The organism is Imperialibacter sp. (assembly GCF_040222385.1).
GTDB lineage: Bacteria > Bacteroidota > Bacteroidia > Cytophagales > Cyclobacteriaceae > Imperialibacter.
Window position 1 is genome coordinate 403,701 of the sequence record NZ_JAVKDF010000022.1, and the last position, 115,343, is coordinate 519,043.

Here is a 115,343-nt window from a genome sequence, read left to right on the forward strand (position 1 = left end):
CAACCAGAAACGGTGTACTGGCCGGAAGAAGGCGGAGATATCCGGGAGTTTGATTTCAGAAGGCAGCTGAAGGACATGGACGAGCAAGCCAAACGGGACAATCAGGTGCTGAGCGACAAGGAAAAGCAGGCCAACGTTTTCAAAGACCTGATCAAGAAGGTTTTCACCAAGCAGTCGGGAACCGTGTGGTTTTATGGTAACCGTGATGAAGATCAGGCTGACTACTCGCTCTTTCCCCAGTTATATAGCTACAATTCTGGAGTAGTGAGCCGTGACTGGCCCTTGCTCAATCGCAGCATTTCAAGCTTTCTGAGAAAAGACCTGCAAACGGAGAATGACTATTCCAGAAACATGAATGGGATCTCTTTTGAAGAGGAATGTAACGAGCTGCTGCGAACCTCGATGATCAACGAGATACTGACCAATGAAACAGATTTCAACAAGATCAGTAAGTCTGTCTCGCTGAAAGGCCAGTACCTGTTTGCTTACCTGGGGCAATTGCTGGGGCAAGATGAATTCAAGGGTTTTGTACAAAACTGGGTGAACAGCCACCAGCATCAGCTGACCAACTACCAGGACTTCAGGATGGCCCTCGAGCAACACTTTGGCCTCGACATTGACCCGGTAATCAGACAGGTGTATTTCAGCACCGCACAGCCAGCGTTTGAAATAGACGACGTGCAAAAGTTTGAAGTGCTCGATGGCGACAGAAAGCGCTATCAGGTGCTGCTTGATGTGAAAAACACCGGCGACAATGATGGAGTGATCGAAGTAAAGTTCAATGCCGATGACGGTGGAAACGACAATCAATTTTCCCGGCGAAGAGAGGCCCAACAAGTAAAAGAGGACGTACCGGGCTATCTGTCAGTCATCAAAGTAGGCGAAGCAAAACAATTGGGCTTTGTGCTTGATGAGAAGCCTGACAAAATAACGATTAATACCCTCATTTCGAGGAATATTCCTTCGGTGATCACCATGTCGACAGGCATATTCAGCCCCCGCAAGCTCACTACGCTTTTCGAAGGAGAAAGGGTGCTACCACCCACCGAAGCCACCAGCCAAAGTGAAGTGATCGTCGACAATGAAGATCCCGGGTTCAGCACGTTCAGCCCTGTGGAGCCTACCTACCTGCGGGCCTATCTCGACAGCAAAAGCTCTTCTGATCAAAAGTATGTCGGTAGCTGGCACCGCTCACGCTCAAATTGGAAGGCCACCACAGGCTCCAATTTTTATGGCAAGTCTGTCCGCTCCTCCCACTTCACCAGGTCGGGCAATGGCGACAAGCTGGCCACCTGGGAGGCCAGGCTTCCTGACGAAGGCTTCTACGATGTGTATGTGTACATGATGGGCAAGAACCAGAATTGGTTCAACGGGCGGGACGACAACAACCAACAATTCGACTATAACTACGCCATCCATCACAGCGACGGAACGGACGATATCAAATTCAATATTTCCAAAGCAGAGTATGGCTGGAACTATCTGGGCTCCTACTACTTCGGTCAGAATGGTGGGAAGGTAGTAGTCAGCGACAAGAGTGAATTTGGAACTGTATATGCCGACGCCGTGAAATGGGTGAAACAATAAACGATATGAGCTTTAAAAGACAAACCAAAGCGAATCCTATGAGACCAAATGCTTTCCAGCGGCCCCTCCTGCTTCTTGGGGCCATAGTGGCGGTAATCGTGCTGAGTCTGCTGTCGGCGCAGGGTGCCTTTGCACAGCAAGTGCTCACACTTGAAGAGGCCATCCAGATAGCCCAGACCAGCAGCCCGGATATCAAGAAATCAAGGCTCAACCTGTACAGCAACCGAAAAAGCCTCGATGCCCAGCGACTGGCGATGAAGTCTAGGTTTGGCCTGGACGTGACACCGTTCGACTATAACAGAACCAGGCTGTTCAACGACCTGGTGTCCCGCTGGAACACCAACGAGGATTATAACTCCTTCGCCAACTTTTCGGTCTCCCAGCCCATCTCGGCCACCGACGGCACGGTCTCGCTCATTAACCGGTTTGGGTACAGAGATAACTATTCTGAATTTCAAGATGTTAGGACAAAGACCTATAGTAATAACTTGTACCTGCAAGTAGACCAGCCCATTTTCACTTACAACCGAAACAAGCTGCAAACACGGGAATTGGAACTCAACCTGGAGAACGCACAAATCAGCAATGCTCTTCAGCTGCTTACGCTGGAGCGAAACGTCACCCAGACCTTCTATTCCTTCTACCAAAGCCAGAACAGCCTGGAGATTTCCAAAGCAGAACTTGAAAACCAGGAGATCAGCTACGAAATCACCAAAAACAAAGTAGATGCCGACCTGCTCGCCATGGAAGAGCTGTACCAGGCCGAGCTCAACCTGGCCACCTCCCGGTCCACCCTGCAAAATAATCAGGTAACGCTCGACAATGCGGCAGACGACCTAAAGCTCCTGCTGGGCATTGGCCTCGATGAAGAGATTGCCGTACAGGTGGACATCAAGTTCGTGACCCGGGAGGTTGACCTTAACCAGGCCATAGAGATGGGCCTGCGCAATCGGGTCGAGCTGAGGCAACGTGCGATAGATATTGAACGCTCACAATTTGAGCTGACCAGAACCAAGTCGCTAAACGAATTCAAGGGAGCCGTGGCCTTGTCGATGGGGATCTTTGGTGACAACATCAATGCCCCGCAGGTATACGATTCGCCAACAGTCAACCCAAGGGTAGCAATATCATTCAGCATCCCGATTTGGGACTGGGGCGAAAACAAGGCACGCATGGAAGCCAGCAATGCCAACCTTGAAATCACCAAAGTAGACCTGCAAAACCAGAAGAATGATATCATCATCAATATCAGGAAGACGTACCGGAGCCTACAGAACCTGGAGAACCAAATCGAAATAGCACAGCAAAACGTAAAGAATGCGCAGCTGACCTACGAGATCAACCTGGAGCGGTACCGCAATGGTGACCTGACAAGCATCGACCTCAACCGCTTTCAAAGCCAGCTGTCGGACAAGAAAAGTGCGCTGGCCAGTGCGCTCATCAACTATAAAATTGAGTTGCTGAACATGAAGATTCTTTCGCTTTACGACTTCGAAAACCAGCAGCCTGTTATACCTAATTCTAATTAAGACCACTACTGATCATACATATTATGACACGGACGACATACATGAAAAGCGTTAAAAATACTGTCGGCACCCTGCTGGTGCTGCTGGCCGTCACAGCCTGCAACAACGAGGAATCGAATATCCAAACCGAGATAAAGATTCCCGTTTCTGTGACCATCATCAAGCCCCAGTCGATCTCCCGGTTCATCGAAACCACAGGCACCGTCTATTCCTCCAAGGAAGGCGCCATCAAATCGGAGCTGACTGGTTTGTACAGGCTACAAACCAATCCGGCCACCGGACGTCCTTTTGCCCTTGGCGACGCCGTACGGCAGGGCCAGGTCATCATCAGGCTGGAGGATAAGGAGTTTGAAAACAACCTCCAGCTCGACGGAAAGAAGCTCAGCCTGGAGGTGTCGGAAAACAATCTCAATAAGCAGAAGTCGCTGTTTGAAAAAGGGGGTGTGACCCAAACAGAACTCAACCAGGCGTCAATTGACTATGTAAATTCGAAATACGCCTACGAAAATGCGGAGATCCAGAAAGCCAAAATGTTCGTAAAAGCCCCATTTACCGGGGTAATTGTATCGATTCCCTACCATACCGATGGCGTCCGCATCGATCAGGGCCAGGAGCTTTTCAAAGTAATGGAGTACGAGCACCTGCTCATGGACGTGAAGCTGCCTGAGAAGCACCTGCCAGAGGTAACGCTCAATCAGCTAGTGCAGATCACCAACTACAACCTGGCCACCGACACCATCATCGGAAAGATCAGCCAAATCTCCCCTGTCATCGACACAGAGACCAGGACCTTCCAGAGCGTATTGCAGATCAACAACGACAAGAAGCTGCTCCGCCCCGGCATGTTCATCAAAGCAGCCATTCTTTCTGAGCAGCGTGACAGCACGATTGTGATCCCCAAGGAAACCATCATCTCCCGCCAGGACGGCAAAGTGGTGTTCACTGTGGAGAATGGTATAGCTACCGAGAAAAAGATCACGACAGGCCTGGAAAATCAGGACGTCATTGAAGTACTCAGTGGGCTGAAGATGAACGACCGTCTGGTGGTAACAGGCTTTGAGACGCTGAGGAACAAGAGCAAGGTAAGTGTGATACAATAGTTTAGTTATTAACTGATCCAGGAAACTATAATTGATGAAAAACGTCGATGAATCAAGAAGCCCTGTTTTATCCAAACAATCTGCACAGGTGCAGCCTCTACATGCATTAGTAGATCTGGCTATTTTCCTTTCAGTTATGTTTCTGGTTAGGGAAATCAAATTTGATAGCCTGGGTTTCTGGGGATACTCATTATTCAAGTCGATTACCACCGTAGGAGTAGCCACACTACTTCTCTATTTCAGAAAGCAATCGTGGAAAGACCTCGGCCTCTTAAAGCCAGGTAGCTATAAAAAAATGCTGGTGGTGGCAGTCATCATTCTGTTAGGCACCGTAGTGTCAATAATGATTTTTGAAATGTTCCTGCGAGATATCCTATTTACAGGTACAGATTCAGTTTCAAAATCTAATAGCTTCAGCGAGCTCGAAGGAAACATTCCTTACTTCTTCTCTATCATATTCTTTGTCTGGATTGAGTCTTCTCTGGAAGAATTACAAGATCGGGGATTCTCACTTAACCGATTTGAATCCCTGTTTACTAAAGTCCCACTTTCAACTATACTGGCAGTACTAATGCAAGCGGCAATTTTTGGTTTTAGACACTCTTATGACTTTTCGCCAAGATCTATAACCACAGGTTTAATCGGGCTAGTCTTTGGGGCTGTCTATGTACTAACTGGAAGAAATCTTTGGCCTTTAATAATTGCACATATAGTTCTAAATACCATGTCAATGGTTGAAGGGATTTGATTACAGAAAGTAGATAAAATGAACATAAGTACTCAGCACTTTAAAAAAGTATCAGGAATAACCCTAAGCTGGGGTAAAATCTCAGTCGAAGGAAGTGAGGAAAGACGGAAGTTGGAAGTTGGAAGACCGAAGCAGGCGTCGGTACGGTAGCGATGGAAAGTGCGAAGGAAACCGTCAGCCGCCGGGTCAGATAACAAAAGCCCGGGAAAGACGGAAGACAGAAGACGGAAGTAACCAATAACTATTAACATTTAACAAGTAACCCCAAAAGCGTGAAAAAGATCGTATCCCTGGCTGAATTTCAACCCCTTACCCTAAAGGGCGTATGGTGGACCATTTCATTCCCTATATTTCGTGCCCCAAACAGCGGATTCGGTAGCCAACGGGAAGCGAATCGCTCAGGTGCGCCCTTTAGGGGTGCCCGGCTTAGGGCCGGGGCAAAATCCCAGTCGAAGCTCCCAATCACCAATTCCCTATTCACCCTCCTAACCCAACAGCTTTGAAAAAGATCGTCTCATTAGCCGTTTCCTACCCTATTACCATTCTCATGATGGTGATGGCGGTCATCCTTCTTGGATCCATTTCCTTCGATAAGCTGGGGATAGAGCTCTTCCCTGACCTGAAGAACCCCACCCTTTTCGTTGAGCTCAAGGCCGGCATCCGGCCGCCATCGGAGATCGAAAAACAGTTCGTGGAAAACATCGAGTCCATTGCCATCCGTCAGAGTGGTGCCGTGGAAGTCAGCTCTATCAGCCAGACGGGCTATGGCAGGGTAACCGTGCACTACGACTGGGGCAAAGACATGGACGAGGCTTTCCTCGATCTGCAGAAGTCGCTGTCGAGCTATTCGCTAAACGACGACATCGATGAGTTCGCCATTTCGCAGTTTGACCCCAATGCTACGCCGGTCATGATCCTGGGCATCTACAATCCGGCGTCCAACGATTTTGATGCCCTGCGCAGAGTAGCCGAAACCAACTTCAGGAACGAGCTCATCCGTCTGCCGGGCATTGCCGAAGTGCGTCTTTCAGGAGAGCAGGAAAAAGAGATTGTGCTCGAAACAGACCCTCATCAGCTGGCGGCCTTTGGGCTCACAGTGAATGACCTGGTAGCCAAAATTCAAAGCTACAACCGCAACGTTTCCGGCGGCTTCATTGAAGAGCTGGGCAGAAAATACATCATCAAAGGCCTGGGTATTATAGAGCAACCCGAAGACCTGGAAAACCTCGTGGTGGGCTACACTACCGCAGGAACTTCCACGCCGGCAGCCAGCACAGCACCCGTAACAACTACTTCAACTGAAACAGCACAAACAACTAATAATCAGTCAGTAACAAGTAATCAAGTTCCAGTATTGCTTCGGGAGGTCGCCACACTCAAAATCATGGACAAAGAAGCCGGTAGCATCGTGCGGGTGAACCAGCGCAGAAGCCTGGGCATGTCCATTTACAAGGAAACAAGGTACAACACGGTGAACGCTGTGAACGAGCTCACCGAGGTGCTGGAAGGCCTCAAGACCTCCGTGCCCGGCTACGAGTTTGTGATCATCCAAAACCAGGGAAGGTTTATCCAGGGAGCCATCGACGAGGTAAAAGAATCGGGCTTGTACGGCGCCTTGTTTGCCATGCTGGTACTCTTTGTTTTCCTGCGCCGGATCGGCTCCACGCTGGTCATCAGCATTGCCATTCCCATCTCCATCATAGCCACCTTTAACCTGATGTACTTCAATGGGCTTACCCTGAACGTAATGACGCTCGGCGGACTGGCCCTCGGTGCGGGCATGCTGGTCGACAATGCCATTGTGGTGGTGGAAGCCATCTTCCGCAAACGGGAAGAAGGCCTCAGTGTCATAGACGCTGCCATTGCCGGTACGGCCGAGGTAAGCGGGGCCATTACCGCCTCTACCCTGACGACCATCATCGTGTTCCTGCCCATCGTTTACTTGCAAGGCCCGTCCGGTGAACTCTTCCGTGACCAGGCCTGGACAGTAGCCTTTTCTCTGCTTTCTTCTCTGGCAGTTGCTATACTCGTAATTCCTACCTTGTTCGCTAGGGTATTCAAAAACGACAAAACAGTGCTGGAAGTACAGCCACTGAAGTTCACCCGCTACCGCAGCTTCCTCGACGGTGTGCTTAAATACCGCATCGCTTTCATCATTGCCTCGTTGGTACTGGTGGTGGGGTCGTTTCAGCTGGTGTCAGTCATTGGCAGCGAATACATGCCGCAGTCGGGCACACGGGCCATCTCGGTAGACCTCAAGCTCGCCAACGGCACCGCACTGGCCCGCACGTCATCAACGGTCGGACAGATCGAAGCCCAGCTGTTTCAACTTTTCGAAGGGCAACTCGACAAAGTGTATGCCCATATTGGGCCGGAGCAAAGTCAGTCGGGTATCGAAAACGAGAATGTGTACGAAGAAAACACGGCCAACCTGAAGCTGATCTTCAACGAAAGCACCGAGCTGGCCATTGCCTCCATCACCGACAGGCTGTCCACCTATTTCGAAAGCATTCCCGGACTGGAAGCCACCTTTTCCAACGATGAAAGTGCCTTAAACTCCGTGCTGGGCGAAGAGCAAATGCCTTTGGCCGTCGAGATCAGTGGCTCCGACTTCAAAACCCTCGGTTCGTTGTCCGACTCCGTCATTGCCGTGATGACCCGCAACGCCGACATCTACGAACCCATGTCGAACCTCGAGCAGGGCGTGCCCCAAATCCAGGTGGATGTGGACAAGTACAGGGCTGGCCTCTTCAAGCTGTCCATCGAAGACGTGGTCACACAAATCAAAGACCAGCTGGAAGGCAAGCATGCAGGCACCATCGAACGGGGCGGTGAGATGCAGGACATTGAAATCAAAGTGCCCGAGGTGTCGCTGGCCGACCTCGACAATATGCGGATCAAAAGCGGGGAGCAGGAAATTCCTTTAGGTGAGATCTCCCACATCACGACTGAGTTTGCCACCAACTCCATTTACCGAAAAAACCAAAACAGGGTGGTGCTTATCAGCGCCAGGGTGAACCAGGAAAAGCCTTACGATAAAGTGGTGAAGTCGCTGGAGGACGGTCTTTCAGGATTGACAGTGCCGCCGCAATACAAAATAGATGTGGCGGGCCAGGAGCTCAAGCGCAAGGAGTCGATGCAGAACCTTACTTTCTCACTCATCCTGTCCATTGTGCTGGTGTACATGGTGCTGGCTTCTCAGTTTGAGTCGCTGCTCCACCCCTTCACCATTTTGCTTACCATTCCGCTGGCCGGTGTGGGTGCCCTCCTCTCCTTCTTTATCCTGGGCATGCCCCTGAACATGATGGCCTTTATCGGCATCATCATGCTCACCGGTATTGCGGTGAACGATGCCATTATCCTGGTCGATAGCATCAATAAAAACAAGCGAGATGGCATGCCTATCCGGGACGCTATCCTCGATGCGGGCCAGCGACGGTTCCGGCCCATTATCATGACCAGTCTCACCACCATTTTGGCCCTGCTGCCCCTCACCTTCGGATTTGGTGAAAGTGCTGCACTCAGAGCGCCGATGGCCGTGGCTGTCATTGGTGGATTGGTAACGTCTACCCTGCTCACGCTGATTGTGATCCCGTGTTTTTACGAAACCATTGAAAGCATTGTCGAACGACTGGCCAATGTAAAACGCCGCCTTACCAAAGCCTCTCATGTCTAACACCGGACTTTTACATACCATCATCAAGCGGAAAGTACTGGTATCGATGCTCTTCATCGGGTTTTCGGTGATGGGCTATATCTCGTACAACAAGCTGCCGGTGGAGCTGTTCCCCAATGTGGAGCTGCCCATCCTGATTGTGCAGTTGAGTTCCGCCTCGGAGGTAGACCCTACCTACATGGAAAGCCAGGCCATCATTCCACTGGAAGGCGTGATTGGCACCCTGGAAGGCATTGACGAGATCAGCGCCACTGCCGACAGCCGGCAAGGGATGATCTTTATCTCCTTTGTGCAGGGCACCAATACGAAATACGCCTACCTCAAGCTGGAGCAAAAGGTGGCCAGCATCAAGGCTGACCTCACGCCGGAGTTTGTGGTCAATATCATCAAAGTCGATACCGACCAGTTCTCTAACGCCTTCATGGATGTGCAGGTGCTGGGCAGCGGTGGTGTAGACAGGGTACGGAACGTCACCGACCAGTACATCTTCGACCGCCTGAGCGAGATCGACGGTGTGGGTGGTGTGGAAGTGTTTGGCGGCAGGCAAAAGACCGTAGAGATCATCATGGACAACGCTGTGTGCGAAGCCCATGGCATCACGCCCAATACCATCAGCGGTGTGCTGTCTCAAAACTCCAACAAGAGTGCTTTTGTAGGCCAGGTAGAGCTCAACGGGCAGAATGTGTTTGTGAATGTGACCGCCGAGCTCAAAGACATCAACAATATCGAAAGCCTGGTGGTGTCGGAAAAAGGGCCTTTGCTCCTGAGTGATGTGGCCCAAGTATTCTTTGGGGTGAAAGAACAAACCACCCTCAGCCGGGTCAATGGCAAAGACGCTGTGTCGATCCGCCTCTCCAAAGACCGGCAGGCCAACCTGATTGCGCTTTCTGACAAGACACTTGCCGCCATCGACGAGCTCAACGAAGAGCTGGAGCCCATGGACGTGCAGATAGTGGTGCAGAACAACCAGGCCGAGGCGATGAGCAAAAACATCGACCAGATCCAGCAGCTGGCTATTACCGGCGGATTGCTCGCCATCTTCGTGCTGTGGGTATTCCTGCGCAGGCTGAAGTTCATCCTTAGCATTGCCCTGGCCATTCCCATTTCGGTCTACACGGCCTTCAACTTCTTTTACGCCTACGACATTTCCATCAATAGCCTCACGCTGATAGGTATGGCCCTGGCCATTGGTATGCTGCTCGACAACAGCGTGGTGGTGATCGAAAACATTTACCGCCATGTGGTGAACAAAAAACCGGCTGAAGAAGCGGTGGTGCAGGGTACCAAAGAAGTAATGCGGTCAGTCATCGCAGCTACTTTGACTACAGTCACGGTGTTCCTGCCCTTTATTTTCTCTACCAACTTTCTGGCAACCACCATTGGCACACAAATCGGCGTGTCCATTATCTCTACGCTGCTGGTGTCGCTGGTAGTGGCCCTGGTGCTGATTCCCATGCTGGCCCACGCCGCTATCGACAAGACCGACGAATCAAAGGCTCCATTAATTAAGAACGCTTCGATTCGTCAGCGCACCATCCAGATGTACATGGTCATCCTGAAGTCGTGCTTCAGAAGGCCCGCCTTTACCATCATCGGCGGCATTGTGCTGTTCTTTATCACCATTGGCCTCAGCCTGCTGATCAGCGTGGCCAGCCTCAACGAGGTGGAAACCGAGAACATGAACATGTTCGTGACTATGCCGCAAGGTGCTACGCTGGCTTCTACCGATTTGCTCACGCAAAAGGTAGAAGAAAAGGTGATGGCCATTCCTGTGGTGGACAAGCTAATCAGCCAGGTGTCGGAAGGCAGTTCCGTGCTGACTGTACAGGTGGTGGAAGGGTTCAATAAGCTGGACACCATTTCGGCAGCCGACCTGAGAAACAGGCTCAGTGCCATTGCCAAAGACTTCGAAGACCTCGACATCTCCCTCGATGCGCCACCTGCTTCCGCAGGCCAGGACGGTGGCGGCTTCTCCCCTTCCGACGACTTCGAGCGCATGCTGGGTATTGGCAGCGCTTCCGAGCAGGTCATTATCAAGGGCAACGACTTTGAAGCCATGCAGTCCATTGCCAACGACATCAATACCTTCATTGCAGGGCTGCAATCGGTGGAGCGCAGCACGGTGAACGTGAGCCCGGAGCGGCCGGAAGCCCATATTTTGTTTGACCAGCGCCGGATGAGTGCCAACAGCATCACCCAGCAGGATGTGTCAACAGGTCTCAACGACTTCCAGCCCTCCTTTGCTTCAGGCTCCAATTTTGTGAGCGGCGACGAAGAGTTTGAAATCACCATCCGCACGCAGGACCAGGTGGAATTGGCCGCCAAAGACATGAACGACCTGCGGGAAATGGACGTCACCAATGCCGCAGGCGCTACACATACCCTGTCCGACATTGGCTCGGTGATTTACTCGGCCGGTGAAAGCCGGATCAGGCGGCTCAACCAGGAGAAACGCATTGAGATCACCTACAGCTTTATCGATGAAGTGGTGAACTCCGAATCGCTGCTGGAGGCTTCCCGCCTGGAGATCGACCAGATTGTGGCCGGCATCAATATCCCCTCCGGCATTGTGGTGGACGTGGTGCACGACGAAGGCCTGTTCGACGAGTTCTATTTCCTCATTGCCGCCGCCATCGTCATCATCTTCATGATCCTGGCGGCAGTGTTCGAATCGCTCTACCTGCCCGTGGTGATCATGTTCTCTATTCCACTGGCTGCTATCGGGGCCTTTATCGGCCTCACGTTTACCGGCAACTCCCTGCTCAACGCCAATACCCTCATCGGCTTCCTTATCCTGCTGGGCGTGGTGGTGAACAACGGCATTATCCTCATCGACTATTCGCATTTGCTCCGCCGCCAGGGCTATAACAAATACAGGGCCCTGATCATGAGTGGCATTTCCCGGATCAGGCCCATCCTCATTACGTCCATCACCACCATTGTGGCCATGCTGCCATTGGCGCTGGGTGAAGCAGAATACGTGGTCAGCATTGGGCAACCCTTTGCCATTACCGTGATGGGCGGGCTGGCCTTTGCCACCATCCTCACGCTGATTTACATCCCTACCATGAGTGCAGGCTTCGAAAGTGTGCTCGATTGGTTCAGAGGACTCAAGCCAGTGATAAAATTCTCGCAGATCGGCCTGATGACATTGATTACTCTGCTCATCTTCACCCAAATAGAAGGCTTCCTCTGGCAGTCGATCTGGTTCCTTTCGGCCCTGATCCTTGTGCCGGGTGGCACCCATTTCATCATGACCTCCCTGCGCCAGGCCAACGCCAAAATGGTGAGCAAGGACGAGAAAATGCATATTGAAGTGCAGAACCTCACCAAAGTGTATGGCAGACCCGGCCGCTGGCTGCGGGAATGGAAAGGCAACAAGCGCCTGTTTGACGAGCGGGGTGAAGAAATCATCACAGGAAAAAGCATCCTTCAAAACCTGATCTGGCAAGTGGCCCTGATGGGTTTCCTCGTCTATTTTGTCTACTTCTTCCTCGACAAAGCCTTCTGGCAGCTGGTGTTCATGATGGCCCTGCACGCCCTGCTCCTTTCCATCTTCCACGATGTGGAGCAATGGGCCGACGACAAGCGACCACGGTTGTTCAGCTTCCTGAGCGGACTCCTCTACTGGGTCTTCCCCATTGCCAGTGCCGTGTACCTCTACGCCGATATACAGGTAAAAGGCTTAGGCATTGTGCTGATCCTGCTGTGGTTCATTGGCCTGTTCCTGGTGCGCATGGCCAATACGCTGGCAAAGAAAACAGTAGACCCAGCGCAAATCACCGGGCGCTTCAAAGGCATCCGGCGCTTGTACTGGAAGCTGATCCTGGCCATTCCGTATGTGAAGCCTAAGAAGTCGCAGTTCAAAGCGCTGAAGGGTGTGAGCCTTACCATTGAGCAGGGTATGTTTGGCTTGCTGGGCCCCAACGGCGCCGGTAAAACCACCCTGATGCGGATTTTGTGCGGCATCATGGACCAGAGCTATGGCAAGATCTGGATCAATGGCCACGACACCACCCTGAAGCGGGAAGAGCTCCAGGGCCTCATTGGCTACCTGCCCCAGGCTTTTGGCACCTACGAAAACATGACGCCCTACCAGTTCCTCGACTACCAGGCCATCCTGCGGAAGATCAGCAACAAAAAAGAAAGAGAAGACAGGGTGCAGTACGTGCTCAAGGCCGTGCACATGGACGAGCACCAGCACAAAAAGATTGGTTCTTTCTCCGGCGGCATGAAGCAGCGCATTGGTATTGCCCAGATTTTGCTCCACCTGCCTAAAATACTGGTAGTGGATGAGCCCACGGCCGGTCTCGATCCTTTGGAGCGCATCCGCTTCCGCAACCTGCTGGTGGAGCTGAGCCGGGAGCGCATTGTGGTGTTTTCCACCCACATCATCGAAGACATTGCCAGCAGCTGTAACCACCTGGCGGTGCTCATCTCCGGTAATATCGAATACAACGGCAGTCCTACCAGTATGGCCGAGCTGGCCAAAGGCAAGGTGTGGGAATTCCACCTCTCGCCGGAGCAGTTTGAAGAAGAAAAAGGGCATTATGTGATTGTCCACCATATGCGGGAAGGCGACAAGATTAGGGTGAAATGCCTGGCGGGTGAGCAGCCAAGGCCCGATGCCACGCCGGTGCGGGCCAACCTCGAAGACGCTTACCTGTGGTTAATGAAAAGTAAAAACAACAAAGCCAATGAAGAGCTACCTGTTCCTGCTGTATAGACTGATCACCTACAATGTGAAGGTCATCTTCGCCAACAAGTTTGTATACTTTGTGGTGGCGGCCTTCCTGTTTTTTGGGTTTATCGTGCTCATTGCCATCTTCGACGACCCCAACTTCAACGAGGCCGTTATTTACGGGTTCCTGGTGTTCCCCGGCCTGTTGCTCATCTTCTACCCCATGGCCTATGGCATTCAAAACGACGACGACTCCAAAATGCTGGAAACCATCTTCGGCATTCCCAACTACCGCTACAAGGTGTGGCTGGTGCGCTTTGTGATCACCGCCGGCGTGGCGGCCAGTATCCTGCTCGTGCTGGCAGCGCTGGCCAACTTCACCCTGCTCCGCTTCGACATTTTGCCTATGCTGGGCCAGGTCATGTTTCCCATTGTCTTTCTTTCCTCGGTGGCCTTTGTGGTGTCTACCCTCATCCGCAATGGCAACGGCACGGCCATCGTGATCGTGATCATTGCCTTTATGTTCTTTGTGTTTGCCAACCCGCTGCAAAGCAGCCCCTACAACGTGTTCCTCAACCCCTTCAGCGAACCCCGTGACATGAGCGAGTTCATCTGGACCACCATCATTTTCCGCAACCGCCTCTACCTGCTGGTAGCCACGAGCCTATGCCTGCTTTACGGGATGTATAATTTGCAGTACAGGGAGCGGTTTATTTGAGGAAAATGCAGATTGGGTTAGGGATATGAAAAAGGCGCTCACGACGCATAAATCAACAATTCTTTCTAGCCACCTAGGGCCTCCTTGCAAAAAACTCATTCATGATGGTGAGAATTCGCACTAATTTCACTTTAAATGTTTTGAAGATGAAATGGGTTAGCCACTGAACTAGGCGACGTTACCTTTTTTAGAAAAGTCAATAAGATGTAACAGATCATCGATCACAATTCTTAAATCATCTTTGATTTTGTCTAAATCTGCTTTTTTTGCACTGAATCTCCGATTATGTGCACTTAAATCTCCATATTTTTTTATTTGCGGCAGACTCGATGCCGTATTTCTACTTATAGACCAGGAGTTTTCAGATTGAAATTTTACGATTAAATCACTTAGGAAAAAAAAGTGATCATCAGGCCCCTTTATTTTTGATTCAATTTGATGTTTTTCGAAACATTCAATTATCAGCGTTTCGATGAGCTTTCTAGTCATCACTAAAGATGCATCATACAGTCCTACGTCATAGCAAATGCAAGCTTGCTTAGCAATTTTCTCCAAGTACCCTCTCGTATCTTGAAACAGAGACATTGGAAAAAGGTCGTTAGTTGGTTTTGGGATTTGAACTTCACCAACTTCCTGATCGATACTGAGCTTTCGGCGCCTTTCCAACAAGTACTGAGTACCTCTCTTTATGAATTTCTGGTGTTTACTCTTTTTTGAAAACTTACCCAAATATGCATTGATATTCGAGTACGCTGGGATATGAAGGGAGCTAAAACAGCCTTCAATTTCCTTCGCTTTTGCACCTCCTTCTTTTTTTTCTATTATAAGAATATAGTAAACGAGGTAGTCAATCTGCTCGGCGCTACTCAACGAGTCAAAATGTGGAAGGCGACCAACAAACGTTTCCAATGACTCCATTACCTAAAGCTACCAATTATCTTCAACGTAAATCTCACCATGTCTTGAAAGCCGCCATGATCCATTTTCCCCTTCTTCAAACCAGGCTTTTGAGTTTTTGAAATTGATAATTTGCTGCCTAAGATGCTTCGGTCGTTTGTCCAGTTGCAAAACTCGATAGGCATAATCTATATTGCCGTCGGAGAAACTATTCTGCCCCAATATTTTGGTGATATAGTATGCAATTGTGAGAATTCTTTTTCCGGTGTTTTTTCCAGGAGTTTTATCTTCATAAAATTTCCCAAGAGTCTTTTCACCGCTGTGAGTATCAAATTTTTCCTGAACAACATTCTTTGCTAAGGTCTTCTTTGTTGTGAGGTTTTGTGGTTTTTCCTTTGGCTTATTAACCGTCTTGCTTGATAGTTTCTGCCTTTTGCCAGGGCTACCATTTTTTCTTTGAACTATCTCCTTTGCTCTTTCTATTCCATTGTCAAGAAGAGAGTATATTCCATCTCCTAGCGGATTTACGTCTCCTGACTTCACTGTTGCATTCAAATAGGGAGTAAGTTGACTAATTCTTTTCTTATTTTTTCTTCGGGATGATTCATATGCCTCTATGAGATTTTGACGAGTGAAGGTCTTAACTCCAAAGTCAGACGAGTAAAAAGCATAAACAACTATCCATTCAGATTCATTTGCTGGAAGATTTTTTATTGCTATCGTATCAAGGCTTGGGTAACCTTTAGCTGAGTCCGATATTTTTTCTTGTTTTCCGTCGTTTTTCTTTTCAATCTCCTCTAAACTAGTGTCTGTGACATCAATAGTATTGTCTTTGAGATCAGCGCTTTGTGAACTATCGCTACTGAAGAGTAGCTGTCTACTAGTAACAATTTTGCCAAACGTTTCCACAACATCCTTACCTATCGGATCTGTAAATCTGGCTTCAAAGGTTCTGCCATCAGAGTTCTCTTTAAATGTTATTTCGTTAAAAGCACCGGAACTACTTTCCACGCTTGTGACCGCAGTCCCACAAGCGCTACAAAAATTAGATTTTGAAGTAAAGCTTTGATTACACTTCTTACATTTCAACGGGGTACCGCAATTCGTACAAAATAATCCACCTTTTAAAATCCGGCTGCTACAACTAGGGCAAACAATTTCTTCCATTCCGTGGCGACTATTTAGTTTACTAAGAATGCGGACATCTAACTCATTTGGAGTAAATACACCTATTTTAAGCTAAAAGTAGTCTCTTTTTCACTCATTCTGTAGGATAATCATCTTTTTCTCTTTTCTTCCCTCTCCAAGGCACACACGACAAGCGCTTATGGTGGGGTCAGGCAAGCGCTTTTGGTAAAATGGTTATTTTATTATGCTCTGAAACGACTGAAATAAGGTTTTGAGGGAAGAGAATGACGGTTTATTGACTCTGATCTGCCATAGCTTTCATCACCATAGTCATTTCATAGCGCAGCGGAGAAGTCTCCAAGACATACCACCGAGGACAGATATAGCGCCTGATCCACTTTAATGCCATTACCCAGGGGATCCCTCGCTCGTTCCTCGCAATCGGGATGACGCTGGTATGGGGAGGTCGGTTGTACTTATATTTCGTTGATTCAATGTTGCTGAACAGCCAACCTCTCTAAAAGCATCGTCATTTCGTAGTGAAACGGAGAAATCTCCCTGACATACCACCCAGGACTGATACAGTGCCTTATCCATCCTAGTGCAATCATCATGGGGATGCCGTTCCTGCGTCGGGTTCCACGTCGGCTCGCTCGTTCCTCGCAATCTACATGACGGCAACCTTGGGCAAAGAAGTGGACGAAATAACGACACTCTCATTTGCAGCCATTAACTAATCGGGTCAAAGTTGACTAGCATCGGAATTTTTAACAGCTGTCAGGGTAATTGTTTTTCCTTTCACCTGTAGTCGAGAATTTACTACATCAAGAGATAGGTCTGTTGCTCGAATATCATAAGCATAAGCTACATTGTCTTCAGAAATAATTATTAGGTATTCCACACCAGGCAAATCCGATCCACCCGGATGATACTTTCCCTTTATCGATGTAGTGAAATCTCCTACCTTAACTTTAGCTCTAACTGTTACCGAACCATCAATAAAACTTAGGACAAAGGGAAGTTTGTTATGTTCTAAAGTAAAGTCATAAGAAAAAGTGCCGCTTGACGACGATTGTCTAGAACAATAGGAATTCTTAAAGGCCATTTCTTCGTCAAGGAGACCTCCTATAGCAGACAATAACGTTTTCCAATCGTCAGAAGTTAAATTACTCCAATTTCTCTCTATACCGACTTTAGCTTCAACTGTTCTAACAATATCCCTTAACAAACTATTTGCACTTACTATCTCAGCCATCGATTGGGGCGGTGATAGTTTAGTTCTTGCAGTTCCAGAATACATACCTATTGCATAGTTACCCAAACGATACAAAGTATTCCACATTTCATAGCTATGATCATGGTTGGCATTCGCTCTTCGATGACCATTCGTAGTACCCATGGCCCTCTCAGCATTGTTTTTTAAAGCCCTTAAATTGCGTAATTCTGGCTCTATTATTCTGTAGGTTCCGCTTTCCCAGGGAGTCATATAACGCTCACAAGCAGAAACGTCAGAACTAAAAGATAGTACAAAAACAAAAATGGGAGGTAGTAGCAGATTTTTCATACAGCATAGATTTTAGTTTAAAATTTAGCGTGGGTAAATTTCAACTAGCTGCTCACCTACTAGGGACGTCCTTGAGCCGTCTCACATTTAAAACGTAGTTAGACTAAACATTGTTCTTTGCTCTACGAACAATTCAGAATCAAAAGGGAAGAAAATTTCAGTTTTATTAAATTGATACAATAAACCTCCTTTATAGCACCACTTTTGATTTTTTTACAAAACTTGACCACAAAAAACAATTCGCCTTCAAAGAATTCAAGATCAAACAGAGTCTCATCGTATTTGCAGTATTTGGCTTACGGCCAGTGCAGGCGAGATCTAAACAGAGTGATAGTGAAGTGAGCCAGAACAGAATCCCCCGACCTGGACGGAGGTTTATCTGGCTTGCTGCCCGGCTTTGAGGATTCCTCGCCCCTTCGTTGCAACCGGGGTGATGCTGGTGTGGTGGCAGGGCTGGCACCCAGTTTCCAACCATCTTGCCATGGCGTGTCTGTTAGTTGATTGAGGTTTGAGCCAAAGCCTGAAGCTTAGGTAAGCAGCATCAAATCTTACTTTTGCCCTCCCGATTAACCCAATAAAAAAAGGCCCGAAGGCCTTTTTCATCATCTTAACCGGCAGTGAAACTGCTCACCTCCTGGGCTTTTTACGTCGGGTCTTTAAAAGTTGGCGTTGAGTTTTGGTTTTCCGGCCAACTTTTCTGAAAAGTTCACCATCTTTTTTCAAACCCTCACCAACTTTTTCAGGCCCTAAATCAGGGAGTGCTACCGTTAGTTGGCTCCGGTGGCATGCTGCCATTGTTTTTCCTTTTAAAGTCCGCTGCCTGGAGGGTTCTCATAAAGATTTTACCCGGCTTAAACCTTACTTTGGCTGCCGAGATATTACTCTTCTTGAACTCTTCGGGGCTGGCTGCTCCTTCTGACTTCACACTGGTGTAAAAAGTACCCAGGTCACCCCCAACGGAAGGCAGCTATCAGTTATTAGAACAAAGCGCACAGCCGTTCGATAGGTACCCAGAGCAACTGCTTTAACCACGAAACCTTGTACCACTACCAGTGAAGCCTTCGTGTGGGTAGGTGTTAAGCCCTTATGCGGGTTGGTGACAAGCCGTTGTCCGTTGGCTGTTAAGCCGTTGTCCGTCTTCAGTTAAGCGCTTGTCCGTTGGCAGATAAGCGCTTATGAGGGGGTGAGACAAAGGCTTATGAGGTACCGAGACAAGCGCTTATCATAGGGTGAGACAAGCGCTTAACAGGTACCGGGATAAGCGCTTGTGATTCAACGACCCTGTTTTTGTGTCCTGAAACGATTGAAATGGGCTTATTTGGGGGTAAAGCCTCTCCGCTACAGCTTCGAACACAACCGTCGTTTCGTTGCCCAGCAAGATGATTCTCGTAATCGGGACTGTAGCTATTGCTTTATCGCCAACACCCGGCGTCTGACGGCCGCCGCCCTATGGCCTTCCCGCCGTACCGACGCCTGGCCGCTGTAGAGCCCCGAAACCGAAGCTGGTACCTCAAAAAAAGACCCTTGCCGCTTCGAAGATTAAAGAGGTTACACCTGCGGGGTGGTGAGAGTAACCTCTTTAATTAGAGTTTGCTCTGCAAGGGTGTTGCTACTTTCCTGCCTTCGCTTCATGGGTAAGGAGGTAGTCGGCATTCTCTCTCACATGTATGGCATAGGTGCCCCGGGTGGGGAAAGTGGGTCTGGCTGTGAAAGGCCCATTGGGACTAGGGAGTGCTGAGGGCAGAGGCTACAGCAGCGAAAATTTATCGTAAACTCAGAAATAAGGATCTTTACTCGCACTAATCACATCTTTTTTCCCATTTACATTTCACTTTTCCATTTTTCATTCTCTTGCATACCTTCACCTTCCTGCAGGCTGGTTTTAATTTTTCTTTTACATGAATAACAAATGATTCAAACACGAGTTCTTCATCGACTCCCAGCTTATTTATTGCCTCATTGAGTGCTTTTTCGATTTCTTTATTAAAATGCGATTCGTCAATTTGGTTTAATTTCATTGTTCTCAATGGTCAAGTGAATAAATGATTATCTCATGATTAAGAGGAGAGGCATCTCCCTGTGTATTAACTAAAATATGAATGGGTCCAACATATGAAGTGTCGGGAGCCACAGAGAAAACTGCGTTGGCGGAATTTAAACTATAGCTACCAGGCCGAACCCTAAAATTCCCAATGGAATTTTGAGCTGAATCTGTTGCGGTTACTTCTATGGGATGATTGTTTGACACCATCCCGACAGGTGCTAAAAGTGCGATGCTCAGTTCAATCTCATTTCCAAAGCCTCTGACCACCCCAATCTTGCTGGGTGTAACAGAAATTTCATTCGGGTAATTCCTGGCAAATTCTACCTCAACTCTCTCCTGAAATCCCGCCACCTGAACCTGTATGATTGCCTTACCCGCATCAGCCCCTGCTTTTAGCTGGGCTTCAACAAGGTGTTTGTTAGTGCCGCCCATGCTTCTTCGATAAGAAGTGCCTGAAAACTTTTGCGTTCCTGAGCTAACAAACGTGCCCAGATTTGTCTCTATCGAAACAGTCACGGTGTCGGCCTCAATCGGCAGCTCTACAACGATGGACGTTGTATCCAGCCCATTGGCTGATACCAGGCTTCTGGATGGCGTCACATTGACGATGACATCGTCAACGTTGAAGTTCGAAAGATCGTAAGCCTCGTCATCATAGAGAACGCAGGACCCCAGCCCCAGGCAAATGATTATTGGCAGAAAGAAATTGATAGCTCTCACGTTGTTCATTTTTTAAATATTGATTCAAATCCATTAAGTAGCTCCCGGAGTTCAATATCAGCTGATAGCCCAACGAATGGAGTGCATGCAAGGGATTTCGTGCTTATTACCGGGTTCTCGTCCAGTTTGTTAAACCAAAGCGCCCCTCCGGAAATCATAAAAGAATGACTAAAAAGTTTTAAGCCAACGCCGGTTAAGACTGAACTGGAACCGTAAAGGTCGTCCCGCTTTCCAGGTTCAGCCACAGACGAGAGTGTGACCCCAAACATTAACGAGGGGTATTTCCAGAAAGAATGATTGGGATAGTTTTTCCAGGGAGTATTTTTGTCCAGAGGAACGAAATTAACGTGAACGCCGACATAGGGGCTCATTCGGGTGAAGTCCCTCTGCAAGCCGTAAGCCACCAGCCCAAAATCAGGTTTCAGGTAAGACCGTGCTCTCGTTTTGAATTCATAGGTCACCGATGATATTTTTATTTCGGTGGGCACTGTGTGAAAGCCCTGAGAGTAGAAAGCCTGCATTACCTTTTGATTGATATTGCACATTGCTTTAAGGTTCTCTGCTGCGGTATGAACCTGATCAACAAAATCCTTTAAGCCCTTGTATTGGACTTCGTCAATCCCACAGCTCTTTGTCAGGTACATCTGCTGAATTTTCGGAAAAACCTTATCCATCTTTTCGGCCAGTTTAGAAATAGCATTTGACCGGCTACAGGCAGAGGCTTTGGTATTGCCAGCATAGTAACCGTCCAGCAGTTTTTTGAGAGCGGCCGTGTCGCTATTTTCCTTGTCGAGTTGAATAAACAGCTCCAGGTCGTCACACTTATTGATACATTTTGCTATTGTAGTGTCAGAAGCCAGGCAATTCAGGACAGAACTCAAGTCAAGCGTTTTTGCTCCCGCCAACAGCCTTTTTTGGGCAGTCTCCAGGCTATCATAGATCTCGAATGCTAACTTCAATTTTCCTTTCTTAAAAATACTTTTCACTGAATCAACTGATGGAATCATCCAGGAAACTCCTATTTCTTCCAACTGCTGATCCTCCATCGCCTGTATTTCTTTTGCCAGCTGCGAGGTATCGTTGGTTTTTGCGTACTCACGGTACATCGAAAATGCCCTGGGGTCGCCATAGTTAACCAGAATAGAGTAGTCTTTATTTGCTCGTAAGGTAGTGTTGTTGCCAGGTCGGTCATCAAATCGAATGAATGCATAACTTTTTCCGTCTTTCGTTTCATGTTCGATACCGTCTGAATTAATGCCAGGAATTTCCAAACTTGAAAAAAAAGGTCTTTCCATTTTGTTTACGATCTCCTCATACCATCTTCTTCCCTTTTTTGTCTCGATAACGTCAACGTAGTTAACAACCTCCTTTGTCTCCAGTTTTAAAACAAAAGTTCGGTCGAAAGGTATTTGTTCGGAGGCAGTTCCTGTGGTCCTATCCAGCTCAATTATGGGCACCGTCTGGGCACAAATCCATTGAGATATTGCCAATGTAAGTGTCGTAAATAGTAGTATTTTTCTCATGTCGTCGAAAATTCAAATAATTCCGTTTTGCCATATAGGCTCACCCTTTGTTCAGGCCAATTATAACTATCGTCTGCTGAAAAGCACTCAATCAGTTCATGTCTTAAGTGATTGAGTGACATCCAAATTATCTCCAAAAATGACATTACTAAATAACCGAAATTTTGTGTGAGTGTAAATACTCAAAATACAGTATTTGTATCAATTGGAAGATTGCACGTTAGATATTACCAGGTGATATGATTACAAAAATGTCGATAAGGCCGCAAAATATGAATCCTACCTAATACAGGCTATTTAGGTAGCACGGGCTAAGAGTGAAATACTCCTTTGGGTAGGGCTCCCATCTCCCCGACCGATTTATCCAGGCCGCTCACAACAGCAAACGACACGAGGTTCCGGTTGTTCATTGTCCTTCGGATACTGAATATCGGAGAAAACAATCACAGCCAGGCCCAGCATGGCCACCGCCAGAAACAATGCATGGGAAGTACCAAATAGCCGAATAAATCGGTCGTGGCCCGGGCTTTCTTTGTCGCCCTGGTGGGTTTTGGATGTAGCAGTGGAATACACCAAAATACCAGCCAGCGTAGAGAAGGCTAGAAGCACACATACCACAACAACCAACCAAAATAAAAGCGGCGTGGCAGGTTCTTTGTAGCTATCAAGCACATATGCGAAGCCTCCTGCTGACAACGCAAGGGTATATTTATTAAACTCAATGATTGATTCGTAGTTCATACTTGTCAGGGTTTACAATAAGGGCAGGCTTCAGTCAACGACACCTGATGGTCGAATACATTGGCATTTGCCGATCCTGCCTTTTTGCCAAGCGCAATCATCCCCACGGTTACATCCCGGCTATTCACTTCTTCAGCGCCCTTTGTCCTTTCTCGATTAGCATCAGCAATTGAATCAATCAGGGTTGTTTTCAGAAAATGTAATTCGTGATCGTGAATATCGTGAAGAAGGGAAAAGGTAACTTTCGACAGCGGAGCCATTGCGCCAGGCGCCATTTCCAGCCCTTTTGCCCTTAGTCCCGCAGTAACTTCGGTAATTGCAGATTGTTGATCCATGGCTTTTCAATTTGGTTATTTGTTTACAACAGTCGCCGACACTGCGTTTTTTGATCTGAATCATATGTTCGTACTAAACTTGTCTGAATATGGGCTTGCTATCTATTTTTAGGCACCCCACGCCTCAGCCAGGCAATACCAAACATCCAAAGGGAGAACGACTCTCCCCAAAACACAGCCCCTTTAAATAATGGCGTATTATCGTGACTAGCTTCGTACCAGAAGGCCGATATTGTAAATGCCAGCCCTATCAACACCAGCAATCCGAACAGCTTATAGAAAGACTGGAAGTACATTGCACGTGAGAATTTCGTTAGCACAACAAACCCCATGATGAATATGAACAGCACGGCCGAAATGTTGTGTATCCAGCCTCTAAATAAGTCGTTGTGTGAATAGAACAAGCTGCTGATGTCTCCACCAAATTTGGTGGGCACGAGAGCCACCAGCAGAGCGCATCCACCGCCAATATGGGTGAGCAGGTTCTCGCTTACTTTTTCACCCTCAATGGTGCGGCCCTTATAGGAAATAAGGATGAGACCGAATGCAAACAGGATGCCCGTAAACACAACGCTCATTTTAGTATAGTAGAAAAAGCTGATTGAGCTTTCCACATCGCCTCTATTTCCGAGGATCAAAACTAAAGGCAGAGCGATGCCGAGAACGCCGATGACCACCCGCAAGGTGCGGTAGGAAGGGTTGATTTGTTCCATGCGATTAAAAAGAAAAGCTTACCATTTTCATCGATAAGCTGTCAAAAGATAATAAATATACCGTGGATTGCGAAGACAGGCAATACCAAATTTTAAGTATTTCTGATCGCATGATCGTTCGATATGTTGAGCTGGTACACTATGCCAGATAAGTATGGATCGATGGGCCATCTCGCCCTGGCGTCAGCGTCCACTGCTGTTGATATGAAAAAAAGCCGGCCGGTCGACGCTTCCCTCATCAAGCTCCGAAACCAAAGCTGACACTAACAACAAACACCCCTTGCCGCTCCGAAAATTAAAGGGATTACACTTTCAGGGTGGTGAGAGTAACCCCTTTAATTACATTTGGCTCCGAAAGGGTGTTATTACTTCCCTGCCCGCACCGGTGGTAAATTCGAACCAACACCGTCCTTTCCTTTGAACATTGACACGCACAAGCAAGTTAAATGATACGAAGAAGCAAGCAAGGCTGCGGTAATCACGGTAACTTTATGCCATAAGGCCCTATGATATGGACTATCGAAAATTGAAAATGATCGAGTGTGATGGCTTCATGATTGCTGCCACCGCCGAAACCAACATGCAGGGCGACTCCCACCCTATTTACTACCCTGCGAATATACTGGTGTTTGTTGAGCAAGGCAGGCTGGACTTGAAAATCGAAAATCACACCTATACAATCCGTGCCGGAGAGTTTGCGCTCATTCGCAAACATACCAAGGGCGTGTTTGTGAAATCATGGCAAGAAAGTGAAGCCTGCTTTAGGGAACATATTTTTTTACTTTACGACAGCTTTATCAGGGAGGCCATCCGAGAGTTTGAGGTGCCTAAAGACTATTTACCCTATGCCCTACCGCTGATTCAGCTAAAGCAATCGCCGGTACTCACCGGACTTATGAAATCCATAGAAGTGTATATCACCGGCCAGGCGCCTGTTAATCGCCAGCTCATCAGGATCAAAACCATGGAGGCCCTTTATGCACTGTCTCACCAAAGACCGGATTTGATTCACGTGTTCAACGATTTTTCAACCAGCCAGCGGGCCAACCTTGTCGAGTTCATGAACTATAATTATCCGAGAAATCTCACACTCAGGCAGTTTGCAGAGCTCTCAGGCAGAAGCCTGTCCACTTTTAACCGGGATTTCCGCATGGCGATCAACCAAACACCCAGGCAATGGATCAGGGAGCAAAGGCTGGAGCTGGCCCGCCAGCTGATGATTCAAAACAAGCTTTCGGCCAGCGACGTGTTCATGGAGGTGGGATTTGAAGATCTTTCCCACTTCAGCCGATCGTTCAAAGCTTATTTTGGATTGAACCCTTCCGAACTAAATGCCAGGGCATCACGCTAGTTTCTGGATATTGACATAAACAGGCAAGTAAAAAGATACTTTTAAGCAAACAAAGGCGGTAGATAAAACGGAAATTGACCACTGAAAAAGTAACTTATTGTTTTGAACCAGCTACCAATAACGCTACCAAACCACTGCTTATGAAAAAAGCCTTCATCATTCCCATACTGATCACTTTCGTCGTTTCGGTGGGATGGGTCAATCGTCACCACAGCACCAATGAGCCCTGGGCCACCTCTCCTGAGGAGGAGAGCCAGAAAATGGCATCTATAGAGGAGAGCCTGATTGCTTTCAATACGATGATGGATGTGGTTACCCATCAGCGGTGTATGAATTGCCATCCATCGGACAATGTACCCAAGCAGGGACTTGACAGCCATGCCCATAATTTTGGTATTACCCGGGCAAACGCTGGCAATGCTACCAATTGCAATACCTGTCATCAGAAGGAAAACAATGCCTATTCTGGCGTACCCGGTGCCCCGGAATGGGGCCTGGCTCCCCATAAAATGCGGTGGGAAGGGCTTTCCCGCCTTGAGATCGCACAGTCAATGATGAATCGGGCTAACAATGGCAACCGTACGCCCGACGACATCATGCATCACCTTACAGAACACGAATTGGTGCTGTGGGCATGGGAGCCCGGCGTGGATGCAGCCGGCAATCCACGTGAAAAACCCCCGGTGGCCAGGGCCGATTACATTGCTGCGGTAAAGAAATGGATATCGCTGGGTGCTGTAATACCAGAAAGCGAATAGGGCACACTCAACTAACTAAAAATCATGAAGCTATCACTCAATATCAATAATAGGCCCGGCACAGTCGATGTAGATGGGGACATCCCCCTGTTGTGGGTCATCCGGGACGTACTGGATTTGAAAGGAACAAAATTTGGCTGCGGCAAAGCAGCCTGTGGGGCCTGCACCATCCTGGTCAATGGCGAGGCGGTGCGGTCATGTTCCTATCCCGCAAAAATGGCGGAAGGCAAACAAATCACCACCATAGAAGGCCTGGGTACGACAAAAAATCCTCATCCTGTGCAACAAGCCTGGATCGAAGAAATAGTGCCTCAGTGTGGCTATTGTCAGCCCGGATTTATGATGGCCACGGCGGCTTTGCTTAACAAGCATCCCAACCCCAGCGATGACGATATCGACCAGAACATCGTGAATGTTTGCCGCTGCGGCACCTATTACCGCATGCGAAAAGCAATTAAGAAAGCGGCTCAAATTCAAGCTGATTCCACCATTCAATCATAAGACCATGGCCAAAGTATCTAGGAGAAAATTCATTGTAAGGTCACTGATTGGAGGGGCTGGCGTACTTGTAGGTGCCACCTACCTGGCCAGAAACCCACTTCGTCGACAGCTGTACGATTTGCTGGACGACCCATCTATGCTGGCGTACAGCGGAGACACCAGTCAGCCTTTTATGTGGTTTGAGGTGACCAGGGCCAACCAGGTCATTTTGCATAGTCCAAAAGTGGAAATGGGCCAGGGAACCTTCACCGGCCTGGTGCAAATTGCCTGCGACGAGCTGGAGCTGGACATCAGCCAAATGCAGATTGTGCATGCTACCTCGGCAACGGGAAATATCGACGGTTTGAGTACGGGAGGAAGCACCTCGGTTGCAGGACTGTGGCAACCCTTGCGTGAGCTCTCCGCCACACTGCGGGAAATGCTAAAGGCCGAAGGGGCAAAAAAACTGGACGTGGCTGTCGATCAGGTACGGGCCTCAGCAGGAACCATCATTGGCCCCTCGGGCAGTTTGACCTACGGAGAAGTAGTGGAAGGTGTGACCGAATGGGAAGTCCCAGAGGCACCACCACTTAAAGACTTGAAAGACTACAAGTTTATTGGAAAGCCCGTAAGCCGTGTCGATCTGGTAGACAAAGTGATGGGCACGCCGATGTTTGGCATGGATGCACAAATGCCCGACATGCTGTACGGGTCGGTGGTGCGACCATCAAAGATTGGTGCCAAATTCAAAGGTGCTGACGTGTCCAAAGCAGCGGGCATGCCCGGCGTGGTAAAGGTGGTGCAGGAAGACGACTTTGTGGGCGTGGTGGCCACTTCCATGACGGAGGCTGAAAACGCCAAAAAGGCCATTGTAGCAGAATGGGAAACGGACAGAGAGTGGAACACCAAAGACATTGAGGACATGCTGCTGGTTGGCAAAGGCGAAGCCATGGTGATTCAAAAAGAGGGAGATGCCGAAGGCGAACTTGCCGATGAAAACGGCAGTCAGGTATTGCGCTCCGAATACAAGTCTCCCATTGGTGCCCACGCTCAAATAGAGCCTAATGGTGCGGTGGCCTATGTAGAAGCTGACAAGGCAACTGTGATGATTTCCACGCAGGTGGTGAGCATCACCAGATCAGAAGTAGCCAAACGTCTCGGAATGGAGGCCACCCAGGTCAACATTGTTCCCACCTATCTGGGTGGTGGTTTCGGTAGGAGGCTTCATACTCCTAACGCCGTGCAGGCAGCCGTGCTTTCCAAAGCAGTAGGTAAGCCGGTAAAGTGCTTTTTCAGTCGTCAGGAAGAATTTCAAAACGATACTTTCCGTCCGCCTACTCACCATGTAATGAAAGGAAAGCTTGATGCAAATGGTAAGATTACCGCCATCGAACACCAGTTCTCAAGTGGCGATGTGATGTTTGGCTCGGCCCTGTTGCCTCCGGTGGTTGGTACCATTCTGGGCGCAGATGGTGGAGCTATCAGGGGTGGTTCTTTCCATTACCGGAACATACCAAGTTTCCGTGCTGTGTCGTGGCGTGTACAACTCCCCTTCTCCACAAGCTGGTGGAGGAGTCTGGGCCTGCTGGCCAACACGTTTGCGATTGAAAGCTTTATGGATGAGCTCGCAGAACTGACAGGCAAAGACCCGGTGGCTTTCAGGCTCGACCACATTATCGACGACGAGGCGGGAATGCGGCTCAAACAAGTCATTGAAACTGCCAGAGCAAAGTCAGGCTATCAAAATACCGCTGCGGACGATCGGGCCATGGGATTTGCCTGTTCTACAGACGCCGGCACGCCCTGCGCCCATGTGGCCGAGGTGTCGGTAACGGATGGCGCTATCCGGGTGCATAAAGTAACTTGTGTGATGGACCCGGGTTTTGCTGTCAATCCAGACCAGGTCAAAGCGCAATGCGAGGGCAGTATCATCATGGGCATAAGTGCATCGCTGTTTGAGCGTATGTATGTGGAAAAAAGCGAGCTAAAGCCTATCATTTATGGCCCTTACCGCATGGCCCTCATGAGGGACGCTCCCCGGGAAATCGATGTGGAAATCATCAACGGCACGGGGGTGCCTGGTGCAGTAGGCGAACCGCCTCTTGGACCCATAGCAGCAGCCATTGCCAATGCAGCATACAGAATCACAGGCAAGCGTGTGAGAGAGTTGCCGATGAGTGTGGTTTGACAGTTGGCTTGGGTTAATCGGGCACAATAATCAATCAGCCCTTCTATGTCTATTCTCTCTCAACTGTCTCAATACCCAGTCTGAAATAGTTATTACTGGCGGAAGAAGTAACACTGCCGAGCTTTTAATACTAACACTCGCCTACAGGAGACTCTAAGGAAAGTAATATGCCTTACCTGCGCAGCCTTATGGCCTTCCTGCGATATCGACCCCTGAACCCAGTCCAATAGGGGCGACACAGCGGTAAGCTCCGCCAATAGAATTCAACTCCCCCGTAAGTGCCGTAGGTACGGCATATAAGCGCTGGTTTTTGGCCTGCCAAAGACAAATGGAGGAGCCTTGGCTGTCTACCCAACCTCTGATTGAGCAAATCCAGTCGACGCTTCCCTCACCGTGCCCCGAAATGGGATCTGGCACTAGGAATAAAGACCATTGTCGCTTCGAAAATTAAAGGGGTTACACTTTCAGGGCGGCGAGTAACCCCTTTAATCAAAGCATTCCGCTCTGCAAAGATGCAGCTACTTCACCACCTTCACTTCATTAGGATCACAGCAAACTCATGCCTTTCTGCCACCACCCCGGCGGCTGACGACGGCAACCCAGTGTCTTTGTCCGGCTCAGTGCCATCATCTGGGGGATATCTCCCTCGTTCCTCGTTTCGATATGACGCTGGTGTGGAGGAGGTGGCTGTAACCAGGGAATAAGACCCAATCTCTGATCGGTTACTCCCAGGGTGATGACTATTCCAATTGTATTCCTAACCGTCCTTTACTGGTATAGCCTTCAAAAATTTATTACCTTCCTTTTATGAAACAGCTCACCTGTTCCATATTTTTTCTGTTACTGCTTTCTGCATGGAGCCTTCAAGGTCAGGTAGTAGACGCCACCCGGCTGGAATATGATGAAGACGCTCTTCAGGCCCGGCAATTGGGCATGACCGTGTCGCCGGATAAAAAGCTGGCGGCCTTTCTGCTGAGCAACGGAGAGCTCAGCGTACTCGATCTGCTACATACCACCTTCGTTAAAACTTTCAAGATAGAGATTGGAGATGTTAAAGAGATCGTTTTCACACAAGACCAGCAAAGCATCCTGGTTGTTGAAGAAAGCCGTTTTCGACTGGTAGACCTCGAAACCGGGGATGTCACCCTTACACACTCGACCAAAGATTTTATCAAAACAACGGACATGGGGATGGTGACTAATCACTTTGCCATCGTGTGTGACAAAGAGGTCTTCATATGGGACGCCACGAGCAAAAGCCTGACCACCACCATTGCACTCGACAAAAGAGTCTCAATCGCTTCGTTCAGTCCTTTTGAAAAGAAAATACTGATTACCCCTGCCATTAGTGCCTTCAAGAAGCGCTACTCCCTCGAATACTTGTATGAAACGGGTACACTGCTGCAGAAATACGAAGGCATCTACCTGGGAGACTACGACCACCTGCAAAAAGGCCAGGTCATCGGCTGGAAAAACAGGCCGGTACAAACAGCCATCTCTGTTCCGGTACTGAGGCATGCCCCTCCCGGCAACCCCGACGCCGGTACCGAGCTATTTATTCTTGGCGTAGTGGATGGTAAGTCCAACGAACAGCGGGACGACATTGGTTTCTACCTGACTTTTCTTAGGGTTAAAGACAAAGTGTTGGGCACAGTCGGCTTCCGTGGATTCAGTGCGTTCGACATCCATGGCAACGGTAAAGTATTTACTACCAAGGTCAGCCTGAACGATAGGAACCGCAAGCTCAGCCTCAAAACATATCTTGCGCATCCACATTACGCCCTTAGCGACGATAAGGTATTAATTAATGCCTACGGTGACAATATTAATCAGATCTACAGCGCCTCTCAGAATGCCATTATTGGTTACATCTTTGTGGATGCCGGAGGCAGCCTGGCAGTAGTGACCAGAGATGGCCGGTTCGACGGCACTGCTGATGCATCCGAGAAGCTGTACTGGGCGGCCAGGAAATCACTTACCCGGACAAAGCTGGAGAGCACTTTCAATCAACAGTTCAGTCCCGGCTTGCTGGCTGAGCTGATGACCGGTGAAGCGGCCATCCCTGAAGTGGACCTGGAAGCACAGGTAGCTAGCGTGCCTTCACTCAGAATCAAGTCTTTTAATAGCACCACCATTTCGGAAAGCCAGGAAATACCGAAGGTGAAGTCGGCCACCCGGGCGTCGTCCATTACCCTTGAAGTAACAGAAAACGTTGAAAACGCCAGTCAGCTCAAGCTGTTTCACAACAACAAGCTGGTGGGTAGCACTGAGCCGGTCAACGGGACAGCGCAATTTGATGTGAACCTGACTACTACATTTGGTGAGGAAAACTACTTCTATGCAGTGGCAGCAACGGCCGATGGCCTGGAGTCGGAAAAGAAAAAACTCGTCGTGCGCTATCAGGGCAAAAGTGACGACCCACCGAAACTATACTTGCTTACTGTCGGGATTGATAGTTACCTCAACCCGAAATACAACCTTAATTACGCCACTGCCGATGCCGATGCATTCGCACAAACGATGGAGCAAGGCGCCTCGGGTGTATTCAGCGAGGTGGAAACCATCACTATTCGCAATGGTGACTTTACCAGGGAAAGCGTGATGAAAGCGCTGGAAACAGTGGGCCAATCGGCACACGAACAGGATCTTTTTGTGTTCTACTATGCCGGCCACGGTGTGATGTCGGAAGGCGGCACACGTCCGTCCGACTTTTTCCTGGTGCCGCACAACATTACCCACCTGTATGGCAAGGACGAGGAGCTGTTTGAACAAGCCTTATCGGCTAACGAACTCAAAGACATTGCTCAGACCATTAACGCCCAAAAGCAGGTATATATCCTCGACGCATGCCAGTCTGCCGCCGCCCTGGGTGCCGTAGCAGCCAGAGGTGCGGCAGAAGAAAGAGCTATTGCGAGGCTGGCCAGGAGCACTGGTACCTTCTGGTTAATGGCGGCAGGCTCTGAGCAGTTTGCAACAGAGTTCGAATCGCTGGGGCATGGCGTGTTTACTTATGCGTTGCTGGAGGGACTCGCAGGAGCTGCCGACGGCGCCAATGCTGACCAGCAGATTACTATCAAAGAGCTCAGCGCCTGGGTAGAGTCACGGGTGCCTGAGCTCTCTCAAACCCACAAGGGCAAGCCACAATTCCCTTCTGGCTACTCCTATGGCAACGATTTTCCGCTGGTGGTGTATGACAAGTAGAGTGCCTGGCTTCTGCTGGCCCTAAATGGGTATCGTCGCTATGGATAAAGCCCTTATCATTTTGAAAATTAAAGGGGTTACACTTGCAGAGTGGTGAGAGTAACCCCTTTAATTACATTCGGCTCTGAGAGGTTGCTCTTCTTTAAATAGCTGCCTTTCTGCCATCACCCCGGCGACTGACGGCCGCTGCTCAATGGCCTTCCCCGCCGTACCAACGCCTGGCAGCCTAGTCCCGTAGGGACGAGATAGCGGTCAGCTCAACCGATAACAACCACATCTTCAGCGAGTGCCGTAGGTACGGCATATAAGCGCTGGTTTTCAACCTGCCAAAACAAATTTGGGAGCTGAGCAAAATCAATGAGTCCTGGCTGTCTACCCAAGCTCAGACTCAGCAAAGCCAGTCGTGTTTCCCTTCATCCAGGTCTCTACGTGAAAAAAGGTGAAAATACGAGGAATACCGTAGGGTGAGCTGAGTGGCTGCAAGTGGCCAATTGTCGGGTGTGAAGCATTAAAAAAGATGGTTTGTGAAGTATCGTTAATGACGTAGTTTCAATGGTTTCCATCTGCTGATCCGCTGCGATTAATGATGGATATTAGCAGGGTTTGAAGTGGGCTTTGTAAACGGCACCAACCTTATCAGCGCTCATCGGCCCTACATCTTTACAAAATCTTTATGCGCCAGTAGCTACCTTTGTAACAAAAAAAACTGGTCATACTAAGAACGAGAAATTACAGTAGAGGAAATCAATACCTGATAAGCGTTTTGCTTATTGTATTGACCGCCGCTGCGTGTTTTTTGTTGACTGATTTTATCGGCTACAGCACCGTGGCACTGATACTTTTGCTGGCTGTTTCACTCAATGCTATTTTGTTCGACATCCTTCCGGTGATGCTTTCGGCCTTGTTGAGTGCCTTGATCTGGAATTTTTTCTTTATCCCACCTACCCTCACCTTCCACATCGGAACGGCCGAAGATGGACTGATGTTTCTGATGTATTTTGTCATCGCCTCCATTAATGCTGTGCTCACTTACAAATTCAGGGAGTTTGAGCAGAAGGAAAGAGATGAAGAGGAAAAGGCAAAGGCCATCAAACTCTATAACACGATACTCAACTCATTGTCCCACGAATTGAGAACACCCATTTCCACCATTATCGGAGCCGTCGACACAATAAAAGACGGTCAAATCGTCCTTTCTGAAGCCAACAAACAAGCACTGTATGCAGCAATTGAAACGGCGGGCATCCGGCTAAACAGGCAGGTTGAAAACCTTCTGAGCATGAGCAGACTTGAAGCCGGTTTTATCCAGCCCAATGCAGACTGGTGCGATATGAATGAGCTGGTGTTTTCCGCCATCAAAGACAACACCGATGATACGGGGCAGCATAAAATTGAATTCACCCCCGACAATGACTTGCCCTTGTTTAAAGTAGACAGCGGACTGATTGAGCAAATACTTCACAATCTCATTCACAATGCATGGCACCACACACCCAACGATTCAACGATCAACCTTGGTGTGACTTACAGCGAAACGCACTGCATCATTCATGTTTCAGACAACGGAAATGGCTTCCCTGGAAACGAAATTGATTTTGTATTTGATAAATTTTACCGACTGCGAAATGCAGTACCGGGCGGCACCGGCCTGGGGCTACCTATTGTGAAAGGTTTTACAGAAGCCATGAATGGAACTGTGCTTCTGGCGAATCGGCCGGAAGGCGGAGCGAAATTCACCATCAAGATTCCATGTGAGGTTTCACAAAATACCGGTTTGGAAGATGAATAAAGCCGAAATACTGATCATTGACGATGAAGCGCCCATCAGAAAATTGCTGCAAATCAATTTGGAAGGCAATGGCTATAAGGTTGTTCAGGCAGGTACGGGCCAGGAAGGATTGATGTTATCGGCCGCCCATCCGCCAGACCTGATTTTGCTGGATATTGGCTTGCCCGATAAAAGCGGGCACCAGGTGCTGAAGGAGCTTAGAGAATGGTACAATAAACCCATTATTATCCTTTCGGTGCAGAACAACGAAACCGATATTGTTTCCGCCCTCGACACGGGAGCCACCGACTACCTGAGCAAGCCGTTCCGGACCGGTGAGCTGCTGGCCAGGATCCGCTCTGCCATAAAGAGGAGCCAAAACACGGAAAACAATGCCGTTATCATTTGCGGCGACATTGAGGTTGACCTGGTCTCCCGGCTGGTGAAAAGAAATGGAGACATCGTGAAGCTGACCTCTACCGAATACAACTTGTTGTCGTTGTTTGCAAAGAATGAAGGGAAAGTGCTGACACACCAATATCTCCTGAAAGAAATTTGGGGATACACCTACCCAACAGAAACCCAATACCTGAGGGTGTTTGTTGGTACACTTCGCAAAAAGATCGAGGAGAATCCAAACAATCCGCAGCACATCATTACCGAAAGCGGTGTGGGTTATCGCTTCCAGTAGTCTTTATTAAATCTTTATGCAAGGCTGCTAAACCTTGATTTTTCACATACCCCACCCACCCGACCTTTGTAACATCAATCTGTTATAACGGCAATGGGCTTTTTCTACGACGAAGACGAACGCAAGTCTTACCAATCTATCCAGGATTGGTACAGCGACATCCGGCACCTGCTCTGGCCTGCCATCATCTCCGCAAGTCTGGTATCAGCACTCTACGCCTGCGCAAAGTATTTCTACTGATAAACAGGGATGCATAGGTTAATTAAAAAATACAGGAAGTTTCAACTCACCCTTTCGCCGCAGCAAAACCTGCTGTATGGTTTTTTGAGCTATACTTTTATGGGCTGGCTTCTGTTGTGTGTGCCGTTCGTCCACAAACAAGCGGTATCGGCTTTGGATAGCTTATTCATTGCCACTTCCGCCATTTCCACCACGGGCCTGGCAACAGTGAGTGTGGTTGACACCTACAATTGGTTGGGGCAGTTCATTGTAATGACCCTCTTCCAAATTGGTGGTATTGGTTACATGACGTTTACGTCTTTTGTGCTTCTTTCCAAAAAGAACCCACTGTCGCACTGGCACCAGCGAGTGTTGAATGCTGAGTTTGCCATGCCAAAAGGCTTTGATATCAGGGATTTTTTAAAGTCCATTATCATTTTCACGGTTGTTATTGAAACCATTGGGGCATTGTGTTTTTACATAGCATTTATCAAGGCTGGTGTGGAACCCAATTTCGCCGTATGGAGCAGCATCTATCACAGTGTTTCGGCATTTTGCACCGCTGGCTTCGGCCTGTACAACGACAGTTTTGAGCAATTTGCCGGTAACACGTTCCTTAATATACTCATTTCCGTTTTGGCTATCTGTGGCTCGCTGGGCTTCATTGTGGTCACCGATTTTTGGAACAGGCTTTCAGGAAAAACAAAAGCAATAACATTCACGACCAAAACGATATTTGGCGTCACCATTTTGCTTCTCGTACTGGGTACTGTTATGATTTACTATTTTGAACCATCGATTAGCCATTTGGAAGAGGATCAACTAATGGTGTCCTTTTTCCAGTCCATGACGGCGCTTACAACAGTAGGCTTCAATACTGTTCCTATTGGAAATTTTTGTTTGGGCGTTTTGCTGGTAACCACTTTTCTGATGTATGTGGGCGCTTCGCCTTCAGGAACAGGTGGGGGCATGAAGTCGACAACGCTCACCGCCCTGGTGGCCATTATGTGGAACAGGATCAGAAACCACAAACAGGTTACTTTTTTCGGGAGAGTGATTCCACTGGAAAGGTTGTATGTGGCCACTTCTGTTTTTATGCTATACGCTATGGTGTTGTTTTTTTCAACGTTGTTATTGGCCTTGACAGAAGATTTTCCGCTGCACCAAATCTTGTTTGAAACCACATCGGCTATTGGGACCGTGGGTTTGAGCACGGGCATCACAGGCGGCCTTACCTCATGGGGTAAAGTAGTAATTATTTTTACGATGTTCGTGGGGCGTCTGGGCGTACTAACGTTCGGGCTGGCTATTCTGGCTAGAAAAAGCGAAATAACTACCAGGGCAGGTGAAGCCGACCTGGCTGTTTAGGCTGAGGCGGCTAGCGTCGAAAGCAGAAAAAGTCAGCTTGTCCACACTTTCCGCTCCCCTCAGCGTCTCATGACGAAGGAAGGGATGCAGAGGTATTGAGGTCGGGGCTCTGAGGCTACCCCTTCCTTTGCGCCTCAGAGTCTTCGTGGCCTGATATCGATGTATCGTACCTACGGCACTCGCTCTATGCTAGAGTGCTACCCGTGATGTTACCCACGTGTTGTCCCTATGGGACTCTTTACACTCCCCTCGGTGCCTCCTGACGAAGGAAGGGATACAGAGGTATTGAGGTCGGGGCTCTGGGGCTACCCCTTCCTTTGCGCCTCAGAGTCTTCGTGGCCTGATATCTATGTACCGTACCTACGGCACCCGCTCTATTCTAGAGTGCTACCTGTGATGTTACCCACGTGTCGTCCTTATGGGACTCTTTACACTCCCCTCGGTGCCTCCTGACGAAGGAAGGAATACAGAGGTACCATGCATTGCCATGGTAGATCCGGGATTAGGGTGTACATTGGCTGTGATGTTTACTACAATAGCCCGGTAATTTTTTTCATTTGCTACCCAGACGTACATATATTCTGCTCACTATTTTCCTCGCCTCGTGTGTGGAGCCGTTTACGCCGGAAGACTCCGGTTTCAAAAGTGTGCTGGTGGTAGATGGCTTTATCAGCAACAGCCTTGAGTCTTATACAATCACTCTTAGCAGAACAGCGCCACTCAGTAGTCCCGGCGCTTTGCCAGAAGCCGGGGCGGCGGTCTCCGTTGCCGATGAAGAAGGGGAAGTCTATCTTTTCAGGGAAACAGCTCCCGGGGTTTATCAGAGCGACCCAAGCGTCTTTGCCGGGCATGTCGGAGGCAAATACCAACTCAGCGTCGTGACCGCTACGGGTGAGCAGTACCAATCCGACACGGTGCTGCTAAAACAAAGCCCGCCTATCGATAGCGTGTACTACGAGAGAGAGCAACGCCTGACCGATGTAACGGGCCAAGTGAAAGATGGCATCAGTATTTTTGTGGATGCGCATGATAGCACAGGCCAAACGAGGTTCTACAGGTACGACTACATAGAAACTTACGAGGTGAAACTTACTTACCCGGGCGAGTGGGTTTATAGCCCATCGCAGGGTGCCTACGCAGTTAGAAATCCCAGGCTGGGGCTTTGCTATGCCACACACCCTGGTGGAAACATTCTGGTGGCCAACACAAGCAGCTACGCTGAGGATCGTGTAAAAAAACTTGAAGTGACCTACGTGAGCACAGAGGGTTACAAATTAAGTGGATTGTACAGCATTCTGGTGAAGCAATACGCCCTTAGCGAGCCATCCTATCGGTACTGGTATGAACTTCAAAAGACCTCCGAATCACTCGGCACACTGTTCGATCCCCAGCCTTATGAAATCAAAGGCAATATCCGGCAGGTAGACGAGCCAGAAGCAGCTGTGCTGGGCTTTTTTGATGCGGGAGCAGTATCAGAGAAAATGCTGTTTGTGGACAAAGTGGCGCTTCTGGGTCAGGACATCCACTACCCTATTGACCCTTGTATTGCGGAGCTACGTTATCCGCCAACGGCAGTAGAGTTTGGTCTCTACACCCAGTGGGGCTATCTTATCACTGCCATCGAGCCCTTCGTCATGATTCCTGCCGAATGTGGTGACTGTCGGTACCATGGAAGCCTTGAAAAGCCGACTTTTTGGCCGAGGTAAATCGGGAGTAAAGTCGTTAAGTGTCGTTACCTGGTCTGGAGTTGCTTTGCTGTAGGAGGCTTCCCCATAAAAATTGAATAGTCAGGGACAAACGTATATAAAGAGATTCCTTACGGCACAAACTCATCTACCCTTCCGACCTTCGAAACCAGCTCTTCAAAGTCGAAAATATCTTTATCGAACAGATGGGACGGTGAAACATTCTTTAGGGCCGTAAGCATGATCTCCGTGCGGTCGGGGAATTGCTGCTCCCATTGCTTCATCATTTGCTTGATCACCTTGCGCTGCATATTGGGCTGAGAGCCGCACAGGTTGCAGGGAATGATCGGAAACTGCTTTAGTTCAGCATACTGAATGATATCTTCCTCTTTGCAATAGGCCAGCGGGCGTATCACCACGTGTTTACCGTCGTCTGTTCGGTACTTAGCAGGCATGGCTTCCAGCTTGCCGCTGAAAAACATATTGAGGAAAAAAGTTTCCAGTACATCCTCCCTGTGATGTCCAAGCGCAATTTTGGTGGCACCTAGCTCTTCAGCTGTGGAATAAAGAATACCTCTCCTGAGCCTGGAACAAAGGCTGCACATGGTTTTTCCTTCCCGCACCTTATCAACCACTACCGAATAGGTATCTCTTTCTACAATACGAAACTCAACACCAAGGTCACTTAGATAGTTGGGTAGCACTTCCTCAGGAAAGCCAGGCTGCTTTTGATCGAGGTTAACCGCTATAACATCGAAGTCGTACTGCCTCGACTTTTGAACGTGCAGCAACATGTCAAGCATGGTATAACTGTCTTTGCCACCGGAAAGACAGACCATCACCTTATCTCCTGATTCGATAATGCCGAAATCTTCCTGCACTGCCCACACTTTCTTGTGCAAGCGCCTGATTAGTTTTTCTTGTTCTAGCTCTGACAACATGCTGCCTTCAAATTGCTTTTTCCTGCGCAAAATTAAACGCTGAAATCTGTATTACAGTAAACTCCGATCTATTATTTAGCCAATGGGTGCTTTAAATAAATCGTAACAAGGGGCAAAACCATAAAGGTTAGCTCATATAGAGTGAGAAAAGGATGAGAATTGAATTGATGCCTTTCAATACCATGACGTTTTTATGAACAAGATAAACTATTTCTCAAGCTTTCGATGTTTACTCTCCACACAGAAATGGAACTAAGCACCGCAATCAAATTGATAGAGAATGGCGTATCCAATGCTGGGGACGCCCAATCCTGGCTTGATTTGGGTGCTGGTAGTGGCTTATTTACAAGAGCACTGGCATCAACACTGCCTTCAGGCAGCGTAGTTACCGCCATCGATAAAAGCAGTTCATACTCCCTCACTCAAAGCGACCACAAAGGCACCACTCGTATCGAAACCAGGTTGGCGGATTTCACTAAAATTGACCTGAAAGATTTGAACGTCCACGGCATTTTGATGGCAAATTCTCTTCATTACGTGAAGGATCAGCAAGGATTTCTTAAGAAGGTACTCGACAGCCTGATGCCAGGTGGTAGACTGATAATAGTCGAATATGACACCGACAGGGGAAATGCCTGGGTGCCCTATCCGCTCAGCTTCAGTTCGCTGACTAACCTGTTAATCAAAACATCGGCGGGAATTGCTACCAGGCTGGGCACCACTCCTTCACAGTTTCAGAGAGGCGGTATTTACAGTGTGCTCATCTGGCCTGCGAGGTAGTAGATCTCCTGACCAACGCCACACCAACGGCAAGAAGCCAAATCACAAAAGCCCCGATAAAAATGCGAAGACCTTCCAGGTCGGTAAAAACAAACCCGAACAGCGTCATAGCAATGGCAAGAATACCCACAACCAATCCGAGAAATCCTAGCCACTTTTTCATCAACCCCGTTCTCACAATGGCCCACGACCAAAGCACGGCAGCACCAGACATGGCCAGGATAAAAATGAGATCAAAAGCTTTATTGAGTGAATAATTGTAGAGCAGCACAGCTCTGATCATATCATTGTTTTCGCTGGTGATCTCCCCCATTCTATCCAGGAAAAATGGCACCGCAAGACCGTTCAATGCCGCTGCCATCATCACAGCTATAGCACTAAAGGCGAACAGCACTGCACCTCCGTAGGACAAGACAATGTCGGACTTAAGCTTGATTGCGAGCCCCACAAGGCCGTAGGCGAGCACAATGATGGACAGAATTGCCAGAGAGTGGCTGACGATAATTATGTCAGACATTTGCCTGATGTGGGCTGTATCGCCACCAGCCGGGTGCAGTGCCATTGTAAGCACCATGAATACTGAGCCAATAACAATGGCTACTCCGCTTGATTTCTCCAGTCTGCTGTCCATCTCTTGTTCTTTTGAATGATGAACAATAATAGAGGCTTTACAAATGGAACCACTTGATCGTAATCAAGAAGTGTATCACTTGATTCGGGAGCGAACCCTGCTCAGTGTTTCGGGGGTGATCTGGAGATAAGAGGCGATCAATTTCAGGGGAAATGTTTGAAGAACTTTTGGCCTCGAATGCATCAATAGCAGGTACTTCTCGTCAATGGAGCTAAGACTGCCTGCTTCCTCAACGCCATCGAACCTGTTTTCAAACAGTGTTCCCAATCGAAAAAAGAGTTGCGAAATACCGATAAGTTCATGAATAGCATCGATGTCCAGTTCAAAGACCTGACTTTCTTCGAAGGCTGTAATACTTGTGTTTGACGGTCTCCTGGACACAAAACTCCTGTTGTCCATAAGCCAGTCGCCAGGCGTGAACAAACCTGTTACTACCGCTTCCCCATCTCCGTTTCGCTTTTGCGTCAGGCTTCCATGGTCGAGGTAATAGAGTCCGTTACAAACCTGTCCTTCCCTCAATAGCAGCTCACCCTTTTTCAACCTATGAAGCTTCAACCTTTCTTTGATCAGGCCGAGCTCGACGGTTGAAAAAGGGTGCAACTGTAGGAGGGAATTCGATACCTGAGTAAACATTGTTATCTCTTCCGTCACGAAACGAGGCTTTAGATTGAACTTTTACAAAGCCTAAGTTTGCTAATCTGGCATTTCCCTCCAAATCTCTTTGGCCTAAAGTCCGTGTTCAGCCAACTTTCTTATCGTTTCCAAATCACTTTGCCGGATAGGCATATAGTGCCACGAACAAAATGATATATACCCGCCATTCATACTACCCAGTGGTTTCCAAAAGGCAGCTACCCGCCCAGTTTCATTCACTGCCAGGGGTATAATACCCTGACCACCAGAGATCGAAGACCCCAGGGATTCGAAGGACTTTGGAACACCCCATTTCAGACCTTCTTCAGTTGCTTTTGCGTAGTACACGCCAAAATCCATGTTCACATCAAAGTTGATGTTTAGGAGATCGGTGGAATACTGTGTGTTGGACGCCACGATATTAAAGTCCTTGTTTGTCACCCAATAATTAGGGAAATAACCCAGCCAGACCACCCTGCCGCCTGCTTCCATGTACTGACTCAACAGGCTTCCTTCTGCTTCTTTCCCCACCACTGTCCTGGGTATATATTGATGGGCAAATACGATACTGCTCTGCTTTTTGTCTGCAATTCGATCTTTCATAAACATGGTCAGCGTCGCTGTATCCAGCCGGGCATAGCCCAACGGTTCCAGGTATGGCAAAATCTTTTCTGAGCTTACCATCTCCTTTTGGGCCTTCAGTTCCGGGTAGTAGACAGCAAGCACCCTTTCCTCTCCTTCCTCAAAGGCATATAATGAACCATCGTCGCTGCCAACGTAGAGCGTGCCATCATCCAGGATAGGCGAAGACATGACGGCTCCTTGTGTCTGGTACTTCCACACCACCCTTCCGGTCGTTTTTTCAAATGCATAAACCAACCCGGTAAACGAGCCGATATACACGTGTTTTTCGTCCACCACTGGTGTGGAGTAGAAATAGGATCCTCCATCGTATTTCCACAGTTCCTTCCCACTTGTCATATCCACTGCGGAAACAGCGAGCGCATCGGACCACCCAACATATACCGTATTTCCATCAATAGTTGGCGAGCTCCCTACCCAGGAGGATCCGTAAGTAAACCTCCATCTCTTCTCAAGTGAGACGGCATCAATACTATACAAGCCACCATCTCTTGCACCAAACACCACCTGGTTGTCCTTCATGGCTGGCCTGGAGATCAGTGATGTTCTGTCCCATCCGTACACTTCGGTGTAATAACTTACCCCCTCGGTCTCGTATTTCCCTTCCTCTTTGCCGCTGGCAGCATTCACTACATAAAGAAATCCGTTGAAGTCGGGTACATATACTTTATTCCCACTCACCAGTGGTGTAGCCCTGATCTTATCGGCGGTTGAGAATTTCCATGCCAGCTTCCCACTTTGCAGGTTGAGCGCATAGAGATTGTTGTCACCTGAGCCTATCAACACATTGTTGCTATGGGCGACAGGCGATGCATCGTAATAGTCCCAGCCCCAGGTGTGCGGAACAGGCTTTTCCATTTGAAACGACCACAGCAGTTTGCCTGAAAGGGCATCAACGGCATACACCTTGTTGTCCCTTGCCTGGAAAATTGCCTTTCCGACTGCTAAAAGTGGCTGCGAAACAATGGCACCCGTTGCCTTGAACTGCCAGATTTCCCTGGCCGATGCTTTTTCCACACAGTAGAAAATACCGGCCGAGTTTCCGAAATAAAGTTTGCCATCATTAATTGATACCGTGCCTCTCACGGGAGCACCTGTTTCAAACCGCCACTTGATTTGTGGATGGCTGAGGGAGCCGTTGGCAATGAGCAGGCCCGAAAACGCTACTAACACAAGCAGAACAAGTAATATTCTTTGCATACTTTTGGTTTTTGGTTTCAACAAATCAATCGAAAAGAACGACAGACTGGTGAGATAGCCTCTGACTTGTCTGTTCAAACCTGCTCAAGTCGGTTCAACTATTTTTTCTAACCCTATTCAGCTAAATTTTGGGCATGGAGTCAGACGATATCAATATAAAAGAATGTCTTGTTGAAATAGAGAGGCAACTCAACTGGGGGCCGGGCGAAGCGTGGACTACCAACGACTTCAAGGCGCTCAGTGAGAAAATCCACGCTGCCACTGGCACCAACCTTAGCGTGGCTACTTTGAAGCGCTTGTGGGGCACTATCGACTACCAAAGCAAGCCAACAGCCACCACACTCAATGCACTTGCCCAATACCTTGGTCATGAGAACTGGAAGGCCTATCAATACGCCAGCAATCTACCTAAAGAACCAAATCAAAAGCAGCCTGCTCCTGCAAAGGCAAAAAAAGGCCGTCCTGTCGGCATCATTCTTTCACTTCTAGTCATACTTCCTCTGGGTGCATGGCTGCTGTTTTATATTTCAAATAGAGACCAGGAAGAGACGAAACATATGCCCGACGCCAGCCTGTTCAGCTTCAGCAGCAAACAGGCGGTGTCAGAAGGCGTGCCCAATTCTGTGATTTTCGATTACGATGCATCGCCAGCCAGCGCCACTGACACCATCTATATCCAACAAAGCTGGAACAAAACGCTACGCCAACAGGTACCCCACGATAAAAAGGTGCACACCTCTATTTACTACTACCCTGGCTACTTCCAGGCGAAGCTTGTAGTCAACGACAGTATTGTGAAACAACACCCTGTTTATATCACCTCAATGGGTTGGTTGCCTTTGGTGGAGCAGGAAAAAGTGCCGGTATATTTCAAAGTGGAAGATGTGATCAAAGGCAATGGGGCCTTGTCGCTTCCAATTGAAAAGCTGACCAGTAACAACATTCACCTGCAACCAGAAACACCCTGGACGTCCTATTTCTATGTGAAGGCATTTGAGAGAGTGCAGTCCGACAATTTGGCGCTGGAGACAGAAATTCGGAATGATTTCAGAGAAGGTGCCGGCATTTGTCAGCATACCGAGATTCATCTCCTGCTGGCAGGGGGAGCACTGATTGTTCCGTTGGCCATCAAGGGCTGCATTTCCGGCCTGGCGCTGTACGACGTGGATGGAAAAGTGGAAGACCCCACACCACTGGGTGTAGACTTCTCAGATTGGGTAAAGGTGAGGTATGAGGTGAACGATATGACTGGACGGCTCTTTATCAACGATGAATTGGCATACGACAGCCTGAACCTCCATTTCGGGCCGGTCGACGTAGTTGGCCTGAAGTTCCGGTTTCAGGGAACCGGGAGCATCAATTATGTAAAGCTTTGGGGAAAAGATGAGGAGCTGGTGTTTGAAGAAAACTTCTAGCTGCCTTTCTCTTTTTCCCCCAAACATTAAACTAGCTCTCCGAAATCACAATTACTCTGTCCTTCCAGCTAAACTCTATCAGGTCTGACTTTTTAGGGTTCACCACCACTCCATAGCCCATCTCCACATTTTTAGCGTCTGACATCCGGCGGTAGCCGATGGCAATTTCATTTTGGCGTGCAGCCGACTCCAACACTGTGTAGAAATTGGTCGTCACCATGCTATTTGCCTCCAGGGAGATATAGTCCGTAATTGGCTTGATATAGATTTCAGCCCCGTCGGCATCAAGCAGTTCCTCGAAGACACGCATCAAATACTTGTTTTCAGCCACCTGGGTCATGAGCAAACTGAGTAGCTTATCACTCACAATAAAGTCATCGGCGCTGGTCACATCTGCCAACTGGCGATTGCGGATATCCATCATTTCCGAAACCAGATTCACTTTTGTTGGTGCACTTTCCAGTATATTCCTGAGGTGCAGCAGGGTAATCAGCGTTTGTGCGTCTGCTTCCTGAAGTGGAAAGTCGTCCTGATAGCACAGCATGATGATGTAATTGTATTGCTGGCAGTTGAGTTTTTCAAGCTCAGTTCTGTTAGTCGTGTCGCTGTGCTGAAACTCCAACCGGATGTTTACCAGAGCAGCCTGAAGCTTATCCAGGCGCTCTTCGCTTAGCTTAAATTTTGAAATAATATGCACAGTCGATCCTTCGTCCACGTACTTATCCAGCTCTCTTATCACCAGGCTGGCTCTGTGGTTCCAGCCAATAACGAGAATCGACTCGACAACGCTTGGCTTCTTTTCTCTCCGAACGATGCGCTGCTCGTCAATCACAAACGACTTACCCGATACAACCATCGTATCGTCATCTTCCGTGATGCCGATGAGCTTATCTCCCTTTTGAATGAGTTTGTTCATCGGTGGGTTGATCAGTATCTCAACTTCATCAGCCGACTGCATACCAATGATGGCAGAATCCTCGTAGCTGAAGACGGCCTCTCTGAAGGTTTTACCTACCAGCTTTGGCTCCTCCATGAAATAGATTTCATCACCACCGAAATCCATCAGTTCCGTGTAAACAACAGAGAGCCCCGACTGCAAACTGGTTTGCACCATCACCTTCGACACAAATTCGTCGGAAAGGATCAGCTCTACTTCCTCCTTCCCTACCATCTTGGCCACTTCATAGTTCTCGCTGTGCTTTATCTCGGCGGTAATGTGATAAGGCGTCTCCCTTCGGGTATCGCTAGAAGTAATCGCCAGAATGGTCTTGATAATCTGGCTGTCTGAGTTTTCATTTTCCTTATCAAGAATGATGATCGACTTTGATCCTGCGGGATTCCCTATATCCAGGTCATGCAGGTCAATCGGATCCCCGGTTCGACAAACAATCTTGGTGTTCTTATGGTCGGGTATTTTATCACGAATCTTGTCCTCCATCTCAATCTTGTCCTTGTCAGCCAAAATCACAATAAGAGGATCTTTCTGGTTTTCATTGGCTATTATTAGTTCAGACACGATGGTATAAATCTTCGATGACCAACCGAGAATCAACACGTGGCCGTCGTCGACAATGCGGGATCTTCCTTTGCGCAGCCGATCAATCTTGTCCATGATACCATTGGAAATAAGACCAATCAACGTACTGAGCGCTATGATACCGTAACCAGTGACCACAAACATCCAAAACTTGTAAATCCAGTCCCCCTCATGCTCTGCCAATGTGCCAGGGTCAAGCGTATGCATCAAGCCGAACCATAGTGTATTGATATAGCCGTCGGGCAGGGCTTCATCGGGATGAATGTTAGCAAAAAAGAGAATGCAGGTAAAAACAGAAAGTATAACTGTAGAGAAAATAGTGAGATAAAGTATGAGGGCCACCGGACCGGCCGACATCAAATTATCGAACTTATAATTTAGTTTTTCCCGAAAAGGGTAATTTTTCATTTGAAGAAACTTTTTGACAGAATTTGCCTTAGAAAAACATTTTTGTCTGCATTCAACTACTCCGAAATTCGCCACACAAAGGAAAAATACCGATGGACCATACAAGGAAACACAAATAACCTACCAGGCTACCGGTTAGTCTCAATATGGCATTTTGGCTACAGGAGCAGGTCACCAAAATTCCTCAAGTTCAATATGATGCAAAAATGCAAGAGCTAAAAGCTGAAGTCAGGAAACTTTGGCGTCAGGCTCTAGCCTTAGGCGGAGGGGAGCTAATCTCCAGAAAGTTTTGAGGTATGTGAAGAGAAGGATTTCTGAAAGTGTGAACCACAATTACAAAATCGCTGCTGAGCACTGTTGGCACTGGAGTTGGTTGCTGGCAGTAGACAACATGATGGGTGGAAAAATGGCCATTACTGCCATCTTGCTCATCGTGCTCCTGCATGGCGTTTTCAATGCCAAGCACCGATTCCAAAGCAAATTCCAGGATACTTTCAATATCGTTGTGAGTCAGATCTTCGGCTACATGGTCTGGCTGGGCATCCCTGCCATCGATGCTATAGTTCAGCAAATAGAGGGCGAGGAAGTAAGCGAGGAATTTGCGTGTGAATATGTACCCCCTGACTTTCATTTTTGACTAAAATGTAAATATAGGGGATTTAGCATTGGTTAAAGAAATGGAATACCAATCTTATATTTTGGCTTCCCGAAAGGCACGACGGGCGTTTTCGAAACTTTAACGCATGAAGTGGCCTCTCACTACAAAAAAAGATTACTTATTCTGAGGATAGTTTTCTCGAAAGGTCACTTTTGAAAACTGGCAGATTTAGCCACCTCAATATCTCTTTCTACTTCTGGAATAAGACTTTTCCATGAAAAGTAGTCTTTCCTTTCATCCTGAAAACCAAAAACACCCCCAACGATGTAGGGCACTTCGAGGTAGTTTTTGGAGGTTATCTCCGAAAGTTCCTTCCAGGTAACAAGAGCCTCTTCCAACACTTTGATGGCATCTCGTTTTTGAGTTGCTTCACCGGTTTTTCTAAAAAGTCCAAGGTAGACACCCGCCTGCAGCTTCCTGGCGAAATAACGGCTCAAGAGCGACCAGGCCCGTAAATCATCTATTTCCTGATTGTATTCGCTGGTGTAAATAGAGCCTTTTGCGGCCAAAGTCTCTATCAGCATGTCTGCCTCCGTCGCATTCGCAGTCAATTCGTTTGCTAAGTCCAATGGCGTCTTTTTGTTCTCGGCCACTTTTTCTTTTTCAGCCTGAATAGCCACATAATCCTTGATAGAAAGGTAGCTTGGATCCAGCACCTTATGATCCATCAACTCTTCCAAAGAAATAAAGAAAGAGATTTTGTCATCAAAACCATACCCCGGAGGCGTCACCGGCGACATAAAGCCTTCTGAGTAAAGTGTGTAGTCCCAGGTAGAGCCAAAGAACGATGCCAGCCTTAAAGGCATCTTACTCACCAGCTTATACGCATGCAGCATCTGCCGCCCCTGATCCATATGGTATTTTCGATTGAACTGTTCTTCAAATACCGTATCAGCCGTGTTGACATCGTACAGTAGCCTGCCCCAAAGACTGTAAAACAACCACTGCCGCTCGAAGGCGTAGTTCCACGTACGACCAATTTCAGGTTTGGTGAAGTATTCGAAAGCAGGAATATAACCCTCTGAACCAATGTAATATCCATTCATGAAGTCAGCCGTATTGGTTTTGATATGGCTCCTTATGAAGTCCGGCTCGCCCCACCGGAGAATAAAGAAGTCTTCGTTGCGCACCATCCACTCAATTTTGTAGTTCTCAGGGGCAGGATTCCAATAGCCGGTATTCACAGCGCCGGATTCGCTGGCATGGGTGATCAACAGCTTTGGTGTTGAATGCCCATGGCTCCAGTTGAACTTCACTTCCACCTGCACAGGGTCTTGAAAATCAGCAGCATCCAATATCCGTCTCATTTCATTGCTTGAGCCCGACAACACTGCCCGGTGCAGAAACTTCACAGGCCTATCTGCCGCTTTCATGCCTGCCACAAAAGTTTCAGCAATCCAATCCTCCCGCTCCGCAGCTGTCATTTTTGTCATCCAGTCGGCCAGCGTTACACCAAGCCCTCCCAGATCCTCGTAGGTATTAATTACGGTTGTTACCGCCTCTTTGGTGTAGTCCTGTACAACTTGAGAAGTGTCATTTAGCGCCTTAATTCCATGATGTTTGGCAAAAGATTCGGGCACTACAATGTTCCAGTTAACGATGAACACTTCTACCCCTCTTTCTTTGGCCATACGGAACAACCCTTTCCAGAACACCTGCCAGTCCGCCATTTCCTGATCGGTAAAAGGACTGGCTTCCGGATAGTTGGGCAACTTCACCATGTATTGAAAAGGATGCATGTTGTATAAGGCCAGCTGGTTGAAGCGGTTTGCCATCATCATATCCAGAAAGGCCTCCCAAAACTTCAAATCCCGGCACGTGCTCAGGTGGTAGTCCATGCTGAGGCTTTCTCTGTAGGCATCCCAGGGCAGGTTGAACTTGATAGCCCGGACTTCCATGGATGGGTTGACCTGCCTTCCATTTATTTGGCCAGGTATCACACCGTTGGCAATTCCCTCGGTAAAAGCCAGGAGGCCGTACCGGGCACCCGAGAAGTCGTTAGCTGAAATGATCGTCTGATTCCCATTCCAATCTATCCGGTAGCCTTCCATTTTTAGGGTGGGATAAGCTCCAATCTTAACGGCTATATCATAATCGGTAATCCCATTGGCGGCAAGCACTTCTTTGGTCTTCACAATCAGGCGCTCCATTCCGGGGATTTCCACTGGATAGTTGATGGATTGAGCAGCTGCGTAAGACATCGCTAGCTGAAAGCAGAACAACAGAGTATAATTTCTCAACATGCCTGAAAATAACAAAAAACGCCGTGATTGAAGCATCATAGCGTTTTACAGTTGCATAATGATAGGAATGTCATTCCCCCGAACCGCCAAACTTCTTTTTGACTGCCTCGGCCTTAGCTTTTAGCTCAGTCATTTTGATTTTGTCGGTAACAATAGCCTTGGCCGAACCATCAAGCAATGCGGTGGCCTTCTTCACTCCCTCAGCGCATTTTGGAGCCTTGGTGCCGCACTGCGAGCTGGCCTTCGAAGCGCTAGTTCCCTCACTGGAAAGTTGCTTTGAGTCCGCATCCAGGGATTTGTAGGAGCCTTCGAGGTCTTTGAACCTGGTGAGCAGACCATCGATAGCACTCTCGTCCTCCTCCTTTGACGCATTGTCGATATCTCCATCCAGCTTTGCAAGGGTCGAAGACAGCCCTTTTTGTTTTTTGGCAAACTCAGTGACAGAGGCAATGTATTTGTCGATAGTAGCATTGCCGAATTTTTCGGTTTTAGTACCATCATCCTGCCCAATCGCCAGGTGGGCAGTGAGGGACAATAAAATAACAGAAAAAAATGTTTTCATAGTTTTAAAAATCATTGGTTGATGAAAGCTACGCAAAAGCCTCAGAATATCTTGCGTCAGTGAAAAGAAAATATACTTACCATCGCCCTTATTTTTTTTCCTACTTTTCTACTACAACTGCCTCATATTGCCCAACCTTATCCAATTTAAAAGTAATGTAGCCACTGTTCATGCTGTATTCTACCGGTTGCCGACCTGCCATGGTAAAAATGCGTCCCGGTTGAAAGTCGCAGCGTATCCTGAATTCCAAATCCCTTACCTCCAAAGGCTCAAAAAACGTGTTTCCACTAAACCCTGTAATATTCACCAGATGCAAAATGATGCCGTCTTCGTCCTGGCTACCAAAGTTTTCAGGTGTATTCTCCACATATTTTTGCAACACCGCCTCTACTCTCGGGTGAGCATTGGTCGTTAGCAAATCACTGATGTTAGGCTCCAGGTAATTGATCATATCAAGCAGTATTTGTTTATGCTCCTCATAGCCATGTATATAATACAGTCTGCCCAGGTTGATGGGCATCAAAACAGCTTTGCTTGCTGGATGGTGTTTTACGGCAACGGCCTTGTAGCCTGTGGGCTCATGGCCACCTATTTTCTCCGGAGGGCCAGGCCTGCCGGGTGTGTAAATGGGCAAATAAGTCTCGTCGGCCTGGTCAAAATTATAAAAGCCAAGATTGAACTTAAACATAATAAGACTCTGCAAATCAAAGCTTTTAAATATTGATTTGTTTTCAGGCGCCAGGTAATACCCAGCTCCGTCGTGATCCGGTTGCACAGCCTTTGCGCCAAAAAGCTCGAGCAGCGCTTCCGGGTGTCCACTCAGCGACTTGTTGGTGGCAATCAGGTGGGTGCCGCCAGCAACTGCCGCTTTAATCACAGCCAGTGCTCCGCCGTCCAGGCTCACAATTTCCGGAAGGATGATCACCTTGTAGCCTTTCATCTTATTTCCAAGCTTGGGCAGCTGGGCATCTTCTATCAGATCAAACTGAAGATGAGCCTCTTTGAGCATTAGCTGAATGCCCCTGTATTCCTGCCCACGCTCGCCTCCCGGCCAGTAGCCTGGCGACACCACGGCGATTTCAGCCGACGAGGTATAACGACCATAGTACTTTTCGTTGGCTTTGTGGTGAGCATATACTTCTCTAAAAACTTCATAACTCCTTTCGTCTTCATTCCCTTGAAAATCGCCCATAATGCTCATGTCGAGCCCTGAACCGTTGGCAATGTTTTGATACAACCTGATAGCGGACTCCTCAGGTTCGACTGCATTGTACCTCGACTGAAAGGAAATCTGTTGGATACTGGCGTTGCTTACGATATGGTCGGGGTAGCTGTTTTCTACATTGTTCACATTATCAGATGCCGAATAGGGCCAATAAGGCAAGCCACTTGGGTGCGACTCATGTCTGATGATGTCAACATAATTCCCCATATACGTGCAAATGGCGATCTGCTCATTTTTTGCCTTGACCACGTTGTGTAGTCGCTTCATCAGGTCGTCTACAGTATACTTCTTGAACTCCTGGTATTTTTGAAACGCCGGATCTTTGTCGTCCTCGACCAACGGCAGCTTCATGCCGCTGTACGCCATAAACCGCTCTTTATCGTAGGGATTTTGGTCTATGCCGTGATAAACACCTTCATAAGCATTTCGTGTTTGATAACCCGGCATGTTAATAAAAATGCCATCGATAGGATACATATCTATCACTTCACCCACTATGTCGAACAGGACTTGCTGCTCATACGGGGCATTGATAGAAATAACATACATGTCGTCGTTCCTGATCCTCACCCCTTTTGGCGACAGGTAAAACCAATCCGGATGCCTTTCGAAAATGCTTTCATGTGCCCGGCTGAAGTCAAATCGCACAATTACCCTGATGCCATTGTCATGGCACTTCGCAATCACATCCCCCAGCATATTTTCCTTCATAAAGGGATTTGTATACTGATCCGCCAGTTGGGTTGGGTAAAATGCCATAATGCCACCCGCATTGATGATCAATGTATTGACTGAGAACCCTTTGAGATCATTAATCAGGGAGTCTACATTGAGATCAGCCTCATAGGCAGGTAAATTGGTCTGCATCGTACGAAGGTTGTTTGCCTTCCACCAGGGAATTGAGTCGGGCCAGGTGATTTGTTCACCAACTGCTTTCGTCCCCGACTGTGGAGGAGAACATGACAGGGTAGTTAGCAACAACACTAAAAACGTGGAGAATCTTAGAATTTCCCTCATAAAGCTCATCTAACTTATTTCTATAAATGTAAATCAATATCGAAACAGTTTCCCTGAATCTTATATAAACGTTGGTGACTGGCGCAACAACGGAGGCGAAATACCCACCTTGGCCGTCTCTAATCTGCCCCTATTATCCTTATTATCGGCCAACGCTACGAAATTGGTTAACGCTCAAAGCCTATTTCTTTATACTTTGAGCCTAACAATTGAAGATCAAACAACTTAACCATGAAAAGACTTGCGCTCCCTTTGCTGCTGTTGACTTTTGCAGTGACCGCCCTCGCACAACGAAAAGCCCAGACAACCCAATCTCCCAAAACCATTGACCAAAAGTATTTCTCACAAATGAAATACAGGTCAGTTGGCCCTTCCAGAGGCGGAAGGGCTACTGCGGTAGCTGGCATACCTCAAAATCCTTTCACCTTCTACATGGGATCGCAAGGGGGCGGCGTTTGGAAGACGGACGACGCAGGCTGGAACTGGGAAAACATTACCGATGGCCAGTTTCAGGTGGGCTCTATTGGTGCCATTACCGTGGCTCCTTCCGATCCCAATGTGGTCTACGTCGGCACGGGCTCTGCCTGTCTCAGAGGCAATGTTTCGCCTGGCATTGGTGTGTACAAAACCATGGACGAAGGAAAAACCTGGGATTTTATTGGGCTGCCCAATGCGGGACAGATCGGTAAAATTGTTGTTCATCCCTCTAATCCGGACATTGCCATGGTAGCTGCTTTGGGCAACGCTTTCGGCCCAAACCCGGACAGAGGAGTATACAAAACTATTGATGGAGGCAAAAGCTGGAAAAAAACACTTTTCATCAGCGACAGTACAGGCGCTATAGACATTGAAATGAATCCTGCCAACCCTCGCATCATGTATGCTGCGATGTGGCGGGCTGACCGTAAACCATGGGGCATGACGGACGGAGGCATGGAAGGCGGCATCTGGAAATCCAAAGACATGGGTGAAACCTGGGAGAAGCTCGAAGGCGGGCTACCGACTGGTCTTCTTGGCCGCATTGGGCTGGCCATTTCACCAGCTCAACCCGACCGTGTTTGGGCACTGATTCAAACCGCTGACGAAAGCAAGGGCGGGGTGTACCGAACCGATGATGCTGGTAATTCATGGAAGAAAATCAATCGGGACCACGAACTTCGCCAACGAGGCTGGTACTATACCCATATCACCGCCGACCCGAAAGATGCCAACACAGTGTACGTCAACAACGTGGGCTTCTACAAATCAATTGACGGAGGCAAAACATTTGACATCCGCATAAGAGTGCCCCATGGCGATAATCATGGGCTTTGGATCAATCCCGACAACACGGACATCATGATCCATTGCAACGACGGCGGCGCTACTGTATCCATCAACGGAGGTAATACCTGGTCGCACCAGCAAAACCAACCTACATCAGAGTTCTACAGGGTAACTGTCGATAATCAGTTTCCCTACCGCCTGTACGCTGGCCAGCAGGACAACACCACCATCTCCGTTCCCTCCTATTCGTCCGGTTCTCTCACCGACACCGAAGAGTGGTTCGGTGTTGGCGGTGGCGAATCAGCCGATGTAGCCGTAGATCCAACCAACCCCGATATCATTTACGCAACAAGCTACAGCGGAGAAATCACTTTCTACAACAAAAAGACTGGCGAAATGCGTCAGGTAACAGCCTACCCTCACTATACGGAAGGCACAGAGCAGAGAAACTTGAAGTACAGATGGCAATGGAATTTCCCTGTATTGATTTCGAAATTCAACACAAACGTTATTTACGACGGCTCCAACTATGTGCACAAATCAACCAACAAAGGGCAGTCGTGGGAAGTGATAAGTCCGGATCTTACTACCAAGTTTGCTGAAACGTTAGGGATCCCTGGCGGCCCTATTCAGCACGACGGCACTGGTGTGGAAGTGTACTCAAGCATTTTTGCACTGGAGGAGTCGCCCTTCAATGAAGGCGAGCTGTGGGCCGGTTCAGACGATGGGCTGGTGCACATCACGAGAGACGGCGGCAAGTCGTGGAAAAACATCACCCCGCCGGGCATGCCTTCTATGGGCACCGTCAATAAGATTGAGTTGTCGTCTCATCAGGCCGGGCGGGCGTTTGTGGCTGTGTACAAATACCGCAGGAAGGATTTCAGTCCTTACATTTTCATGACAAACGATTTTGGTGCCACCTGGTCGACACTGACCAATGGCAAAAACGGCATACCTGCCAATCACTTCGTGCGTGCCGTTGCTGAAGACCCTGACAGAAAAGGGCTCCTCTACGTCGGCACAGAATTCGGTATGTACATGTCCTTCGATGAGGGTAAAAACTGGCAGCCGTTTCAGCTTAATTTGCCCGTAACGCCCATTACCGATATGGAGGTGCATGAGAAAGACCTCGTCATCAGCACCCAGGGCCGGGCTTTCTGGATACTGGACGACCTGACGCCACTACATCAGCTCAACGATGCCCTGATGGCAAAGGATGCCTTCCTTTATAAGCCGAGAGACACCTACCGAACCAATGTGGGTGGATGGAATGGTCGATCTGCTGATATCAACTTCTTTGTGAGCAAGCTTCACGACAAAGTCACTTTAGAAATAATGGATGCCAAAGGTGTCACTCCGGTAGTTTACTCAAGCAAGCCCGACAAGACAAAGGGAGAAAAAGAGCTCGAAATAAAAGAAGGTATGAACAGCCTGTCGTGGAACCTGATGTATCCTGGCCCAAAAATGGCTGACAACTTTATGGCGATGGTGTTCAGCGCCAACAGAACCCCAGGCCCAAAAGCTGTGCCCGGCACCTACACAGTGAAACTAACGGCCGGAGACTATTCGCAAACAGAGACTTTTGAGTTAAAGACAGACCCCCGCTGGCCTCATATTACAGCAGCCGACTACCAGGCCCAGTTTGATCTCGCTTCTGAAATGACTGACTACATCACCAAAAGCCAGGATCTGATCAGAAACATGAGGGCTATCAGGGAGCAGGCAAAAGCCATTGCAGAAAGGTCGGAAAAAGCTGGCTATTCGTCAGAAATCAAAGACAAGGCAACTGCTCTGAACAAGAAGCTGACAGAAGCAGAAGATGCTATCTTCCAAAACCAGATTGAAACCAGCCAGGACGAAATCAATTTTGAGCGGAAGTTCACTAACCACATAGCCAGGCTTTACGGTGTGGTGATTGACGACCACAACAAACCGACTGCCGGTATGCTGGAGAGGTACGAGGACTTGAAAAAACAGTTTGAAGACCTGAGGCAGCCTTATGATGAAGTAATAAAGACCGATTTCCCTGCTTTCAATCAGCTCCTTGAAAAAGAAAACGTGCCCAGAATAATTACAGAGAAATAGACACAAAAAAGCCTGGTCGATGCCAGGCTTTTTTTATGCTTTATCCTTTCGGTTCGTCTTTATTGACTCTCAGCTCCCGGCCGTCGATAACAAGCCCCTTGAAGCTGTTCGCCACTTTGCCGGCGCTCTTGGCGTCCACTTCGAAAAACGAATGACTCTTATTGAGCTGAATCTGCCCAATATCATCCTTTCTTAGTTTCGTCTGGTCACAAATGAATTTGAGCAATTCGCCTTTATTCACCTGATCCATACTGCCGATGTTGATGAAAAAGCGATCCATACCCTTGCCAGCAGGCCCCGAACCGGTTTCACTATTTGTCCGTTCCCGTCTCTCCGACCTCACCGGCCGGTCGCTACTCTCAGACCTCACAGGCCTGTCACTTCTTTCAGGTCTCGAAGGCCTTTCAGGCCTTGCTGGTTTGTCAAAGCCACGATCAGGACGATCGCTTCGCCTCTCCGGACGCTCATCCCTACGGTCGCCTCTTCTTTCACTGCCGAAATCGTTACGATCTCTCCTGCCATCTCTTTCACGGCGGTCACCCCGACGTTCCATACCACGGTCATTGCCCCGGTCATTACCCCGATCACCGGTACGATCGTCGTTCAGGTTCTTGTCCGATACTTCTTTATAGCCGATAAGCTCCATTTGTCTGGACAACAGCTTGGCAAGCAAGGTTTCCTGGTTCATCTCAGCAAACATGGCTACCACCTTTTCGTGAATTTTGATGTCGAGGCTATCGTTTACCTCAGTCTCCATCACTTTATCAGCCCAGTGCTCAAGCCTGCTGTTCAATATCTGGCTGACTGCCGGTACCTGCACCTTCTTCATTCCAATGCCCAGCTTCTTTTCTATAAAGCGAATCTTACGGATATCATGGTGGGTGATCAATGCCAGAGAAATACCGGTTTTACCCGCCCTTGCCGTTCTACCACTCCGGTGAGTATAATATTCCGAATCATCGGGAAGCGAATAATGAATCACATGACTCAAATCGCTGACATCGATACCCCTGGCTGCCACATCAGTAGCTATCAACAAGCGTACGGCATGGGCTTTGAATTTCTTCATTACCTGATCACGTTGTTGTTGTGATAGGTCACCGTGAATTGCTTCGGCGTGGTATCCACTTTGTGTAAGCTCAACCGCCAAATTCTGAGTATCAATTTTAGTACGGCAAAAAACGATACCCAGCATATCCGGCTGAAAATCGATAAATCGGCGTAGTACTTCAGCTTTGTCAGATGCCCTGATCACCGCATACTGATGTTCAATATTGGTATTCACCACATTGCCCGATTGCACTGAAACCTCCACCGGATCCTTCATGAACTTCTTGATCAACGATCTGATTTCACGAGGCATAGTGGCCGAAAAAAGCCAGGTGGCTTTCTCTTCCGGCGTATGGGACAAAATGGCGTCAATGTCTTCTTTAAAGCCCATGTTGAGCATTTCGTCCGCTTCATCGAGAACGACAATGTCAATGGTCTCAATTTTCACGACCTTCCTGTCGATCAGGTCGATGAGTCTGCCGGGAGTTGCCACAATGATCTGCACTCCGGCTCTTATGGCTTTCATTTGAGGGCCGATTGGCGCTCCACCATAAACTGTCTGAATACGTAAATTGGGATAATACTTAGCAAATGCTACAAGCTGCGCCGCAATCTGCTGGCACAACTCACGTGTGGGCGCTATAATCAGCGCCTGTGTGGTAAGATCACTACTATCCACATGATCCAACAGCGGCAAACCAAAGGCCGCAGTTTTTCCTGTTCCCGTTTGAGCAAGGCCAATAAAATCGATAGGCTCACTAATTAGTAACGGAATGGACTGTTGTTGGATGGGAGAAGGAGATTCAAACCCCAATTCGGGAAGAACCCTTAGCAAGGGCTCTGATAACCCAAGCTCAGAAAATATACTCATTAAAACTTAATATAGATTAAGCTGCAAAGGTACAGCAAATTATTTGGAGTTGTGCTATTGGCGGATAGCCTTAACAAATAATATTCTGAAACCCACAACATAAAGGGCAACAAGAAACAGTCACTCCTTCAAAAGATTGCGAATTATACCTCTTACAAAAACTAAATTATATAGCATTAGTGAGAATGGTTTGGCTAATTAATTTAGTATTTTAGCGGAGTAAACATAAAGCCTGTCACCTTGTACCTGAACACACACTCTTACTACAGCTTCAAATACGGCACCATGGGTCCCAACGAGCTGCTTGAAGAAGCCAGAACAAAGGGCGTGTTCGCACTGTGCCTGACAGACATTAATTCAACGGCTGGCTGCCTTGAGTTTGTGAGAGAGTCCTCCAAATATGGCATCAGGCCCCTTCTGGGGGTTGACTTCAGAAATCACCTTCAGCAGCTCTACGTTGCCATCGCCAGGAACAATGATGGCTTTCAGGAAATAAACGAACACCTTTCAAAGCACCTCAGAGAAGGCTCACCGCCCATTCCTCCTGGTGCGCCTCAAAAATGGCAAAATGTAACCGTTATCTATCCGTGGGAGATTTATAGAAAAAGCCTTCACAACTTGCTTCCTCATGAATGGGTCGGCATCAAACCGCATGAAGTTACCTATCTGCACCTACAGAAAGAGGCACTTCCAAAAGACAAGCTCGTCGCATTGCCAACTTCCACATTCAGACACAAGAGAGACTACAACACACATCGGCTCTTAAGAGCCATTGCCGAAAACGCCCTGCTGAGCAAGCTCGAACCCTGGCAGCTGGCAGGCGATGTCGACCGCTTCTACTCACCCTCGGAACTGGCTGCCATCTATAAAGAAACACCACAACTGCTACTCAATGCCGAACGAATAGCTGGCGAATCCGGGATATTTTTTGACTTCAGTGACGGCCGGCCCCACCAAAACCTGAAAACCTACACCGGCTCCGACGCCAACGACTTTCAGCTCATTTCCAAACTTTGCCAGGACGGTGTCTCCTATCGCTATGGAAAATCCACCCGACAAATTCAGGGGCGCATCAACAAAGAGCTGGAAACTATCCGTGCAAAGGGATTTGTAGCCTACTTTCTTATCAACTGGGACATTCTCCGCTATGCCCGCAGCAAAGACTACTTCTACGTCGGGCGGGGCAGCGGGGCAAACAGCATTGTGGCCTACCTGCTACACATAACAGATGTGGATCCGATTGAGCTTGATCTGTACTTCGAGCGCTTCATTAACCTTTACAGAACAAATCCTCCCGATTTCGATATCGACTTTTCGTGGAGAGACAGAGAGGATATCACTCAGTACATTTTCAACCGTTTTCCAAACACCGCTCTACTGGCTACCCACAGCACATTCCAATACAAATCGGTGGCCAGGGAGTTAGGAAAGGTGTTTGGGCTTCCCTCCATCGAAATTGAGGAGATGAATACCAGCCGAAAAAGTGGGAAAGTGCCAGATACGCTGGTGCAGAAAATCATGAGCTATAGTCAGCTGATCCACGATTTTCCCAGCCACCTGAGTATCCACGCCGGGGGCATTCTTATCGGTGAAAAACCGATGACGTATTTCACCGCTACTCACCTGCCTCCCAAAGGATTTCCCACCACCATGTTCGACATGGTGCTTGCCGAAGACGTTGGTCTCTATAAGTTCGACATTCTGAGCCAGCGTGGCCTGGGTAAAATAAAAGAAGCCATCAATATTATTAGCGACAACCATCCGGCTGATCCAAAAATCGACATCCATGATATCAAAAGATTCAAAAAGGATGAAAGGGTGAAAGCGCTTCTCAGGGAGGGTAAAGCCATCGGCTGTTTTTACGTCGAGTCGCCCGCTATGCGCATGCTTCTCAAAAAACTAAAGGTAGAGGACTACCTTGGCCTGGTCGCCGCAAGTTCCATTATAAGGCCAGGCGTGGCAAGGTCGGGCATGATGAGGGAATACATTCTCCGCTTCCGTTTTCCAGAGCGAAGAAAAGAGGCCCACCCGGTGATGATGGACATTATGCCTGAAACCTACGGAATCATGGTTTATCAGGAAGATGTGATAAAAGTGGCACATATGTTCGCAGGGCTGTCGCTGGCCGAGGCAGATGTATTGCGCCGGGGCATGTCCGGTAAGTTTCGGTCAAGGGAAGAGTTTCAGGAGGTGAGGGAGCGGTTCTTTAACAATTGTTCCGCAAAAGGCTACGAAAAAAAATTGACCGAAGAAGTGTGGCATCAGATTGAGAGCTTTGCGGGCTATGCGTTTTCTAAGGGGCATTCAGCCTCCTATGCCGTGGAGAGCTACCAAAGCTTATTTCTGAAAGCCTACTACCCCCTCGAATACATGGTAGCCACGCTCAATAACGGTGGCGGATTCTACAGGCCTGAGCTCTATGCCCACGAAGCCAAAATGCATGGAGCTATTATTGAAGCGCCCTGTGTCAATAAAAGCGAGAACCAAACCACTATTGATGGAAAGACCATCACGATTGGACTGGGGTCGGTGAAAGACCTGGAAACGAACACGATCGAAAGGGTGCTGGAAAGTCGGGACAATAAAGGAGTTTTTCTGAGTCTGGAAGATCTTGTCAGCAGAACAGGCATTTCGCTGGATCAGCTCGCACTTCTGCTACGAGTTGGCGCCCTTCGCTATACTGGAAAGACTAAACAGCGGCTGCTTTGGGAGTCGCACTATATGTTTGGTAAAATGGGCGGCGGCAAAAGCAAAATGCAAGAGCAGCAGTTGTTCGGACTTCCATCAATCAAAGATTTCGAGCTTCCTGCCTTAACTGTTGATCCCCTGGACAATGCATTTGATGAGCTGGATTTACTCGGCTACCCCCTCTGTGACCCTTTTTTGTTATTGCGAGATATTCCCTTTCAGCCGGTCATGGCGTCGCAATCTCCAAACTTTCTCGGGAAGACCGTCACAATGCTGGGCTACCTTATAGCTACAAAAAACACCAGTACTCTCAAGGGGGACGCCATGCACTTTGGCACATTCATCGATCAGGAGGGCAATTTCATTGACACCACGCACTTTCCACAGGTTGCCAGGAAATATCCCTTTCGTGGCAAAGGGTTCTACAGGTTGACAGGGAGAGTAGTGGACGAGTTTGGCTTCTATAGTCTGGAGGTGACGGAAATGGAAAAGGAAGCTTTGCTTTCCAGTATCAAAATGGAAAATGCATAAAAAAGCCCTGCCGGTATTTCCAGCAGGGCCTTTTCGACCGGAGTCAAATAATATTAGTTACAGCCAGCAGCATCTTGAGCATCAGCAATTTCTTCTGCCTTCGCATTCTTCTTCAATTGCGTATAAACAGACATCAAAGGCCCCATAACTGAGCAGTCTTCAGGCTCAGCAACATGGGCTGCTTCAAGGTAAGGTAATGATTTGGACAACACCTTGTCTCCCTCTTCTACTAGCTTACCACCCTCTTTCTGATAGGTCTTCAAATCCATGGCTCTCGCCTTGTCGTAGTATACTTTGGCTCTGTTCACCCAGATCACACCAAGGTTGAAGTTTCCAACGTAGTTTCCTGGCTCGATAGCCAATGCTTTTTCATAATTTGTCTGAGCTTTAGCAATAAGATCCTGCGTTTCAGCAGCATTTCCTGCTTCCTCAGTGCCCACGCTCAGGTTATCATAAAGAACGGCCAAATTAAGGTAAAGCGAAGCATTGTCTGGCTCCTTTTCAATAGCACCTTTCAGCTTCTCAATGGCCTCGGGGCCTTTTTTCATAGCGATAAGAATGTTGATTTCTTCACGCATGAAGTCCGCATTCTCAGGATAAGCCACCTTCGCTTTTTCAAGAAGCGCCAAAGCCGCAGCATCATTTTTCTTTTCACTTCTCTCGAGATACACCATGGTTGAATAGATGTCCTCATTGGCGTCGCCCTGCTCGATCAGCTTGTAATACACAGTCATGGCTTCGTCTGTCAACTCAGCCTGTTGAGCCGCCACACCTGCATAAAACAGCGTCAGTGAATCGGTTGGTTTAATGAGAGAGGCCTTATAAAAGTTCTCATAGGCACCTTTGTAGTCCTCTTCCCCATAAATCTCTCCTCCGGTATTCAGGTACTTGCTCCAGAAGTCCTCTATTTCGTATTCAGCAAAGTTGTAGTTCACCGAACCTTCTGACTCCATAGCCAATGCTTTTTTGAGTGCTTCCGAAGCCTCGGCAATGGCCTCCTCTGTCCCCATAAGTCCACTGACTGCTGGATCTTCGCTCGTTGCTATGGCCTTATAAATTTTTCCTTTTGTAAGAAAGGTCTTACTCTTACTAGCATTCTTTTCAATAGTAACAGCAACATCTATCTCGGCTTTGGCCTCAGCCACATCTCCTTTATTAAGGAGACTTTCAGCCTTCGTCACATTGCCTTTTTGAGCATAACTCGCCGTGAACAAAAGCACACCAGCGAGAAGTAACAGCATGTTTTTCATAGTGATAATATTCTTTTGCAGTTTTAGTTTATTTCCTTTGGTTGGTTCGATTGAACAAATTTACAAATCATTTAGAATTATTCGTCTTGTGGCTCATCGTTATTAGCGTTTTCAGCGTCTGACGCTTCAGGACTTGTGTTTTCGCCATCAACCTCACCACCCTCTTCCGCTATTTCGTCTTCCTCAATGGCCTCTATTTTCTCTACTGAGGCAATCGCATCAGTATCGTTGAGCTTGATAAGTCTCACTCCCTGGGTGTTTCGTCCCATTACTCTCAGCACCTCTACCGAAATCCTGATGGTGATACCCGAACGGTTCACAATCATCAGGTCATCGCTATCCACAACTTCCTTGATGGCCACCAGCGAACCAGTCTTTTCGGTAATATTAATCGTTTTAACACCTTTTCCTCCACGCTTGGTAATGCGGTAGTCCTCTATTGAAGAACGTTTACCATAGCCCTTTTCAGAAACCACCAACAGGTTGGTGTCCTCCCTTGATACAGCAACCATGCCAACTACGACATCATCTGCTCCTTCTCTGGTAACACCCTTTACTCCAGTCGCATTCCGTCCCATCGCTCTCACATCTGATTCGTGGAAGTGGATTGCCTTCCCTTTGCTCTTGGCAATTACTATGTGGTTGTCGCCGTTGGTAAGGCTCACGCTTAGCAACTGGTCTCCCTCCACCACATTGATGGCGTTGATACCGTTTGTTCTTGGCCTCGAGTAGGCTTCAAGCGAGGTTTTCTTGATGGTACCTAACTTAGTACACATCATGATGTAGTTATTATTTATATAATCCGCGTCAGAAAGGTTCTTCACGTTAATAACGGTTCTGACGGAATCACTTGGCTCAATATTAATAAGGTTTTGTATCGCCCTTCCTTTGGTTACCTTACCGCCTTCAGGGATTTCATACACTTTCAACCAAAACACACGTCCCAGTGCCGTGAAAATCAGCAGATAGTTGTGAGCTGTAGCTACAAAAAGGTGCTCAGGGAAATCATCGTCCTTCATGGTCACTCCTCTTGAGCCAACTCCACCTCTGCCCTGTGTTCGGTACTCAACAAGGGGTGTACGCTTGATATAGCCCTGATGTGAAATGGTAATGACCATTTCATCGTCAGCGATCATATCCTCCATGGTGAACTCATCTCCAACCATTTCAATGGCCGTGCGACGCTCATCACCGTATCGATCCTTCATTTCGAGGAGCTCGTCTTTGATAATGCCCATACGAAGCTCTTCTTTCTCCAGAATTTCCTTCAGCCTGTCGATCAGCGCCATTACTTCATCATACTCCTTCTGGATCTTCTCACGCTCCATGCCTGTAAGGCGCTGAAGTCTCATTTCCAGAATAGCCTTCGCTTGTATTTCGCTCAGGCCAAACTTCTCCATCAACCCAGTTTTCGCCGTGTCTGGATCCCTTGATGAGCGAATCAGGTTGATCACTTCGTCCAGGTTGTCCAAAGCGATAAGGTAGCCCAGCAATATATGGGCACGCTTTTCAGCCTCATCCAGCTCAAACTGTGTTCTTCGGATCACCACCTCATGCCTGTGCTCAACAAAATATTGAATCAGGTCTTTAAGGTTGAGCGTTTGCGGACGTCCCTTAACTAGGGCCACATTATTTACTCCAAATGAAGTCTGAAGCTGAGTATATTTGTACAGCTTGTTGAGTACGATATTGGCTACCGCATCTCTCTTCAGTTCATAAACAATCCTGAAGCCGTCCCTGTCCGATTCGTCACGGATGTCAGATATACCTTCTATCTTCTTTTCGTTTACCAATGCGGCAGTTTTTTCAATCATCGAGGCCTTGTTGACCTGGTAAGGAATTTCCGTAACGATGATTTGCTCTCTGCCAGACGGCATTGCCTCGATTTCAGCTTTGGCACGCATCACCACTCTGCCCCTGCCTGTTTCCAGCGCAGCTCTTACTCCTGAGTAGCCATATATGATGCCCCCGGTCGGAAAATCAGGCGCCTTTACGTACTTGATCAGCTCCTCAACAGTAATATCTTTGTTGTCGATATAAGCAATAGTGCCGTCCACCACCTCACTCAGGTTGTGAGGGGCCATGTTAGTAGCCATACCTACGGCAATCCCGCTACTTCCATTCACCAGCAGGTTAGGAAACTTGCCAGGCAACACAGTAGGCTCTTCCAGCGAGTCGTCAAAATTGGGCTGAAAATCAACCGTATTCTTGTTGATATCTGCAAGCAGTTCTTCTGCAATTCTTTTCAGTCGTGCCTCAGTGTAACGCATGGCCGCCGGTGAATCACCATCGACACTACCAAAGTTACCCTGACCATCAACCAGCGGATAGCGCAATGACCAGTCCTGAGCCATACGTACCATGGTATCGTACACCGACGAGTCACCATGAGGGTGATACTTACCCAGTACCTCACCTACTATTCTCGCCGACTTCTTATATGCCTTGTTGTAGTTTACACCGAGATCAAGCATGCCGAAAAGCACCCTTCTGTGAACCGGTTTAAGACCATCCCTAACGTCGGGAAGTGCCCTGGAAATAATCACCGACATGGAGTAGTCGATGTAGGCACCCCGCATCTCATCTTCAATATTAATCGGGATGATATTTGACTTGTCTTCTTCTGCCATAAATTATGTTCAAACGCTCCGAAAAAACAGAGCGCAAGTTAGTTAAAATTATTGTTGACGACTAAAAAAAATGCAATGGATAAGTGATCATTTTCATGACCTAATAAGGCTCAATTTTATTGCGGTTTTTCCACTTGTAGCGGAAGAGTTTCCTATGGTTTTGCCCCATTTTTGGATTCTGATGTTTTGTGATGGGCTGGCCTCTTACAATTTCGTTGTTGCCATTGTGTGCATGCTTCAACTGAATGGCACAGGAAGGCAAAGGGCAACGCCGGATATCGGGAATATTGATAGAAACGCCAGCTTGAATAAAGAAAGTTTGCTGCTTGTGCGGAATGGCAATACTGGGAGCGCTTGGGTCGCCAATAGTTGTACTAAAATTGTGGTAGTCAAAGGAAGGCTTAACAAGCACTCTAAAGTACTCAGAAAGGTTCTTTTCAATTGAAATCCCCAGATTAAAGAAAGCGCCTCGCTGTATCACATCATAGTCATAAATGGGCTGCTCACCTTTTATTTTACCTCCCCCACGCAAAACGCCTATTTGTGCTTCACCGGCAAAAGAATAGCTCCAGAAATCGTAGAACTTGTAGCCCACCGTGACAAAATACCTTTGGAAGAATACTGGCGACACCTCCGGTTCGAAAGGCCGGATCGTTTCTTTGAAAGTAGTTGGTTTAAAAGAGGTGAAATACTGCCTTTCAAATGTTGCCCCCGCTCCTGCCCGGAAATTCTGATAGTTGAAATGTACAACCACTCCTATGGGGATACTGTGCGACAATGACCTAAACTTCAATGGCATGGTGTCGGTTGCCATACTGAACTCTCTCCTTAGCTCGGGATTGAATACAGGCTCGTCTAAAGGCCTGTATGGCACTTCAAAATAATTTGTCAGATCCAGGGTGTCTCCGTAGGTGCTTCTGTTGAACCAGTTGCTATTGCCTGCTATTACTCCTGTTGGGGCAGGCTCTCCATCAACAATAGGAACGATGATTTGATTGCTTTGCGACTGGTAGAAATAAACATTGTTGAGCTCATGGCTGTACATGGCCAGGCCATAACCAGTTGTTCCGGTGATAGAAAACTGATTGAGCATCACCCTCACAGGGTTTCTGTAGAGGTCACTCGACTTACGACGTGGTGGAGGTACAAATCCAGGTTTTTGCCCAAGCGCAGTCTCGGCGCAAAGTATCCACACACCTATAAGAATAAAAAAAAGCTTAAATAACTTCAACCTGTTTAATTTTCCAGCCTTGAAATTAATCAATTTTTACGAAAAAGCCCCATCTATTGATAGTCAACTACAGTTACGACAAAGATTAATGGCGTATAGGGTGGGATAACTGCCCCGTAGTCAGGAATAATCTGCCTTTCAATCAGTAAATCCTGAAAGCCAGCACTATGCGGCACCGTCTGAACGCTCGCTCCATAGGCCATTTCAGACGGGATGAGTAGCTGAGCTTCCTCGCCAAGCCGCATATTGTTCAGCCCTGCTTCCAAACCTGTAATGACTTCATCAGCCCCCATATTGACTTCAAAACCTGATTCGCTGCCGAAAGAGTCGCCGCTAAAGAATTTTCCGGCCCAATTAATCGCTACAGTGCCGCTCGAGGGCACCTCGGCAGCCTGTTTGTCTCTTTTTGTCTTGATGATAGAAAGCCCTGAACCAAGATTAATGACAGTATCAGGGTTATTACTGATTTCAAAATCGCTGATGTAGTTGTTGATCAACTGCAGTTCTTTTTGTCTGATTTGATTAGTGCTTTCCTCAGCCACTACTTCTATTTCGATGATGGCAATAGAATTGGCGGGCAGGTCGCCCGACACCTCCAGAGCACCGTAAGCTTTATGCGAAGGAAATATAAAAACATAGCTATCACCGGTGGCGAGTATCTGAAGGGCTTCGTCGAGCCCCGGAGGATAGATTGTTTTGGTATCTCTTTGTGCCTTAATTGGCTCTCCGCTGCTGGCTGTGTGGGAAGCCACAACAACGCCATCTATGTTTTTTACTGTATAGTAAAACGAAATAATATTGGATGAATTGGGAATAGCGTTTCCCTGTACCACAGGAAAATAATAGAAATCCTGATCCGACTTTGTGGCACTGTCTATCTCATTTTCTACCAAATAGTTCTGAATGGTCAAATCCTGCTCTTCAGGAAGCGGTAGCGGCTCATCCTTGTCCTTGCAGCCTGCCAGTCCCATCAACAGCCACACGCCTGCCGCCAACACACAAAGTTTATTCATGGAAATCTTTCTTATGCTAACGAATTGCTATCAGAAATAGTACCAACAATCCACAGACTGTTAACCCTTTACCTTGAATGTCAGACAAAACTGCTGAAACACGGGAATTCTGTGCAAGTCAAGTTTCTGTCCAATATCCAGAAGCCGTTCGTAATCGGTTTTATTCATGGATCTTCGCTGAATAATGTGCTCGTCGTCCTGAAGGAAAAAGGAGGAGATAAACCGAATGAGGATGTAAGGAGTGTTGAGCACCGTCCTCTTGTATTCGTCATAATCACCTTCGACAACAGCCGCCTCTTTTGTCTTTAGCTTATCAATGTCGAAGGAACTGTTCATCGCTATCTTGAGCACGTCAAAGAACTTCTCCTCCCACTTAGTGTAGTTGTCGAGCAAAAATTTCATGGCATACACAGTGGGGTCCTTTTTGAGAAAATAGCCGCCTTTTGACGCCTTCCTGGCCTTTTTATTCAACGCCAGCTCTTCAAACAGGCTCACACTTCCATTGGCCAGCGCCACCCCCACTGTTGGGGCCAGCATGATAAGTCCGAAGAAATCATGATCACCTATCTCAAGGTAAGGCGCATCAGTCCTGATAAAGTCTTTTTTTAGCTTCTGAGTGGCTTCAAGGATGGCCGGAATCTCCATCATTGTCTCAATTTCGAATTCTGTCAACATGAGGTTAGGCGGATATTAAGTGATCCTTTAAATATAGCACTTACTAATTATAAATCACCAGTTGATACTAGTAAGACATAAAAAAAGGGCTGATAACAGCCCTTTGATACCCTATGTTTCGTTAGTTACTCCCGCCGTCGTCGGTTTCGCTTTCGCTTTCGTCAGTACTTTGCATGCCGGCGAGTAGTTCGTCGTATTTTGTTTTAAGCTCAGCATCGCTTTTCATTGCGTTCCTGACCTTATTGTACAACGCCGCACCTAAATCATCTTTTATCAGGTTCGGATATACTTCCTTAAACTCCGCCACCATGTTATCATACTCATCAAGAATTCCCTGATATGCCGCTTTCTCCTCGTCTGTGGCACTAATTTCAGCTAGCTTTGCATCGTCGCCCCAGGCTTTTTTCAATTCCAGAAACCTTCGACCCTCATCCATCAGCTCATTATTCTTGATGACCTCATTGTATCTAACCTGCAGGTCCTCCTTCATTGAGTCAATTTTATTCATCACAGTAGCATACTGCGTCAGTTCTTCATCGGTTACAGCATCGGCATCTTGTGCAAAAGAGCTTTGAAGGGAAAGGCCAGCTGCAAAAGCTAACGTCAACATAAACTTCGCTTTCTTCGTCATCGCTTTGAACATTGTATTTATTGGTTTTTGTTAAAACTATAATTTTTTCCAACCTCCAAAAAAGGGAAATCTTGCTTAAATACCAACTCCTAAAGGTATTTATACCCTTATAAGACTATGAATGGCGAATGAATGGTACTAAACTACCAGGTACGGTAAGGATTGGCGGCAGGTATGTCTTCCAATGACTGAAAAACATGAAAGACGGTCTTCCCTTTACGAACGTCGAAAGTAAACTCTTGCTGCTGCGTCCTACCTGTTGCAGAGGCCAGGTTCAATTGCACTTTTTGCTCGCCTTCTGGCAAGGGCACTCTTGAGTAATAAATAGTGTGTGGGATCGTTTGCCAGTTGCGGGTATCAGCCTTTTCAGTTAGCGCATTAAAAAGTCCGATAGCGGCGCCCAAATCCTGATTCTCGCCTCTTACCGAATACTCCGCAGCCTTTTTTAACGCAACCCGCAACAGTGACTTACCAAACTCGGCCAACATGCGTTCCTGCAAGCATTTAAACGCAATTGCGTTGACGTCCTCGGCGGCTTCCAGGTTATACTTTTTCCCATTGGCCGACAAGGTGGCACTGTTGAAAAGAACGGGGCGTTCCACATACTTGGGAAATGCTACTCTGAAAAACTCCAGCGCTGCAAGTCCTTGCTTCTTATCTTCTTCGTTACTTTCCAGGAAGAAAGGGAAGTTAAAGCCGTAGTCGCTGTTAGCAAACGTAACCAAACCGCCCTGGCCATGAATAACGGAAAAGCTGATCGACCACTCCGCTTTCACCGGCCCCAGTCCATTGTTCCAAAAGAAAACAAGTTCTCCCCCATTCCTTGGCGAAGGCGTAAATTTCACACCAAATGCTTCTTCATAGCGGCGAACTTCATCACTGAAACCATTCAAATGCGCTGTTCTGAGCAGGTCTTCCTTCAGTTGATCGGGAGCACTCATGCCAAATAATTTCTTGTAATCGCCTTCGTAGGTTTCGTAGGCGTTTCTGTAAGCGACGAAAGCGTTGTTAACATCGCCAGACGCCTCGTAAATGATCCCCATCAGATTGTTCACAAACGCATCTTTCTTGTATTTGTCTGGACTTTTATACTTGTCAGAAAGCGTTCCCAATCTAATGTTCAGCCTGCGGCACTCCACTAGTGCGGATTCATAGTCGCCTAGCTTCAGGTAGTTGATGGCCTTATAATACAGTAATAGTAGGTGCTCATGGTCTTCCCCTTTGTACTCTGTCATGTTAGGGTTGGTGAGCAACGAGGCTGCTTCATTGAGGTAATTCATCCGATAGTCCTCACCGAAAATATAGGCTTGCTCAAAGGCTTCGTTGCTGATTTCGTAGTTACCGAGCAGTGATTGAACGATGCCCTGGTTCAAAAAATACAGGAACCTGGCCTTTCCCTCGGCTGCCTTTTTGTTCTTTTCCAGCACTCTTGCTGCCTGCTCCAGGTCACCAGCCTCGAAACTCTGATTGAATTCATAGTTCATCTGGTAATAGGTCGCACAGGAAGCCAGCAGCAGGCCGCTAAGCAATAAGATTTTGATCGGAAAACGCACAGATATTGTTTTTGAAGAGCTTTTTGAGACTGAGCAGCAAGCAACCGGTACTGTGGAGATATTACTCAACGGCAACCGGATGCTTGTTACCTTATTCTATTTTGATATTTGAATAGCGTCAGATTAGTTCCTTATGAACTTCTTGATCTCCTTGTCTCCTATCCAAACTTTCTCGTTGGTTTGAAGATTGGCAAGTTCAAGGTCAACTTTGTACAGCACCACTTTTTCTTTGTTGTAAGAGTCGACGATGGAATTGATCGTGCCAAACAGCATGAAGTCAGCTCCCAGCTCAGCGCCCCACTTCTTCTGAGTTTCTGGCGAAGCAAATTCCTGCTGATCAGCTCTTTCTTCACGCATTTTCTCACGGAAAACAGAATTTTGTACTACTCTGACCATGCCGGAGTTGATGAACTCTCTTTCGATGTCCTTAATAAAAGTTTCAGATTCAATATGCTCGTGGCTTTTGTTGGTAACCAGCCCAACGATTACCACTGGTTTGGCATTTTTTGCTCTGCTAAAGTCCTCTCTCCATGGACGATTGAGCACGTCACGAATCATTTCCTCCGCCACAAGTTTGGAATCGGTGTCATTCCAGCGACCGCTAAGGTCAATTTGCTGATCTGGACTTACCCTGGTTACAGTGCGTTGCGAACAACCTGCGGCGATAAATAAAACTGCCAAAGAAAAAACAGAAGCTTTAACTATTGATTGCATTCTCATAATTGTTTGTTTGTCTTGTATCACTTATAAAAATAGGCAGAATACCTCAGAATCTACCTGAAAGCTTCATATTCAAAAACCTTGCCGATAATGAATTGGGCACGGCAAATTGTTGATTGAAGACGTCTTTTACCCAAGTGTAAGAAATGGTGTTCTCAGCACCGAGCAAATTGAGTATCTCAGCGGTCAGCCAGATAGACTTCAGCCCCCCGAAGATTTTTCCCTCGTTCTTTTTAGAAAACACTTTTGTGAAACCAACATCAACCCTGTAATACTCATCTCCCTTGAAAAAGTTGCGGTAAGTTGGATTATTTGGAGCACTAAAGGGTAACCCGCTGCCATAGAGCGCACTTACATAAATTCTAACACTTGGATCGTTGGGCAAATAATCCTGAAAGAAGATACCCAACGTGACCCGCTGATCGGATGGCCTGCGAATAAAGCCGAGCGTGTCTCCCTCAATGTCCTCAATGGTTCGAAGCAGGCCGAGGCTAAACCATGACTCTGTGCCCGGAATAAACTCGCCGTTCACCCTGAAATCAACACCATAAGCCCACCCTCTGGCCAGGTTGTCGCCAAAGTAACGAAGACGCACATTGTCGATGTCATAAGGAACCAGGCGATCCAGGTATTTGACGTAAGCCTCTGAAAAGAAAACAAAGTTCCTTCCATTCATTTGAAAGGAATAATCCATACCGGCCAGGGCGTGGTACGACACCTGGGCTTTCAGGTCACGGTTAATGACACCCTGCCTATTCCGCATTTCCCGGTAAAAAGGCGGCTGCTGATAGACGCCCCCAGCGACTTTAAAGGCGGTCTTTCGTGACCAGGCCGGTGTAAACACATATTGCATCCTTGGGCTCACCAGCAGTTGGCCATTGACAGTCCAGTAGGCTGTGCGAACGCCGGCATTCAGAATGTGAATAGAATCCCTGGAAAAAACTGTGTGCTGCAAATAGCCAGTCAGGTGATAGCCATCTACCAGGTTTTCGGCCCAAACCCTGTCGGTGGTGCTGGCATAACCGGAAGAATCCTGAAAGATGTACTCATTCAGCACGTCTTCTATTCTTTCCTTTCTGGCACCAATGCCAGCTTCTGTTAGCTGGTGGTCGTTCCAGCGAGCTGAAAACCGGCTTTCAGTATTCAAAAGCGTCGCCTGCAGCTTGTTGCGGCCGTAGTGGTAATTGCTGCCAACGCCAAGAATCACCACGCAGTCCTTGAACTGGTCGCTGGCCGGGTTGTTGTTCACATCACAGAGCCGGTAAGCACCCTCCACTTCAAAATACTCCCTTTCGGCAGTGTATACGCCTGATGCAATCACGTCCAGGTTGAACTTGTCGTCCCAGGTGTTAGTCCATTTCACACCGGTTTGATAAATGTCGTAGTCAAGCACCTCTTTGCCATCAAAAGCCGCCACCATGCGGAATGACCTGCCAAACGTACCGAATTCCACTTCCTGTGATTCTGGCTTTGTGAAGTACCTGTTTTGGGCATAGGAGGCAAGAATCGAGATCTTTTGCCTGTGTGCTTCGGTCTGCTGGCCCAATTTAATAGAAACAAGAGACTGAAAGTCGGCGAACCGAGGCAAGTATTGGCCTTTCACGGAAATCGTGTTGAGCAAATACCGGGAGTTTTTATAACGAACACCCGCTGTGTAGTTTACCCTGTCGTTTTTGCTAACACCTTCCACATGGGCTGAGCCACCCAATAGCCCCAGATTGACCGATCCAGCTTGCTCAACGGGGTTTTTATAGCCAACATTAAGCACGGATGACAGCTTATCTCCGTACTTCGACTGCCAGCCACCGGATGAGAAGGTAATTCCCGACACCATGTCGAGGTTGACAAAACCCAGTCCCTCCTGCTGACCTGCCCTTACCAAAAATGGCCGATATACCGGAATATCATTCACATACACAAGGTTTTCATCGAAATTGCCACCTCGCACAGAATAAGCAGAAGATAACTCATTGCTGGCTACAACCCCCGGAAGCGTCGCCAGTATCCTCGAAATATCTGCTGTGGCAGCCGGGAAATTTGCCAACTCTTTGCTCGATACACGAAATTCACCAGCTCTCGGAGGGCCCTGCTCTCTTTTGCCTACCACGGTTACCTGGGCCAGAAGCGTTTTATCTTCATTCAACGTGGCCTGAATAACCAAACTATCGCCTGCAGCAAGGGACACTGGTTTTTGAACTGCTTTATAGCCTACGAAGCTTATTTCAAGTTGATAACTGCCCGGCTCAAGGCATAGCAAAAAGGTGCCGTCCGTGTCGGCATTGGTGCCTTTGGTAAGCGACGGAACAGAAATGGTAGCCCCCTGCAATGGCGCATTCTGGGCGTCGAGCACTATACCCTGGATACAGGCTTGTTGTGCCCAGGTAGCAAAATAAAAAGCTAAAAAAATAATGGTGAGTAAGCTCCTGCTCATCAAACGAATTTTTCCTCGCTGTTCACAGTTTTGAGTTGAGCGATTGTTGCCAATGGATCTGAGGCACTGAAAACGAAATTTCCGGCTACCAGAATGTCTGCACCCGCCTGGCAAAGTTCTCTGGCGTTGTTCATGTTTACTCCACCATCTACTTCTATCATGGTGTGCGTGCCGGCGTTAAGAATCATCTCCTTGGCATCCCTCACCTTTTGAAATGTTCTCTCAATGAATTTCTGCCCTCCAAAACCAGGGTTCACCGACATCAATAAAATAATATCAGTGAGTTCCATGATGTCCTTCAGTACATTCACGGGAGTGTGTGGATTTAGTGCGACACCTGCCTTGCAACCCAATTCACGAATTTCCTGTAGCGCCCTGTGAAGATTCGGACAAGCTTCATGATGAACAGAAATCACCTCGGCCCCAGTTTCAACACATTGCTTGAAATAGCGGGAAGGCTGCTCAATCATCAAATGAAAATCGAGGGGCTTTTTCGTATGCTTATTAATGGCCGCCGTTACTGGAAATCCAAAGGAGATATTAGGCACAAAAGTGCCGTCCATGATGTCGATATGCAGCCAGTCGGCCTTACTGTTGTTGAGCATTTCCACATCTCTTTGAAGATTACCAAAATCGGAAGCGAGTATGGAAGGGGCAATAAGTGGAAAGTTCATGAATAGGTTTTCTTAGTATCTGAGCAGTTTTACCTGCTTTTCAAATGTGCTTGAAGACAAACGCAAAAAATAAACGCCAGGAGTTGTGCCCGAGAATTCAAATATAACAACGTCGTTGATATCGTAGCTATTGTATTCTTTTTGGGCAATCATCTTCCCGTTGGCATCGAACATCTGTACATAGAGCCCATTGACAGCCAGTTCATTATTGATTTTGATACTCAGCCTGTTCTCTGTAAAAGGATTGGGGTATACCTTTACCTTGTCGTTGATCACATCATCCACTGAAAGGATTTTTCCACCCGTTGCTTTGATAAAATCAGGGATGCCATAGCCAAACAAGGTGTCAGGTTTGGTTGACCTGTTGGCTGAGTTCAGAATATCGTTAAAGAGCTCTTCCCTTGTTTTTTCCGGTTCTGCCTGAATCAACCCGGCCACAAAACCGGCGACCATAGGAGCCGAATAGCTGGTGCCATTCGCAGTGATCAGCGAGCCGCTCTCTGCCCCCACTGTGGCGAAAACACCCAGCGCCACAACATCCGGCTTGATGCGGCCGTCGGCCGTGGGGCCGATAGAACTGAAACTCGCCAGCTTGCCGCTATTGTCAACTGCCCCTACCGACAATACCTTGGGACTGTCGGCTGGCGCTGTGGCCTTTTTCCAGCTATTACTGCCCTCGTTGCCTACGCTGGCCACAACAAAAATGCCCTTATCGGCAGCGAGGTTGGCAGCTTGAGTGATGATGGCCGTTTTGCCATCCATTTGGGCCTTTGTGTAGTTCATTTGCGAATCGCTGAACACATTATAGCCCACCGAAGTATGAATGATGTCAGCGCCAAGGCTATCGGCCTTTTCAGCGCCAAAAAGCCAGTTGTATTCCTCGATCCGATACTCGCTTTTCACATCTTCCGTCACGAAAAGGGCAAAATCTGCTGCGGGAGCTGTGCCCAAAATCAGTGTGGTGTCGTTGCCTTCTACCTGGATCATTTTAGCCCCAATGGTAGAAAATACCCTGGTGCCATGATCATCAAATGTGTATACCTGTTGTCCGTTCGTGACGAAGTCGTATGTCTGTATTATTCGGTTACTGCTGCGAACGTCCTCAAAAAACGGAACGGCATCAACGCCTCCAAAACCTCCGTCAAATATGGCAATCAGCACGCCCTGCCCGTAGAAACCCTGCCGATGCATGTGCTGAACCGAAAGAAGACTGTTTTGAAATTCGGTGGTGGCGAGTACCCTGGCAGTGGCATTTTTACTCTTGAAGCGGCCGTTGGCTGTTTCGCCTTTGGTAAGCCGTGCTCCCGGTGCTACAAGTTCGACTCGTGAAACGAATGGCAGCGCATCTACCGTAAGCACCTTGTTGACGTTGCACTGAATCAGCGCCAGGTTCATCCATTTGGAGGTATGATACACCTCAACGCCGGTTGCTGCCAGCTGATCGAGATACGTTTGGCTGACTGGCAAATCGGACTCATCTACTGCAACGCCCTCTTTCTCCCTCCTTAAAATAGCCTTTTCTGAAAGGAACTCTTCAGGCCTGTCAGCGGAGTAGGTGCCACCTGATTTGTCTGCGAATTGAACAATATACCGATTGACCTGAGCTTTCAGCGAAAGCCCGGACAGTAGTAAAATCGAAATGATCAGAGCTCCTCTACTCCTTACCATGTGCAACAAGTTCCATGTATAATTTTCGGCCAGAATCTATGATCTTCTGTCCAAAGCACTCTTCTGTACTGCAGTAATTTAGCTGAATAAATTCTTTTTTCACCAATCCAATCTCCTTGGCAAAGTACTCTCGTCTCACATCCTGAAAAACGATAGTATCCAGCACTTCCCTTTGAAGGATTGTTAGCGTGTTTTCGAATGTGGTGTCACCCACCTCAAGGGCCGCTCCAAGCCCGCTGACCTGATAGGTCTCTTCTCCCCTGTTGTTCAGCGCATTACCGTTCCACTCTTTGCCTTCAGCTAATGGAAAAGTAAGCTTGATAAAGGGCACATTATTTTCAATGCGAACCGCCTGGGTAGTAGAAAGCCTTGCCGTCCAAACGGAGTCGAGCCGCCAGTCTACTTCTGTAGTTTCACGGCTAAAGCGCTCCAGTCTGTAGCTCAGGCTACCTGATAAATCGGTGAAAGTATCCGCTACCACTTCCCTGAGAAAGTAGTGCGACGGCATGGAGTCGAGCAGGTTGTAGGTAGTAAGGTCGACCTCATATTCCCAGTAGAGGCCCTTTTCCATCGGAAAGAAATCAGCGCCCAGCCTGGAGGTGTCGGGCACAATGGTTTCTTCCTGACAGCTTATTAGAGCCACCAGGAGAACCCAAAGTGCCGATATTTTAAACAGCCTTGGCATGTTGTCTGAAGCTTGACTGAATCCAGCCACCGCCTATTACGTCGTCGCCTTCGTAGAAAACCGCAGCCTGACCAGGAGCAATAGCATTGACTCCGTTGCCGAAGAAAACCTTCATCGTGTCGCCCACTTGTTCTATGACTGCCGGTGCACCATCGTCGTTGTAGCGCACTTTGGTGATAGTATCTAGTCTTTGGCCTGTAAGATCGGTGTATTTCATCATGTTGAGGCCTTTTACGTACATACCGTCTCTGGACAGTTCATCAAAGGTGCCTAACACTACCCGGTTTTTATCTTTTTGAATTTCGGTCACATATACCGGATACCCCAAAGTAATGCCCAGACCTTTCCTTTGACCTATGGTATAGAAAGGATAGCCCTTGTGCTTACCCAGCACAGTGCCATCTTCCAGCACAAACTCACCTCCGTCGACTTGTTCCTCAAGGCCTTCCACCCTTCTTTTTAGAAAGCCACGGTAGTCATTGTCGGGGATAAAGCAGATTTCATAAGACTCCGATTTGTTCACCAGGTCTATAAAACCTCTCTCACTGGCCATCTCCCTTATTTCAGGCTTGCGCAGATGCCCAAGAGGAAACATAGTCCGGCTCAGACTCTCTTGCCCCACTCCCCACAATGCATAAGACTGGTCCTTGTTTTCATCTTTTCCTTTGGAAATAATGTAACGATCATTCTCCTGTCTCACCTTTGCATAGTGCCCTGTGGCGATAAACTGGCAGTCCAGCTTGTCGGCACGCCTCAGTAGCGCCTCCCACTTGATGTGCGTGTTGCACAACACACATGGATTGGGTGTGCGGCCTGCCAGGTATTCAGTGGTGAAGTTGTCGATCACATAGTCGCCAAACTCACTGCGGATGTCCAGGATGTAGTGTGGGAAACCCAGGTTGACAGCAATATTCCTTGCGTCGTTGATGGAGTCGAGGCTGCAACAGCCTGTTTCCTTTTTGGAGCTGCCTGCGGACGCATAGTCCCAGGTTTTCATTGTCATTCCGATGACTTCATAGCCTTGCTCATGAAGCATCACGGCTGCCAGGGAGCTGTCAATACCACCGCTCATGGCCACCAGTACTCTTCCGTGTTTACTCATTAAGTGTGTCTTTCGCCAGGTTCAAAGCCTGACTTTTACATCGATTAAGTCTCTGAGGACGTCCCTCAAAAAGACGAAGCGAACAGAAATGGTTCGCTTGTGGTGCAAAATTACGATAAGTTTTTGGGAAAAACTTTATGTTCTTCGTTCTGCATCGTTTTTAATAAATTAGTTACTTCACATTTCTCAAGTCACCAAGCGGGTTTTCTGAAAAAGCAGTTATTATGGATCCTAAGTTGTTAGGCACAAAATATGACAAAATTGCCCAATGGTGGCACGAAGGACACCTTGCCTCCAACTATGGCGTAGATCAAATCAAAAGGGCGATCACCTATTCTCCCAACAAAAGAAACGCTCTGGATGTCGGCTGCGGCAGTGGCGGAAGAATAATGAAAGAGCTGCTTGCCAGCGGCTTTAGTATAACAGGGCTAGACGTGTCGAGCCAAATGATTGAAATTGCCAGGGCCAATCACCCGGAGGTTAATTTCCTTAATGAAGATATTTGTACATGGCGACCATCAGCAAAATTCGACTTTATTGTTGCCTGGGACAGCATATTTCACCTGCCTTTCAAATCACAAAAGCCCGTCGTTTCCAAACTTTGTGCAATGCTGAATAACGATGGCATACTCATCTATTCATTTGGCAACGACTACGGAGAGCACGAAAACAAATGGAGAGATGACACTTTCTATTACAGCACGATCGGCATCACTGAAAACCTTCGGGTGATCTCGGAAAGCAGTTGCCGGTGTATGCACCTGGAACTGGATCAGTATCCTCAGAAGCACGTATACGTCATTGTTCAAAGAATCTGAAGCCATTCACAATGAAGCCTTTGAAAGCCATCATCACCCAAATTGAACTCCATTCTGTGGAAGGCATTAGGAAGTGCTTTGAAGAGGGAGTCAACCCAAATGGCCTTTTCCGGGATGAGCCCCTCATCTACGAGCTCACCAGCGAGTATACCCGAAGTCCCCGATTTAAGGCGTGCGTGAAGGCTTTTGTTGAAGCGGGGCTGGAGTTTGAGGACAAGGCTTTACTTGCCGTACTTTTAGATGATGCTGAGTCTCTTTCCCGGGAAATAGCGACTAGCCCTTCCCTCGTTTCCAAAAAATACTCTTTAAGGTGTGCTTATACACCCTTATTTGAGGCGACGCTTCTTCATATCTGCGCAGAGTTCAATCATGTAGCATGTGCAGCGGTATTGGTTGAGAATGGCGCTAACGTTAATGCAAAAGCTGGAGTTGATGCGCATGGTTTTGGCGGGCAGACTCCCATATTCCACACTGTGAGTCAGAACAACAATCAGTCGGTTGATATGCTCAACTTTTGCCTGGATAATGGCGCTGACCTGCAAATTACTGTGTCTGGCATTATTTGGGGGAAAGGCTACCCCTGGGAAACCCTCATTCCCTCTGTCAATCCGATCAGCTACGCAATGATGGGCCTCCTTCCTCAAATGCACAGAAACGAGACCACAGTATCGGCTACTGTGAGCAGGCTGCTTCACAGGGCTTATGGCATCGATTATAAACCTTTAAATGTGCCCAACGCCTACTTGAGGGGAAGTTGAATGAATGTTCTTTGTGATGAATGTCGCCAGCGCTACAAATCACTTTCTTCTTTCACCTTCAAATTGGCTGATTGCTTATTATAGGCTAGTTTGATTTCGTAATCAACATACGCTCGCTCAAAACACGGGCACTTCCTTGAGTACCTACCCATGGCGAAATATCTTCTATCGATAGTTTTCATCTGCCTTTCTCGTTTAGTCATCGCACAAGGTTGCAGCGATGCAGGCTTCTGTACCATGGGAGCCATGAAACCAGACCAGGGCTACAATAGAAGGATTCAGATAAAGCTCAGATCCGTCGAGCTAACGCACTACGTTGGTTTCACCAAATTTGGCGATGTGATCTACAATTACGTTCCGGAGGTCAATATCGGAATGAATGGCAGAACTACCCTTCAAATGAAACTACCTTACGTGCGGGTCGACGGTGCCCTTGCGACCACGGCTGGCGTTGGGGACTTAAGCCTGAGTTTAACCAGAAATATTGTTCAGAGGGAAGTCTATCAGGTAAATGCCACCATCGGCACAAAGCTTCCCACTGGTAATTCTAATATAAAAACAGCGGAAGGACTGTCGCTCCCGATGTACAACCAAACCGGACTCGGCAGCTACGATGCTATCGCTGGTATTTCCTTTATCAACTCAAAATGGTTGATAGCCACCGGCATCCAAAAGCCGTTTGGAGAAAACAGCAATGAGTTTCTGTGGAGCGATTGGGATGGAAGCCCGCTTGAAAGCAAAGCCAACGAATACACACAAGCCAGAGCCCTGGTGAGAGGGACAGATGTCATGTTTAGGGTAGAGCGCAATTTCCGGTTCACCAATTTCAATTTCAGCACAGGCTTGTTACCTATTTACAGGCTCACAGCCGATGTCATCAGATTACCAAAGCTCGACTCAGAAGGAAACTTTATCAAATACTACGATCATATAGTGACTGAATCGACAGGTCTGGCTCTGACCTTGATTGTCAGCGGAGGGTACGAATTCAACAGCAGGCTGGGCATAAAAGTGATCAACGGCTTCAGGTTGAAACAAAGATTCAAAAACGCCGATGGATTGTCGAGAGAGCTTGTCAATAATATTTCCTTGGTCTACAAATTTTGATTGAACGTTGTCTACTATATAGCAAACAAGCCCTTACCAGTCACGGAAACGGCTTTCAAAGCACTCCAATCTATCTCAAGAACCCGTGTTACTCTCATTTTTCTTTTAGAAGATCAAGTCAAAAGCGTTACATTTGAACTTTGGTCAATCCAATAATACGGATATTTTTTTCATATTAGTTCACCGAAGCGATTCGTAGAAATCATCATTTATTCTATGAAGTACAAACTTTTATTTTTTTCCTTACTTATCACCCGCTTAAGTTGGTCACAGGGCTGTAGCGACGCCGGCTTTTGTACCATGGGTGCTATGAAACCTGATCAAGGCTACAATAGCCGTATTCAGGTTAAACTGCGGTCGATAGAGTTCACCCACTATGTCGGTCTGACAAGGTTCAAAGACGTGGTCTACAACTATGTGGCCGATGTAAATGTAGGTCTCAACAGCAAAACTACTGTTCAATTGAAAGTGCCTTATGTTTTCGTCGACGGTGCGCTGGCCAATACCAACGGAATTGGCGATTTGAGTGTCAGCTTAACCCGGAACATCATTAACAGGGAGGCATTTCAGGTAAATGCCACTGTGGGATCCAAAATCCCCACAGGGGATGCCAATATCAAGAATGTCGAGGGGCAATCGTTGCCCATGTATAACCAAACAGGACTTGGTACCTACGACGCTGTGGCTGGTATTTCCTTCATTACTTCCAAATGGCTGCTGGCAACTGGTATTCAACGACCTTTTGGTGATATTAATAGCACCTTTCTCTGGAGCGACTGGATTGGTGATCCGCTGGAAAAAAAGGCATTGGAGTACACGCAAGCAAGGTCTCTGGTGAGAGGAACTGATATCATGTTCAGGGTGGAGCGCAACTTCAGGTTTACAAATTTCAACTTCAGCACAGGGCTTTTGCCAATTTACAGACTCAACAAAGACATAATTAATATACCAGTCCTGGAAGGCGATCAGGTAGTTGGCTACACAGACAAAATCATTGATGGCTCGGAGGGACTGGCGCTAACGCTGCTGATCAGTGGGGGCTATCAGTTCAACACAAGACTTGGCATCAAAATGATCAATGGTTTCCGGTTGGTGAAACGACCTACTAACCCTGACGGGCTGTCGAGAGAGTTTGTCAACAATGTTTCATTCATTTATAAATTCTAAATGAAACAAATCAACCTATTTTTCTGGCTCTTTCTGTCTATCTCTATTACTAGCCAGGCACAGGAGTTCTTGCTCGAGCAAGCAGAAAACGAGCAAATCAAGGCTAACTACGCTGAGGCCTACGATCATTTCGAAGAGGCCTCCGCCAGTTTTCTCAAAGCCAACCAAAAAGAACAGGCTGCACTCTGCCAGCTTCGCATGGCGGAATGCCAGCTGGCCATGGGTGAACCACAGTGGGCTCAGGCCATTGTTCAGAGCGACGAGTTGGCGGAGATTATTAAGGGGTCTGGCAATCTCAGAGCAATATCCAAGAATATCCTAGGCGATATTTACCTCAGGTCTGGAAGAAACGACCTGGCGCTGGAAGAGCTCCTCGAAGCTGAGAAGCTACTTCCTGCCAATAGCCTTGAACAAGCGAAGTGCTACAACGACCTGGGGGTGGTGTACTGGAACAACGGCAACCGGGAGCTGGCCCTGCAATACCATGAAAAGGCATTAAGCATTCGCCAATCGGCGGGCGCAGGTAAGGCTGTGTTGCTTGCGGATTCCTACAACAACATCGGGCTTATTTATTTGCAAGACCTGCCCTCCTTCGCTGTCGACTATTTCAACAAAGCACTGGCTATTTACAAAGACAACCTCGGTGACAACCACCCCAAAGTAGCCAGCGGATACAGTAACCTGGCGTTCGCCACCGCTAACCAGGGAAGCTACGACAAGGCGATAACCTACCTCGACCAGGTAATGACTATTTGGAATGCCACCTACTCTGGTGACCACCCCAATAAGGCCTTTACCACCAGCAACAAAGGCCGTGTGACTGAGATGAAGGGAGCACTTGAAGAAGCACTGGCGTTCCAGAGAGTAGCGCTGCAAATGTACCAAAACCTCTATGGAGAAAAGCATCCGGAAATAGCCAATACGTATTTTCTCATCGGCTCGATTTACCAAAAACAAAATAAGTTTGGGTTGGCGGTGGAAAGTTTTCAAAAGTCCATTTATGCAAACCTCTACTCCCAGAACTATCAGACCATCTATGACGTACCAGCACTAAAAGACTATTATAACGCCGACATCCTTCTCTCCTCCCTGCAATCCAAGGCAAAGAACATGGAGGCGCTGCATTTCGAGAAAACGCTGAAGCTCCGTGACATTGACGGGGCACTTGCTACCTACATTGCCTGTGATGAATTGATCACCAGCATCCGACAGATTCGGTTAAACGAGGCTGACAAACTGAGACTGGGTGCTGTGGCGTATGAGGTGTATGAAAACGGCATTAGTACTGCCCTCTATTTGAGCGAACGAACTTTCAAGAAGCAGTACTACCAGAAGCTCGCTTTCAATTTCTGTGAACGGAGCAAGTCGGCGGTGCTTTTGGATGCTATTAACGATACCAAAGCCAAGCACTTCGCCGGCATCCCGGACGAGGAGCTAGCGCTGGAAGACAGCTTAAAGGATCAGATTATCTTTATCGAACAAAAGCTGGCGAGCGGCAAACTTTCGGCTGAAAAAGAAGAAGAGCTGGAGGCAGAACTATTTACCTTTGAATCCGCCTTAAGGAGCTTTATTGAAAAGTTGGAAGATCAGTACCCGGAATACTTCAATCTCAAATATAGCAACACCCTCGCTTCAGTGGAAACGTTGCAACCACTCCTGAGTGAGAGTCAAGGAATCCTCTCCTATTTCATAGGTGAAGAAAATGTATATGTCTTTCTGGTCACAAGCAACCGGCTTAATGCTACCACAATTAAAAAAGACACTAATTTCGCCAGGAACATTGTCGGGTTGAGGAACGCCATCAAGTACAGGCAGCAGGAAGTGTTCCAAAAAGCTTCCGAAGCACTGCACGAACAGCTTATTCCCAAAGTACCGGCCTCCATCAGTTCGCTTGTGGTACTCCCTGATGGCCCAATTAGCGCTGTACCTTTCGAGTCGTTGGTGACCGGTGACAACAAAGATGGCACTATCAACTACCTCATTAGTGAAAAAGTCATTTCGTATGACTACTCAGCTACACTTCTTGCGGAACGAATCGCCAGTAAGTCATCCAGCACGGGAAATGGCATTTTATTATCAGCGCCGCTTTCTTTCGAAAAGAACGAAGTGGTCATGCAGACGCTGCCAGATACGGAAAAAGAAGTGAAGGAGATCAAGTTTCTATTTACCGGATCCGACCAGGAGGCAAACCTTATGTTGAGTGCTTCCGCTTCGGAGAGCTTCATTAAGTCGGATGAACTGGGGCAGTACAAATTTTTGCATTTCGCCACCCATGGCATGGTGAATGAGGCCAAGCCAGAGCTTTCGAGGATTTTCCTCTCGCCAGGAAATGATGAAGACGGCAGCCTTTATTCCGGAGAGATCTACAGCCTTGGGATCAATGCCGATTTGGTCAACCTGTCTGCTTGCGAAACGGGTCTTGGCAAGGTTACCCGTGGTGAAGGCATTATTGGCCTGAGCAGAGCACTGATGTACGCCGGAGCCAAAAACCTGATCGTTTCCCTGTGGCAGGTGGCCGATGCATCGACCGCATCCCTGATGATCGAGTTTTATAAGCAGCACCTTTATCACTCAAACAATAACCTTTTCGCAGATGATCTGCGAAAGGCAAAACTAAGCCTGCTCAATTCTGAAAACTACAAGGATCCGTACTACTGGGCCCCGTTTATTTTGGTAGGTTTGTGACGATTACAGCAGTTACTTTGTTCCAATTGGTAGTGAATTGCTAATTTTGTGATAGCAGAGAATCAATACTATCCGGCGCCATGAAATCGCTCGAAGACATCAAACTTACTCTTGAGAAAAATAAGCAATACTTGTTCAACAAGTACCCCATTCAATCGATGGCGGTCTTTGGTTCTTATTCAAGAAATGAACAGGTAGCTGACAGTGACCTTGATGTCTTAGTCGAATTCAACGATAAAATTGGCATAAGATTTATTGACCTGGCCAATGAAATAGAGGAATTGATTGGCTTTACAGTTGATGTGGTGTCAAGAAACGGAATAAAAGAAAAGTACTTCGAAAAAATCAAATCAGACTTGATTTATGTCTAGCCGTGATCTTCTGTTTCCCCTGGAAGGTATTCTGGAATCGGCTTTAAAAACCAAAAAGTATACCGAGGGCTTGTCATATGAAACCTTCATTAAGGATGACAAAACAATCGACGCTGTGACTCGTAATTTCGAGATCATTGGCGAGGCGTCGAGTCGAATTGACAAAGACTTTAAGATAAACAACCCACATATCGAATGGGATAGGTTAAGAGGCTTCCGCAATCGTATTGTTCATGAATACTTTGGGGTAGACTATGAAATTGTTTGGTCGATCATTGAGCAACATCTACAGGTGCTAATCGATAGCATAGAGGATCTTATTAACGAAACCAGAAACGACACGAAGTAAAAAAGGAAGCATCTTAATGGCATTAAAAGCAATAGTAAAAGTAGGAAGTGTTACCAACCTGAGTGATGCAAGGTATTGTGCCGGCATGGGTGTGGATATGCTCGGCTTTGATATCAACCCAGCAAGTGCAGAATACATCAATCCACTAAAGTTTCAGGAAATAACTGGTTGGGTAGCCGGTGTAAAGCTAGTGGGTGAAGCGCACGGCCTTTCAGAAGAGGATATCAGGGCACAACTAGTTCAATATGAGCTTGATTGTCTGGAAATAAGTGATTTATCCCTGTTGGAATCACTGAAGCAGACAGACCTAACTTTTATCATAAAGGCCACCACAGAAGCAAACCTTAATTCTGCCGTGACAACGGCCAAGAGCACCCCGGCAGTAGCGTATATTTTTGCAGAGCTCAATGAGCGATTAACAGTTAGGCAGCTCGTTAGTGCAAGTTCACACGTGGCTCTGCTTGTTGGCTACGACATCAACCCCGATCAAGTGGAAGGCCTTTTGGCTTCCGGTAGAGTGAACGGATTTGCACTAAAAGGAAGCCAGGAAGTTAAGCCGGGCTTCAAAGACTATGATGAGCTGGCTGATATGCTGGAAGCCCTCGAAGCAGACGACTGAAAAGACGAGGCAGCCTAGGCAAACCGAAACTTCATGTACTTGATGGTTTCCCCCTTTTCGGTGAAAATCAGCTCGTACTTGGTTTTGATCCCGTAGTGCTCTTCCCAAAGGTTGGACTGATAGAGATCAAAAGTGTAGTCCATATCAACGGTTGTGTACTTCTCTTTCAACAAGTCTAATGTGTACTGAAAGAGTGGCGTGCTATCGGTTTTAAAATACACCCAGCCGTCTTTCTTCAACATGCTTTTGTACATATCAAGAAACCTGGGTGATGTAAGCCGCCGCTTTTCGTCTCTGTCTTTCGGCCTGGGATCTGGAAAAGTAATCCAAATGGCAGACACCTCCCCTTCTTCAAAAAACTCCTCAAGCTTCTGAATTTGCGTGCGCAGAAATCCTACATTGGTGAGTCCCAGGGCCTGTGCCCGCTGGCTTCCCTTCCAAATCCTGTCTCCCTTTATATCAACACCGATAAAGTTTTTGTCGCTGAACCGTTCCGCCAATCCAACAGCGTATTCTCCCCTACCACAGCCAAGCTCGACAACGAGCGGCAAGTCATGGTCAAAAAATTCTTTGTTCCACTTGCCTTTTATCGTTTCAAAAAGTGGCTTTCCTTCTTCGAGCACATTTCTGCTTTCACGGTTCTGTATGTACCTATCGGTCTTATTTCTCACTACTACAACTGATCAATTTCTGCTACCACAAAAGTACTTCCGCCTACAAAAATGACATCCTTCTCTCTAGCTTTTTTGTTTGCCAGGCCAATTCCTTCGTTTACGTCACTAACCACCTCTCCTGAATATCCCTCCGCTCTTGCTTCCTCATAAAGCCGTTCAGCGGGCAGCGCTCTGGGAATGCTGGCCGCAGTGAAATAGTAGTAGGCATCCCTCGGCAAAACACTCCACAGCTTCGACCTGTCCTTATCGCTCACGACCCCGATAACGATGTACAGTTGCCCATGGATGTTCTCGCTGAGCTGTCCGAACAACTCCCTCATGCCCTCTTCATTGTGGCCTACATCGCATATCATCAGCGGCTGCTGTTGCAGCACCTGCCAGCGCCCCTTCAGGCCAGTCAGGCCTTTCACATCACTGAGTCCCTTCGCTACGGCCTCACCAGAAATGTCAAATCCTCTCGTGCGCAGCACATCGACGACACTGAGAATTCCCGGCAGGTTTTTGAGGTAATACTGACCTGTTAGGTCAAGGTTCAATGTCATCGGGTCAGACCCACCAGTTTTAGCTACCGAAACCACTCTTGAAAACAAGCTATACTCCTTTCTTTCAACCCTAAAGCCGTCCCTGGCAATGACGACCGGGCTGTTTTCCTTTTTCGCCTTCTCAATAAACACCGCATCCAACGACCCGTAATAACCTCCGACCACCACGGGTGTGCTTTTCTTAATAATTCCTGCCTTTTCTCCTGCTATTTCTTCCAAAGTGTCGCCCAGCAAGTCCATGTGGTCATAGCTAATAGAGGTAATGAGCGACACCAGTGGGTTGATCACATTCGTTGAGTCCAGCCGCCCACCGAGGCCCACTTCTACGACGGCAATATCGACCTGCTCACACGCAAAGTGGTCGAAGGCCATGGCCACTGTGGTTTCAAAAAAGCTCGGTTTTACTTCTTCCAGCACCGGCTTCATTCTTTCTACAAAAGCCACCACTTTGTCCTGGGGCATCTCCTCTCCATTGACCCTGATCCGTTCTGTAAAGTTCTTTAGATGAGGTGAAGTATACAGGCCAGTTTTGTAGCCTGCGGCCTGCAAAATGGCTGCGATAGAATGAGCGCTGGTACCCTTTCCGTTTGTGCCGGCAATATGAACTGATTTGAATTTGTTCTGAGGGTTACCAAGAGCCTGGCATAGCGCCAAAGTATTTGTAAGATCCTTTTTGATGGCCACCTTGCCCACCCGCTGAAACATCGGAAGACTGCCGTACAGGTAGTCCAGCGTTGCCTGGTACGTCATTGGCTAATTAGCGGGATTTGATGATAAAAGTAATTCGGCCCTTAGACCTGGCAGGCATAACGGCGGTAGGATCTTTAGGAATAAAATACAATTTTTCGACTTCACGTTGGTACACCATTGCCACAGCAGCACTAACTCCCCGCTCAATGATTTGAAGTCTGATTATTTCTCCCTTATCGTCCACCTCAATTTCAAATACCAAACGACCACTTTCGTCGGATTTATCATCTGGCCTGGGAAGTTCCTCCCAATCCCAACCCGCCATATCAAGAGCAGCACCACCTCCACCACCCGGTGTTCCGTACAGGGCACGGGCATCGACAGTTCCGTCTTTGCTTCCTTTATCACCTGTAGCAGCAGCGTTATCGCCCTGGCTGTTGGAGGCTACTACTTTATCAGAGGCGACACCGCCTGATGGCTTCTCAGCAGGCTTTTCGGTGGGTTCTTTCTTGGTTTCTACCGGAGTTGGTTTTGTTTCTGCCACTACTGGCTTAGTTTCCTTTTTCACCTCCTTCGGCTTCTCTTCTTCTTTCTTAGGCGTGGTCACCGGCGTTTTGACCGGCTCCTCCTTGCGCACATCAGGGCTGGCTACATTCTGTGTCACTACCGCCTCCTCTGGTGCATTGGTTGATTCCTCCACTACTTCTGGCTCAGCCGTATCCTCTACAGGCTCCGTCTCTTCTGTTTGTGTCTCTTCAGGAACGTCTTCATTGACCTCTTCGGCATCAGATGTGCTTTCGCTTTGCTCTACGGTAGATTCTGGCTGCACAGCGCCAGACCCTTGACTATCCAGGCCAAAGTTTAATTCTATACCATACTCAGGAATGGGTGGATTCGGTTCTTTCCAGGCCAAAAGAAAGGCAAAAATCAACAAAAGCAGCGCATGGACGCCCAAAGAGACAGCCGTGCCTATTCTTTCATTTTTCTTTTCTTCTTTGCTCTGAAACTCCATTACCTAATTCGGTTTTGTCGCTATCGATACTTTGGCCTCCAAAGCAGTTGCTATGCCTGCCACATAAACCAAGTGCTCCGTAGGAACAGATTTGTCTACATGCAATACTACCACTCCCTCTTTGCCAGCCAACTCATTCCTTAAAACCATTTCCAGGTTATTCCGGTTCACCAGCTTGTCGTTTACATAGTAACGTAAATCGCTGCTAATGGTGACACTCACTTTTTGAAGCACAATGGTGGAGCTTTTGCTCGAAGGCAAATTGACAGGCAAACCTGAAGGTGTAACAAACGTAGCCGTGAGCATAAAGAATATCAGCAGGAGGAAGACGATGTCGGTCATCGAACTCATGCTGAATGATGCATCAATCTTATTTTTTGGACGTAGATCCATGCTTCAGTGGTTATTTAGGCTCCTGTAGCAGGTCGATGAACTCAATGGCGCTGTATTCCATTCTGTGGATGACCTTCTGCATCCTGGTCACCAGGTAGTTGTAGCCCAGATAGGCAATGATACCGACCGTGAGGCCGGCCGCTGTGGTCACCATGGCTTCGTAAATGCCCGATGACAGCAACTTTGGACTAACTGAGCCTTCTTCCTGCGCAATGGCGATGAAGGCCTGTATCATACCCGTTACAGTGCCAAGGAAACCGATCATGGGGGCTGCGCCTGATATGGTCGCTAAAACTCCAAGGTTCTTCTCCAGTTTGTAAATCTCTATTTTGCCGACGTTCTCAATAGACACCTCAATGTTTTTCAAAGGGCTCCCCAGGCGGGAAAGGCCTTTTTCGATCATTCTGGCAACAGGTGTGCCAGTTTGGGCGCAAATCATTTTGGCACCATTTACATCTCCAGCCAATACTTTGGCTCTGATGTCGTCTGTAAAGTGGTCGGGAGTCTCACCTGCCTTTCTCAATGTAAGAAACCGCTCCACGAAAATGATAACGGCTACGACGGACAATAATAAAATGGGGATCATCCAGAATCCCCCTTTTAACATCAAATCAATAAGAGTGACCGACTGATCTTCAACGGCAAGATCAGCGGTGTCAATTTGCAGTAACATCATATGTTATATCAATACCTTAAAGCCCAAACTTCACCTCCGTAGGTTGACTTAGCTTTTTCGGCTTCATCCACTGCTTCCTGATAAGAGTCGAAATCGGAAATACTCACTCTGTAAAACCTCGATTTCCCGAAGGGCTTGATAACAGTTGAGTTCAAACCCTCTTTTGCCAGCTTCTTACCATAGTCATCGGCTAAATCCCCATCGAAAAAGCTACCTACTATTACATAAGAACGACCAGTTCTCTCAGTTAGTGTAACTACCTCGCCGGTTGTGTTAACTGGCTTTGCAACTACGGGCTCTTCTTTTTTAACAGGCTCCGGCTTTGGTTCAACCGGCTTAGGCTCCGCTTTCTCGACTTTTGGGGTTGCTTTGGCAACTACTTTCTTGTCGTCATCTTTATGATGCCAGTACAAAAAGGCAAAACCTATAAGAACAAAGGCCACCGCCCCTATGATAATAATCCTTGTGAAGCTCTTGGCCGAGTCGCCACCCTCATTGGCTTCCTGATAAGCCTGTTGTTTGAACGATGGAGGGGGAGTTCCGCCAAATACATTTGAAACCTCCTCATGGCTTGGCTCCTCAACGTCAAAAATTGAACTCACCTGGCTATCATCTTCCTGAAAAGAAGACGTTTCTGGCTCACCAAAAACCGAGCTGGGTTCTTCAGTTGGAGTATCGCTGGAAGAATCGTCCTCAGCTTCGTCTTCATCGTCATCCAGTGCTTCATATTCAAGTTCCGGAAGTCCGAAGTCCTCGTCGTCCTGAGGTGCGTTTGAACCACTCTGTTCTTCCTTGTCTTTGTTTGCTTTGCTTTTAGCCATTTATTAAGAGGTTGAGAGTACTTTAGATTCGTTATAAGCTAAACTCAGTTGAAGTAACAATTCCGTAAAATAGAAATTTCTTATGTTTTAATGAAAAAATTCCTAGCCGCAAATAAAGAAACTTTTTTGGAATAATTTAAGAACACCTTAGAATGAATAAGAAAAACCTGCTTTGAAAGTAAGCCCCCTTACCGGATAATTTGAAAGTAATTGATACTGCTGGTTGGCTAAATTGTGAAACTGAAGAAATATTGTTGCTCTTTCAGATAGCAAATAATCAAGATCAATGTAAACGTCAGTCGCTGCTTTCAATTCTTTGGATTGTCCTAAATCCCAGTCGTAGGCTTTTATCCCTCCGAGGTATGCTAAACCTGCCTTTGTTCTCATTTTGTTAAAGGCAAGAAAACTTCCATTGAATGCTATTCTGTAACCCGGCATATGCCAGGCTTCTTCAAAAGTATCGGAGCTGTAATTATAATAATTGACTTGCAGACCCAAATTGATGGAACTTCCCAGGTAAAAGTCGCTGGCCATGTACAAATCCAACACCTTGAAATTGGCGGTATCGTAGGCTAAAATAAACTTTGACGGATCATCAGGCGAGTTGAGAAAAACGCCAAATTGTTTGAAGACCTTTTGCGAAAGGCCCACTTTATAGCTCATAAAAGCCAGATTCCCCTGTGCACCCAGCCCGAGGTTCAAGATATTATTGGAATTATGAATATCTACTCCCTGAGCTAGATAAGGATTGCGTGCACTCATGCCCTGCCATGTATTCAACTGGCTGTTTCCTGATAGTTCACCAAAAATGCCAAAGGATTTGCCGAATTGGTATTTCCCTTTCAAAACGGGGTATACCTGCGAGGCAGGCACCAATGAGTCGGACTGATATACATATCGAATACCAGCTGATACCTGATAATTGTCGCCAGTGTACACCACGGAAGGCGCAAGCCCAATTCTTTGCCTGCTGGTGCTCAAAGAATCTTTGTAACCTATTAAGTCAGCGAAAACGCCCACATGCCCGGTGAGTGCACTTTGCAATTCCATGGAAAGATCCGCATTCACTTTCACCCAGTTTTCCGAGATATCCAGGTTGTCACTTTGTCCATTGTAGGCAAGGCCTCCAGAAATACTGATATCAGACTCGGACGATGAGTTGTCGATATTTACAGACACGCCATACTTATTGAAGTTTCTCTTCAGGCTGTCCTCTCCCTCAGTTACTGAAACTGACGGGTCGTATCCATAAAAATTAAAGCGTGAAAGCTTGTAGTAAGCATCTCCCGATGCAGTAAACCCATCCCCAAAATAGCTCGCCTCCCCTTTCAGCAGGGTCTCTCCTGATGCGCTGTTCTTTCCGTCAACAGGGCCTTTGCCAAATGAAAGATGTTTTGCCTGAAACCCGGCCAGGTACTGCTTATTTCGCTTGTTATAAAGATAAAGCTCACCCAACGGAGAATTGTAGTTGCCATAACCGAGCTTCACCAGATTACCATAATACTTTTCCAACGGCTCTGCCTGAAGCTTCAATGCCTTGATGTCGACGGTAGTAGGCGGAACCGTTACGTCGAGGGCGGGAAAAACGTATTCCTGCTTGATACCACCCGTTTCAATGGCTACAGGAGGTATTTTCTCAAAGCTTCGGGGCTGAAAGGGCAATACTATTTCCCTGTCCTTTTCTATTACAACTTCTGCTTCCTGTATTTCCCCCGCTTCTTCCCACTGCTCCTGCGACCAGGCCGGCAGACTCATCAAAAGACAAATGCAGAACAGTAAGCTTTTATACATTTTCGGCATAATTAATTTCTCTTTTGACTTGTGCTATCCTTTTTAATCGGTGACTCATCGCTGTCTTTTTGTGTTACCGCCTCGACCTCTCTTTTGTCCACTTCCTGCAACTTGGTTCTTGCGGCCGCTTTCATCTCAGGCAGCGGGCTGTTAGTAATCACCGACTCCAGGGTTGCTTTTGCCTGAAACAGCTCATTCAACGCCAGGTAGTTGTCGGCAATGAGTAAAAATGACTTTCCTAACCAATAGTCATAAACTGCATATGACTTATTCAGGCCAAACAACGTTTCAAGCGAACGCTTGTACTCTTTCTGTCTGAATTGGATCAGGCCAACGTAATATTGTGACTCAGCAGCATTTATGTCCTTAGCGGCATTTACCACGGCCAAAAACTCATCCAATGCAGCACCATACTGATTACGTTCGAATGCAATTTTCCCCACATAGGTGCCGGCTTTGTTCTGGGCATTGAATGCCACCTTGTCGTCGCCCAGGATTCTCTCAGCATACACCTGGGACGAATCCAGCGCATTGGCGGCAAAATGAGACTCCATCAGTCCTTCTCTGGCGGTGTACAAATCCCGTTTGCTATCGGACGACACCCTAAGCTTGTGCCAGTATTTGATGGCCACGGGATAGTTTTTGTTGCTATACTCCAATGCGCCGATCCGCTGGTATACCTTGGCCGGAGACACCGTCTGCATGTCTCCAATCAGCTGATAATATGCCTCTAGTGCTGGTGCTGTTTGATTGAGCCTGTAATAGCTCTCTCCTATGTAATAAAGTGCCTCGGCAGCATTGATACTTTGTGGGTACGACACCCTATAACCCTTTAAGGCGGCGATGGCTTCAGTATACTTTTGTTCAAAGTAGAGGTTTCTGGCCCTTTCATATTCGACACTTTCCAACGCTTTGTCATCGGGATTGGCCTTCTTATAAAGGGTTATGTACTGATCAACTTCATTGGATTTACCCATCAATGCCAATACCTCTTGCAGCCCCAACAGAGCACTATTGGCCAAAGTATGCTGCGGGTATTCTTCCAGCACTTTCTTATAGTCGTTGGCTGAGGCAGGATACTCTTTCAAATTGTAGCTGCTCGATGCCCTGCGAACCAATGCGTAAGGCATAAACCCACTGTTGGGGTATTTGCTAATAACGCTGCTAAAACCCGCTTTGGCCCTGGCGTAGTCGCCAGCTTCGAAGTCGAGCTGAGCCGATTGGAACGTGGCGTCGTCAGCATAGCGAGAGTTAGGAAAAGCCTTTGTCACCTGATCAAGCTCTCTCTTTGCATCTTCTCGCCTATTCTGAAAACCAAGAATCACCCCCCGCTGATAGAGCAAGTAGTCCCTTTCCTTAAATCCGTTAGAGCCTGCCTGCTGGTAGAAGGTCAGGGCTTCATCGTATTTCTTCTGAGCATAAAGGCAGTCTGCCAGCCTCACCTCTGCATCACGGTTGTTGTCGGGCCGACGGTTGTTTACATAAGCCTTGAAATAGGTGGCAGCCTCGGGGTAACGATTCAGGTTGAAAAGGGCATAGCCCATGCCATAGTTGGCTTTGTGCACAGTCAAGGAATTGCTCCTCCGTCCCTTTTGCAGTGCCATCGTATAGCTGCCAATGGCGTCTTTATATTTTTTTCCTGTCGAGAAGGCCTCTCCTTTCCAGAACCATGCGTCAATTTCTAATTCTGGATCCAGCGGGTAGCGCAGAGAGTTGTCGAACATCTGCACCGACTCATAGAATTTACCGCTGTTGAACAACTGAGTGGCATTGAGAAAGGCTGCTTTTTGATAGGCCTTTTTGATCCGCTGACTTCCCAGGCCCACTTTCTCGAAATAGGCCAGCGCCCTGTCGTAGTTGCTGGAGTTGACGTAGGCCTCGGCTATCATGTCCTGCGCATCTCCCTTGTCGGACGACTGAGGATACTCCCGCATGTATTTTTCAAGCACAGGAATCGCCTGTTCGTAGTTCCCCAGGTCCATGTGCACCTGCGCCAACTTAAACATAGCCCGTTCCTTTACCTTCTCGTCGTATTCAGTGTCGGCAGCTTGCTGGTAGGCACTTACTGCAAATGACTTATTGCCCTCCATGATGTAAAGATCGCCCAGGTAATAAGAGGCAGCCTGCCCTATTTCATCTTTCTCCAGGGCCACATACTTAAAGTTCTCAATAGCTTTGGCGGGCTGTTTTGCCTGCATATAGCTGTAAGAAATCCTGAAGAGCACCGGCGCAACAGGCTTCTTGCGCATGGGCTTCATGTACTGCTCATAATAAGGCAAAGCTTTTGCGTAGTCTTTCTGCTCGTAGTAAGCTTCGGCAGCATATAAAGCAATCTGATCAACATTCTTCGCTTCTTTCGTGCCCGTCAGGTAAGGCCTCGTATAGCTGGTCAGCTCTTTGAAATCATTTTTTCTGTACAGTGTGGCGGCTACCAACTCAGGAACAATCGTTTCATAGCCGTCGCTTTCTCCTGCCACCCTAAGGTCAGCCAGGGCATTGTCATATTGCTTGAGCTGGAAGTAGATGTAGCCTGCGTAGTAATGGGCTGGCGCTTTATATTCTCCATCCGACTTCTTCACCAAATTGAAATGCGGCAAAGCCTCATCGAACTTTTTCAGTGTGAAAAGCGAAAAACCCCAATGGAAGTAAAATTCAGGTCTTTCAGCCGTGGGAAGGCGCTCAGGTTTGGCTTTGGCGTAGAACTCTGCCGCATTGCTGTAGTTTTCCTGACGGTAATAGAAGTTGCCAACCTCATAGTAGCCCGTAAGGGCCCTTGGATGGTTGGGATACTCAGTAAGAAATCTCTCAAAAAGACCTTCTGCATCAGCATGCTGGAGTGAAAGGCCACAAAACGCTTGAAAATAGAGCGCATCGGCTACATTCGAACCGGCTGGCTCTCCCCTCAAATATGCCTCGAAAGACTTTCGGGCTGCAGCAAACTTGTTTTGATTAAACAAGCTTACCCCCTGCTGGTAAAAATTCCCTTCACGGGAGTCGCTGATAGATGTTTGGGCCAATAGCAGGTCAAAGCTGCCCGCAAACATCACGGCGATCAATATTAGAATACCTTTCCTTATCTGTTTGGTCACTTGAAAGTAGGTTTAACCCCTTGAACGATTTAATGCATCAACTTGTATACCAATTCTTTCATTAAATCCTCTTCACTGATTGAATTGCTGGTAACGCCCTTTGCCTGAAGGTCAGCGTTTTTCAGCAAATGGATATTGCGAATAACCATCATAGCGCTGTAGTTTCTGGCTGCCACCTTGTACTCTTTCACAAAGAACGGAGAAACTCCTATTTTTCGTGCAAGTTCGTCGTCGGACGCCTGGTTATTTTTGTGCAAGAGCAGCAGCTTGGTGAAGTAAGTGAACAGAATGACCAAAAGCGGGATAACTGGGTGACTCTTCGTGTTGGCTCCAAAGTACTGGACAATTTGAAAAGCCTTTTTATGGTCTTTCATCCCAATGGCCTTCTGAAGCTCAAATTCATTAAAGTCTTTGCTGATGCCCACAAACCGCTGGATATGATGCTCATCCACCACCGTATCACCAGGCAGGTTGACCTTCACTTTCTTCAGCTCGTTATGTATCCTTTCAAGGTTGTTACCAATATGCTCTGAAAGCATATACACAGCTTTTTCGCTCAACTTTAGCTGAAGGTCGGCGGCAAACACCTTGATCCACTCAGGCACCTTGTTGTCGTAAATCCTTTTCTCAGCCAGCACCACACAAGCCTTCTCCAATTCCTTGGCCAGCTTTTTCCGGGCATCTATGGTTTTGTATTTATAACAAAATACCAGCACTGTACTTATGTTGGGCTTCTCAAGATAGGCAGTTAGTGCCTTTTCACCTTCCTCCCTGTTTAGGTCAGAAATATCCTGCGCTTCCTTCACAAGCACCACCCGCCGCTCTGCCATCATCGGAAACTGGCGGGCATGGTTCAAAATATCGATGATCTTGTTTTCCTTACCGTAAAGCACTGTTTGATTAAAACCCTTCAAGCTCTCATCAAGAGCATGCTGCTCAATATAGTCGCCTATTGAATCAATAAAGAAGGGTTCTTCTCCCTGGAGCCAATAAATAGGCGCATAAGTATTGGATTTTATGTCTTTGAGAATTTCGTGGTAGCCTTTAGGCATGAAAAGCGGATTGATTTATTCGGCTGCTAAGATAGTTACTTAGAACAAAAGTGAAGACTGCCCCTTCAGGATTATCTCTTTTGGCTGATAAAAGGTAAGGTTTGACCCGATCTTCCATTTAATGCCAGTAAATGTATAACAGGCGCTAAAAATTACATTCGCTGCAAAGCCCATAAACATACTCAATCGCAAATACCAGCCGCATTTAAGCGTCATTACATTGCTAATTGGCAAGAATTACCCAAAACCTTACACCAATAATACTTCACTTTAAATGAGCGAATACGCCGATCCAATGTAGCATACCTTTGAAATATCAAAAAACAAAAATCTTTACAGCTATGAGAATTCAATACAGATTTGCCAACTTCAACCACCTTGGATTAATGATCGTTGAGATGTTCAGAGGGAAAAGAAAGAGGAATCACTCGATCTAAAAAGTTTCGACGACTACCAGGTGTCCTCTGTCCCGGTGAAACACCAGTTGGTCGTCTTTTACCCATCAGCAGTTTAATAGATCATACCTTTGTCAAAAAATTAGAAATCATGAGATTAAAATCAGCAATAAGAGACTTGAATCATCTGGGAATGGTTATCGTAGAAATCTTCAAAGGGAAGAAGAAGAAGGCGGCCTCCAAATAATAACTCTCTAAAAGTACAGACAGAAATATTTTGTACTTTTAAAAGAAAACTTCCTCGAAAACGCTCCAACGGGACGTCGTGCAGATACAGATCATAACAAAAGTAACCGAAGCCGACAAGTTGCTTGATGCTGTAGTGCATGATAACTTGGAGTTTTTTGAGTTAAAGCTAGAAACTAAAAATATTTAAGGGTGGAGAGCATTTGGCTATATAAATAGTCATATGGCTTGTTGCAAAATTTATAGTTTGAAAAAAAGTAACGATAAATTTTGCAGACAAAGATTACAATTTGCGATTATTACACAGTAAATTGTTCATCTGAACAAGTTCACTCTAAAACGACAGACTAATGAATGTTAGAAAACACCTGAGTGCCCTGATAGGACTTGCACTTGTTGACCATGACTTTTCTGATAATGAGAAGCATTTAATACTGTCTATTGGGAAGGCACACAAAATAAGTGAGAGAGAGATTGAGGAGTTGATTCTGCGTCCGGAAAAGGTAGATATGGACTCGCTAAATGACGACCAGAAATTTGAGTTGCTTTATGACTTGGTGTTGCTGATGAAAGTTGACAGAGAGGTATATTATAGTGAGATTAACTATTGCCAGGAAATAGCCACGAGGCTTGGTTTTGACAAAGCCGTAATCGCTGAACTCTCTTCGAAAATATATTCTGATCCAGCCATCACATCCGACAAAGCGCATTTAAGACAGAAAGTTCTTGCGTTTAAGAAGGCATAACCAGATTTAAAATCTTAAATGTAGGCTCACTAGTGAGCCTTTTTTTATGCCATTAGCAGCGTAATAGTTTCCGCTACCAATGCATCTTTTTCACTTCCTTCTAACTCCAGGTTGTTCTTAGTGAATAGTTTAATGCCAGAAGATCCCTCCTCTATTTTTAATAGCTTTGTCTTCAACCTCACCCTGGCATTTACTGGCACTGGTGCAAGAAATCTGATCTTTTCACTACCGTAATTGATCGCCATAGCTGCCAGTTTAAACTCAACAAGCTGCGCTTTCAGCCTGGGAAGAAGTGAAAGCAGGAAGAAGCCATGAACGATAGTTGTGCCGAAGGCCGAGGCAGCCGCCCTGGAAGTATCCACATGAATCCACTGGTGGTCGCCGGTAGCAGCCGCAAATGCATTGATCATGCCCTGGTCTATCTTCAGCCAGTCAGAGGTTCCTATCTCCTGCCCTACCAGAGCCTCCATTTGCTCAATGCTGGTAATTTCGATCATTAGCGCTTCTTTGAGTTAATCTTTCTTAAAAAGAGGAAAATGGGAAATCCAGCTAATAAAAACAAGGTGCTCACCAGGGCCGCCATCGGGTTTTCTAAAAGGGCGTTGAAAGAAACGATAAGAAGAAAGAGAATAAACACGACAGGAATGACGGGATAGAGCGGCACCTTGAATCCACTGTACGGTTCGTCTTTCATCTTTTTCCGGAGTACAAAAATAGCAGCGGCAGCCGTTGCCAGTATCAGTGTATCGTTGAACATCACAAGGTTGATGATCTGGTCGAACTTACCCTGCGTGATGATAAAAAACAGCACCAGACCGGTAAATATTGACAGGGCAAACTCCTGTACCTGAGTTTTGGGGTTGACCTTCATAAACAGTCTGGGTACGGCATCGTCCTGTGCCATGGCGTGGTAGGCCCTGGGTAGCTGCATCAGTGTGGCATTGATGAAGCCCAGCACCGAAATAAATATCGTGACAGACACGATCCTTCTTCCTACTTCTCCGAACACCACCTCAGCCATGTCGGCAGCGATGAGGTTGGCAGATTTAACACCTTCAAAGCCAAGCACGGCCACATAACCCAGGTTAATGGACAAATAGAGAAAGAAAATAATGGCGACCCCTCCTATCACTGCCCTTGGAAAGTTTTTTCTGGGGTTGATCACGTCGCCGCCCATATTCATGATCGACTGATAGCCTCCACAGGTATAAAAGACAGATATCAGGGCGATACCGATGCCTGCGAAACTGAATGCTGAAGGTTCTGTTCTAACTGTGGCCTCTGCAACTTCCGGTGCAAGGAGCCCCAAACCGCTAAAAAGCAAGATCATCACAATCTTGATCACCGTAATTGCATTCAAAACCCTGGCCCCCATCTTAAGCCCTGCAAAATTGATAAGGAACAACAACACAATGATCATTCCAGCGAGCCATTGGAGACCTGTTTCTCCCTGAAAAAACGTCATGGGAACAAAAGGTTGAATGTACTCCGAGCCAAGTATGGCCACCGCAGCCATGCCGGCCCCCTGCACCAATATGATCCCTATCCAGTTGAGCATGAAGGCCAGCGCAGGATGGAAACTTTCTGACACGACCTTATAGTACCCGCCCGCCATGGGCTTTCGACAGCCAATTTCGGCGTACGTCAAGCCCCCAAAAAGGGCAATCACACCGCCTATTACCCAGGCCAGGAAGAAAGCAGACTCCGAGCCTGCCGCATTGGCTACCAGAGAGGGTGTGCGGAAAATGCCTATTCCAATCACCAAACTGACCACTATCATGGTGGTGTCGAACAAACCGAGCTTCGGCTCTATGTCGTTGATCTTGTCTTTCATCGTTGCCGAAAATAGGTATTTCGATCAAACAAATTGTACACAGCCCAATCAAAGGCATGATTCGACTTTAAATGGGGCAAATTCATGTCGTGGGTGTATTATTTACTTATCTTCCCCTAAAAGACATCCAATGACGATTCAGGAAAAATTCAGGCTCGATGGAAAAGTAGCTGTGATTACCGGGGCCAGCAAAGGTATCGGTGAGGCCATGGCGCTGGCCCTTGGGCAGGCAGGAGCCAAAGTGGTGGTGAGCAGCCGTAAGCAAGATGCCGTGAACGAGGTGGCTGAAAAGCTAAAGGCTGAGGGCATTGAAGCCATTGGCGTAGCTGCCAATGCAGGTGAAAAAGCTGACCTGGAAAACTTGCTGAAGGCGACCGAAAAGGCGTTTGGTGGTGTCGACATTATCATCAACAACGCCGCCACCAATCCGGTGTTTGGCCCTGTAGTGCAAACAGATGAAGCCGCTTTTGACAAAATCATGCAGGTGAATGTAAAAGGGCCTTTTATGCTGAGCAAGCTGGCTTTCCCCATCATGAAACAAAGTGGCGGCGGCTCGATTATCAACATCAGCAGCATTGAAGGTCTCAGTCCTGAGCCATTTATGGGCATGTATGCCGTAAGCAAGGCGGCGCTTATTTCGCTCACAAAGGTGTTTGCCAGGGAGTGGGGTGCAGCTGGCATCAGGGCCAACGTCATTTGTCCCGGGCTTATCCAAACCAAGTTCAGCCAGGGCCTGTGGGCTAATGAGGCCATTCTCAACAAGATAGTAAAAGAGCTGCCTATTGCCAGGATTGGTCAAACAGATGAAATGGCTGGACTGGCATTGTATCTCGCATCGGAAGCTTCCAGCTATACCACTGGCGGCGTGTTTGTGGCCGACGGCGGGTATACAATCTAAATCGCATAATAGCTACAAAACGAGAAACGGGCTGGTACCGCTACCGAGCAGTGATTCGGTGAAGAATATTGAAATAGAAAATGCAAAAATTTGGAAAAACACTAGTTTTGCTGTTCGCATCTGATTTTTGAAATAGACATATATGGGAAGAGCATTTGAATTCAGGAAAGCCAGAAAATTCAAAAGGTGGGGCCAAATGGCTAAAACATTCACCAGAATAGGCAAGGACATTGTTATCGCTGTGAAAGCGAGCGGCCCCGATCCCAGCACAAACTCCCGGCTTCGTGCCCTGATACAAAATGCCAAGGCCGCCAACATGCCCAAGGACAACATTGACAGGGCAATAAAAAGGGCGATTTCAAAAGAGGAAAAAGATTACAAGGAGGTGGTTTACGAGGGCTATGGCCCCTACGGTGTGGCGATAGTGGTAGAAACTGCTACGGACAACCCTACCAGAACTGTGGCCAACGTAAGACATGCTTTCACCAAATACGGCGGCTCGCTCGGCACCAGTGGCTGCCTTGATTTCCTTTTTGACAGAAAAAGCGTTTTCAAAATTGTGACGCCTGAAAACGTTGACCTGGAAGAGCTGGAATTGGAGATGATAGACCTGGGCGTGGAAGAAGTGGAAGCCGAAGAAGAAAATGTTGTGCTATATGGCACTTTCGAGTCTTATGGTGCTATTCAACACTACCTGGAAGAAAAGGGATATGAAATAGTGAATTCTGAGTTTGAACGTATTCCTGTCGACACCAAAGAGCTGACTGAAGAACAGGAAGCCGAAGTGCAGAAGATTTTTGAAAAGTTTGATGAGGACGACGATGTGCAGAGCTATTTTCATAATATGAAGTAGCCGCCGCTGATTCACAATAAAGAAAGGCCCGAACCCGGGCCTTTCTCGTTTTAGTGCAATGTAGATTCTAATATAGCCTCCCCTAGTTAATATCTTCCCCCTTTTCCAGCTTGGCTATGCCAGCCACAAGAGCATCTTTGTTGGGCTGATCAGGAGCATTTTCCATCGCTAGTTTGGCATACTTAAGCGCCGATTTATAGTTACCCACTGCGGAATATCCACGTGCCAGTCCAAAGTTCACCGGCCAGGTTTTAGGGTTCTTCTTAGCATTGAACTGGAACACCTCCAGGGCCTTTTGTTTTTCTCCCTGAGCGATCAGCTGACGACCGTAAGCATGTACCTGAAAAACACTTGCTGTGGGGTGATTGATAGCTTTGTCCATTATCCCGGCCGCCTCTTCCTTTTTGCCCAGCGCCGTTAACACACCTGCCTTGGTGGACAAGGTGGTGAAATTCTCTTCACCAACAAAAGAATTGGTCGATGCAGCTTCCGCCCAGGTAAGGGCCTCCTGCAGATTGATGTTTTTCGATAAACAAAATTGCACCGCAGCCACCCGGTTTTGCCAGTTGAAGCCTGGAGCATTCTCCATCTCGTTCCTTATTTTGGCCAGGTACAAATCGTTCATGTTGGGCACCGATATTTTGAAAGGTACCATCAGCTCATCCCAGTACAGCGCTGCCACGGTGAATTCAGGCTGCCTGTCGATGAACTCATAGCTTAACCATTCATGGTAGGGAGCTTCTTTCGGCTGCACTTCTACCCTTAAGGCATCATCTTTCGCATCGTAGAAATAGCTTCCCCAGGCAGTAGAGGTGTTAGACAATATAAGCGTCCATGGCTTGTCTTTCTCGATAATCATATGAAGTCCATAGGTGCCAGCTTTTATTGCTTTGCCTTCCACTTCCATGTCGTGAGAAAAGGTGATGGTCGTGTTCTGGTTAGCTCCTGCCCTCCATGGCGAAGCAGTAGCTGTGCCAAAGCCAAGGTAATTCATTCCGTAAGGTTCGAGCTGTCCCCATATTTTACCCTTTCTGTCGGCCCCATTGGGTGCCGTCACGTCCGGACTGTTGTAGTCGATTGTCACAGATGCAATGGAGCCTATATACTGCGTGACAATCGACTTTTGATTGTCGCCGCTGGGAGGTAACGTAATTCCCTGTGCCAAAAGACCTGTAACACATAAAAATGCAAGGGCCGTAGACAAGCCCAACTTTCTTGTAGAGTTGTTCATAGAATGTTTATTTGTTGTAAAAAAAGCTTTTGACGGTTGGTCAACAAAAAAAAATAATTCCACCTCGCAAGGAGGTCGATAAAAATCAATAACGTTAGCTACGGTTGTGGGGTTGGTTCTATTTCACTATTAATACCAATGAGGTGAAATGGAATAAAGGACTAACAGCCCGGACTGGTTTGGCCCCTATACTATATTGGCAGAAAAGAATAGCATGTTGATGCTGATGCTCCAGAAACGCTTTTCAGAAACAAAAACAGCAAAGACACTGTGTTATCTTAAATCCTGCCAGGGCCGCTTCCCCGTGATTCCCTTGTAGTAGGCCATGATTCGCTCCATGTCCGTTTCCATGTCTCCCGGCATAAAAGGCTCAAGCATTTCTACTCTTCTTCGCTTAAAATCAAAGCTTACCAAAACAATCGGGATATTGGCAGCTTTGGCAATCCTCCAAAATCCTGTCTTAAGCTTGTCCACTTTCTTTCTGGTACCTTCCGGCGCCAGTGCAATGGAGAATGCCTCCTTCGAGTCAAACAGGTCTACCACCGACTCGACAAGGCCGGCGGCATTGGTTCTGTCGACAGGATAACCGCCCAGCAACCGAAGAAAAACACTGAGTGGAAACCAGAAGAGCTCTTTTTTGCCCAAATATTTAGTATCAAGCCGAAAAATGGAACGAGCAGCCACGCCAACAAAAAAGTCCCAGAAGCTGGTATGAGGCGCTACTACAATGATGAACTTCTTATCCGTAGGTTTGGTACCTATGGCTTCCCAGCCCAAAAGCCAAAACAGAAATCTAAAAACAGCTCTCATCAGGTCAGATGTTGTTTATATTTTCAAGATACGTCCTGCTTTAACTTCGACAACACAGATTTGTTGGAAAGAAGGTCGGAAGCATAGTCGTAACCAACCTGAAAAATCTGTTTCGCTTTTCTGAAGTCGAACACATGAAAGTTTTTGAGCTCTGTTGGCTCAATGAACAAATCGCATTTGGGCTTACGTGCCGCCACATTCTCGTTGATGGCCAGCAGCAGGCTTCTTTCCATCAGGCGCCGCATATTGCGCCCCAGGTATTGGTCAGAAATAGGATTGCAATGAACGCCGACAATTCTGTCGACATTGCCCAGCAATGGTTCCACAGGCAGGTTGTTGACCACGCCCCCATCCATGTACAACTCATCGCCAATGGCCATTGGCTCATACACCACCGGGATACAGCACGACGCCAGCACGGGACGCACCAGGTCTCCTTCTGAAAACACCCGTATTTTTCCTGTTCTCACGTTAGTGGCCGACACGTAAAAAGGTGTTTCAAGGTCGGCAAAATTTGCACCACCGAAATAGGGTTTGAGAATTGCCTCCACGCTCCCTATTTTGAACAGGCCTCTTATGTTGATGGCCGGCATGAGAAATTTATACACGCTTGTTTTGGTGAAGATTTCAAGGGCTTCGTCGGGAGAATAGCCTTTGGCCAGGAACAAGCCGGCCACGGCACCTGCAGATGTACCCGAAATCACGTCAAAGTGAATGCCTTTTTCCAACATCGCTTTCACTACCCCAAGGTGAGCAATGCCCCTTGCGCCTCCCCCCGATAAAGCCAAACCTGTTTTCATGACGCCTCCTTTAACAAAAAACCGGCACTAGGCCGGTATACTTTTAACGAGTTTGCCGATCGCTACTCAGACACGACACCCATCGCACAAAATTTGTCGATGCGGGAGCTAATTCTTTCTTCAGCAGACATCTTTTGAAGCTTTTTCAACTCAGCAAAAATCACTTTCTTTATTTCAGCTGCCGCCGACTTCATGTCGGTATGCGCACCGCCAAGGGGCTCCTTAATAATGCCATCGACCAGGTTCACGCCCAGCATATCTTTTGCCGTCAGTTTCAATGCATCAGCCGCCTGCTCTTTATAATCCCATGTGCGCCATAGAATGGCTGAGCAGTTTTCCGGCGAAATCACAGAATACCACGAATTTTCCAGCATCAGCACCCTATCTCCAATACCAATACCCAGCGCTCCGCCAGATGCCCCCTCACCTATGACGATACATATCACAGGTACTTTTAGCGTCATCATTTCTTTCAGGTTCCTGGCAATGGCCTCTCCCTGTCCTCTCTCTTCAGCTTCCAGCCCAGGAAAGGCCCCGGGGGTGTCGATAAAGGTGATGATGGGCACATTGAACTTTTCTGCTGTTTTCATCAGCCTGAGCGCCTTGCGATAGCCATCAGGATTGGCCATACCGAAGTTTCTCATCTGGCGCTGCTTGGTGTTGCGACCTTTCTGCTGACCAATGAACATGACCGATTGCCCGTCCATTTCGCCCAGTCCGCCTATCATGGCTTTGTCGTCACTCACGGCTCTGTCTCCGTGCAACTCTATAAATTCGTTCGTTATTTCGTAGATGTAGTCAAGGGTGTAGGGGCGGTCGGGGTGTCTCGACAGCTGAACTCTTTGCCACCTGGTCAAATTGGTAAACGTCTCTTCTTTCAATCTAATGATCTTGTCTTCGAGCTTGTGAACTGCGTCAGTCACGTCCACCCCATTGTCAGAAGCCAGCCTCTTCATTTCGTTCAGCTTCGCCTCTAAATCTACTATGGGTTTTTCAAATTCTAAATGCATCGCCTAGTGGTTTTATGCTACAAATTTAGGATTAAATTCTTAACTACTCGCAACTGTATGATAAACCTAATTAACGACATTCTATCGAAACAAATGCATTGATTGGAACTGAATGATAGCGAGGGGATTAACTCTCGCAGCTATAAAAAACCAGTTGTACTCCGATAATTTCCTTACACCATAAAAAACAACCGGAGAACAAGAGGCTTTAACAAATACATGGAAGTTGTCGAAATCAAACAGCTTTAAACTGATGTTCTCGTTACCGTTGAACCTTCTGGCTCTGGCGAGGCCAATTCCTCACAACTATACCCTGTGCAGTTATCAGCAAGAATACTTCAAATTCAACATCTTTCAATTCCCCCCATCCCTGTTTGGCGACCTTGGCTCAGGCCAGGTCATCGGCTCGCCTGTCCGGGGGCTGAGGTGAAGCACTGATTTTTCCCGGGAAGTCCTTTCCGGATCTTCACTGGCCTGGTAGGCCAGAATAGCCGTCAGGATGGCGTTATTGCGCACATCATCGAACACGATCTTGTCGTAGGTGTCGAGGTTAGTGTGCCACGTATAGTTGCCATAACTCCAGCTAAGCGAGCTAAGAGAAAAGCCTGGAGCGCCTGCCGCTACAAAAGAAGCATAGTCGGAACCGCCGCCACCAGGAGTGCCGGGAAAGGTAGTTTCAATTTCATTTTTAAACTGCTTAGGCACAGCCTCCAACCAGCGGGTGATGTAGTCGTACGAATGAAGGAAGCCCTGGCCGGAAATGTTTACTACCCTGCCTGTGCCGTTGTCCTGATTAAAAAGAGCTTGTAAGTTTTCTACGATGTCCGGATGGTCTTCCACAAAAGCCCTTGAACCATTTAGCCCCTGCTCTTCGCTGGCCCAGTGGCCAATGATGATGGTGCGTTTGGGATTAGGGTACACTTTTTTGAGAATGCGAGCAGCTTCCATCATGGTTAGGGTGCCGGTGCCATTGTCGGTAGCACCTGTGCCGCCGTCCCATGAATCGAAGTGAGCGGAAAGCATCACATATTCATTTGGAAGCTCCGAGCCGGGTATAGTGGCAATGGTATTGAACGTGGGCACGGTGCCCAGGTCCTTAGATTCTGCCACCACTTTGATCACAGGCGCATCGCCTTTCTCCACCATGCGGTAGAGCATCCCATAATCTTCAAGCGACAAGTCCACTACCGGAATGGCCTTGGTATTGGCTCCAAAAATCTTGTTAGCACCAAAGCCTTTCGACCACCTCGACTGCACAATGCCAACGGCACCAGCAGCTTCCAGCGCTTCGTTGATATTGCGGGTTGTGTAGCCTGTGTTTTTTATGTTTTGATTCCACTTGTCTGTCTGCACTTCCCGCTCCTTCTTCATTTTCCCGAAGGACTCTTCGGTGGCAAACTCTTCCCAGTTGTAATCGGGGCGGCCTGTGGGTTCAAGCATCGATACCATGACAAATTTGCCTTTGACACTGGGCAGCCATTTCGTGAAAGCCTCGGCATCTGCCACTTCCGGCAAGGTGATCAGCCCTGCAGTAGTCCCCTTCTTTGGTGTGGGCGGGCTCCAGGCCAGCTGCGTGCCATGCAGCGTCGCCACCCGTGGCGATACCATATCGATATGCGTAATGCCTCTCTCCCAGCCTTTCCATTTGCCCCACTCCTCATTTTCGGCAGTAATGCCCCAGCCAGCATAGGTCTTCACCGCCCAATCGTTGGCTGCTTTCATTTGTGGTGTGCCCACCAGGCGTGGCCCGATCACGTCCATCAATTGATGGCCCAACACTTCGAGTTGAGAATTGTCGGTGCCTTCAGCAACGATTTTATCTACGATGGCGTCATCTTGTGCAACGACCACCTGTGCCACTAAAATGGATAGCAGGAATGCCAGCTGGAATATCTTCTTCATAAGTTGTTTGGTAATCGGTTGAAATCAGGATTAATGAGCTGCTAAAGTATCGGATTTTCAACCTTGAGGAAGCCGGTTTTGATGAGTGGCTGGCTGTTAATTTGATGGCTCATTTACAGAGGTGTGAGAAAAGAGAACAGGCAAAGCTACCTGCTTCGGAGTAGGGGCAATACAAACAAGGCTGCTAGTCGTCGGTACTTTCTTCGCTTTCTTTTTTCATGAGCGACTGCCCGATGGCGGCACCCATGGCGACACCCAGTGCAATCCACAAACCCAAGTTATCTGTTGCGGCACCTATGGCAGTGCCAATGGCTATGCCCATGGCTATCCCAGTGGCAAGTCGGCTGTTCTTTTTCATAAGTTTCGAATTTTTCGCTGCTGTTAGATAACATGTCAGGCCAGGTTTCTCACGAGACTAGCATGTAAAAAGGTACAAAAAAAATTCATCCGGGCAAAGTTGAAGCACCAGTGTTGCTTACAATCATTTATTCTTACCTCAGACTCTTCAGGGAACTCTACCTGGTTAGCCTAATGGTTTGTTCTCATACTTGCATCTTTCTCCGCCAGCACCTTCTGCGGGTTGTCTGCCCAAAAGGCCAGTATGGTCAGCGTAAAGTACACCGCAAAGCACACCCAGCCACTCACATTGTAGGTGCCGAAGTACGACAACGAACGGCTGAACAGCATTGGCCCGAGGGCACTGCCGAAAACGATCATCATCATGGCCTGGCCGCTGATGGCACCCAGGTGAGTACGGCCATAGTACCTTGGCCAGGTGACGGTGGCCAGTACGGCATAGAGGCCTGTCATGAAACCATTGCCAATAATGATCAGGTAGTAGCCCCAGCTGGTAGTGCCCAGGAAGATCACGCCAAGGATGCCCAGGCAGGCTCCCCCTCCTTTGAAGTATAGCAGGTATTTGAGCGGAATGTGGTCGCTGACGCTGCTCGCCACCAGCGTAACCACCACGGCGATGATGGCCACGGGCTGGAAGATGGTGATGGCCATGGTATCGGGCAGCCCGGCCTCCGCAAAAACGGACATCACATGAAAAGTGAAGCCCGTGAAATACAATGCCTGCATCGCCATCATAAGGGCAAAGACCCAGAAAGGGAAGTTGCGAATAGCTTCAGCAGCGGTAAACTCTTTGATCACCGGGAAAAGGATCTTTTTCTTTTTGGCAGATGTGGCAACCTCCTTCCCCGGCGAGCGGCCATCAGGTAACAGGCCGCTGTCTTCAGGTCGATTGCGGAAAAACACGATAATCACGACAGGAAACGCCAAGCCGACCAGCAGCGCCATCACCAGCCAGGCTCCTTCCCAGGTATAGGCCTCGATGAGGGTGAAAAGGAAAAGTGGAGAGATAGAAAAGGCCAGCGACACGAATACATTGCTAAAGCCTGTGGCGAATCCACGGCGCTGATCGAACCACTGAACCATCATGTTGCGGGACACGATGGTGAGCACACCCTGCCCGAAAAAGCGCAGCAGCAGAAAGGTGGCAAACAACGTGATGACGATGGCGGTAGTGGCTTGTGCGGCGATCCAGCCCGACAGCAGTCCGTCGATATTGCTGAGCCAAACGAGGATCAGCCCAAGCCCAATAGCGGCAGCCACAGCCGTGGGGCGCACGCCCAGGCGGTCGTACAGCCGGCCTGCCCAGGGCAGCATAAAGGAGCTGCCGATGGTGCCAAGCATGTAAGCGAAGCTCAGCTCATCCCGGCTGATATGCAGGCTCCCCAGCAGCGAGTCGGTGAATACCGACACGCCCATGGTTTGGCCGGGGATGCTCATCACGATGCCGAGTGATCCCCAAAGGAGGATCATCCATCCGTAAAAAAAGGGCCACTTCCCGGGATGAAACGGAAAATTCGCCCACTCTCGTCTTTTCATAGGAAGGTGTGAAGGTAATAAACTTTGGAGGGAGTTGGGGTGGTAAATTAGGCTAACCGCTTTCAGTCACAACAAGGCAACTCTGCAAATTAAGACTACTTAATTTTCTTCTTGATTTTTCCAGGATGCTGGCTTGTATGGAACACCATAACAATGATCACCTCCGTTTCTGTCACCTCATAAATGAGTTTGTAACTCCACTTGCTGGCCGATCTATAATTTTCCGGTTCGTTGATCAGGTTTGGCTCTCTTGCATATTTTTCTGGAAAGGTTCCCAAACTTTTGGCAAGCGACAACAATGCCTTTCTAACCTTATGAGCGGCTGACGTAGAATCTTCTTTTATGTATTCATAAATATCCCGTAACGAGTCAACTGCTTGACTATCCCACCTAACAGGCAGACGGTTTTTCTTTACCAATTTTCCGATTCTTTTTCCAAGTCTTCCTGGGAAGTGTATTCTCCAGACTTTACCCGTTTGGAAGCCTCCCGTGCCCGTTGAACAAGTTTTGACTTTGTAATTGCTTCCCCTTTTGTTGTATATCCTACTATGGGATCACTGGCCACTGGAAGTGCCTTTTCAATGATTTTCAGGTAAGCGTGAAGCAATTCTTCATCTTCGATACTGTCAATTAGATGATGAAGTGATTCCCTGACTGTTGCAGTTGCCATAACCATGTCTTTTTACAAATAAACAATTTTTTGCTTTCAAATCGAATTTCGAATGACGTAAGTCCGATCATCACAAGAGTAAGTCGAAACGATTAAAGAGGTCACTCTGCCACAAAGCAAATAGTGACCTCTTTAATTTGGTGTTAGCGGAGCGGCTCTAAAGCGTTGACCACCCCCGTCGGCAATTGATTGTAGTCAGCAATTGTATCTTCGAGCCAAGAAAGCTTGCTCCTAACTGCCATCTACCCCGGCCCGATCGGGGAAACCTAAAGGGCGCAAGGCGACGATTTCACTTCGGAACGACTGCCCACTCTGCCATTTCCAGTTTTCGCAACAATAACTTTATCTGTCACGAAATCTTAATAAGACGCAACGCCCTACCAGGCGGGTGGGCGAAAAATGGTGGCTGGGTGCGGGCTCTTGGCTTGTGCGTTAATTTTTCGTTGACTTTTCGGTCGCTCGGCGAACCGCCGCCGAAGCGGGTTACTTTTTGTCCCATCCGGGAACGGCAAGAAAAACGGTCCGCCGATGCGGTAACAGCCAGTCCGGCTTGAGGGCAAAAAGCTAACCTTTAGTGGGACAGAAATTAAGAAATGTGCAGAAACCTTGAGAGAAAATCGATCCTAGTCGCCGTTCTAGCCCGTTCTGGAGCAGGGCACCCATAGTACGCAAGTCCACGATTTAGCTTCGTAACAGGCAGATTGCTTCAGTCGCTGGAATGCACTACTCACAATTGATAACTATGTAACTCCTTCGCAATAACCGATGAGTTTGTGCTAGCGTGTATTAATTCGGAGTCTCAACCACCCATTGCACGTCCTCCCACTTCGCAAATGCCCCCCAACAAAAAAGGTGACCTCCCGATCACCTTTTGTTTTCTGGTTGATGCCCCCCTACATCACCTCAATCTTCTCCGGCGTTTGATCGGCGGTGCTGAAAGGCGTGTGGTAGTACCGCTTGCCCGTTGCTTTGTACAGAGCGCTGGCCAATGCCCCTATGGCAGGAGGCAAACCTGGCTCACCCAGTCCTGTCGGGCTGATCTCGTTCTCCACAAAGAAAACCTCAATCTCCTCTGGCGCCTGACTGTGCCTGATCAGCTGGTAGGTATTGAAGTTCTTGTGCACCGACGCCCCGTTTTCGAACGTCAGCTCGCTGTAGAGCGCATGGCCAATGCCATCGACCACACCGCCCTGAATGATGTTGACGGCTCCCTCTTTGTTGATCAAGATACCGCAATCCACAGCGCACCATACCTTTTTCACCTTGGGCTGGTTATCTTCCATCACCACGTCCATGACCTGGGCCACGTAAGAGTTGTGGCAGAAATACGCCGCCACACCGCGGAATACGCCGGGCGTTTCCACGCCCCAGTTGGCTTTCCCCTTCACCATTTTCAGCACACCGGCGTAGCGCTCGGCGTCGTATTCGTATTTTTCACCTACCGGACTGGCAATGGCCTTATCAAACAGCTCCAACCGGAAGTCGATGGGATCTTTACCCGCCAGCTCTGCCACCTCGTCGAGGAAGGACTGCTCCGCTCCTGCTGTAAAGTGCGACCTTGGTGCCCGCCAGGCTCCTGTGGAAATGTTCGTCGTTGAGCCAATGCTTTCGGCTGTGTAGTTGGGCACCGAGCCCGCAGGGAACCTGTTGGGGAACACCGGGCCTTCTGGCAGCCCCGCTCCTCTTACCGAAAAGGCAATCAGGTTGTTGTTTTCATCCAGGCCAGCTTTGTACGTGGAGCGGTAGGCTGGTCGGTAGGTGCCCTGGGTCATGTCGTCTTCCCGGGTGTAAATCATCTTGATGGGCGCTCCCATTTGTTTGGAGATCGCCGCTGCCTCCAACCCAAAGTGCACATACAGCCTGCGGCCAAAGCCACCGCCTATGCGGGTCATTTGCACCGTAATCTTCTCTGCAGGCATTCCCAGCAGCTTGGCCACTGAGTCTTCCAGCGCCTTCGGCGTCTGTGTAGGCCCTGCCAGCTCCGCTCCGTCGGCCGTCACGTTGGCGTAGAAGTTCATGGGCTCCATGGTGGCGTGAGCAAGGAATGGCGACGTATACGTCCGCTCAATCACTTTGGCGGCCGAGGCAAAAGCAGCCTCCGTATCTCCGTCTTTTCTGCTGCCGCCTACTTCGCCGTCTTTCAGCGTGTCTTTCAGGCGCTGCACATGCATGGCAGTGTTTTCCGGCTCGGTCACCGTTTCCCAATTGGCTTTGAGCGCCTTCTTGGCCTTCATCAGCTGCCAGGTGGAGTCGCCCACTATGGCGATCAGGTTATTGAATGCATTCACGTCCGACCAGGCTGGCTCGGGTATGGTGGTGTCGATGATGAAAGCGTCCCTCACGCCATCCATCGCCTTGATTTCGTCCACGTTGAAGTCCTTCACCTTCATGCCAAATGCCGGTGGATGCTCAATCATGGCCAACAGCATGCCTTCTTTTTTGAAGTCGATGCCGAACAGGGGCTTGCCCGTCACAATTTTCGGGCCTTCCACGTTCTTCTGGGCGGTGCCCAGCAGTTTGTAGTCCTTGGGTTCTTTCAGCGCTATTTCTTCGGGCACTTCTATGCCCACTGCCTTGGAAGCGATTTCGCCGTATCCTATCGTTCTCGTTCCCTTGATTTCTTTGATGATTCCATTACTGGCTGTCAGGTCTTCAACCTTTACGCCCCACTCTTTGGCGGCGGCTTCCAGCAGCATCCTGCGGCCAGTGGCTCCGGCCATGCGCAGGGCATCCCAGCCCAGCATAATGGACAAACTGCCCCCTGCAAACTGCGGATTTTTAAAGGCATCCTCATCGAGCATGCCTTGTTCTACCACCACATGGTCCCAGGCTACGTCCAGCTCCTCGGCCACAATCATGGGCATGGAGGTCATCACGTTCTGGCCTATCTCCGGATTGGGGTTGAAGATGGTGACCAGGCCAGTATCGCCAATTTTGATGTAGCCGTTGATTTTAAACCACTCGTTGGGCACGGCCACCAGCGGCTCCGACACCGGCGAGCACCGGGTGAGCCAGCTAAAACCGATCATCAGTCCACCACCGGCGGCTGCCGAGGTCTTCAGAAATGATCTTCTGCCAAATTTCGTCCTTATTAAAGTCATAAGCTGATGTTTTTAGAGTGTTGAGGCAGTTTTCACGGCGGCTTTGATCCGAACATAGGTGCCGCAGCGGCAGATGTTGCCATTCATGGCCGATTCTATTTCTTCATCGGTGGGCTTGGGATTGGCCGCCAGCAGCGCTGAGGCGGTCATGATCTGGCCTGCCTGGCAGTAGCCGCATTGGGGCACATCGTGCTGCAGCCATGCTTGCTGCACGGGGTGGTCTCCGTTTTCGGAAAGGCCTTCAATGGTGGTGATTTTGTTGTCGCCTACGGCCGACACAGGCAGCTGGCACGAGCGGGTGGCGGCGCCATTCACATGGATGGTGCAAGCGCCGCACTGGGCAATGCCGCAGCCAAACTTGGTGCCTACCAGGTCGAGGTTGTCCCGCAGCACCCACAGCATGGGCGTAGCGGGGTCTACATCCACCTGCTTTTGTTGTCCGTTAATCGTTAGTTTGAAAATTGCCATCGGTAGTTTAGTTAGAGGGATAATGTTAAAGATAGGGTTATTTTAGGAGGAGTGAAAGGGAAATGTTGGCTTTGGGTGGGTGGCTGGAGGCATTCTCCGCATTAGCACCTGCCATCTACAAGCTGGAGATCAATGGTACGAGCCAAAGTCTCCGACCAGGGTTCTGTGCTAGGAGTAGCTGGGTTTGAGCGAACATCTGTTCCCTCTTGCTTATGGTCTTGAGCCCCTTTAGCCAAAATGTAATGAGTTTCCGGAATTATTAGCACAGGTAATGTTTAAATTGCATGAATACCTCCTACAAAGTTGTTCTATTTGCAAAATTATTTAAGATTGCCAGTCAAGAAATGTCTTTACCAATAGCTTTTAATATAAATTTGCGCAAAATTTTCAAATTCAAAGAAAAATGATAGTTGAGTTCAGTGTGAAAAATTTCCGGTCTATTAATGATGTGCAAACGATAAGTTTTGCATCGACTGGGCTAAAGAGTGCTGAAAAATATTCCGAAATAGATCGGAATAACATCACCGTGGATGGGGGAAACCATTTATTTAAGACTCTTGGAATCTATGGAGCAAATGCAAGTGGCAAAACGAATATTATTAAAGCCTTAGACTATTTCGTGAAGGTCGTTACTAAAGAAGCAAGTTCGGAATCTGGAATGAATTCAATCAGCGACCCATTTTACTTTCAAGAAGACTTCCAATTCACTGAGTCCTTCTTCCAAATTGTTTTGATTTTGAATGAAAAAAAATATCGTTATGGTCTAACAGTTAAAAAAAATTTAGCAGACTCACTTGAGAGGACTGGTGACAAGTCGAATGCTGAAATTGTAACGAGTGAATGGCTATTTGGTCCAAAAGAAAAAAACATAGTGGAACTATTCACTAGGAAGCACCAAAACGTTAAAAATGATAGGCTGCCAAATAAAGAAAAAATCCCAGAACTCCCTTATAAGCATACTTTGTACCTCACTCATGCAGCAGCATTTGACAAAGATGGTGCATGCCAAAGTATTAGAGATTATCTAAGGGCATTTGTTGTTTCCAACCTGGATAGTGATCACGAAAGATTCAGATGGCTGTCGATCTCCCATTTGAGAAAAGATGGTGAAAAAAGAAAGTTCCTCGAATTGCTATCATCGTTTAACCTGAATTACGATGATATCATTGTCCAAGAAGATGAGGATTCTTTAAAAAAGGATATTTTCCCGCAAAACAAAATATCTTTCTCTAAGAACTACTCTAGTCAAAGCGGTGCAAAAGAAGAACGAAGTTTAAATCTTTCAAAAAATGAGTCCTCTGGAACACAGAAACTATTTGATTTAACTGGATTGCTTTTGAGGGCTTTTAGTTTGAAACAACCGGCCTTTATCATCTTGGACGAAATTGATCGAAATTTTCACCCATATCTTCTGATAGGATTTATCAAACTATTCAATGACCCCGCAGTAAACAAAAGTAGTTCACAGCTTTTATTCACAAGCCATGATACTAATTTGATGGATCCTGGGATTATGAGAAGAGATCAATTCTATTTAACTGAAAAAAATGATGATAATTCAACGAGGTTATACTCCTTGGCGGATTTAAAGGGAGTTAGAAATGATGCCGATTTTGCAAAACAATACTTGGCAGGATACTATGGTGCGTTGCCTATTTTAAGTAATTATATCACCGGAAACAACGAAGCCAATGAATGAACCCTGGGACATTAAACCTTCAGATTCTAGGACTCCTGATTCACTTCCTACATTTATTATTTTTTGTGAAGATAAAGTTAGCGAGCCGGAGTATCTCAAGTTCTTTGAAACAGAAAAGATAAAAATCAACCTTGTTAAGGAGCAAAAAAGCATGATGACGCATGTATTAAAAGCGGTTCATCATTGCAAAGAGAATGGGTTGACGGATTCGATAAACGGTGTTCTAATGGTCTCTGGAAATGAAACCCAAGTTTGGTGTGTTTTTGACAGGGACAAAGGTAAAGACGCTCCTCTTATAGATAAGGAGAATATCGATTTCGATGAATCAATATCTTTAGCGGAGAGTAAAGGCATAAGAGTGGCATGGAGCAACGATTCTTTTGAGTTATGGGTTCTTCTTCATTTCGACGACGTAGACGATAACGATTCGGACGGATGTTTTAGAGAGACATATTATGACAAATTAACGGAAGTTTTCAGAAACATTCCGTCGCCGAATGAAGACCTAAAAAAAGTACTTGCCCATGCTTCCTATAATTATAAAAAGGATTTCAAAAGCATTAATAATTTTAGAAACATAGTACGACCTGAGCTTATTCCTCGTACAAAAGAAGCAATTCGCCGAGCAAAAATATTGGAAAATAAGTTTAGAATTGACAGACTCCATAACCACCAAAAATGTCCTTGCACGATGATGCACTATTTGATCGAAGAGTTGATCAAACTTGGAGGAAAAAAAATATGATGGTTGTTTTCAGTAGGCTGAGAAGCCAAAATAGAACAGCACTCTCCCTCTTAAGGCAGTCATGTGATCAAAATATTTTATTCTACCGGCCATTAGCTCATCCTTTATTTGATCCTCGAGAAACTCCGATTATACACGCTGCTATCTTGTTATCAATACTTTCAGTTTTGGCGCAATTGTCCAGAATGTGCTGAAGAACCCCAACCGGGATATTAATCTTATTCCAGTCTTCCTTGAGGCTATTTAGGTTGAAAGCCTTTCTCCTATTACCTCTTCTATCCCTTTTCTTGTCGAGATACTTCTGCAAAAACTGAATCCACAAATCCGCTAGTGCGTGATAGTCTGTTATTTCTCCTTTAATTGACGGGTTAAGCAAACTTAAGTTCCTTCTAATCAGCTGATTCACCTTTTTATTGAGAGGTTTTCTCGTTTTGTGTTCTCTTTGAGTAAGAATAAATTTAACCACGTCTAAGGCTCTTTTCTTTTTTTCTGGCAAAAGGTACCTTTCTCGTTCTCTAAAATCCTTGAGAAATGCATCCAGGATTGTCTGATTCCACGCTAGTCTCTCCGACTCAACAAATGGCAAATATGTACTGAGCTTTGACGCAACTCCGATAAAATTATTGATTGGTGCCTTATTTTTTTCCAAGAAAAGCCATTTAGGAGATTCCTTTATGCTCCCCCTCGTGCAGATAAAACACCAATCGGTATCGGATTGGTAAAAGGATACTCTCGTCTTTACTTGAGCTTGAACATCTTTTACCTGAAAATAAACCTCATCATCGAGGAGACTACTTTTCAGGTCTTGAATTGGCTTAAAAAAATTGTGAGATCCTTCCCATCCTTTCTCTCCTTTATTTTCTTCCAATTCCTTTTTGATTGTCTCAATGCTATCGACATTCTGAAAGTGTTTATCCCGTAACTCTGAGGGTAGTTCAAAATTCCCACCAATTGTCGCATCAACAAAGACTGCTGTATTTATAAGCCTGCGATCCCCTTTTAATGAAAATTCGTCGCTGTCATTGGGCCAAAGAATATTAATTACATCGTGATTTGTATCCATCCGGTCAATCCTACCTATTCGCTGTTCAATTAACCGAACAACGGAAGGAAGATCAAGTAGAACCAAGGCAGACGCTGCTTGAAGATTTACGCCCTCAGACATCTTGTCGGAGCAGAAAACCACCGTATTCTTATGACTAGACCCTAGTTCACATACTCGAAGTACCTTCTCCACAATCGTTTTGTTGGAACCAGTTGCTATGTACGTTTTAATACTACTATCCTCTTCAAGAAGAATGCTATTCAAATAGTCTAACGTTATAAGCTTTGAGTCAAACGCTATAACAATGTTGTGCGTTTTCAAGAG

The 115,343-nt window shown here is 47.4% G+C and carries 91 protein-coding genes (2 of these 91 cut by a window edge); 36 read left to right on the forward strand and 55 right to left on the reverse strand.

Going from position 1 to position 115,343, the window contains the following annotated elements:
- The 7 genes from RIG68_RS09345 to RIG68_RS09375 all read left to right on the forward strand — a co-directional run.
- On the forward strand, window positions 1-1,587 hold the 3' portion of the coding sequence (locus tag RIG68_RS09345; RefSeq protein ID WP_350121526.1) for a golvesin C-terminal-like domain-containing protein. It extends 1,752 nt beyond the left edge of the window; the window shows 1,587 of its 3,339 coding nt (coding positions 1,753-3,339); its start codon lies beyond the left edge, outside the window; its stop codon occupies window positions 1,585-1,587.
- Between the two features lie 5 nt (window positions 1,588-1,592).
- Entirely contained in the window at window positions 1,593-3,116 is a 1,524-nt protein-coding gene (locus RIG68_RS09350) for a TolC family protein (protein WP_350121529.1), read from the forward strand.
- Between the two features lie 41 nt (window positions 3,117-3,157).
- Window positions 3,158-4,216, forward strand: coding sequence for an efflux RND transporter periplasmic adaptor subunit (locus tag RIG68_RS09355; protein WP_350121532.1), 1,059 nt, complete (start codon window positions 3,158-3,160; stop codon window positions 4,214-4,216).
- Between the two features lie 34 nt (window positions 4,217-4,250).
- Window positions 4,251-4,964 (forward strand): CPBP family intramembrane glutamic endopeptidase, encoded by a 714-nt coding sequence (locus tag RIG68_RS09360; RefSeq protein WP_350121535.1) that lies wholly within the window; start codon window positions 4,251-4,253, stop codon window positions 4,962-4,964.
- Between the two features lie 499 nt (window positions 4,965-5,463).
- On the forward strand, window positions 5,464-8,640 hold the full coding sequence (locus tag RIG68_RS09365) for an efflux RND transporter permease subunit (RefSeq protein WP_350121538.1): 3,177 nt from the start codon (window positions 5,464-5,466) through the stop codon (window positions 8,638-8,640).
- On the forward strand, window positions 8,633-13,366 hold the full coding sequence (locus RIG68_RS09370; RefSeq protein ID WP_350121541.1) for an efflux RND transporter permease subunit: 4,734 nt from the start codon (window positions 8,633-8,635) through the stop codon (window positions 13,364-13,366). The genes RIG68_RS09365 and RIG68_RS09370 overlap by 8 nt, the downstream gene beginning before the upstream one ends.
- Window positions 13,338-14,039, forward strand: a complete 702-nt coding sequence (locus RIG68_RS09375; RefSeq protein ID WP_350121544.1) for a hypothetical protein — start codon at window positions 13,338-13,340, stop codon at window positions 14,037-14,039. Before RIG68_RS09370 ends, RIG68_RS09375 begins: the two co-directional genes overlap by 29 nt.
- Before the next feature lie 168 nt (window positions 14,040-14,207).
- On the opposite strand, the gene RIG68_RS09380 is transcribed toward RIG68_RS09375, so the two are convergent.
- From RIG68_RS09380 to RIG68_RS09425, 10 genes are all read right to left on the reverse strand, one after another.
- Window positions 14,208-14,957: a hypothetical protein gene (locus RIG68_RS09380; protein WP_350121547.1), complete on the reverse strand. Its 750-nt coding sequence runs from the start codon at window positions 14,955-14,957 to the stop codon at window positions 14,208-14,210.
- A 9-nt stretch (window positions 14,958-14,966) separates the two neighbouring features.
- On the reverse strand, window positions 14,967-16,103 hold the full coding sequence (locus RIG68_RS09385; protein WP_350121550.1) for a zinc ribbon domain-containing protein: 1,137 nt from the start codon (window positions 16,101-16,103) through the stop codon (window positions 14,967-14,969).
- Between the two features lie 703 nt (window positions 16,104-16,806).
- Window positions 16,807-17,628, reverse strand: a complete 822-nt coding sequence (locus RIG68_RS09390; protein ID WP_350121553.1) for a hypothetical protein — start codon at window positions 17,626-17,628, stop codon at window positions 16,807-16,809.
- Between the two features lie 751 nt (window positions 17,629-18,379).
- On the reverse strand, window positions 18,380-18,595 hold the full coding sequence (locus tag RIG68_RS09395; protein ID WP_350121830.1) for an HU family DNA-binding protein: 216 nt from the start codon (window positions 18,593-18,595) through the stop codon (window positions 18,380-18,382).
- 832 nt (window positions 18,596-19,427) lie between these two features.
- Window positions 19,428-19,646: a hypothetical protein gene (locus RIG68_RS09400; protein WP_350121554.1), complete on the reverse strand. Its 219-nt coding sequence runs from the start codon at window positions 19,644-19,646 to the stop codon at window positions 19,428-19,430.
- Window positions 19,647-19,651: 5 nt separating this feature from the next.
- Entirely contained in the window at window positions 19,652-20,401 is a 750-nt protein-coding gene (locus RIG68_RS09405; RefSeq protein ID WP_350121556.1) for a hypothetical protein, read from the reverse strand.
- Entirely contained in the window at window positions 20,398-21,915 is a 1,518-nt protein-coding gene (locus RIG68_RS09410; RefSeq protein WP_350121558.1) for a hypothetical protein, read from the reverse strand. The genes RIG68_RS09405 and RIG68_RS09410 overlap by 4 nt, the downstream gene beginning before the upstream one ends.
- Before the next feature lie 360 nt (window positions 21,916-22,275).
- Window positions 22,276-22,656: a hypothetical protein gene (locus RIG68_RS09415; RefSeq protein ID WP_350121560.1), complete on the reverse strand. Its 381-nt coding sequence runs from the start codon at window positions 22,654-22,656 to the stop codon at window positions 22,276-22,278.
- Between the two features lie 5 nt (window positions 22,657-22,661).
- Window positions 22,662-22,991 (reverse strand): hypothetical protein, encoded by a 330-nt coding sequence (locus tag RIG68_RS09420; RefSeq protein ID WP_350121562.1) that lies wholly within the window; start codon window positions 22,989-22,991, stop codon window positions 22,662-22,664.
- 98 nt (window positions 22,992-23,089) lie between these two features.
- On the reverse strand, window positions 23,090-23,704 hold the full coding sequence (locus tag RIG68_RS09425; protein WP_350121564.1) for a hypothetical protein: 615 nt from the start codon (window positions 23,702-23,704) through the stop codon (window positions 23,090-23,092).
- 511 nt (window positions 23,705-24,215) lie between these two features.
- On the opposite strand from RIG68_RS09425, the gene RIG68_RS09430 reads away from it, so the two are divergent.
- The 11 genes from RIG68_RS09430 (at window position 24,216) to RIG68_RS09480 (ending at window position 37,434) form a co-directional block, all read left to right on the forward strand.
- The gene (locus RIG68_RS09430) at window positions 24,216-25,055 is read left to right on the forward strand and encodes a helix-turn-helix domain-containing protein (protein WP_350121566.1); all 840 of its coding nucleotides are present in this window, start codon (window positions 24,216-24,218) and stop codon (window positions 25,053-25,055) included.
- Window positions 25,056-25,195: 140 nt separating this feature from the next.
- Window positions 25,196-25,813 carry a hypothetical protein gene (locus RIG68_RS09435; RefSeq protein ID WP_350121568.1) on the forward strand — a complete coding sequence of 206 codons (618 nt, stop codon included), beginning with the start codon at window positions 25,196-25,198 and terminating at the stop codon, window positions 25,811-25,813.
- A 24-nt stretch (window positions 25,814-25,837) separates the two neighbouring features.
- Window positions 25,838-26,314 carry a (2Fe-2S)-binding protein gene (locus RIG68_RS09440; RefSeq protein ID WP_350121570.1) on the forward strand — a complete coding sequence of 159 codons (477 nt, stop codon included), beginning with the start codon at window positions 25,838-25,840 and terminating at the stop codon, window positions 26,312-26,314.
- 4 nt (window positions 26,315-26,318) lie between these two features.
- Window positions 26,319-28,481: a xanthine dehydrogenase family protein molybdopterin-binding subunit gene (locus RIG68_RS09445; RefSeq protein ID WP_350121572.1), complete on the forward strand. Its 2,163-nt coding sequence runs from the start codon at window positions 26,319-26,321 to the stop codon at window positions 28,479-28,481.
- 512 nt (window positions 28,482-28,993) lie between these two features.
- The gene (locus RIG68_RS09450; protein WP_350121574.1) at window positions 28,994-29,185 is read left to right on the forward strand and encodes a hypothetical protein; all 192 of its coding nucleotides are present in this window, start codon (window positions 28,994-28,996) and stop codon (window positions 29,183-29,185) included.
- A gap of 103 nt (window positions 29,186-29,288) precedes the next feature.
- The gene (locus RIG68_RS09455) at window positions 29,289-31,682 is read left to right on the forward strand and encodes a caspase family protein (RefSeq protein ID WP_350121576.1); all 2,394 of its coding nucleotides are present in this window, start codon (window positions 29,289-29,291) and stop codon (window positions 31,680-31,682) included.
- 754 nt (window positions 31,683-32,436) lie between these two features.
- Window positions 32,437-33,471, forward strand: a complete 1,035-nt coding sequence (locus RIG68_RS09460; protein WP_350121832.1) for a sensor histidine kinase — start codon at window positions 32,437-32,439, stop codon at window positions 33,469-33,471.
- Window positions 33,464-34,141, forward strand: a complete 678-nt coding sequence (locus tag RIG68_RS09465; protein ID WP_350121578.1) for a response regulator — start codon at window positions 33,464-33,466, stop codon at window positions 34,139-34,141. The genes RIG68_RS09460 and RIG68_RS09465 overlap by 8 nt, the downstream gene beginning before the upstream one ends.
- A gap of 93 nt (window positions 34,142-34,234) precedes the next feature.
- Window positions 34,235-34,381 (forward strand): hypothetical protein, encoded by a 147-nt coding sequence (locus RIG68_RS09470; RefSeq protein WP_350121580.1) that lies wholly within the window; start codon window positions 34,235-34,237, stop codon window positions 34,379-34,381.
- A gap of 9 nt (window positions 34,382-34,390) precedes the next feature.
- Window positions 34,391-35,728, forward strand: coding sequence for a TrkH family potassium uptake protein (locus tag RIG68_RS09475; RefSeq protein WP_350121582.1), 1,338 nt, complete (start codon window positions 34,391-34,393; stop codon window positions 35,726-35,728).
- Between the two features lie 557 nt (window positions 35,729-36,285).
- Entirely contained in the window at window positions 36,286-37,434 is a 1,149-nt protein-coding gene (locus RIG68_RS09480; RefSeq protein WP_350121584.1) for a DUF4249 domain-containing protein, read from the forward strand.
- Window positions 37,435-37,544: 110 nt separating this feature from the next.
- Here RIG68_RS09480 and ttcA read toward each other — a convergent pair whose 3' ends face one another.
- The gene (gene ttcA, locus RIG68_RS09485; RefSeq protein ID WP_350121586.1) at window positions 37,545-38,354 is read right to left on the reverse strand and encodes a tRNA 2-thiocytidine(32) synthetase TtcA; all 810 of its coding nucleotides are present in this window, start codon (window positions 38,352-38,354) and stop codon (window positions 37,545-37,547) included.
- Between the two features lie 246 nt (window positions 38,355-38,600).
- Between ttcA and RIG68_RS09490 the strand changes: the two genes are divergently transcribed.
- Window positions 38,601-39,134 (forward strand): class I SAM-dependent methyltransferase, encoded by a 534-nt coding sequence (locus RIG68_RS09490; protein WP_350121587.1) that lies wholly within the window; start codon window positions 38,601-38,603, stop codon window positions 39,132-39,134.
- Here the strand turns inward: RIG68_RS09490 and RIG68_RS09495 are convergent.
- The 3 genes from RIG68_RS09495 to RIG68_RS09505 form a co-directional block, all read right to left on the reverse strand.
- Window positions 39,115-39,765 carry a hypothetical protein gene (locus RIG68_RS09495; protein WP_350121589.1) on the reverse strand — a complete coding sequence of 217 codons (651 nt, stop codon included), beginning with the start codon at window positions 39,763-39,765 and terminating at the stop codon, window positions 39,115-39,117. The genes RIG68_RS09490 and RIG68_RS09495 overlap by 20 nt on opposite strands.
- Before the next feature lie 75 nt (window positions 39,766-39,840).
- Window positions 39,841-40,416, reverse strand: a complete 576-nt coding sequence (locus RIG68_RS09500) for a Crp/Fnr family transcriptional regulator (RefSeq protein WP_350121591.1) — start codon at window positions 40,414-40,416, stop codon at window positions 39,841-39,843.
- Window positions 40,417-40,491: 75 nt separating this feature from the next.
- Window positions 40,492-42,240, reverse strand: a complete 1,749-nt coding sequence (locus RIG68_RS09505; protein ID WP_350121593.1) for an outer membrane protein assembly factor BamB family protein — start codon at window positions 42,238-42,240, stop codon at window positions 40,492-40,494.
- Between the two features lie 134 nt (window positions 42,241-42,374).
- Between RIG68_RS09505 and RIG68_RS09510 the strand changes: the two genes are divergently transcribed.
- On the forward strand, window positions 42,375-43,655 hold the full coding sequence (locus tag RIG68_RS09510) for a hypothetical protein (RefSeq protein ID WP_350121595.1): 1,281 nt from the start codon (window positions 42,375-42,377) through the stop codon (window positions 43,653-43,655).
- Window positions 43,656-43,686: 31 nt separating this feature from the next.
- Here the strand turns inward: RIG68_RS09510 and RIG68_RS09515 are convergent, their stop codons facing one another.
- A complete protein-coding gene (locus tag RIG68_RS09515; protein ID WP_350121597.1) occupies window positions 43,687-45,600 on the reverse strand; it encodes a CASTOR/POLLUX-related putative ion channel in 1,914 nt (637 codons plus the stop codon).
- A 298-nt stretch (window positions 45,601-45,898) separates the two neighbouring features.
- Between RIG68_RS09515 and RIG68_RS09520 the strand changes: the two genes are divergently transcribed.
- Complete coding sequence (locus tag RIG68_RS09520) at window positions 45,899-46,237, forward strand: hypothetical protein (protein ID WP_350121599.1); 339 nt, start codon at window positions 45,899-45,901, stop codon at window positions 46,235-46,237.
- Between the two features lie 167 nt (window positions 46,238-46,404).
- Here the strand turns inward: RIG68_RS09520 and RIG68_RS09525 are convergent, their stop codons facing one another.
- The 3 genes from RIG68_RS09525 to RIG68_RS09535 all read right to left on the reverse strand — a co-directional run bounded on the left by RIG68_RS09525 (window position 46,405) and on the right by RIG68_RS09535 (window position 51,305).
- Window positions 46,405-48,459 (reverse strand): hypothetical protein, encoded by a 2,055-nt coding sequence (locus RIG68_RS09525; RefSeq protein WP_350121601.1) that lies wholly within the window; start codon window positions 48,457-48,459, stop codon window positions 46,405-46,407.
- A gap of 112 nt (window positions 48,460-48,571) precedes the next feature.
- On the reverse strand, window positions 48,572-49,063 hold the full coding sequence (locus tag RIG68_RS09530; RefSeq protein ID WP_350121602.1) for a hypothetical protein: 492 nt from the start codon (window positions 49,061-49,063) through the stop codon (window positions 48,572-48,574).
- A gap of 100 nt (window positions 49,064-49,163) precedes the next feature.
- On the reverse strand, window positions 49,164-51,305 hold the full coding sequence (locus RIG68_RS09535) for an alpha-amylase family protein (RefSeq protein ID WP_350121604.1): 2,142 nt from the start codon (window positions 51,303-51,305) through the stop codon (window positions 49,164-49,166).
- Between the two features lie 231 nt (window positions 51,306-51,536).
- Here RIG68_RS09535 and RIG68_RS09540 point away from each other — a divergent pair, with 231 nt between their 5' ends.
- Window positions 51,537-54,656, forward strand: a complete 3,120-nt coding sequence (locus RIG68_RS09540) for a WD40/YVTN/BNR-like repeat-containing protein (RefSeq protein WP_350121606.1) — start codon at window positions 51,537-51,539, stop codon at window positions 54,654-54,656.
- A 40-nt stretch (window positions 54,657-54,696) separates the two neighbouring features.
- Here the strand turns inward: RIG68_RS09540 and RIG68_RS09545 are convergent, their stop codons facing one another.
- A complete protein-coding gene (locus RIG68_RS09545) occupies window positions 54,697-56,577 on the reverse strand; it encodes a DEAD/DEAH box helicase (protein ID WP_350121608.1) in 1,881 nt (626 codons plus the stop codon).
- A gap of 240 nt (window positions 56,578-56,817) precedes the next feature.
- Here RIG68_RS09545 and RIG68_RS09550 point away from each other — a divergent pair, with 240 nt between their 5' ends.
- Complete coding sequence (locus tag RIG68_RS09550; protein ID WP_350121610.1) at window positions 56,818-59,796, forward strand: DNA polymerase III subunit alpha; 2,979 nt, start codon at window positions 56,818-56,820, stop codon at window positions 59,794-59,796.
- A gap of 53 nt (window positions 59,797-59,849) precedes the next feature.
- Here the strand turns inward: RIG68_RS09550 and RIG68_RS09555 are convergent, their stop codons facing one another.
- The 13 genes from RIG68_RS09555 to mnmA form a co-directional block, all read right to left on the reverse strand.
- Window positions 59,850-61,046, reverse strand: coding sequence for a tetratricopeptide repeat protein (locus RIG68_RS09555; protein ID WP_350121612.1), 1,197 nt, complete (start codon window positions 61,044-61,046; stop codon window positions 59,850-59,852).
- 77 nt (window positions 61,047-61,123) lie between these two features.
- Window positions 61,124-63,676, reverse strand: a complete 2,553-nt coding sequence (gyrA, locus tag RIG68_RS09560; protein WP_350121614.1) for a DNA gyrase subunit A — start codon at window positions 63,674-63,676, stop codon at window positions 61,124-61,126.
- A gap of 100 nt (window positions 63,677-63,776) precedes the next feature.
- Window positions 63,777-64,907, reverse strand: coding sequence for a hypothetical protein (locus RIG68_RS09565; protein WP_350121616.1), 1,131 nt, complete (start codon window positions 64,905-64,907; stop codon window positions 63,777-63,779).
- 53 nt (window positions 64,908-64,960) lie between these two features.
- Window positions 64,961-65,920, reverse strand: coding sequence for an FKBP-type peptidyl-prolyl cis-trans isomerase (locus RIG68_RS09570; RefSeq protein WP_350121618.1), 960 nt, complete (start codon window positions 65,918-65,920; stop codon window positions 64,961-64,963).
- A gap of 60 nt (window positions 65,921-65,980) precedes the next feature.
- Entirely contained in the window at window positions 65,981-66,595 is a 615-nt protein-coding gene (locus RIG68_RS09575; protein ID WP_350078175.1) for a hypothetical protein, read from the reverse strand.
- Between the two features lie 121 nt (window positions 66,596-66,716).
- Window positions 66,717-67,238, reverse strand: a complete 522-nt coding sequence (locus tag RIG68_RS09580) for a hypothetical protein (RefSeq protein ID WP_350121620.1) — start codon at window positions 67,236-67,238, stop codon at window positions 66,717-66,719.
- A 131-nt stretch (window positions 67,239-67,369) separates the two neighbouring features.
- A complete protein-coding gene (locus RIG68_RS09585) occupies window positions 67,370-68,779 on the reverse strand; it encodes a COG3014 family protein (RefSeq protein WP_350121622.1) in 1,410 nt (469 codons plus the stop codon).
- Between the two features lie 123 nt (window positions 68,780-68,902).
- Window positions 68,903-69,493 (reverse strand): penicillin-binding protein activator LpoB, encoded by a 591-nt coding sequence (locus RIG68_RS09590; RefSeq protein WP_151996521.1) that lies wholly within the window; start codon window positions 69,491-69,493, stop codon window positions 68,903-68,905.
- A gap of 52 nt (window positions 69,494-69,545) precedes the next feature.
- Window positions 69,546-71,930: a TonB-dependent receptor gene (locus tag RIG68_RS09595; protein WP_350121624.1), complete on the reverse strand. Its 2,385-nt coding sequence runs from the start codon at window positions 71,928-71,930 to the stop codon at window positions 69,546-69,548.
- On the reverse strand, window positions 71,930-72,604 hold the full coding sequence (gene rpe, locus RIG68_RS09600; protein ID WP_350121626.1) for a ribulose-phosphate 3-epimerase: 675 nt from the start codon (window positions 72,602-72,604) through the stop codon (window positions 71,930-71,932). The genes RIG68_RS09595 and rpe overlap by 1 nt, the downstream gene beginning before the upstream one ends.
- A gap of 12 nt (window positions 72,605-72,616) precedes the next feature.
- The gene (locus RIG68_RS09605) at window positions 72,617-74,272 is read right to left on the reverse strand and encodes a S8 family peptidase (protein ID WP_350121627.1); all 1,656 of its coding nucleotides are present in this window, start codon (window positions 74,270-74,272) and stop codon (window positions 72,617-72,619) included.
- Window positions 74,259-74,957, reverse strand: coding sequence for a hypothetical protein (locus tag RIG68_RS09610; RefSeq protein ID WP_350121629.1), 699 nt, complete (start codon window positions 74,955-74,957; stop codon window positions 74,259-74,261). Before RIG68_RS09610 ends, RIG68_RS09605 begins: the two co-directional genes overlap by 14 nt.
- Complete coding sequence (gene mnmA, locus RIG68_RS09615) at window positions 74,941-76,059, reverse strand: tRNA 2-thiouridine(34) synthase MnmA (RefSeq protein WP_317491865.1); 1,119 nt, start codon at window positions 76,057-76,059, stop codon at window positions 74,941-74,943. The genes RIG68_RS09610 and mnmA overlap by 17 nt, the downstream gene beginning before the upstream one ends.
- A gap of 224 nt (window positions 76,060-76,283) precedes the next feature.
- Here mnmA and RIG68_RS09620 point away from each other — a divergent pair, with 224 nt between their 5' ends.
- The 8 genes from RIG68_RS09620 (at window position 76,284) to RIG68_RS09655 (ending at window position 83,933) form a co-directional block, all read left to right on the forward strand.
- A complete protein-coding gene (locus RIG68_RS09620) occupies window positions 76,284-76,877 on the forward strand; it encodes a class I SAM-dependent methyltransferase (RefSeq protein ID WP_350121631.1) in 594 nt (197 codons plus the stop codon).
- A gap of 11 nt (window positions 76,878-76,888) precedes the next feature.
- A complete protein-coding gene (locus RIG68_RS09625; RefSeq protein ID WP_350121633.1) occupies window positions 76,889-77,635 on the forward strand; it encodes an ankyrin repeat domain-containing protein in 747 nt (248 codons plus the stop codon).
- 150 nt (window positions 77,636-77,785) lie between these two features.
- Entirely contained in the window at window positions 77,786-78,742 is a 957-nt protein-coding gene (locus RIG68_RS09630) for a hypothetical protein (RefSeq protein WP_350121635.1), read from the forward strand.
- A 309-nt stretch (window positions 78,743-79,051) separates the two neighbouring features.
- On the forward strand, window positions 79,052-79,909 hold the full coding sequence (locus tag RIG68_RS09635) for a hypothetical protein (RefSeq protein ID WP_350121637.1): 858 nt from the start codon (window positions 79,052-79,054) through the stop codon (window positions 79,907-79,909).
- Window positions 79,910-82,594, forward strand: a complete 2,685-nt coding sequence (locus RIG68_RS09640; protein ID WP_350121639.1) for a CHAT domain-containing tetratricopeptide repeat protein — start codon at window positions 79,910-79,912, stop codon at window positions 82,592-82,594.
- Between the two features lie 80 nt (window positions 82,595-82,674).
- Window positions 82,675-82,965, forward strand: a complete 291-nt coding sequence (locus RIG68_RS09645; RefSeq protein ID WP_350121641.1) for a nucleotidyltransferase family protein — start codon at window positions 82,675-82,677, stop codon at window positions 82,963-82,965.
- A complete protein-coding gene (locus tag RIG68_RS09650) occupies window positions 82,958-83,314 on the forward strand; it encodes a HepT-like ribonuclease domain-containing protein (RefSeq protein ID WP_350121643.1) in 357 nt (118 codons plus the stop codon). The genes RIG68_RS09645 and RIG68_RS09650 overlap by 8 nt, the downstream gene beginning before the upstream one ends.
- 16 nt (window positions 83,315-83,330) lie before the next feature.
- Window positions 83,331-83,933, forward strand: coding sequence for an N-(5'-phosphoribosyl)anthranilate isomerase (locus tag RIG68_RS09655; RefSeq protein WP_350121645.1), 603 nt, complete (start codon window positions 83,331-83,333; stop codon window positions 83,931-83,933).
- A 14-nt stretch (window positions 83,934-83,947) separates the two neighbouring features.
- Here the strand turns inward: RIG68_RS09655 and trmB are convergent, their stop codons facing one another.
- The 9 genes from trmB to holA form a co-directional block, all read right to left on the reverse strand.
- The gene (gene trmB, locus RIG68_RS09660) at window positions 83,948-84,604 is read right to left on the reverse strand and encodes a tRNA (guanosine(46)-N7)-methyltransferase TrmB (RefSeq protein WP_350121647.1); all 657 of its coding nucleotides are present in this window, start codon (window positions 84,602-84,604) and stop codon (window positions 83,948-83,950) included.
- A 2-nt stretch (window positions 84,605-84,606) separates the two neighbouring features.
- A complete protein-coding gene (locus tag RIG68_RS09665; protein WP_350121649.1) occupies window positions 84,607-85,899 on the reverse strand; it encodes a bifunctional folylpolyglutamate synthase/dihydrofolate synthase in 1,293 nt (430 codons plus the stop codon).
- 7 nt (window positions 85,900-85,906) lie between these two features.
- Window positions 85,907-86,851, reverse strand: a complete 945-nt coding sequence (locus RIG68_RS09670; RefSeq protein ID WP_350121651.1) for a hypothetical protein — start codon at window positions 86,849-86,851, stop codon at window positions 85,907-85,909.
- A 3-nt stretch (window positions 86,852-86,854) separates the two neighbouring features.
- Window positions 86,855-87,244, reverse strand: coding sequence for an ExbD/TolR family protein (locus tag RIG68_RS09675; protein WP_317491876.1), 390 nt, complete (start codon window positions 87,242-87,244; stop codon window positions 86,855-86,857).
- 10 nt (window positions 87,245-87,254) lie between these two features.
- Window positions 87,255-87,920, reverse strand: a complete 666-nt coding sequence (locus RIG68_RS09680) for a MotA/TolQ/ExbB proton channel family protein (protein ID WP_151996504.1) — start codon at window positions 87,918-87,920, stop codon at window positions 87,255-87,257.
- A gap of 8 nt (window positions 87,921-87,928) precedes the next feature.
- Complete coding sequence (locus RIG68_RS09685; protein ID WP_350121653.1) at window positions 87,929-88,741, reverse strand: SPOR domain-containing protein; 813 nt, start codon at window positions 88,739-88,741, stop codon at window positions 87,929-87,931.
- 147 nt (window positions 88,742-88,888) lie between these two features.
- Complete coding sequence (locus tag RIG68_RS09690; protein ID WP_350121655.1) at window positions 88,889-90,532, reverse strand: hypothetical protein; 1,644 nt, start codon at window positions 90,530-90,532, stop codon at window positions 88,889-88,891.
- Window positions 90,533-90,543: 11 nt separating this feature from the next.
- Entirely contained in the window at window positions 90,544-93,621 is a 3,078-nt protein-coding gene (locus tag RIG68_RS09695; RefSeq protein ID WP_350121657.1) for a tetratricopeptide repeat protein, read from the reverse strand.
- Between the two features lie 29 nt (window positions 93,622-93,650).
- Window positions 93,651-94,673 (reverse strand): DNA polymerase III subunit delta, encoded by a 1,023-nt coding sequence (gene holA, locus RIG68_RS09700; protein WP_350121659.1) that lies wholly within the window; start codon window positions 94,671-94,673, stop codon window positions 93,651-93,653.
- A gap of 991 nt (window positions 94,674-95,664) precedes the next feature.
- Between holA and RIG68_RS09705 the strand changes: the two genes are divergently transcribed.
- Window positions 95,665-96,060: a TerB family tellurite resistance protein gene (locus RIG68_RS09705; protein WP_151996499.1), complete on the forward strand. Its 396-nt coding sequence runs from the start codon at window positions 95,665-95,667 to the stop codon at window positions 96,058-96,060.
- Between the two features lie 44 nt (window positions 96,061-96,104).
- Here RIG68_RS09705 and RIG68_RS09710 read toward each other — a convergent pair whose 3' ends face one another.
- Window positions 96,105-96,557 carry a MaoC family dehydratase gene (locus RIG68_RS09710; RefSeq protein ID WP_350121661.1) on the reverse strand — a complete coding sequence of 151 codons (453 nt, stop codon included), beginning with the start codon at window positions 96,555-96,557 and terminating at the stop codon, window positions 96,105-96,107.
- Window positions 96,557-97,894, reverse strand: coding sequence for an APC family permease (locus RIG68_RS09715; protein ID WP_350121663.1), 1,338 nt, complete (start codon window positions 97,892-97,894; stop codon window positions 96,557-96,559). The genes RIG68_RS09710 and RIG68_RS09715 overlap by 1 nt, the downstream gene beginning before the upstream one ends.
- Window positions 97,895-98,024: 130 nt before the next feature.
- Between RIG68_RS09715 and RIG68_RS09720 the strand changes: the two genes are divergently transcribed.
- Entirely contained in the window at window positions 98,025-98,792 is a 768-nt protein-coding gene (locus RIG68_RS09720; RefSeq protein WP_350121665.1) for a glucose 1-dehydrogenase, read from the forward strand.
- Between the two features lie 142 nt (window positions 98,793-98,934).
- The gene (locus RIG68_RS09725) at window positions 98,935-99,645 is read left to right on the forward strand and encodes a YebC/PmpR family DNA-binding transcriptional regulator (RefSeq protein ID WP_350096872.1); all 711 of its coding nucleotides are present in this window, start codon (window positions 98,935-98,937) and stop codon (window positions 99,643-99,645) included.
- Window positions 99,646-99,727: 82 nt separating this feature from the next.
- Here RIG68_RS09725 and RIG68_RS09730 read toward each other — a convergent pair whose 3' ends face one another.
- The 11 genes from RIG68_RS09730 to RIG68_RS09780 form a co-directional block, all read right to left on the reverse strand.
- Window positions 99,728-100,876, reverse strand: a complete 1,149-nt coding sequence (locus tag RIG68_RS09730; RefSeq protein ID WP_350121667.1) for a DUF2911 domain-containing protein — start codon at window positions 100,874-100,876, stop codon at window positions 99,728-99,730.
- Window positions 100,877-101,149: 273 nt separating this feature from the next.
- Window positions 101,150-101,686 (reverse strand): 1-acyl-sn-glycerol-3-phosphate acyltransferase, encoded by a 537-nt coding sequence (locus tag RIG68_RS09735; protein WP_350078120.1) that lies wholly within the window; start codon window positions 101,684-101,686, stop codon window positions 101,150-101,152.
- Between the two features lie 23 nt (window positions 101,687-101,709).
- Complete coding sequence (locus RIG68_RS09740; RefSeq protein WP_350121669.1) at window positions 101,710-102,486, reverse strand: patatin-like phospholipase family protein; 777 nt, start codon at window positions 102,484-102,486, stop codon at window positions 101,710-101,712.
- A 62-nt stretch (window positions 102,487-102,548) separates the two neighbouring features.
- Window positions 102,549-103,496 (reverse strand): acetyl-CoA carboxylase carboxyltransferase subunit alpha, encoded by a 948-nt coding sequence (locus tag RIG68_RS09745; RefSeq protein ID WP_151996491.1) that lies wholly within the window; start codon window positions 103,494-103,496, stop codon window positions 102,549-102,551.
- Between the two features lie 354 nt (window positions 103,497-103,850).
- Window positions 103,851-105,398, reverse strand: coding sequence for a M20/M25/M40 family metallo-hydrolase (locus RIG68_RS09750; protein WP_350121671.1), 1,548 nt, complete (start codon window positions 105,396-105,398; stop codon window positions 103,851-103,853).
- Between the two features lie 184 nt (window positions 105,399-105,582).
- A complete protein-coding gene (locus tag RIG68_RS09755) occupies window positions 105,583-105,756 on the reverse strand; it encodes a glycine zipper domain-containing protein (protein WP_350078112.1) in 174 nt (57 codons plus the stop codon).
- Between the two features lie 170 nt (window positions 105,757-105,926).
- Window positions 105,927-107,291: an MFS transporter gene (locus RIG68_RS09760; RefSeq protein ID WP_350121673.1), complete on the reverse strand. Its 1,365-nt coding sequence runs from the start codon at window positions 107,289-107,291 to the stop codon at window positions 105,927-105,929.
- Between the two features lie 95 nt (window positions 107,292-107,386).
- A complete protein-coding gene (locus RIG68_RS09765; RefSeq protein WP_350078102.1) occupies window positions 107,387-107,710 on the reverse strand; it encodes a type II toxin-antitoxin system RelE/ParE family toxin in 324 nt (107 codons plus the stop codon).
- Window positions 107,704-107,961, reverse strand: a complete 258-nt coding sequence (locus RIG68_RS09770) for a hypothetical protein (protein ID WP_350078100.1) — start codon at window positions 107,959-107,961, stop codon at window positions 107,704-107,706. Before RIG68_RS09770 ends, RIG68_RS09765 begins: the two co-directional genes overlap by 7 nt.
- 893 nt (window positions 107,962-108,854) lie before the next feature.
- Entirely contained in the window at window positions 108,855-111,062 is a 2,208-nt protein-coding gene (locus tag RIG68_RS09775; RefSeq protein ID WP_350121676.1) for a xanthine dehydrogenase family protein molybdopterin-binding subunit, read from the reverse strand.
- Between the two features lie 12 nt (window positions 111,063-111,074).
- Window positions 111,075-111,530 (reverse strand): (2Fe-2S)-binding protein, encoded by a 456-nt coding sequence (locus tag RIG68_RS09780; protein WP_350121678.1) that lies wholly within the window; start codon window positions 111,528-111,530, stop codon window positions 111,075-111,077.
- 403 nt (window positions 111,531-111,933) lie between these two features.
- Between RIG68_RS09780 and RIG68_RS09785 the strand changes: the two genes are divergently transcribed.
- Both RIG68_RS09785 and RIG68_RS09790 read left to right on the forward strand, forming a co-directional pair.
- Window positions 111,934-113,229 carry an AAA family ATPase gene (locus tag RIG68_RS09785; RefSeq protein WP_350121680.1) on the forward strand — a complete coding sequence of 432 codons (1,296 nt, stop codon included), beginning with the start codon at window positions 111,934-111,936 and terminating at the stop codon, window positions 113,227-113,229.
- On the forward strand, window positions 113,222-113,974 hold the full coding sequence (locus tag RIG68_RS09790; RefSeq protein ID WP_350121682.1) for an RloB family protein: 753 nt from the start codon (window positions 113,222-113,224) through the stop codon (window positions 113,972-113,974). Before RIG68_RS09785 ends, RIG68_RS09790 begins: the two co-directional genes overlap by 8 nt.
- Window positions 113,975-114,071: 97 nt before the next feature.
- On the opposite strand, the gene RIG68_RS09795 is transcribed toward RIG68_RS09790, so the two are convergent.
- Window positions 114,072-115,343: the end of an SNF2-related protein gene (locus tag RIG68_RS09795; RefSeq protein ID WP_350121684.1), read on the reverse strand. Its footprint extends 1,944 nt past the window's final position; 1,272 of the gene's 3,216 nt are visible here — the last part of the coding sequence; its start codon lies beyond the right edge, outside the window; its stop codon occupies window positions 114,072-114,074.

Excerpts from the sequence above, each read along its gene's own strand:
- RIG68_RS09350 (WP_350121529.1), top strand. The coding sequence starts at position 1,593 with ATGAGCTTTAAAAGACAAACCAAAGCGAATCCTATGAGACCAAATGCT.
- RIG68_RS09355 (WP_350121532.1), top strand. The coding sequence starts at position 3,158 with ATGAAAAGCGTTAAAAATACTGTCGGCACCCTGCTGGTGCTGCTGGCC.
- RIG68_RS09360 (WP_350121535.1), top strand. The coding sequence starts at position 4,251 with ATGAAAAACGTCGATGAATCAAGAAGCCCTGTTTTATCCAAACAATCT.
- RIG68_RS09370 (WP_350121541.1), top strand. The coding sequence starts at position 8,633 with ATGTCTAACACCGGACTTTTACATACCATCATCAAGCGGAAAGTACTG.
- RIG68_RS09375 (WP_350121544.1), top strand. The coding sequence starts at position 13,338 with ATGAAGAGCTACCTGTTCCTGCTGTATAGACTGATCACCTACAATGTG.
- RIG68_RS09380 (WP_350121547.1), bottom strand. The coding sequence starts at position 14,957 with ATGGAGTCATTGGAAACGTTTGTTGGTCGCCTTCCACATTTTGACTCG.
- RIG68_RS09385 (WP_350121550.1), bottom strand. The coding sequence starts at position 16,103 with ATGGAAGAAATTGTTTGCCCTAGTTGTAGCAGCCGGATTTTAAAAGGT.
- RIG68_RS09390 (WP_350121553.1), bottom strand. The coding sequence starts at position 17,628 with ATGAAAAATCTGCTACTACCTCCCATTTTTGTTTTTGTACTATCTTTT.
- RIG68_RS09400 (WP_350121554.1), bottom strand. The coding sequence starts at position 19,646 with ATGAAATTAAACCAAATTGACGAATCGCATTTTAATAAAGAAATCGAA.
- RIG68_RS09405 (WP_350121556.1), bottom strand. The coding sequence starts at position 20,401 with ATGAACAACGTGAGAGCTATCAATTTCTTTCTGCCAATAATCATTTGC.
- RIG68_RS09410 (WP_350121558.1), bottom strand. The coding sequence starts at position 21,915 with ATGAGAAAAATACTACTATTTACGACACTTACATTGGCAATATCTCAA.
- RIG68_RS09415 (WP_350121560.1), bottom strand. The coding sequence starts at position 22,656 with ATGAACTACGAATCAATCATTGAGTTTAATAAATATACCCTTGCGTTG.
- RIG68_RS09420 (WP_350121562.1), bottom strand. The coding sequence starts at position 22,991 with ATGGATCAACAATCTGCAATTACCGAAGTTACTGCGGGACTAAGGGCA.
- RIG68_RS09425 (WP_350121564.1), bottom strand. The coding sequence starts at position 23,704 with ATGGAACAAATCAACCCTTCCTACCGCACCTTGCGGGTGGTCATCGGC.
- RIG68_RS09430 (WP_350121566.1), top strand. The coding sequence starts at position 24,216 with ATGGACTATCGAAAATTGAAAATGATCGAGTGTGATGGCTTCATGATT.
- RIG68_RS09435 (WP_350121568.1), top strand. The coding sequence starts at position 25,196 with ATGAAAAAAGCCTTCATCATTCCCATACTGATCACTTTCGTCGTTTCG.
- RIG68_RS09440 (WP_350121570.1), top strand. The coding sequence starts at position 25,838 with ATGAAGCTATCACTCAATATCAATAATAGGCCCGGCACAGTCGATGTA.
- RIG68_RS09445 (WP_350121572.1), top strand. The coding sequence starts at position 26,319 with ATGGCCAAAGTATCTAGGAGAAAATTCATTGTAAGGTCACTGATTGGA.
- RIG68_RS09450 (WP_350121574.1), top strand. The coding sequence starts at position 28,994 with ATGCAGCTACTTCACCACCTTCACTTCATTAGGATCACAGCAAACTCA.
- RIG68_RS09455 (WP_350121576.1), top strand. The coding sequence starts at position 29,289 with ATGAAACAGCTCACCTGTTCCATATTTTTTCTGTTACTGCTTTCTGCA.
- RIG68_RS09465 (WP_350121578.1), top strand. The coding sequence starts at position 33,464 with ATGAATAAAGCCGAAATACTGATCATTGACGATGAAGCGCCCATCAGA.
- RIG68_RS09470 (WP_350121580.1), top strand. The coding sequence starts at position 34,235 with ATGGGCTTTTTCTACGACGAAGACGAACGCAAGTCTTACCAATCTATC.
- RIG68_RS09475 (WP_350121582.1), top strand. The coding sequence starts at position 34,391 with ATGCATAGGTTAATTAAAAAATACAGGAAGTTTCAACTCACCCTTTCG.
- ttcA (WP_350121586.1), bottom strand. The coding sequence starts at position 38,354 with ATGTTGTCAGAGCTAGAACAAGAAAAACTAATCAGGCGCTTGCACAAG.
- RIG68_RS09490 (WP_350121587.1), top strand. The coding sequence starts at position 38,601 with ATGGAACTAAGCACCGCAATCAAATTGATAGAGAATGGCGTATCCAAT.
- RIG68_RS09495 (WP_350121589.1), bottom strand. The coding sequence starts at position 39,765 with ATGGACAGCAGACTGGAGAAATCAAGCGGAGTAGCCATTGTTATTGGC.
- RIG68_RS09505 (WP_350121593.1), bottom strand. The coding sequence starts at position 42,240 with ATGCAAAGAATATTACTTGTTCTGCTTGTGTTAGTAGCGTTTTCGGGC.
- RIG68_RS09510 (WP_350121595.1), top strand. The coding sequence starts at position 42,375 with ATGGAGTCAGACGATATCAATATAAAAGAATGTCTTGTTGAAATAGAG.
- RIG68_RS09515 (WP_350121597.1), bottom strand. The coding sequence starts at position 45,600 with ATGAAAAATTACCCTTTTCGGGAAAAACTAAATTATAAGTTCGATAAT.
- RIG68_RS09525 (WP_350121601.1), bottom strand. The coding sequence starts at position 48,459 with ATGTCTTACGCAGCTGCTCAATCCATCAACTATCCAGTGGAAATCCCC.
- RIG68_RS09530 (WP_350121602.1), bottom strand. The coding sequence starts at position 49,063 with ATGAAAACATTTTTTTCTGTTATTTTATTGTCCCTCACTGCCCACCTG.
- RIG68_RS09535 (WP_350121604.1), bottom strand. The coding sequence starts at position 51,305 with ATGAGGGAAATTCTAAGATTCTCCACGTTTTTAGTGTTGTTGCTAACT.
- RIG68_RS09540 (WP_350121606.1), top strand. The coding sequence starts at position 51,537 with ATGAAAAGACTTGCGCTCCCTTTGCTGCTGTTGACTTTTGCAGTGACC.
- RIG68_RS09545 (WP_350121608.1), bottom strand. The coding sequence starts at position 56,577 with ATGAGTATATTTTCTGAGCTTGGGTTATCAGAGCCCTTGCTAAGGGTT.
- RIG68_RS09555 (WP_350121612.1), bottom strand. The coding sequence starts at position 61,046 with ATGAAAAACATGCTGTTACTTCTCGCTGGTGTGCTTTTGTTCACGGCG.
- gyrA (WP_350121614.1), bottom strand. The coding sequence starts at position 63,676 with ATGGCAGAAGAAGACAAGTCAAATATCATCCCGATTAATATTGAAGAT.
- RIG68_RS09570 (WP_350121618.1), bottom strand. The coding sequence starts at position 65,920 with ATGAATAAACTTTGTGTGTTGGCGGCAGGCGTGTGGCTGTTGATGGGA.
- RIG68_RS09575 (WP_350078175.1), bottom strand. The coding sequence starts at position 66,595 with ATGTTGACAGAATTCGAAATTGAGACAATGATGGAGATTCCGGCCATC.
- RIG68_RS09580 (WP_350121620.1), bottom strand. The coding sequence starts at position 67,238 with ATGTTCAAAGCGATGACGAAGAAAGCGAAGTTTATGTTGACGTTAGCT.
- RIG68_RS09590 (WP_151996521.1), bottom strand. The coding sequence starts at position 69,493 with ATGCAATCAATAGTTAAAGCTTCTGTTTTTTCTTTGGCAGTTTTATTT.
- RIG68_RS09595 (WP_350121624.1), bottom strand. The coding sequence starts at position 71,930 with ATGAGCAGGAGCTTACTCACCATTATTTTTTTAGCTTTTTATTTTGCT.
- rpe (WP_350121626.1), bottom strand. The coding sequence starts at position 72,604 with ATGAACTTTCCACTTATTGCCCCTTCCATACTCGCTTCCGATTTTGGT.
- RIG68_RS09605 (WP_350121627.1), bottom strand. The coding sequence starts at position 74,272 with ATGGTAAGGAGTAGAGGAGCTCTGATCATTTCGATTTTACTACTGTCC.
- RIG68_RS09610 (WP_350121629.1), bottom strand. The coding sequence starts at position 74,957 with ATGCCAAGGCTGTTTAAAATATCGGCACTTTGGGTTCTCCTGGTGGCT.
- mnmA (WP_317491865.1), bottom strand. The coding sequence starts at position 76,059 with ATGAGTAAACACGGAAGAGTACTGGTGGCCATGAGCGGTGGTATTGAC.
- RIG68_RS09620 (WP_350121631.1), top strand. The coding sequence starts at position 76,284 with ATGGATCCTAAGTTGTTAGGCACAAAATATGACAAAATTGCCCAATGG.
- RIG68_RS09625 (WP_350121633.1), top strand. The coding sequence starts at position 76,889 with ATGAAGCCTTTGAAAGCCATCATCACCCAAATTGAACTCCATTCTGTG.
- RIG68_RS09630 (WP_350121635.1), top strand. The coding sequence starts at position 77,786 with ATGGCGAAATATCTTCTATCGATAGTTTTCATCTGCCTTTCTCGTTTA.
- RIG68_RS09635 (WP_350121637.1), top strand. The coding sequence starts at position 79,052 with ATGAAACCTGATCAAGGCTACAATAGCCGTATTCAGGTTAAACTGCGG.
- RIG68_RS09640 (WP_350121639.1), top strand. The coding sequence starts at position 79,910 with ATGAAACAAATCAACCTATTTTTCTGGCTCTTTCTGTCTATCTCTATT.
- RIG68_RS09645 (WP_350121641.1), top strand. The coding sequence starts at position 82,675 with ATGAAATCGCTCGAAGACATCAAACTTACTCTTGAGAAAAATAAGCAA.
- RIG68_RS09650 (WP_350121643.1), top strand. The coding sequence starts at position 82,958 with ATGTCTAGCCGTGATCTTCTGTTTCCCCTGGAAGGTATTCTGGAATCG.
- RIG68_RS09655 (WP_350121645.1), top strand. The coding sequence starts at position 83,331 with ATGGCATTAAAAGCAATAGTAAAAGTAGGAAGTGTTACCAACCTGAGT.
- RIG68_RS09665 (WP_350121649.1), bottom strand. The coding sequence starts at position 85,899 with ATGACGTACCAGGCAACGCTGGACTACCTGTACGGCAGTCTTCCGATG.
- RIG68_RS09670 (WP_350121651.1), bottom strand. The coding sequence starts at position 86,851 with ATGGAGTTTCAGAGCAAAGAAGAAAAGAAAAATGAAAGAATAGGCACG.
- RIG68_RS09675 (WP_317491876.1), bottom strand. The coding sequence starts at position 87,244 with ATGGATCTACGTCCAAAAAATAAGATTGATGCATCATTCAGCATGAGT.
- RIG68_RS09680 (WP_151996504.1), bottom strand. The coding sequence starts at position 87,920 with ATGATGTTACTGCAAATTGACACCGCTGATCTTGCCGTTGAAGATCAG.
- RIG68_RS09685 (WP_350121653.1), bottom strand. The coding sequence starts at position 88,741 with ATGGCTAAAAGCAAAGCAAACAAAGACAAGGAAGAACAGAGTGGTTCA.
- RIG68_RS09690 (WP_350121655.1), bottom strand. The coding sequence starts at position 90,532 with ATGTATAAAAGCTTACTGTTCTGCATTTGTCTTTTGATGAGTCTGCCG.
- holA (WP_350121659.1), bottom strand. The coding sequence starts at position 94,673 with ATGCCTAAAGGCTACCACGAAATTCTCAAAGACATAAAATCCAATACT.
- RIG68_RS09705 (WP_151996499.1), top strand. The coding sequence starts at position 95,665 with ATGAATGTTAGAAAACACCTGAGTGCCCTGATAGGACTTGCACTTGTT.
- RIG68_RS09710 (WP_350121661.1), bottom strand. The coding sequence starts at position 96,557 with ATGATCGAAATTACCAGCATTGAGCAAATGGAGGCTCTGGTAGGGCAG.
- RIG68_RS09715 (WP_350121663.1), bottom strand. The coding sequence starts at position 97,894 with ATGAAAGACAAGATCAACGACATAGAGCCGAAGCTCGGTTTGTTCGAC.
- RIG68_RS09720 (WP_350121665.1), top strand. The coding sequence starts at position 98,025 with ATGACGATTCAGGAAAAATTCAGGCTCGATGGAAAAGTAGCTGTGATT.
- RIG68_RS09725 (WP_350096872.1), top strand. The coding sequence starts at position 98,935 with ATGGGAAGAGCATTTGAATTCAGGAAAGCCAGAAAATTCAAAAGGTGG.
- RIG68_RS09730 (WP_350121667.1), bottom strand. The coding sequence starts at position 100,876 with ATGAACAACTCTACAAGAAAGTTGGGCTTGTCTACGGCCCTTGCATTT.
- RIG68_RS09735 (WP_350078120.1), bottom strand. The coding sequence starts at position 101,686 with ATGAGAGCTGTTTTTAGATTTCTGTTTTGGCTTTTGGGCTGGGAAGCC.
- RIG68_RS09740 (WP_350121669.1), bottom strand. The coding sequence starts at position 102,486 with ATGAAAACAGGTTTGGCTTTATCGGGGGGAGGCGCAAGGGGCATTGCT.
- RIG68_RS09745 (WP_151996491.1), bottom strand. The coding sequence starts at position 103,496 with ATGCATTTAGAATTTGAAAAACCCATAGTAGATTTAGAGGCGAAGCTG.
- RIG68_RS09750 (WP_350121671.1), bottom strand. The coding sequence starts at position 105,398 with ATGAAGAAGATATTCCAGCTGGCATTCCTGCTATCCATTTTAGTGGCA.
- RIG68_RS09755 (WP_350078112.1), bottom strand. The coding sequence starts at position 105,756 with ATGAAAAAGAACAGCCGACTTGCCACTGGGATAGCCATGGGCATAGCC.
- RIG68_RS09760 (WP_350121673.1), bottom strand. The coding sequence starts at position 107,291 with ATGAAAAGACGAGAGTGGGCGAATTTTCCGTTTCATCCCGGGAAGTGG.
- RIG68_RS09770 (WP_350078100.1), bottom strand. The coding sequence starts at position 107,961 with ATGGCAACTGCAACAGTCAGGGAATCACTTCATCATCTAATTGACAGT.
- RIG68_RS09775 (WP_350121676.1), bottom strand. The coding sequence starts at position 111,062 with ATGACTTTAATAAGGACGAAATTTGGCAGAAGATCATTTCTGAAGACC.
- RIG68_RS09780 (WP_350121678.1), bottom strand. The coding sequence starts at position 111,530 with ATGGCAATTTTCAAACTAACGATTAACGGACAACAAAAGCAGGTGGAT.
- RIG68_RS09785 (WP_350121680.1), top strand. The coding sequence starts at position 111,934 with ATGATAGTTGAGTTCAGTGTGAAAAATTTCCGGTCTATTAATGATGTG.
- RIG68_RS09790 (WP_350121682.1), top strand. The coding sequence starts at position 113,222 with ATGAATGAACCCTGGGACATTAAACCTTCAGATTCTAGGACTCCTGAT.